Consider the following 81,290-nt stretch of genomic DNA (forward strand, 5'->3'; position numbering starts at 1 on the left):
GAGCTCGGCTCCGGACATGCCCCGGGCCGCCGCGTCGGCGAGGGCCGGGAGGTTCTCCACGATCCGGTTGGCCGCGATGAGCTCCTGGTTGCCGCCGCGCAGCGAGTCGGCCCGGGCGGTGTTGGCGTCCGCCTGCGCCTGGGCGAGCGCCCGCTCGCTGTAGGCGTTGCCGTCCGCCTCGAACTTCACCCGGTCGCGGGCGGCCTCAGCCAGCGTCCGCTGCCGGTAGGCCTCGGCGTCCGCCGGGCGCCGCACCTCGGCCTCCAGTTGCTGGGCGGCCAGCGCGGCCCGGCGCTGGGCGAGCGAGGTCTGCTCCTCGATGACGTCCTGGGAGGCCCGGGCCTCGGCGAGCGGCCCGGCCTGGGCGGCCCGGGCCCTGGACTGCTCGGTCTCGGCGAGGAACCCGGCCCGTTTGATCGCGGTGTCCCGCTCGTACTCGGCCTTCAGCGCGGCCGCCTGCTGCTCCCGTTCGGTGGCCTCCTGGTCCGCCTTGGCCTGCGCGATCCGGGCCTGGCTGGCGACCGCCGCCACGTGCGGCGCGGCCAGGTTGTCGATGTACCCGGTCGAGTCCTCGATCTCCTGGATCTGCAGCGCGTCGACCACGATGCCGAGCTTCTCCATCTCGCCGTGGCTGCCCGCCATCACCTCCTGGGCGACCCGGCTGCGCTCCCGGATGATCTGCTCGACGGTCAGTCCGCCGACGATCGAGCGCAGGTGGCCGGCGAAGATCCGGCCGACGAGCTCCTCCATCTGTTCCTGTTCCGAGAGGAAGCGGCGGGCGGCGTTGGCGATCGACACGGCGTCGTCGCCGACCTTGAACACGCAGACCGCGCGCACGGTGAGCCGGATCCCCTGCTGGGTCACGCAGTCCTCGGCGATCTCCGCCTCCCGCAGGGCCAGGGAGAGCATGCGGACCTTCTGCTTGACCGGCAGGACGAGGCTGCCGTGCCCGGTGACGATGCGGAACTGGGTGTCCTGCACCTGGTGCTTGGACCCGGAGATGAGCATCGCCTCGTTGGGTGCGGGAACGTGCCAGAAGAACATGACCGACCACCTGACCTGCTGGGATCCGAAAGAGAGGCCCGAGGGCTAGAGCGCGGGCCAGGGCTAGCGCACGCCTCAGGGCGGCAGCAGCTCGACGATCACCGAGCGGGCCGAGATCGTGTCCACCACGACCACCCGGACGTCCCGGCCGACCGGCTCCGAGCACCAGGCCGCGAACACCTCCGAACCACCCCGGAGCGCGACCAGGACTTCTCCCGGGCCGCCCACCGGAATGGGCACCGTCACCTTGCCGACGGCTCCGACCGGGCTCTGCCGGGAGTCATCGACCGCGGGCATGCTCTCTCGCGCCACCGGCGCCTCCGGTCACCACGTCCGCCGTACCTGCACCGTGGACGGCCACCGGCCACCACCGCCTCGGAAGGCCCTGGCCGCCAGTCTCGCCACGGGTCGAGGACACCTGTGGCAACCGCCGACGGCGGCAGTACCTCGACCTCTTCCACGGTACTCCGGCAACGGCTCCGCCACCGGCCGTCCCGGCTCAGGGCACGGCCAGGGCGGCCGCGAAGCCGTGGTCCGGGATGTCGAGGAACCGCCGGTTGAACCGGACGAAGGGCTCGATCAGCAGGTCCACGAAGACCAGGAAGGCCACCGTGCCGATGCCCACCGGGCCGCCCAGCAGCCAGCCGCAGGCCAGCAGCACTCCCTCGATCAGCCCCTTCGCGCACCAGAACGGCCAGGTCCAGCGGTGCCGGATGGTGATCGCCAGCAGGTCGATGGCCCGGATGCCGAAGCCGCTCATGATGATCAGCGCCGAGGCGTAGGCGCACAGCAGCGCGCCGAGCAGCATCAGCGGATAGCTGCTCAGCCCCAGCCGGGCCGCCGGCCGCAGCCATTGGAAGAGGTCGATCAGGCTGCCGCACAGGAAGAAGGTCACGAAGGGCGAGATCACCGGGCGCTTGCGGTTCCACGCCGCCCACACCCCGATGCACACCACCGCGACGGCCGCCTGGCAGAGGCCGATGGTGAGCGGCAGGTGCTTGAGCACGCCCAGCGAGAAGACGTCGAGCGGGTCGGTGCCCAGATCGGACTGGATGAAGAAGTGGGCGCCCGTCGAGAAGACGACGCAGCCGGCCAGGTACACCAGCGCCCTGGGCAGTAACTCGCCCAGCCGCCAGGGGCGTTCGTTCGGATCGACGCTGCGGGGACGGTGGGACGCCATGAACTCCTCCGAGAGGGACGGGCGCCTGGCCCGCCATCGCCCCGGAAGCTTGGAGGCGCAGAGGACTGCGGTCGGTTCAGGCGAGCGACTGGTAGGCCAGGAAGCCGCCGAAGAGGATGACCCCGACCCCGGCGACCAGGTCGACGCCCTTCAGCAGCCGGGCGCTGAAGCGCCGGCGGAACACCAGCACGCCCGTGCTCAGCAGGGTGAACCACAGGAGCGTGCCGCAGCCGACGCCGACCAGCATGGACACCGAGGCGGGCAGCGTCCCGGTGACGTTCGCCGCCGTGGCCGCGGCGAAGGCGGCGGCCCAGTAGCCGATCGTCGCCGGGTTGGAGGCGGTGGCCGCCAGCGCCGTGCGGAACGCCGCCAGCGGGCGGACCACTTCGGGGTTCCGCTCGTCCTCGGTGGCCGCCCGGACCCGGAAGGCGGAGCGCAGCGAGCGCGCGCCGATGTACACCAGCACGGCGGCCCCGGCCAGCCCCAGGGCCGTGCGCAGCGCGGGGACGTCCAGCAGCCTGCCGACCCCGGCGAGGCCCAGGCCGGCGTAGGCGATGTCCACCAGGGCCGCGCCCAGGCCGATCGCCCAGCCGGTCGGGAAGCCGTCGCGCAGGACGCTGCGCACGCACAGCAGGCCGATGGGGCCGAGGGGCAGGGCGACCAGGAAGCCGAGGCTGAGCCCGGCGAACCACGCGGGGAGGATGTTCACCGCGGTCCCCCGCAGGTCACCGCGATCATTCCGGTCCGGTGGAAGGCCCAGCGGAAGGCCTGGCGGAAAGATCGACGGAAAGACCGGTGGAAGGACCAGCGGGAGGCCTGGTGCGAACACGTGCGCGACAATTCGCTCTGCCCCTCGTCACAACACCCGCCGATCAGGTCACTCGACGAGTTCCGATATGCCGAACCGTACCTCATCGCCTTCGGCGGGACTGAGGTCTTCCGGCGCGTAGAACAGCTCGTACACATTGGTCGACAACAACTGGCCGAGCCTGGTCAGCGCATACACGTCCGTGCCGCGCCGTTCCAGCCAGCCCTTGTCGACGAGCTGCTCGATCTCCGCCCCGAAGACGGCCTCCATGGTGACGCCGAACCGGTCGTGGAAGTCCGGCCGGTTGACCTCGCACATCTTGAGGCCGCGGATCATGACGCGGCGCATCTCCTGTTCCTTGGTGAGGTAGGTGGCGAAATCCAGCGGAATTTGACCACTTTCGACCATCTCGTAGTACTTCTTAAGCGGCTTGACGTTGACGAACAGCCGGTCGTGGATCACGCTCTTCGACGAGACGCCGAATCCGATCATCGGCCAGGTGCGCCAGTAGTACTCCAGGAACCGCGAGTAGTCGGCGCAGCGGTCGGGGTGGTAGTACCCCGTCGAACTGCGCCGGGCGAAGCCCGCCGCCTCCAGCGCGTCGATGGCGTACTCGTACATCCGGCGCTCGTCCTGCGCCGAGGGGAGCGCCATCCTCCCGGACGTGATGAGCGAGTGGAACGCCGTCTTGGGCCAGATCTCCAGGCCGTAAGCCGTGATGCAGGCCGGTTCGAGTTCGATGGCGCGGTCGACGCTGCGCTTCCAGTCGTCCACGGACTGGCCGGGCAGCGGGAAGATCAGGTCGATGTTGGTGTGCGTGAAACCGCCGTCGACGACGGTGCGGAAGGCGCGTTCGGCGGTGGCGAGGTCGTGCGAGCGGTTGCAGATCTCCAGCAGCCGGTCGTCGAACGCCTGGACGCCGACGCTGAGCCGGGTGAATCCGGCCTCCCGCATGCGCGCGATCTTGGCCTCGTCGACCGTCGAGGGGTCGAATTCCAGGCCGATCTCCGCACCCTCGTTGAATTCGAACGATTCCCGGCAGGCGTCCAGCAGCCGGGCCGTCTGGTCGCCGGTGAGGATGCCCGGCGTACCGCCGCCGAAATACACCGCGTCGACCCGGAACGCGGGGAAGGCCCGATTGGCGGCGAAGGCGCGGATCTCGCGTTCGAGCACGTCGACGTACTGGGCGAAGTGCTGCTCGTTCCGGTTGATGTAGACGGTGTAGTCGCAGAATCCGCACTTGGTGATGCAGAACGGGACGTGCAGGTAGAGCACCGCGTTCTCGGGGCGGAAGTACTCGTCGTACTCGTGGTGCCGGTATTTGAACGGGTACGTGTGGATGTTCCGTCGGATGATCTTCTCGGCCATCTGCTGTCGCTCCTTCGTCGGGGCCGGCCTGGCGTGGTGGTGGACGGGTCCGGGGGCGGAGGCCGTCAGCAGAGGACCTGGAACGGACGGACGTCGGCGTCCGCGTCGAGGTCCGGCCGGTCGTTGGGGACCACCGGGCGCCCGCACGAGACGAAGAGGTCGTCGTAGCGCGCCCGCGACCGCTCGCGGTAGTCGGCGGCGGAGCGGGCCAGCATCTTGACGACCTCCTCCGCGAGCATCAACTGGTACTGGCAGGACTCGGTGTTGAGGACGTTCACGTCGCCCGAGGCCACGTGGTTCTCCTGCCGGCAGCCCCCGCCGCACAGGTAGCGGGCCCAGCAGGACCCGCACACCCGGTGCTCGTCGACGGTGCGCCGCCACTCGGGGTGGTCCCGGGTGAGGCCCTCGGCCCCGGTGCCCACGTCGAAGCCCTGGTCGCCGACCAGGCGGTGGCAGGGGCTGACGCTGCCGTCCGGGGAGTGCGTGTAGTACGTCCGGCCGCCCGAGCAGAACGCCAGCGCCGCCGCGCCCTCGGTGACCATCTGCACGGCCCGCTCGTACTCCAGGACGCCCTTGAACCGGTTGTCGGGGGCGAACAGCCGCGGGTAGTGGACCAGGAAGTCCTTGAACTGCTCGACGATGCCGGGCTGGAGGAAGTGGTTGATGTACTGGATCCCCTTCGGCTCGGACAGCTTCCGGTCCCCCAGCGTGAGGGCGATCGGCACCGTCGTGCCCTGCTCCACCGGGTAGACGCCCGGATAGATCTGGAAGTAGTCGAAGAGGTCGAGCCCCCACAGGTCGAGCACGCTCTCGGTGAGGCTGGGCTGCGCCGTCGCGATGGTCATCCGGGCCACCAGGGTGACGTCGTCGCCGCACGCCTCGCGCAGCCGGAACAGGTTGCGGATGATCCGGTCGTAGGAGCCCTTCCCGTTCTTGGACGGGCGGTTGGCGTCCTGGACCTCGCGGCCGCCGTCGATCGAGACCGAGACGATGAACCGGTGGTCGCGGAACAGCTCCTCGACGCCCTGGGGCATCAGGGTGAGGTTGGTCGAGATCCGGTGGACGAACTCGGTGCCCGAGCGCCCGGCGAGGTCGCGGGCGCGTTCGCAGATCTTGCGGATCACCGTGAAGTTCGCCAGCGGCTCCCCGCCGAAGAACTCGAAGCGGACCCGCTGCCCGGGCGCGGCGTAACGGTGGATGAAGTCGAAGATCCAGGCGATCGAGTGCTCGCCCATCGCCTCGGTGATCCGGCCGTAGTCCCCGCCCTCGGCGAAGCAGTACGTGCAGGCGAGGTTGCACACGTTCGTCAGGTTGACGTTGACCGCGAAGTCGGCGCCGTCGGACAGCGCGCTCTCCCGGAGCCGGATGCGGTTGGCCTCCCGGCCGGTGGCGGCGCCGGCCTGCAACCGCTCCCACGCCCGCCGCTCGTCCAGCCGCAGGTGGTCGACGCCGGAGGCCAGCCGCTCGGCGGTGTCCGCCGGGGCGAGCAGCAGCCGGTGGCTCCCGGTGATGAGGACGGCCGACAGGTCGTCGCTGAACGGCAGGACGCGGTAGTCGGTCCCGTGCCGCATCGGACCCGCCTGCTCCGTCGCGCTCGCGGGCCCGGTCATGACCTGGCGCGGGGCTGGAAGAGCGGCAGCGGCGAGACGTCCTCGTTCAGCGTTCCGGCGGAGGCCTCCACGGTCGGGAAGTGCGCACGGTCGAAGACCTGGTGGAGGCTGGAGGTGCACTGCGGCGGTACGGCCACCTGGACGCCGACCTCGCCCGCCGTGCTCTTGGCCGCGATGTACCGGAAACTCTCCTGCGGGGCCAGCTCGATGACCTGCCAGCCCTGGTCCGCGGCCGGGTCGCCGTAGCGGCGGTGGTAGGCCCGCACCGGCGCGGCGGAGGTGTTGCGCACCTGGACGTGCAGGGCGCGGACGTCGCCGTGCCAGTCGAAGCGCGCCAGGTCCAGGTGCTCGGCGGCGGGGAGTTCCGGCACCCGGGTGCGCGGGCGGGCGTCGGGCAGCAGGACGATCGGCGAGCGGGCCCCGCAGCCGACGCAGGCGCCGGCCGCGTCCAGGCCGACCAGGTCGGCGTTCAGGCCGTAGCGGGTGATCTGGAGCTGCCCGCACCGGTGGCACCAGGTGTTGGTCGACTCCGTGTCGTACACGTTCCCCAGGTAGACGTGGTTGAGCCCCATGTCCATGGCGACCTTGCGGGCCCGTTCCAGCCGGTCGACGGGGGTGCGGATGGTGTTGGTCATCTTGTAGTCCGGGTGGAAGCGCACGAAGTGCGTGGGCACGTCCGGGCTGAGCCGCTCGCCGACGAACCTCGCCATGTCCCGGGCGGTCGCCTCGTCGTCGCTGAGGTCGGTGACCATCAGCGTGGAGACCTCGACGTGCTTCCCGGCCCGGAACACCTGCTCGGTGCCCTCCAGGACCGGCTCCAGCCAGCCCTTGGTGATCTTCCGGTAGTACTTCGGGTCCAGGGACTTGATCGACACCGAGAAGATGTCGATCACCGGGATCAGTTCCTCGATCGCCTCGCCGCTGATGAAGAACGCGGACTTGTAGAGGTTGACGATTCCCGCCGCCTTGGCGAGGGCGGCCGTCTCCACCACGAACTCGTGCCACACCACCGGGTCGTTGTAGGTCCAGGAGATCACCTTCACGCCGTGCCGGACGGCGATGTCCACGACCTCCTCGGGCGTGTAGTGGTAGACGTCCTTGTCCTCCACGTGGCGCGCCTGCGACGTCTTCCAGTTGTGGCAGTAGTCGCAGTTGAGCATGCAGCCGACGTTCCCCATCGAGAGGATCCGGGCGCCGGGCGCGTAGTGGAACACCGCCTCGGTCTCGATGGTCTCCTCGGTGGCGTGGACCGAGCGCCCGTAGTTCAGGGTCACCAGGCGGCCGTCCCGGTTGGCCCGGACCATGCAGAATCCGTGCTGGCCGGGGCGGATCCGGCAGTTCCGGGGGCTGAGATGACATCGGACCACGCCGTCGTCCAGGCGTTCCTCCAGCCTGGCGGGGCGCGGTTCCTTGTCCCAGGTGTTCTGCGACATGGCTGTTCCTTCCGTGCGGTGGTACGGACACGGTGGTACGGAGGCGGTGGTGCGGCGGTGGTGGTACGGCGGCGACGGGTCGGGGCCGGACGGGTAGGTCCCGGACGGGCAGGGGCGGGCGGCCCGGCGCGGTCGTCCGCACCGGGCGGGGCCCTCCGGATCAGGCCGTCGCCGGAGGAGGTGCGGTCACGTGCGCGGGGCACGCCAGGACGGGGCGCGCCGGGACGGCGCAGTCGGGAAACCCGAATTCCCGCACTGTGGTGTGGAATTCGACATCGGCCCGCCCGTACATCCGCCCGTGGTCCGGAACGCCACTGTCCCGGTGTCTCGCTTTCACCGGGCGGGCCGGTTCCGCGCGGGTTTCCGCGGTCACGAACGTCAAGCGGATCTCACTTTCCCTCATGACGAAGCCACTGCTGAGAAAAACGCCTCGTGAAGAGGCCGAAGCGGAGCGGGAGTTCGGTGAGAAATTCGCCAACTGCGATGAGCTTCGGCGTACGGGCTCCCGCCTGTCAAGAAGTCCGCGTGCCGCCCGATCCGGCCAACACCCCGAAGCGGACAGCGCCCTCCGGTCGCGGCGGGGAGCAGGTTAGGCAAGCCTCACAAGCGGTGATCTCGCGCCTGCCCAGCGGGTTCCCGGGCCGGGGAACGGCGGGGGCCCATCCGGCGGGGCGGCGCGGCCGGGATCGCCCGGTGCGGGAGGAGGGCCGAAAATCGCCGCCGGTCGGTGGAATACCTGCCGCCACAGGGCCGATCGGCCGCCCCACCCGCCGCTCGCCGAGCACCGGTAAAGGCGGTCCCGAGGGGGGGCGTGTGGAGCGGCCGGGGCAACGAGGGGCGGCTGCCGGGAATTCAGGGGGCGGTGGGGCCGGACGGGGAGAGGATCCGGGAGAGGCCGAACTCGAAGCGCTCGGTGAAGGCGGCGTCCTCCAGGTGCGGGGCGACCCGGGCGAGCGCCGGGTAGTCGCCACCGGCGAGGGCCGGGCCGAGGGTGTGCACGCCGTCCTGGGCGGCCAGGGCCTGCTCCTCCTGGGCCAGGCCGAGGGTCAGGTACTGGATGGTCCAGAACACCCAGGACGCGTGGCGCTCGTCCAGTCCGCCGTCGAGGAGCGCGGCGATCATGGCGTCGGTGAAGCGCAGGGTGCCGGGCTCGGCGGCGTAGGTGCCGGCGACGATGACCGCGCCGTCACGGTGGGCCAGCAGGCACCGGCGGTAGCGGTGGGCGAGCTCTCGGGCCCGTTCGCACCAGGGCGCGGGCAGGTCGTCGAGCGGGATCTCACCGACGATCGCGTCCGCCATGAGTTCCAGCAGGCGGCCCTTGGTCTTGGCGTGCCAGAGCACGGTGTTCATCCGGACGCCGAGCCGTTCGGCGACGCCGCGCACGGAGACGGCGGCGGCGCCCTTGTCGTCCAGCAGGTCGAGGGCGGCGCGGACCACCGTGTCGGAGTCGAGTCGGGTCCGGGGGGCGTCCGGGGCTTGCTTCTTGGTCACTGACCTAGTCTACTGGAGCCAAGTCATTGGTCACTGACCAAGAGAGGGATGAGTCATGGAACAGGTCGTCATCGCCGGCGGGGGCCCGGTCGGGCTCTGGCTCGCCGCCGAACTCCGGCTGCAGGGCATCGAGGTCACCGTGCTGGAGAGCCGTACCGAACCCGACCCGCACTCGCGGGCCACCACCGTGCACCCGCGCACCCTGGAACTGCTGGCCTGCCGCGGCCTGGTGGAGCCCTTCCTCGCCGAGGGCGTCCGGATCCCCGGCGGGCACTTCGCCGCACTGCCGCCCCGGTTGGACTTCAGCCGGCTGGACACGCCGTACCCGTTCACGCTCGCACTCCCCCAGGTGCGCACCGAGGCACTGCTGGCCGAACACCTCCGCTCGACCGGCGCCCGGCTGCTGCGCGGACACCGCGTCACCGGACTGGACCAAGGCGACGACGCGGTCACCGTCCACGTCCACGGCCCGGACGGCCCCCACCGGCTGCGCACCGCCTACCTGGTCGGCTGCGACGGCACCCGCAGCACCGTGCGCGAGGCGGCGGGCATCGGCTTCCCCGGCACCCCGGCCACCGCCTGGGCCTGGATGGCGGACGCCGTGCTCGACGCGCCACCGCGCTGGCGCTCCGTCTCCAACGAGCAGGGCACCGTGATGGTCTTCCCGCTGCCCGGCGGGGTGCACCGGGTGGTCGGCAACGACACGGCGACCGTCCACACCAAGCCCGGCCCGCTGACCTTCGAGCAGCTGCGCGCCAAGGTCCGCGGGATCACCGGGACGGACTTCGGGATGCGCGAGGCCGGCTGGATCTCCACCTTCGGCAACGCCTCCCGCCAGGCCGACCGGTACCGGCACGGGCGGGTCCTGGTGGCGGGCGACGCCGCGCACTCGCACTTCCCGGCCGGCGGGCCCGGACTCAACGTCGGCATGCAGGACGCCGCCAACCTCGGCTGGAAACTCGCCCGCACCATCACCGGCGCCGCCCCCGACGGCCTGCTCGACAGCTACCACGCCGAGCGCCACCCGGTCGGCGTGGAGCTGCTGCGCTCCACCCACGCCCAGTCCGGGCTGATGACCGACCACTCGCGGACGACACTGGCCCTGCGCGGCCTGCTCGCCGAACTCATCACCGGCGTCGACGAGTTCTCGGACGAACTGGCCGGCCGCGCGGCCGGCCTCGCGACCGCCTACCCGGCCGACCCCGCCGACGGGGCGCACCCGCTGACCGGCTCCCGGGCGCCCGACCTGAGGCTCGCCGGGCCCGCGGACGGCACCGGCCTGTTCACGCTGCTGCGCCCGGGCCGCCACGTCCTGCTCGACCTCACCGGCCGGGCCGGCGCCGAGTTCGCCGCCCTCGCCCACGCCACCAGCCCGGGCGTGACGGTGCACAGCGCGCCGCTCGCCGCGTCGCGGCCCGCCTGGCGCGGCGTCACCGCCGCCCTGGTCCGGCCCGACGGGCACCTGGCCTGGCTCACCGAGGAGCAGCACCTCCCCGCACTGGTCACGGCCGCGCACGCGGCCGTCACGGCGACGACCGCCCACCCTTCCGCCGCGATCCCTCTACGCTGAGGACCGGTCGGCCCACGGGCGCCCCCTCCGGAGCCCCGAGGGCCGGCGGCAGCCGCTCGGGCAGGTCCGCGGCGCCCCGCCGGCTGCCGACCTGATGCCGCTCACCACCGCCCCGGCCACCCGCCGAGCCCGCACCGGAGCCGCCCGATGACCACCCTCCACCTCGGCGTCGACGCCGGCGGCAGCCGCACCCGCGCCGTCCTCCTGGACGCCGCGGGCGCCGTCCGGGGCCGCGGTGAGAGCCCCGGTGCCAACCCCGCCGGAGCGGGCCCAGAGCCGGCGCTCGGCCGGCTGGCGGCGGCGGTCGCGGCCGCCCTCGACGGGCGGGACCGGGGCCGAATCGCGTCCTGCCTGATCGGCCTCGCCGGGTACCGCTCCCTACCGGACCCGGACGCGTTCGCCGAGCGCTGCCGGGCCGCCCTCGGCCTGCGCCACCCGGTGCGGCTCGTCCCCGACACCGTCCCGGCCCTGGCCTCCGGCGGCGTCACCGACGGCCACGGCACCGTCCTGATCGCGGGCACGGGCGCGATCTGCGTCCGGCTCGCCGGTGTCCGCACGCTCGCGCGCGGCGGCGGACTCGGCTGGCTGCTCGGCGACGAGGGCGGCGGCTTCTGGCTCGGCCGCGAGGCCCTCCGCCACGCCCACGCCGACCCGGCCGGCCCCCTCGGCACCGCCGTCCGCGCCCGGTGCGCCGCCGACTCCCCCGACGACCTGCTCCGCTGGGCCTACGCCGGCCCGCCCCGCCGGCTCGCCACCCTCGCCCCGCTGGTCTCCCGGCTCGCCGAGCGGGGCGACCCCGCCGCCCGCACCATCACCGACACCGCCGCCGACCACCTGGCCGCCCTCGCCCGCGCCACCGCCGCCCCCACCGAACCCCTGGTCCTCACCGGCGCGGTGGCCACCACCCCCGGTCCGATCCACCACCGCCTCCGCCACCTCCTCGCCGACCTCCACCCCCGCCTCCCCCGCACCGACCCCGCCACCGCCGCCGCCCACCTCGCCGCCCGCCTCGCCGCCGGGCGGTAGGCCGTCCCGACGGATCACCAACTCGGCCGCGCCCCACCGGAAATGGCATGCACGCCACTAGCCAACTGGCCAGTAGCACCCCTACCGTCGAGCTCCCGTGGCTTCGACGGAGGAGCTCCCCTTGCGCCTACGCCCCCACTCCCTGCGCTTCCCGGCCGCCGCCGTCGCGTCGGCCCTGCTCGTCACCGCCGCCCTGACCACCACCCCCACCGCCGCCGCCCCCGCCGCCCCGACCGCCACCGCGGCCGACTACTGCGGCGGCCACTGCCGGGACATCCTGCCGCCCGGCGAGAACGGCAACGCCACGCTCGCCGAGATCCTGCTCAACCGGATGTTCGGCAGCCGCCCCGCCCACACCGACGACCAGCTCGGCCCGTACGCGGCCCTCGCCTCCGGCTACCCGGGCCTGACCGAGGCCAAGCTGCGCGACTTCTTCAACGACGCCTCCTTCGGCGTCCCCGCCGACCAGGTGGCCAGCACCATCAGCCCGCGCGCCGACGTCACCATCGTCCGCGACAAGGCCACCGGCGTCCCGCACATCACCGGCACCACCCGCTACGGCACCGAGTACGGCGCGGGCTACGCCGCCGCCCAGGACCGGCTGTGGGTGATGGACCTGTTCCGGCACGTGGGCCGCGGCCAGTTGTCCGGCTTCGCCGGCGGCGCCGCCGCCAACCGCCAGCTGGAGCAGAGCTTCTGGCAGGCCGCGCCGTACACCGAGGCGGAACTGCAGCAGCAGATCGACGCCCTGGCGGCCCGCGGCGGCCGGGCCGCCCAGGCCCTCGCCGACGCGAACGCCTACCTCGACGGCATCAACCAGTACGCCCAGGAGTCCTACAACGCCCGCACCTTCCCCGGCGAGTACGACCTGACCGGGCACATCGACCCGATCACCAACGCCGGGTCGATCGAGCCGTTCAAACTGACCGACCTGGTCGCCCTGGCCTCCGTGGTCGGCGCCCTGTTCGGCTCCGGCGGCGGCGGTGAACTCGCCTCCGCCCAGGTCAAGTCGGCCGCCGAGGCCCGCTACGGCAAGGACGCCGGGGACGCGGTCTGGAAGTCGCTGCGCGAGGCCGACGACCCGGAGGCCGTCCAGACCCTGCACGACGGCCAGCGCTTCCCCTACGCCCCGGTCCCCGACGCCCCGCAGGGCGAGGCGCTGCCCGACCCCGGCTCGGTGGTGCCCGAGCGGATGATCTACGACGCCACCGGCACGGGCTCCGGCCTCGCGAAGACCGCCGCCCCGGGCGTGCTGCCCGGCAACCTGCTCACCGCCAAGCACGGCATGTCCAACGCCCTGCTGGTCTCCGGCGCCCACACCGACGACGGCCACCCGGCCGCCGTGTTCGGCCCGCAGACCGGCTACTTCGCCCCCCAGCTGCTGATGCTGGAGGAGATCCAGGGCCCCGGCATCAGCGCACGCGGCGCGGCCTTCGCCGGCCTGAGCTTCTACGTGCAGCTCGGCCGCGGCCAGGACTACGCCTGGAGCGCCACCTCCGCCGGGCAGGACATCACCGACACCTACGCCGTCCCGCTCTGCACCACCGACGGCTCCCCTGCCACCACCGCCGCCAACTCCTACCTCTGGCACGGCCAGTGCGTCCCCTTCGACCGGCTGGAACGCAAGAACACCTGGAACCCGACCACCGCCGACTCCACCGCCGCCGGCTCCTACACCCTGGTGATGTACCGCTCCAGGTACGGCCTGGTCACCGCCCGCGGCACGGTCGGCGGCGCACCCGTGGCCTTCACCTCGCTGCGCTCCACCTACCGGCACGAGGCGGACTCCATCATCGGCTTCCAGGAGCTCAACGACCCCGGTGCGGTGCACGACGCGGCGGGCTTCCAGCAGGCCGCGCAGGACATCAACTACACCTTCAACTGGTTCTACGCCGACTCCCGCGACATCGCGTACTACAACTCCGGCAGCAACCCCGTCCGCGCCCCCGGGGTCGACGCCGGCCTGCCGCTGCGCGCCGAACCGGCCTACGAATGGGCCGACTTCGACCCCGCCACCAACACCGCCCGGTACACCCCGGCGGCCGAGCACCCGCAGTCCGTCAACCAGGACTACTACATCTCCTGGAACAACAAACAGGCCGACGGCTTCACCTCGGCCGGGTTCGGCAACGGCTCGGTGCACCGCGGCAATCTGCTCGACGACCGGGTCAAGGCGCTGCTGCGGGGCGGCGGCAGGGCGAGCCGGGTCTCGCTCACCCAGGCCATGGAGGGCGCCGCCCTGGCCGACCTGCGCGCCGAGGACGTCCTGCCGGACCTGATCCGGGTGCTGCGCAGCGCCCCCGTCACCGATCCGGCCGCCACCGCCGCCCTGCAGCAGTTGGAGGCCTGGCTGGCCGACGGCGCCCAGCGGAAGGAGACGTCGCCCGGCAGCCACGGCTACGCGGACGCCGCCGCGATCCGCGTCATGGACGCCTGGTGGCCGCTGGTCGCGGAGGGCGTCATGCGGCCCGGCCTCGGGGACCAGCTGTTCACGGCCCTGACCGGCGCCCTGCAGATCAACGAGTCGCCCTCCGGCGGGCAGACCGGGCCCGGCAGCGGCGGCCCGGTGAGCGCCAACGAGGCGATCCCGCACAAGGGTTCGGCCTTCCAGTACGGCTGGTGGAGCTACCTGGACAAGGACCTGCGGTCCGTCCTGGGCGACCAGGTGGCCGGCCCGCTGGCCCGCCCGTACTGCGGCGGGGGCGACCTGGCGGCCTGCCGGGGCGTCCTGCTGGACACCCTGAAGCGGGCGGCCGCCCAGACCCCGGCCCAGGTCTACCCGGGCGACACGGACTGCTCCGCCGGCGACCAGTGGTGCGCCGACACGATCATCCAGCGCCCGCTCGGCGGTGTCACGGACGACAAGACCACCTGGCAGAACCGCCCGACCTACCAGCAGGTGGTGCAGTTCCCGAGCCACCGCTGAACCGCGCGCACGCCCGCCGGTGCCTCCCGTCCGCCCTGGACGGGAGGCACCGGCGGCGCCGGCGCCGGCCGGACCCGCCGGCCAGATCCGCCGGCACGACACGGCGGCACGGCACGGCGGCACCCGCGTGGAAGACAAGCGCCCAGGCCCGACGGGCGGGGACGGCACGCAGCCCCTAGCGTGGTCCGAGGGCGACCCGGGCGCACCCCCGCCGAGGTCAGCGAACCCCGAGATTCCCCAGCGAGGCCCCATAGAGGCCCCAGGAGGTATGCCGACCATGACCGCCACCCTGCCCGAGCTCACCGGGGACTACGTCCTCGATCCCGCCCACACCCGGATCGGCTTCGTGGCGCGCCACGCCATGGTGACCAAGGTCCGCGGCTCGTTCACCGCCTTCGAGGGCAGCGCCCACCTGGACGGCGCCGACCCGGGCCGCTCCACCGCCCGGGTGACGATCCGGACCGAGAGCATCGACACCGGCGTCGAGCAGCGCGACCAGCACCTGCGCACCAACGACTTCCTGGACGTGCCGAACTTCCCGACCATCACCTTCGCCACGACGGCGATCGAGCCGAACGGGGACGGCGAGTTCCGCGTCACCGGCGACCTCACCGTCAAGGACGTCACCCGCCCGGTCACCATCGACGTCGAGTACACGGGCAACGCCGTCGACCCCTACGGCAACCTGCGGGTGGGCCTGGAGGGCTCGGTGACGATCAGCCGCAAGGACTTCGGCGTGACCTGGAACGCGGCCCTGGAGGGCGGCGGCGTCCTGGTCGGCGACAAGGTCGTCCTGGAGTTCGACGTCTCGGCCGTCCGCCAGGCCCAGTAGCGCCCCGGCAGGGCCGGAACCGGCCGCCCCGCAGGAGCCCGGAAATCCGCCGGACCGGGCGGCGGAGGTCCGGTTAGGCTCCTGACATGGCGACAGACGACACCCTCGCAACCGGTCAGCGCTCCCTGGGCGATCCCACCCTCGACTACCCGCTGTGGCCCCCGCTCACCGCGGGCTGCCCCCGCACCGGCACCGAGGACGTCGCCTACCCCGTCGAGGTCGACTACGCCTACGAGAAGGCCGACGCGGCCGCCCTGTTCGCCCCGGGAGCGGACACCGGGGCGCCGCGCGGCGGGCTGGAGCGGTGGGCGCCCCTGCTGCCGCCGCTGCTCGCGCCGGGCCTGGGCGAGGGCGGCACGCCGCTGGTCGAGCTGGAGCCCGGGGTGTACGTCAAGGACGAGGCCCGTAACCCGACCTGGAGCCACAAGGACCGGCTGAACCGCTGCACCACCAGCGCCGCCGTGGGCGTCGGCGCGCCCGGGATCGCGGTGGCCTCCTCCGGCAACCACGGCGCGTCCGCCGCCGCCTACGCCGCCCGGGCCGGGCTGCGCTGCGTGGTGTTCACCGGGCCCGACCTGCCGCCGGCCGTCGACGCGTTCCTCAACGCCTACGGCGCCGTGGTGCTGCCGGTGCCGTGGGAGGCCCGCTGGCCGCTGCTGCGGCAGGTCGTGGACCGACTGGGCCTGCACCCGGTCAGCAACCTGACCGCCACCCACACCGGCCACGCGTACGGCCCCGAGGGCTACAAGACCGTCGCGTACGAGATCTTCCGGGACATCGGCGTGCCGGCCGAGGTGTTCGTGCCCACCGGCTACGGGGAGCTCCTCTTCGGCGTCTGGAAGGGCTTCAGCGAACTGCACCGGCTCGGCCTGGCCGAGCGCGTGCCGCGGATCATCGCCTGCGAGTCCGCGGCCGGCGCGCCGCTCGCCCGGGCCGTCCGCGAGGGCCTTCCGGCGGCCCGGGTGACCGTGGGGGCGAGCGAGGCCTACTCGATCGGCTCGCCGGTCAGCGGCTACCGGGGCGTGGTCGCTGTGCGCGAGAGCGGCGGCCGGGTGCTGACCCTGGACGACGGCCAACTCGCCGCGGCCCAGGGCGAGCTGGCCCGGTCCGGGCTCTGGACGGAGCTGTCCGCGGCGGCCGGGCTCGCCGGCCTGCGCAGCCTCGGCGGCGCGGACCGGGCGGACGGGCCGGTGGTCTGCGTGTCGACGTCCAGCGGCTTCAAGGACCGGGGCGTCGGCGCGCGCTCGACCGCGCCGGTCACCCCGGAGTGGGACGAGGTCCGCCGCCGGCTGCACGCGGCCGGAATCCGCGGCTAACGGGGCTCCCCCGACTCACGCCCGGCGTTGGAGGCCTGCTGTTCGCCGCCCGGTCCGCCGACGTAGGGTTGGTGTTCGCCGCGGCCGCCCAGGCTGGTCCGGATCCGCACCGCCCCCGCTCCTCCCCCGTTGCGTCGAAGGGCTGCCACCGTGTCCCGTTCCCCCCGCCGTCTGCTGCCGCTGGCCGTCGCCGTCGCGGCGCTGCCCGTGCTCGCCCTGCCGGTCGTGCCGGCCGCCGCGGCCTCGTACGGCACTCCGACGATCACCTTCTCGGCCGGCTACCTGTCCGGCGCGGTCGGCGCCACCGGCGACCCGACGGTGTCCGTGACGGTGGCGCAGAGCGGGGCCGCGGCCTCGGCACTGACCGTCGCCGCCTCGGCCAGCACCCGCAGCGCCGTCGCGCGGACCGGCGACGTGGCGGTGACCGGCAGCGGCGGCACCCGCTCCCTGGCGGTCGCCGCGCAGGGCGTCGGCTACACCGACCTCACCATCAAGGTGACCGGCCTGGGCGGCAAGACCGCCACCCGCACCCTGCACTACGCGGCCTCCCCCGCCGTCCAGTTCTCGGCCGCCAGCCGCTACCTGACCGGATCCAGCGACGCCTCGGCCGCGGTGGACGCGGGCGGCGGCTACATCCTGGTCGGCGACGACGAGTCCAACGTGCTGCGGCTGTACGACCGCAACGCCTCCGGCGCGCCGGTCCGCACCTGGGACTTCAGCTCCGCGCTCGGCGTCTCCAAGGAGATCGACATCGAGGCCGCGACCCGGGTCGGCGACACGATCTACTGGACGGGCTCGCTCGGCAACAACAAGGACGGCAAGGTCAAGCCGGACCGGCACACCGTGTTCACCACCAAGGTCACCGGCTCGGGCGCCAACACCCAGCTGTCCCTGGCCGGTTCGTACCACGGCCTGCGCGACGACCTGATCGCGTGGGACGGCGCCCACGGCGACCGCTACGGCTTCGCGGCGGGCGCGGCGGACGGGCAGGCGCCCAAGCAGATCGACGGATTCAACGTCGAGGGGCTGGAGTTCGCCCCGGGCAGCACCAGCACCGCGTACATCGGCTTCCGCGCGCCGCTGACCCCGGCGGTCACCGGTGGCCGCGCGCTGCTCGTCCCGGTCACCAACCTCCCGTCGCTGCTGGACGGTTCCGCCTCGCACGCGACCTTCGGCGAGCCGGTCGAGCTGGACCTCGGCGGGCTCTCCATCCGCGACCTGCGCCGCAACGACCTGGGCCAGTACCTGATCGTGGCCGGCTCCTGGTCCGCCGAGGACAACTCCGCCCCGTACGCCCTCTACCGCTGGAACGGCCAGCCGGGCTCCCAGCCGGTCAAGCTGGTCGACCTGCCGACCAGCGACGCCGGCGCCTGGGAGGCCGTCCCGGACGTGCCGAACCTGGACGCCCCCGGCGCCCGGGCCCAGCTGATCACCGACGACGGCTCCGCCGACCTGTACGGCGACGGCACCGCCGCCAAGGACCTCGCCCAGCCGGAGTGGAAGAAGTCCCGCTCCACCTGGTTCACCCTGAACTGACCTGCGCGCGCAACCGGGGCGGGCGCACGAGCCGCCCGCCCCGGCTCCGGCCCTGCCGGACCGCCCGGCTCAGAGCTCGACGAGCACCTTGCCCCGGCTCGCGGAGCGGTCCACGTACAGGCTGCGGTAGGCGGCCGGGATGCTGTCGAAGCCCCGGTGGACGGTCTGCTGGTAGCCGAGGTCGCCGCTGCGGACCAGGGCGCCCAGCTCCCGCCGCAGCGCCGTCCAGTTCTCCTCGGTGAACCACTCCAGCGAGAAGATGCCGCGGATGGTGGTGCGCGGGAACATGATCATCGGCAGCAGTCGCGGACCCGCCCAGTCGCCGCCGACCTGGCTCCCCCACTGCCAGCAGACCGCCACCCGGCTGTCCACGGCGAGCTGGGAGAAGACCGCGTCGGTGAGCGCCCCGCCGAGGCTGTCGAAGTAGCGGTCGATGCCGGCCGGGGCGAGCTCGGCGAGTTCCTCCCGCAGCCGCTCGGGGTCGTCGCCGTCGCGGTAGAGCAGGACCTCGTCGAAGCCCAGGGCGCGCAGCCGGTCGACCTTGGCCGGGGTGGCCGTGGTGCCGATGACCCGGGCTCCCCGGTGCCGGGCCAGCTGTCCGACCACCGAGCCGACCGCCCCGGACGCCCCGCTGACCAGCACGGTGTCCCCCGGCCGGACCTCGAGGAACTTCTCGACCGTGCCCCAGGCCGTCATCCCCGGGCCGCCCAGGACGCCGAGGGCGGTGGAGAGCGGCAGGGCGTCGTCGTAGTCGCCCCGGTCCAGCCGCCGGTAGGCGGGGAAGACCATCGGGAAGGTACCGGTCTGCCAGGGCTCCGGGGCGCCGTTGCTGATCACGTGGCTGCGCCAGCCGCCGAAGCCCTGCACGAGGTCGCCGACGGCGAAGGCCGCGTCCGGCCCGGCGTCCACCACCTCCATGATGGAGTCCGCGCCCATGTGGTCGCCCACCGGGGTGTCCAGGGCGATCCCCTGGAGGTACGGGTCGACCGAGACGTACCTGGTCCGCAGCAGCATCTCGTCTGCGGCGAGGTGGACGTCCACCTCCTCGACCACCTTCCGGTACATCCGCTCGATGTCCGGCACGCCGTCCACGTGCTCGCGGACGACCCACTTCTCGACCCTCATGAGGTGACTCCAAACCGCCGGTCGGCGGGCCCGACCGGTTCGATGACAAGAGTGGGCGGCGGCGCGCTGTCGTCCACGGCGGCGGTGAACGGCCGGCCGTCGTCACGGCAGATGAACTGGACGACGTGCCGGCCGGCGGCGGCCGCCCGGATCAGACCCCCGGTGGTCGCCCACACGCCGGAGAGGTAGAAGTTCGCCAGGCCTGGCAGCCCGGGCCCGTTGCGCTTGATCTCCTCCTCCAGCGTCTCGCCGCTCTCCACGAAGGGCTGCCAACCGAGCACCGTGCCGTCGTAGTTGCCGGTGTAGCGGACCTGGGTGAGCGGGGTGGACACGTCCTTGACCGCGACGGCGTCCTTCAGGCCTGGGTGGTGCCCGTCCAGGAACTCCACGATGGCGTCCCGCACCCGGCGCTTCTCGCGCTGGTACTCGCGGCCGCGCCCGACCGGCAGGGTGTGCAGTTCCTCGCCCCGCCGCAGCCGGGGCGCCTGCTCCGGGCCGGTGCTCAACTCCCGCCAGGGGGCGATGTCGCAGAAGTAGCTGGCGTAGACGACGGTCGTCGCGTCGGGCGACAGCTCGGGGTAGTGGCGGCTGCGGAACTGGACGTTGATGCTGGGGTGGCGGATGCCGGTGAGCCGGTCGGCGACCTCGCCCTCCAGCAGGTAGGTGGTGCACGGGTCCCCGGCCGGGAAGGGGCGGCGCAGGCCCAGGAAGACGGTGAGGTAGCCGGGGAAGACCATGCCGGGCTCGGCGATGGTCCGGGTGTACAGCCGGCGGTAGGTGTCGTTCAGGTAGCGGCCCTTGAGCAGGTCCAGCATGGTGGTGCGCCCGTCGCAGGCGGCGACCACGATGTCCGCCCGGACTTCCCGGCCGTCGCTCAGCCGCACCCCGACGGCCCGGTCCTGCTCGACCAGGATCTCGGTCACCTTGGTGTTGTAGCTGATCTCGCCGCCGAGCCGTCGGTAGCGCTGCTCGATCGAGCGGGCCAGGCCGAGCGAGCCACCCTCCGGCACCCCGGCCGACTGCCCGGCGTGCGAGGCGAGTTGGAAGTAGGTGGGCAGCACCGGGAAGTTGGGGTGCTGCTCGTAGAGGACGAAGTTGAACGCCTCGCGCAGCAGCGGGCTCCGGAAACGCGCCGAGTAGTCGCTCATCAGCACCGTGATCGAGCGCCGGATCACGTTGAAGTACGGCAGGAAGGAGGCGAGCATCCGCCAGCGCTCGGCGCGGCCCATCAGCCCGACCGGCTTGAGGAAGGGGTAACGGGCCAGGGCGCGGCGGAACTTGCGCAGCCCCTCGCAGAACTGCCGGATCCGCCGGGCGTCCTCCGGGGCGAGATCGAGCAGGTGCGCTTCGAGGCGGTCGGGGTCGGAGTAGAAGTAGACGGCACGGCCGTCCCGGGTGCGCACCACGTTGAAGACGTCGAAGTTGCGCATCACCTTGCCTTGCAGTGCGCCGAGTTCTAGCCAGATCTGGTGCATCTCGTTGCCGGGGCCGCTGCCGAGCAGCCAGCTCACGCAGCAGTCGAAGGTGAACTCGCCGCGGTCCCAGGCGGTGCAGCAGCCGCCGGGGAGTTCGTGCATCTCCAGGATGGTGGTGCGGTAGCCGTTCATCTGCGCGTAGCACCCGGTGGACAGGCCGCCCAGCCCGCCCCCGACGATCAGCATGCTCTGTCTGCCGGTGCTCATTCCGGTCATTCCGGCACTCCCACGGTGGCCCGGTCGAGTTGCGGCAGACGGCCCAACTTGCCCGCGTGCCAGGGTTCTTGGTTGTCGCTGGGCCAGGCCCGGAACGGCCGGCCGAGCTCCCGGCAGAGGTACTGCGCGGCGTACCGGCCGCTGGTGGCGGCGCGGATCAGGCCGCCGAGGCCGGCCCACTGCCCGGCCATCGAGAAGCCGCGCAGGCCCGGCAGTCGCATCCGGTCCCGGTTGACGAGCCGGTTGGCGGCGTCCTCGGCCTCGGAGAAGGCCTGCCAGGCGAGGATGCTGCCGTAGGTGTTGCCGGTGAACCGCTCGGTGGTCACCGGGGAGGCGACGTCGACGAGTTCGATCCGGCGGCCGAGCCCCGGGTACGTCCGCTCCAGGAACTCCCGGACGAACGCGGCGACTTCCTGCTTGCGGGCCCGGTAGGCGCGCCGGTCGCGGACCCTCAGGTCCTTCCAGGAGCGGTAGTCGCTGAAGTAGGTGCAGTGCAGCACCGACTTGCCGGGCGGCGCGAAGCCGTCCGCGTAGTCCGAACGCAGTTGGACGACCAGGCTGTGCTGGAGCGAGCCGGGCAGCCGGGCGCCCTGGTCCGGGGTCAGCAGGTAGGTGGTGCTGTGCGGCTCGCCCTCCGGCAGCGGGCCGTCCACGCCGACGAAGGCCGAGACCACGGCCGGGTACAGGTTGCCGGGCTTGTCCAGCAGCTCGCCGTACAGCCGGTCGGTGGCTGGGCTGGACCAGCGGCCTTCGAGCAGCCGGTCGAGCACTGTCGGACCGTCGCAGGCGGCCACCACGTGGTCAGCGAAGTGCCGTGAGCCGTCCCGCAGTTGGACGCCGACGGCGCGGTCACCCTCGACCAGGATCCGCTCCACCCGGCAGCGGTAGCCGATCACCCCGCCGAGCGAGGTGTAGCGCTCCTCCACCGAGCGGGCCAGCCCGAGCGAACCGCCCTGCGGGAAGCCCGCGTTGCCGTTGTGCGCGGCGGCCAGGGTGTACAGGTACGGCAGCAGCGGGAAGCCGGCCGGCTCCTGGAGGAACATGTTGGGCAGCGCCCGCCGCAGCAGCGGGTCCTGGAAGCGCTCGGCGAAGCCGCTCATCGGGGTCGTCGCGGTGCGCCAGAACAGCCGGAACGCGGGCAGCACGGTGCGCAGGGTGCGCAGCCGTTCGGCCGGGCTGCGCAGCGGCGGCGGGGTGAGGTCCCAGGGCAGGTCGATGGCGGCGAAGCGGCGCAGGTCCCGGCAGAAGGCGCGGATCGGCTTGGCGTCGCCGGGGGCGGTGGCCAGCAGGTGCCGTTCCAGCCGGTCCGGGTCCCCGAAGAAGGTGACGGCGCGGCCGTGTTCGTCGACGACGCGGTTGAAGACGTCGAAGCGGGTGATCGACTTGCCGTCGAGGGCGCCGAGTTCGCGCCACACCTGGTTCGCCCCGGTGCCCTCGGCGGTGCCGATCAGCCAGTCGATGCAGTAGTCGAACAGGTAGCCGTGCCGGGACCACGCGGTGCAGCAGCCGCCGGGCAGCACGTGCTTCTCGAAGATCCTGGTCTCCAGCCCGCTCATCTGCGCGTAGCAGCCGGTGGAGAGCCCCCCGATGCCCGCGCCGATCACGATGACCCGGGGCGGGCCGCCGGGGGCCCGCTCCCGGCTCGACCAGTCCGACCCGCGCTCAGGCCCGGCCATCGGCGGTGCCTCCGGCCAGGATGGCGCCCGCCAGTTCGGCGTTGCGGGCGGCGAACTCGGCGTCCAGCATCTCGGCGTGGCTGCCGTGTCCGGCGTGGACGGCGGTGCCGGCGCTGGAGGCGCCGTGCCAGGAACCGTGTTCCCCACCCGCGTGCAACGCCAGCCGGTCGCGTTCGCAGACCACGTTGAGCGGGGCCTTCAGGACGCCCAGGTTGGGGGTCCTGCTGCAGAACGCCAGGTAGTCCCGGGCCTGTTCGAGGGTCTCCTGGGCGACGATCCGGGAGCCGGTGTGCCGGTGCAGGTGCTCGTGGAGTTCGCGCTCGAAGACGGCCAGGTGCTCCTCGCCGAGCTCGAAGGGCTCGGGGATCCGGTAGGAGTCCACCACCAGGACGGAGCTGACGGTACGGCCGCGGCGTTCGAGCTCCCGGGCCACCTCGAAGGCGAGGTTTCCGCCGAGCGAGTAGCCGAGCAGGACGTACGGCCCCGCCTCGTCCAGGGTCTCGACCAGATCGGCGTAGCGGGCGGTCTTGTCGTCGCCGGTGAGGTAGTTGAAGGCGGCGAGCCGGTGGCCGGGCAGGTGGGCGGCGAGCTGGCGGTAGACCAGTCCGTGGCCGCCGGCCGGCGGGAAGCAGAACACCGTCCGCTCCCCGGGCGCCCCGGGGTTGAACCAGAGGTACGGCTGGCCGCCGGCGACCTCGCCGGTGATGATCTGCTCCAGCGTGCGGGCCATCCCGTGCAGGGTGGTGACCTTGAAGAGCAGGCCGACCGGGATGCTGATGTTGAACTCGGCCTGCAGGTGGTGGATCAGCTCGATCAACCGGATGGAGCTGCCGCCGAGTTCGAAGAAGTCGTGCTGGAGGCCGACCTCCGCCACGCCGAGCAGGTTGCTCCAGTGCTCGGCGGTGCGGATCTCGTAGAGGGTGACGGGCGGTTCGTGCTGCGCGCCACCGGTGTCGATCCGGGGCTCGGGCAGGGCGGCCAGGTCGACCTTGCCGTTGGGGGTGAGCGGCAGGGCCGGAAGTTCGGTGAGGTGGGAGGGGATCATCACGGTGGGCAGGTGCTCGGCGAGGTGGCGGCGCAGTTCCCGGCGGTCCAGGGTGGTCCCCTCGGCGGGGACCAGGTAGGCGGCCAGTACGGATTCGCCGGTCGCGTCCTGACGGACCGTCACACAGGCCTGGGCGAGTTCGGGGCGGGCGGTGAGGTGGGCCTCGATCTCGCCGATCTCGATCCGGTGGCCGCGCACCTTGACCTGGTTGTCGATCCGCCCGAGCAGGTGGGCGGTGCCGTGGGCGTCCCAGTGGCCGAGGTCGCCGGTGCGGTAGAGCCGGACGGGCGGGCCGTCGAGCTCCAGGGTGGTGAAGCGCCGGGTGGTCTGCTCCGGGTCGTTCGGGTAGCCGACGGCGACGCCGGCGCCGCCGATCCACAGCTCGCCGGGCACGCCGGGCGGTACCGGCTCGCCGTAGTGGTCGAGGATGTACAGCGCGCTGTTGGGGAAGGGCCGGCCGATCGGCACCATCCGGCCGGGTTCCAGCGCCTCCGCCCCGCCCTCGTAGTAGCTGGTGTCGATGGTGGCCTCGGTCAGGCCGTAGGAGTTGACCAGCCGGGTGTCCGGTCCGCACAGGGCGCGCAGCCGGCGGTGCTCGGCGGCCTTCCAGGAGTCGGAGCCGACGACCAGCAGCCGCAGGAAGTCCAGCCGCAGGCCCGCGCGTTCGCAGTGGGCCAGCAGGCCGCGGGCGACGGCGGGCACGAACTCGCCGCAGTCGACGGCCTCCTCGCGCATGGTGCGGTACAGCCGGGCGGTGTCGAACAGCAGGTCGCGGTCGACCAGGACGAGGGTGCCGCCGGTGCTCAGCGCCCGGGCGAGGTCGCCGGAGAACACGTCGAAGGCGGTCCCGGCCATCTGGAGGTGCACCCGGGCCTCGGTGTCGAGGCGGTACTCGGCGCGCCAGCCCGCGGTGACGGCGGCGAGGTTGCGGTGGTCGACCCGCACGGCCTTCGGGCGGCCGGTGGAGCCGGAGGTGTGGATGACGTAGGCGGGGCGGTCCGGGTCGGCGGCGGGTAGCGGGGCGCTCTCGGCGGCGGGCCGGTCGAGTTCGTCCAGGGTGACGGGGCGGGCGGGCGCTTCGGCGCCGAACGGGTTCCGCTCGGCGACCACGACGAGGGCGGCGCCGGCGTCGGTCACCTGGTAGGAGAGCCGGTCGGCCGGGTGGCCGGGGTCGAGCGGCAGGTAGGCGGCGCCGGCCCGCCAGATCGCCAGCAGGACGACGATCAGCTCGGGTGACTTGTCCAGGCAGACCGCGACCACCGAGCCTTCGCCGACGCCGAGTTCGCGCAGCCGCAGGGCCGTCCGCTGGGCCCGCCGGTCGAGTTCGCCGTAGGTGAGGCGGCGGACGCCGTCCGGGCCCGGGGCGGAGACGGCGACGGCCTCGGGGTGTTCGGCGGCGGCCTTGGCGACGAGTTCGGGCACCGGGGTGTCGTGGTCCACCCGCCGGTCGGCGCCGCTGAACCCGGTGAGGATGCGGCGGCGTTCGGCCTCGTCGAGCATCCGCAGCCGGCCGACCGGGCGGTCGGTGCCGGCGCTGGTCATGGCGTCCAGCAGGTTGCGGTAGTGCGTGGCCAGCCGTTGGACGGTGGCGGGCTCGAAGAGGTCGGAGTTGTACTTGAACACGCAGTGGAAGCAGCCGTCCGCGCGGTCCTCGTAGGCGGACAGTGTGAGGTCGAACTGCCCTTCCTCTTCGGGGAGTTCGATGTACTCCAGGCGGTAGCCGAAGCGTTCCACGGCGACCTTGTGGGTGAGCAGGATGAACATCGCCTGGAAGACCGCCGAGCGGCTGGGGTCGTGCTGGAGCCCCAACTGCTCGACCAGCAGCGGGAACGGGTACTCCTGGTTGTCCAGGCCGCCGAGCACGCTCTCCCGCACCCGGGCCAGCAGTTCGGCCACGGTCGGCTCCCCGGCCAGGCTGACGTGCAGCGGCAGCGGGTTGACGAAGTAGCCGTAGACGGAGGCGAACTCCTCCTGGGTGCGGCCGGTGACGGGGCTGCCGACCACGATGTCCTGCTGGCCCGACCAGCGGTGCAGCAACAGGTAGTAGGCACTGAGCAGCACCATGAACGGGGTGGCGTGGTGCGCGCGGGCGAGCTCGTGGACGCGGGCGGTCAGGTCGGCGTCGAGCCGGAAGAACGCCGAGGCGCCGTTGTGGGTCTGCACGGCCGGCCGGGGCCGGTCGGTGGGCAGGGCGAGGACGGGCATCTCGGCCGGCAGGTGGCCGCGCCAGTAGTCGAGCATCCGCCGGGCCTCGGGGCCGGCCAGGAAGCGGTTCTGGTGGTTGAGGAAGTCGAGGTAGCGGGCGGCCACGGCGGGGAGCTCGGGGGTGCGGCCGTGGCGCAGCGCCTCGTAGACCTCGAACAGCTCCTCGATGAAGGTGAAGGTGGAGATCGCGTCCGAGACGATGTGGTGGACGGCCTTCATCAGCACCCAGCGGTCCGGCCCGCGCCGGAACAGCCGCAGCCTGACCAGCGGGTCGTTCGCGAGGTCGTACGGCCGCCGGTACTCGGCGACGATCAGCGCGTGGATCTCCTCCCAGGGGCGGCCCTCGACGTCGAACAGTCCGGTGTCGGCCACGGCCTCCGGGCGGATCCGCTGGACCGGCCGGCCCTCCTCGGCGGTGAAGGCGGCCCGCAGCCCCGGGTGCCGGGCGACCAGCGCGCGGAAGGCGGCGAAGACCAGCTCGGGGTCGAGCACGGCGCGCACCTCCACCGCGCCGCCGATGTTGTAGGCGAAGCCGTCCGGGTGGAGCTGGCGCAGGAACCACAGCGCCTGCTGGTTGTGGGTGAGCGGGTAGCGGGCCTCGTCGGTGTGCAGCTCGACCTCGGCCTGCTCGGGTCCGCCCTCGGCGTCCAGCCGCTCGGCCAGGCCAGCGACCAGCAGGTCGACCAGGTCGCCGACGGTGCCGTTGCTGAGCAGCGCCACCACCGGCAGGGCGACGCCCAGTTCGCCGTGCACCCGGGCGCGCAGCTCCATCGCGAGCAGCGAGTCCAGGCCGTGCGCGCCGAGCCTGGTGTCGGGGGCGATCCGCTCGGCACCGATCCGCAGCACGGCCGCGGCGGCGGCGGTGAACCGCTCGGTGACCAGCTGGCGCCGGGTCGGCGGATCCGCCGTGCGGTAGGCGTCCAGGAAGCCGCCGGTCTCGGCCGGGGCCTGCTCGGCGGCGCTGGCTGCCAGCTCGGCGACCAGCGGCGGCGGCGCGGGGTACCAGGCGAGGAAGGTCGGCCAGTCGACCACGGTGGCGACCAGCAGTTGGGCGCGGTCCTGGCCGAGGACGCGCTCCAGCACGGCCGTGCCGGCGTCCGGCGGGAGCGAGCTCATGCCGCGGGCGTCGCGGTAGTGGGCGACCAGGCCCAGTTCCTCGATCATGCCGGTGGCCCACGGGCCCCAGTCGAGGCTGAGCGCGGGCAGGCCGGCGGCCCGGCGGTGGTGGGCGAGGGCGTCCAGGAAGGCGTTTCCGGCCGCGTAGTTGGTCTGCCCGGCGGTGGTGAGCAGCGAGGCGACGGAGGCGAACAGCACGAAGTGGTCGAGCGGTTCGTCGCGCAGCAGCCGGTGCAGCAGGTGGCCGCCGACCACCTTCGGGGCGTACCCGGCGTCGAAGGCGGCGCGGTCCATCTGCGGCACCAGCACGTCCTTGACCTGCCCGGCGAGGTGGAACACCCCGCGGATGGGCGGGCGTTGGCGTTGGCGGTAGTCGGCGAGCCAGGCGGCGAGGGCGGTCTCGTCGGTGACGTCCACCGGGGCGAGCAGCGGTTCGGCGCCGAGCGCCTGGAGCTCGCGCAGGAAGGCGATCCGCTCCCCGGCCGGGCTGGCGGGGTCGGTCCGGTACCACTGGTCGCGCTCGGGCAGCGCGGTGCGGCCGACCAGGATCAGCCGCCGGGCGCCGCGCCGGACGAGGGTGCGGCAGAGCAGCCGGCCGAGGGCGCCGAACGCGCCGGTGACGAGGTAGCTGCCGTCGGGGCGCAGGACCGGCGGCAGCGGGCGGGTGAGGCCCTCGGCCCGGCGGAGCCGGCTGGTGCGGCGGCGGCCGGCCCGCAGGGCGATCTCCTGCTCGTCCCGGGAGGCGAGTTCACCGAGCAGCGCCTCGGCCTGGTCGAGCGGGTCGGCGGCGGGGTCGAGGTCGATCAGGGTGCCGCGCTGGGCGACGAGTTCCTGCTGCCAGAGCACCCGCCCGATGCCCCAGGCGGGTGCGCCGAGCGGTTCGACCCGGTCGCCGGGGGCGGCGGCCTGGGTGCCCCGGGTGACGATGTGCAGCCGGGCGTCCGGGAGGGCGGTGGGCAGGGCCTGGGCGAGGGCGATCAGCGCGTAGCCGCCGAGGGTGGCGAGTCGGTCGAGCCGGTCGGCCGTGGTGGTGTCGAGGGCGGGCTGGTCGAGGTTCCACAGCTGGACGACGGTGCGGTACCCGGGGCCGAGGTCGGTGAGGAGCCGGGTGAGGTCCTCGGCGGAGTCCGGTCGGACGGTCGAGTGCCCGTCGCCGGGCCGGTAGTCGGTGCCGGGCCGGACCAGGTGGCAGCGGGCGCCGCGTTCGGCGGCCAGCGCGGCGAGGCGTTCGGCGAGGCCGCCGGCGTCGGCGAACAGCAGCAGGTCGCCGGGGTCCTGGTCGGCGGGCGCCGCCGGGACGTCCGTCCAGGCGAGTTCGGTGAGCCAGCCGTCGATGGTGGCGAGGCCGACCGAGGCCGGGGCCTGCGCGACGTCGGCGACCCGGAAGCCGGTGATCCGGCCGACCGGGGTGCCGTCCTCGGTGTACAGGGCGAGGTCGCCGACGAGTTCGCCGCCGCCCTCGCGGGTGACGGTGGCGTGCGCCCACAGCGGCCGGTCGCCGGCCTGGTCGAGCCGGACCTCCTCGATGGACACCGGCAGCCGGACGCCGCCGTCCTCGGGTGTGAGCAACCGGGTGGCCAGCAGGGTCTGGAAGCAGGCGTCGAGCAGCACCGGGTGCAGCTGGTGGTCGGCCGCCTCGGGGCCGAGCCGGTCGGTCGGGCTGATCCGGGCCAGTGCCTCGCCAGGGCTCGTCCACACCTCCTGGACGGCCTGGAAGGCGGGCCCGTAGTCGTAGCCGCGGGCGGCCAGGAGCCGGTAGCAGTCGGGGCCGTCGAAGCGCTGTCCGCGGGAGCGGATCGCCTCGGCGTCCAGCGCCGGCCCGTGGGCGCGGCGCTGGCCGGTGCGGACCCGGCCGCCGGCGTGCACCACCGGTTCGCCGCCGGCCGGGGTGGAGGCGATGGTGAAGCGGGCGTCCTCCGGGGCGTAGCCGAGTTGGACGGGGGTGGGCTCGGTGTCGGAGAGGAACAGCGCCCGGTTCAGCTCGATCTCGGCGAGCACCACCTCGGTGCCGCCGGTGAGGGCGCGGACGGCCTGGGCGGCCATCTCCAGGTACCCGGCCGCAGGGAAGACCATCTGGCCCTCGATCCGGTGGTCGGCCAGGTAGGGCAGCCGCTCGGGGTCGAGTGCGGTGGTCCAGGCGGGTTGGGCGCTCGCGGTGCGGCGGCCGAGCAGCGGGTGGTCGACCTCGCCGAGCCGAACCTGCCGGACGGCGCTCGGCTCGACCCAGTACCGGTCGCGCCGCCACGGGTAGCCGGGCAGCGGCACCGGGCGACCGGCCGGGTGCAGGGCGCGCCAGTCCAACTCGACGCCCAGGGTGTGCAGTTCGGCGAGCGACTGGGTGAGGCAGGCGGGCTCGTCGGTGCGCCGGCGGATGGACGGCAGGGCGTGCGCACCGTCGACGCACTCGCGGATCGCGTGGCCGAGCACCGGGTGCGGGCCGAGTTCCAGGAACAGGCCGTGCCCGTCCTGGGCCATCCGTTCGACGGCGGCGCGGAAGCGCACCGGGTTGCGGACGTTGTCCCACCAGTACCCGGCGTCGAGCTCGGGGCCGCGGGCGAGGCCCTCGCGGGCGGTGAGGTAGAGCGGCAGCCGGGCCTCGTTGGGCTTGAGCGCGGCGAGCGCGGCGGTCAGCTCGTCCCTGATCGGGTCCATCCGCACGCTGTGGTACGGGACTTCGACCTCCAGGAAGCGGGTGAACACCTCCTGCCCGCGCAGTTCCTCGGCGAGTTCGCGCAGCGCGTCGGTGTCGCCGGCCAGGGTCACGGTGGAGGGGCTGTTGACGGCCGCCAGCGAGACCCGGGCGCGGTACGGACGGATCCGGCGCTCCGCCTCGGCCTCCGGGAGGCCGACGGCGAGCATGGTGCCGGTGCCGGCCAGCCGCTGCTGGAGGCGGCTGCGGGCCAGCACCACCCGGACGGCGTCGGCCAGGTCGTACACCCCGGCCTCGTAGAACGCGGCGACTTCGCCGGTGCTGTGCCCGACCACCGCGTCGGGGCGCAGGCCGTGGCTGCGCCAGAGCGCGGACAGGCCCAGCTGGACGGCGAAGTTGGCGGGCTGGGCGAGCCAGGTCTCGGCCATCCGGGAGTCGGCCTCGTCGCGGTGCAGTTCGTCGAGCAGGGACCAGCCGGCCTGCTCGCGGATCTCCCGGTCGCAGGACTGGACGGCCGCCCGGTAGACCGGTTCGTTCTCGTACAGGCCCCGGCCCATGCCCCACCACTGCGGGCCCATGCCGGTGAACACCCAGGCGAGGCGGCGCTGTCGGCGCTCCCGGGCGCGGCCCTGGACCACCCGGGGGTGCTCCTCGCCGCGCTCGTGGGCGGCCAGCGCCTCGTCCAGGTCGTCCGGCGTGGAGTAGACCACCGCGAGCCGCTCGGGCAGGTGCTGGCGCCGGTGCGCCAGGGTGTGGCCGAGGTCGGCGAGCGGCACCCCGGCGGCGAGCTCCCGGCGGACTCCGGCGGCGAGTTCGGGCAGCCCGGCGGCGTCCTTGGCGCTCAGTGGCAGCACCGTGCAGGTCGGCTGCGGCGCCGGGGCGGCGGGCCCGGGGCGCGGCGGCTCCTCCAGCAGGACGTGCGCGTTGGTGCCGCCGAAGCCGAAGGAGTTGACGCCGGCCCGGGCCGGTCCGTCGTGCTCGGGCCAGTCGATCGGGGCGGTCGGGATGTCGAAGGGCAGTGCGGCCAGGTCGATGCCGGGGTTGGGCTTCTCCAGGTTGAGGTGCGGCGGGATCCGCCGGTGTTCGAGGGCGAGGGCGGTCTTGATCAGCCCGGCGACGCCGGCGGCGGCCTCGGTGTGTCCGATGTTCGTCTTCACCGAGCCGACGTAGCAGCGGTCGCCCGGGCGGCGGCCGATGCCCAGCACCCGGCCGAGCGCGGCCGCCTCGATCGGGTCGCCGACCGGGGTGGAGGTGCCGTGCGCCTCGACGTACTGGAGGCTGCCGGGCACCACCCCGGCCTCGGCGCAGACCCGCTCGATCAGGGTGACCTGGGCGTCCGCGCTGGGGACGGTGATGCCGTTGGTGCGCCCGTCCTGGTTGACGCCGCTGCCGAGGATGACGGCGTGCACCGGGTCGCCGTCGCGCAGCGCGTCCGACAGCCGCTTGAGGACGACCACGCCGACGCCCTCGGCCCGGACGTAGCCGTCGGCGGAGGCGTCGAAGGCGCGGGAGCGGCCGTCGGCGGACAGGAAGCCGCCCTTGGTCTCGGCGATCGTGTACTGCGGCGCCATGTGCAGCAACGCGCCGCCCGCCAGGGCGAGTTCGGTCTCGCCGCGGAGCAGGCTCTGGCAGGCGAGGTGCACCGCGACCAGGGAGGAACTGCAGGCGGTGTCGATCGAGACGCTGGGGCCGCGGAAGTCGAAGCAGTGCGAGATCCGGTTGGACACCATCGTCATCATGGTGCCGGTGGCGGTGTGCGCGGCGAGCGTGCGGAAGTCGAGGTCGGCGAACTGGAGGATCTTGTAGTCGAGGGTGAAGGCCCCCATGTAGACGCCGACGTCACGGCCGGCCAGCTCGCCGGGGCGCAGGCCGCCGTCCTCCAGGGCCTCCCAGCTGACCTCCAGGAGCTTGCGCTGCTGCGGGTCCATGTGCTCGGCCTCGCGCGGGCTGATGCCGAAGAAGTCCGGGTCGAAGGTGTCGAAGCCGTCGATGTAGCCGCCCCGGCCGCCGATCAGGCGGCCCGGTTTGGACCGGTCCCGGCTGCCGAGCGTGCCGGTGTCGTAGCGGTCGGCGGGTGTCGCGGTGAGGCAGTCCCGACCCTCGACGAGGTTGCGCCAGTAGGTCCGGTGGTCGTTGGCGTGTCCCGGCAGGCGGCAGCCGATGCCGGTGATCGCGATCCGGTCGCAGGGCACGGCGAAGGGCGAGGTGGTCATGATCCAATCCGAGGGTGATGGCGTGGCGGCGCGGACACGGGCGGAGGAGGAGCGGCCTCGCGGGCGGGGTCAGACGGACGGCTCGGTGGTCTTCACCTGGCGCCAGGGGTGCAGCAGGGTGGCGCCCAGTTCGCCGGTGGCCGGGAAGGCGGCCGGGTCGGCGAGGCCGACGGCGGTGGGCACCCGGCCGGGGCGCCAGGTGAAGCTGCCGAACACGTGGTCCCACAGCGAGAGGTCGGAGGCGTAGTGCCCGGCCTCGGCGAGGTCGGTGCTGTGGTGCAGTCGGTGGAGCTCGGGGCCGGCCAGCAGGTGGCCGAGGAGCCCGAGGCGGACGTCGATGTTCGCGTGGACGAAATACCCCTGCGCAAGAATGAATATTCCGACCACGAACACGGATTCCACCGAGAAGCCGATCAGCGACAGCAGGAGTTGCACCACGGACTGCGCGACGAACACGTCGAGAATATGGTTCACACCGTTGTTCGCGACATTCACCTTGTCCGGCACGTGGTGGACGCCGTGCAGGCGCCAGAGCCACCGGTTGTGGTGGGACCAGCGGTGGACGAGGTAGTCGCCGAGCGATCCGATCAGCAGCGCGAGCGGGATCTCCACGGCGAACGGGAGCACCGGATGGGCCGCCCCGAGCACCTGCACCAGCGCCGTCACCAGCCCCTGGGCGAGTGCGCCGCCGACCATGCTCAGCACGAAGTACACGGTGTACCAGCGCAGTTCACGCCCACTCGGATGCCAGTCGGTCCGGTACGGGATCACCCGCTCCAGTACGGCCAGGTACCCGAGGACGCCGACCAGCACGAGCGGGGAGACCCGGTCGGGCTCCCAGTGGAAGTGCAGTGTGGCGACGGCCGTGCACAGCACCCCCAGGAGCAGAAGCGGATGAGCGAGCCGGCGTGCAATGGCGGACAGCACGCGCCCCCTTGGTTATTCGCGAACTAATGACTGGAAACGTCAGAGACTCTAGCGGGAGAGGTCAGCTACGGCAGTCATTCGACGTGTTAACGCCATAAATAACCCGATCGGAGGAAGATCCGCGCACGAAGTTGACACCAGACCGGCGTGAAAGGGGCGCGTTTGTTCGCAGGCGCTGGAGAAACCGGAGCGCAGCGGGGTCGGGCCCACGCCGGGCGAGGTCGCACGCCCCCTGACACAGGGGGCGGTCCGGACCCGGATCCGGCCCCCCCGGTCCAGCGAGGGCGGCGCGGGTGGCACCGGGCGAGCGCGAGCCGGGCGCGAGGGCGCGGGCCGTGCGGGTGGCGCCGCCCGTCAGGATCCCGCCAGCTCCGCCAGCCGCCACGCCGCCTCCGGCCGGTACGCCGCGAGGCGGTCGCGCAGGCCGCGCAGCTCGTACCCGACCAGGGCCGGCAGGGCCGCCGCCGGGGCGGTCTCCAGGGCGGGCCCGAGCAGCTGGACGGCCGTCTGTGGGTCGTGCGCGCAGGCGTGGCAGTCCGCCACCCGGACGGTGAAGAGGAGACGGCTGGAGGGGAGCTGGGCCGGGCCGAGCAGGCCGAGCGCGGTCTCGGCGGCGGTCAGCGCGCGCCGGGCCAGCCGGGGATCGTCGACGACCGCGGCGAGGTCGCGCAGCGCGGCGGCCGCGCCGGACTCCACCCGCAGCCGCATCGAGGCGATGGTGAGCCAGGGCGCGTCGTCCTCGTCCCGGGCGTCGATGTGGTCCAGGTGCAGCCGGGCGCGGCCGAGGTGCCGGATGGTGGCCCGGACGTCGCCGGTGAGGGCGTGCGCGCGGGCCTGGCCGATCTGGCCCATCGCGCCGGACCAGTGCCGGCCGGGGGCGGCGCGGCCGATCTCCCGGGCGTAGCCGAGGGCGGCGGCCGGGTCGCCGTCCATCCGGGCGAGGGTGCTCATGTCGCTGAGCGCGGCGACCTGGGTGGCCTGGTCCCCGGCGAGCTCCGCCCAGGCGAGCGCGCGGTCGAAGCAGGCCATCGCGGTGGCGTTGCGGCCGTCCTGCATGCGCAGCGCACCCGCGGCGTGCGCGTGCTCGGCGGCCAGCCGGGCGAGCGGGCGGCGCTGCGCGGCGGAGGCGGCGGCGAGCCGGGCGAGCACGGCCTGCAGGGTGCGTTCGACGGCGGCGGCCAGGCCCGGCAGGCCGCCGGCCTCACCGGTGCGCAGGTGGGCGGCCAGCAGTCCGGTGAGGGCGTGCACCGTGGCGGCGCCCAGGGGCGGCCCGGCGGCCGGGTCGGCGGCGCAGAACTCGGCGTGCAGGGCGGCGAGTTCGACCGGGCCGGGGACATCGCAGCCGTCAGCGCCGTGCAGCGGGCAGAGCAGGCCGTAGTCGGGCAGCCGGGGCGGCGGCTGGGCGGGGGCGCTCCAGCGGGCGGGGCCGACGGGCCCGTTCGCGGCCGCGGTGGGCAGCGGGGGCCGTAGCAGGACGGGGGCGAGGGGCGCCAGGGAGGGCAGTTCGGCGGTCTCGGCCCGCTGGCAGGCGGCCCGCAACTCACCGCCCGCGCCGAGGAGTTCGTCGATCCGGTCGGCGATCCGAGGGGTGACCCGGCGGGCGCCGTGCTCGATCTTGCTCACCGCGGTGTGGTCGTAGCCGATTCCGGCGCCGAGTTGGGCCTGGGTGAGGCCGGCCCGGCGCCGCCAGTGGCGCAGCCGGGCGCCGAAGTCCCGCCAGGCGCCGAGGTCCTGGGCGGGCGGGGCGACGGGTGGGGACGGAGGTGCGGACGCCGGTTCCACGGCCACGCGGTTCCGGTGCACGGCTGCCTCCTCCGGTCGCTTCCCCCGGGCCCCTCGCCAACCTTCCGACCATCAGGACGGTACTCGATGACACCCGGTCCGTACATGAGGTGGTCTCAACCACTCGGGCAAAAGCCCAGCTTGACGGAATTTGCCAACCCTATGCATCGCGTGCACCAGCCATTGACCAGAGCATGACGCCGTGTGAGGGTTCCGGCACCCGAGCGCGGACGGCCCGCACGGCCGTCCCCCAGACACGGCCCTGCGGTGGGCCACCAGCCCTGCCGTCCGCGGTCGAGGACCCCCACATGCGAGGAGCCTCGATGCAACGCAGAGTTTCCACAGGACGGTTGCTGACCACGGCGACCACCCTGACCGTGCTGGCCGGCATGATCGCCGCCACGGCCGGGCCGGCCACCGCCGCGCCCACCCCCTCTCCCGCACCACCCAGCGCCCTTGCGGCAGCCGTCAACGCCGCCGACGCGGCCGCGGCCGCCGGCCTGGACGCACTGGCCAAGGGCCCCGGCGAGACCTACGAGCGCCGGGCCGTCACCCCCTGGCTCGGCGGCCTCTACTCCGTCGCGTACGACCGCAGCTACCGCGGCCTGCCGGTGGTCGGTGGCGACGCCGTGGTGCTCGCCGACGGCCAGGGCAAGGTCCGCGGCCTCCAGTCGGCCGCCACCGGGCCGGTCGGCGGCTCGATAACCCCGCAGGTCAGCGCGGCGAACGCGGAGAAGACCGCGCGCACCAAGCTGGCCACGGTGGACTCGGTGGCCGAGCGCCGCCTGGTCGTCCGGGTCAAGGACGGTGCGAGCCGGCTCGCCTGGGAGACCGTCCTCAAGGGCCGTACCGAGAGCGCGCCGAGCACGTTGCACGTCTTCGTGGACGCCGCCAGCGGCGAGGTGATCGACAGCTACGACGATGTCCGCGCCGGCACCATCAACAGCAAGTGGAACGGCCCCGGCCCGCTGACCATCAGCACCACCAACTCCGGCGGCTCGTACTCACTGCGCGACCCGAACCGGCCCGGCCTGACCTGCTCCGACTACAGCACCGGCCAGGTGTTCAGCAAGTCCTCCGACTCCTGGGGCACCGGCAACCCCTCCAGCAAGGAGACCGGCTGCGGCGACGCCATGTGGGCGGCCCAGAAGGAATGGGACATGCTCCGCGACTGGCTCGGTCGCAACGGCCACAACGGCAACGGCGGCAGCTGGCCGGTCAAGGTCGGCCTCAACGACGTCAACGCCTACTGGGACGGCAGCTCCGTCTCCATCGGCCACAACCAGAACAACGAGTGGATCGCCGCCCAGGACGTCGTCGGCCACGAGTTCGGCCACGGCATCGACCAGTACACCCCCGGCGGCGCCAACAACGAGAACGGCCTGGGCGAGGGCACCGGCGACATCTTCGGCGCGCTCACCAAGGAGTACGTCAACCAGCCCGCGCCCTACGACTACCCCGACTACCAGGTCGGCCGGCAGGTCAACCTGGTCGGCCAGGGGCCGATCCGCAACCTGTACCAGCCCTCACTGGTCAACAACGACCCGAACTGCTACTCCTCCTCCATCCCCAGCACCGAGGTGCACGCGGCGGCCGGCCCGCTGAACCACTGGTTCTACCTCCTGTCGATGGGCTCCAACCCGGGCGGCGGCAAGCCGTCCAGCCCCACCTGCAACAGCTCCTCGGTCACCGGCATCGGCGTCAAGCAGGCCGGCCAGGTCTTCTACGGCGGCATGCTGCTCAAGACCAGCGGCATGACCTACAAGCGGTACCGCACCACCACCCTGACCGCCGCCAAGAACCTCGACCCGACCTGCAACTACTTCAACCGGACCAAGGCCGCCTGGGACGCGATCAGCGTGCCCGCGCAGAGCGGCGACCCGACCTGCACCCCGTCCGGCAACAACGACTTCTCGCTCGCGCTCGGCCCGGCCTCCGGCTCGGTCCAGCCCGGCGCCTCGACCACGGCTACGGTCTCCACCGCCGTCACCTCGGGCACCGCGCAGACCGTCAACCTGACCGCCTCGGGCGCCCCGACCGGGGTCACCGCGACGCTCAGCCCCTCCTCCGTGCAGACGGGTTCGTCCGCGACGCTGACCCTGTCGGCCTCCTCGGGCGCCCCGGCCGGGACGTACGTGATCACCGTCACCGGCACCGCCGGCGCGGCCAGCCACACCGCCCAGTACACCCTGACCGTCGGCGGCGGGGGCACCCCCGGCGGGCCCGCGCCCGACATCGACGTCGCCAAGGTCCAGGCCCACCTGACCCAGCTGAACACCATCGCCAGCCAGAACGGCGGCAACCGCCGGGCCGGCAGCGCCGGGCACAGCCAGTCCGTGGCGTACATCAAGGGCAAGCTGCAGGCCGCCGGCTACACCGTGACCGAGCAGACCTGCACCTCCTGCACCTACCAGTCCAACAACCTGATCGCCGACTGGCCCGGCGGCCCCGCCGACCAGGTCACCATGTTCGGCGCCCACCTGGACAGCGTCTCGGCCGGCCCCGGCATCAACGACAACGGCTCCGGCTCGGCCACCCTGCTGGAGAACGCCCTCGTCCTCGCCCAGCAGAACCCCACCCTGACCCGGCACGTCCGGTTCGCCTGGTGGACCGGTGAGGAGCAGGGCCTCCAGGGCTCGCAGTCCTACGTCGGCCAGCTCAGCTCCACCCAGCGCTCCGCGATCAAGTCCTACTACAACTTCGACATGGTCGGCTCGCCCAACGCCGGCTACTTCATCAACAACATCACCTCCTCCGCCGCCGCGCCGATGAAGGCCTACTGGGACTCCCTCAACCTCCAGCCGGAGGAGAACGTCGAGGGCCAGGGCCGCTCGGACGACTACTCCTTCCAGCAGGCCGGCATCCCCACCTCCGGCTACGCGGCCGGCGCCGACGCCGTCAAGACCTCCGGCCAGGCGACCAAGTGGGGCGGCAGCGCGGGCCGTTCGTACGACTCCTGCTACCACCAGTCCTGCGACACCACCAGCAACATCGACCCGACCGCGCTGAACCGCAGCGCCGACGGCGTGGCCTACACCATCTGGAAGACCTCCGTCGGCGGCACCACCCCCGCCAACGACTTCTCCCTCGCGGTGAACCCGGCCACCGCCACCGTCAACCCCGGCGACTCGGCCACCGCGACGGTCTCCACCGCCACCACCTCCGGCTCCGCCCAGACGGTCAACCTGACCGCCTCCGGCGCCCCGGCGGGCGTGACGGTCTCCTTCAGCCCGTCCTCGGTGCAGTCCGGCGCCTCGGCCTCGCTGACCATCGCGACCGCCGCGAACACGGCGGCCGGCACCTACAGCATCACGCTCACCGGCACCGGCACCGCCACCCACAGCACCAGCTTCTCGCTGGTCGTGGGCAACGGCCCGACCAACCCCGGCGGCACCTGGACGCCCGGCACCACCTACCAGGCGGGCGACGTCGTGACCTACAACGGGGTCAGCTACCGCTGCCTCCAGGGCCACACCGCCCAGGTCGGCTGGGAGCCGCCGATCGTCCCCGCCCTGTGGCAGGCCGTGTGACCCGTAGGGCACCCGCCTGACACCCCGCAAGCCGCTGCGCCGCGGTCCGTCGAGGGGGACGGATCGCGGCGCAGCCACGTGCTCGGCCACTGGACGCGACCGCGCCGCCACCCGACTGACGTACAGTCAACGCCGGGCGGACCGTTCGCCCACGACGGCCGACCCGAGGAGACTCCTGGTGACCACGGACACCCGCCCCGTACCGGAGCTGGCCGCCGAGGCCGTCGAGCAGTGGCGCAGCGAGGAGGCCGACCTCGTCGACCTGCTCGCCCGGGCGCAGCGCGGCGTCGGCGGCATCGCCGCCTTCCGACTCGGCCCCACACCCACCGTGCTGGTCACCGACCCGGCCGCCGTGCAGCACGTGCTCGGCCGCCACCCCGACCGCTACGTCAAGCGCTCGCACCGCGCGCGGATGCTGGTCGGTGACGGCGTGCTCTCCGCCACCGGAGACGCCTGGAAGCGCCAACGGCGGCTGCTGCAGTCCCAGTTCACCGGCACCGGGATGCGCCGCTACGAGCAGCGGATCGCCGCTGCCGCCCGCCGGACGGCCGACCGCTGGGAGGGGTACGCGCGCACCGGCGAGACCTTCGACCTCGGCGAGGAGATGCGCGGATTCGCCCTCGACACCGCCTGGCGGGCCCTCACCGGGCTACCGATGGACGACCGCACGGACCATGAACTCCGCTCCGTGGAACGGGTGGTGGCGGCCATGCCGACCCTGCCCACGGACGCCGGGGACGCCCGGGACGCCGTCGCCGCCGACCTCGCCCGGATCGACGCCGTCGCGCTGGCCGCCATCGACGCGGCGCGCTCGGCGACCGACGCCGAGGAGCCCGGCGTGCTGCGGGTCCTGCTCGACGCCGCCACCCAATACCCCGAGTACACCGACCGGTTGATCCGCGACGAACTCGTCACCCTGCTCGTCGCCGGGCACGAGACCACCGCCACCACCCTCACCTGGCTCTTCCTCCTCCTCGACCGCCACCCCGAGGCGCGCGGCGCGGACCCGCAGGCCCTGGTCAGCGAGACCCTGCGGCTGTACCCCGCCGCCTGGCTGCTCCCCCGGCACGCCGTCGAGGACGACGTGATCGACGGCCACCGCATCGCCGCCGGCACCGACGTCCTGGTCTGCCCCTACCTCACCCACCGCGACCCGGCCCTGTGGCCCGACCCCGAGCGCTTCGACCCCACCCGCTTCACCGCCGCCGGCACCCGCCCCGGCCAGCTCGGCGCCTACCTCCCGTTCGGCCTCGGCGCCCGCGCCTGCCTCGGCACCCAGTTCGCCCTCCGCGAGACCACCGCGCTGCTCGAACTCCTGCTGCCCGCCCACACCGTGCGGTTCCGCTCCGTCCCGACCGGATCCGCCTACAGCATCACCGTGCGACCCGACGGGCCGACGCCGGCGGTGCTGCGCTGACCGATCCCGGTCGCGGTCCCGGTCGCCGGCGGGAGGAAGTCGTCGGCCAGTTCCTCGCCAGCGAGGGCGGCGTCGACGCGGGCGTCGATGTGCGCGTGGGTGACCGGGCAGTCCAGCGGGCGGTCGCGGTGGCAGTCGAGCATGTGGGTCAGGACGGCCGCGGCGCGCTCCAGACGGCGGGCGCGGGCCGTCATCTCGTCCCGCTGCGCCGCCAGCAGCGCCTTGCGTTCCGCCGCCTGCTCGCTCGCCATCACGGCGGCCGTCCCGGCGAGCGGGATCATGCCGTCCACGTGCCAGAGCTGGACCAGGGCGAGGCGTTCCAGGGCCGCCCGGTCGCGGTAGCGCACCCGGCCCCGCCCTCACCGCCGCCCTCCACACCGCCACCGGCTCCTGGACGCCCCCGCTGCTCGCCCTGATCGGCCTGCTCCTGACCGGCTCCGTCCTCAGCCTGCGCGCGGGCCACGACGCCCGCCCGTGACCGGCGTGGCTCCGCACCGGTGACCGCGCCACCCCTCGATACTCCGGTAAGCCCCGTACGAGAGGACACCGATGGAATTCCTGGTCGACATGGTTACCACCGTCCCGGACGGAACCACCGAGGACGCGGTCGCCGACATCCGGGCCCGCGAGGCCCAGCGGTCGCGCGAACTCGCCGCCCAGGGCACCCTGTTGCGGCTCTGGCGCCCGCCGCTCGCCCCCGGCGAATGGCGCACCTGGGGCCTGTTCAGCGCCCCCGACGAGACGCGGCTCGAACAGGCGCTCGCCTCCATGCCCCTGCGGGTGTGGCGGCGGGACACCGTCACCCCGCTCTCCCCGCACCCCAACGACCCCGGCACGGGAGGCGCCCGATGAGCGACGAAGCCGTGCTGCGCGGCGTCCTCAACCGCTGGAAGGCCGCCGTCGACGCCCACGAACCAGAGCAGGCAGCCGACTGCTTCACCGAGGACGCGATCTTCCAGGGCCTCCACCCGTACACCGTCGGGCGGGCCGGCATCAGTGCCTACTACGCCTCCCAGCCCCCCGGCATGACGGCCGACTACCGCATCCTGGAGTCCCGGCGGCTCACCCCGACCCTCCTCCTCGGCTACCACAGCGTCGACTTCGCCTTCCCCGACCGCCCCACCCTCACCGTCAACCTCGGCGTCCTGCTGCGCCGGGCGGCCGACGGCTGGTCCATCGCCCACTACCAGGTCTCGCTGCTGCCCTGAACTGCGCCGACACATCCCATCGCCGCGATCCGTCGCACACCACGTCGTGAACCCGGCCCGCCGAGCACCCAGCTCGGCGGGTTGACGGGGGAGGTGGCCCCGGGGGACATCGGACGTTGCCCTGGCGTACCTTCCGCCGGAGGTACGGGGTCGAACAGACTGGGAGGGAATGTCGCCGATCCCTCGAAGGGGCCTTTCCTGTGCGTGCCCATGACCCCGGCAGAGCGCCTGCCGCCGACCGACGACCGGGCCGTAGCAGTCGGCCGATGACTCCCGCCCGGCGCCCGTCCGGCGCCGGGGTCGTGACTCCTGCGGCGCTCACCGCCATGCAACGGGCCGTGGGCAACGCCGCGGTGGGCCGGATGCTGGAGCAGGAACAGGAACAGGAGCAGCACGAGCACGCCGCGGCCGACGTACAGCGCTCCGCCGTCCACGAGGTACTGCGGAGCCCCGGCACGCCCTTGGCCGACGGGCTCCGGAGCGAGATGGAGTCCCGGCTCGGCGCGGACTTCTCCGACGTCCGTCTCCACACCGGCGCGACCGCCCGGGAGTCGGCGGCCGGGATCGGCGCCCGAGCGTACACCTCGGGCAGCCACATCGTGCTCGGCTCCGGAGGGGGCGACAAGCACACGCTCGCGCACGAGTTGACCCACGTCATCCAGCAGCGCAGCGGCCCCGTCGCGGGCACCGACAACGGGAGCGGGCTACGGGTCAGCGACCCCTCGGACCGCTTCGAGCGCGAGGCCGAGGCGAACGCCTCCCGGGTGCTGTCCCGGCCGCTCGCCCGGGAGTCCGCAGCGGAGCACGCGGCCCACGCGCACGGCACGCAGGCCGGCGAGCCCTCGGTGCAGCGGCGCCCCACGGCGAAGCCCGCCGAGGAGGAGGGCGACCACACCCACGTCGACGCCGACTATCCGGGCTTGCGGCTCATCCTGGACCAGAAGCTGACCGACGAGCACTACGAGAAGATCTACCAGCTCGCGGGCACCGAGGAACGCGTGATCTTCGACGAGGACGGCAGCTACGGGTACATCAAGGTCGACGACGACCTGGAGACCTACTACAAGCTCGTCAACATGGAGATCGGCCCCGAGCAGGCCCAGGCGGACCTGAGCGGCCACGTCAACCGGCAGCGGGACTCCAGCTTCCACGTCCGGGCCGGCGCCGGGACCTTCCAGGGCGCGCAGATCGACCAGTTGCAGGACTTCGCCGCGCAGGGCGTGCGTACCGGCCAACTGGTCGAAGTGAGCGTCGCGTTGCTGCAGCAGGCCAGCGGTCGTGCGCAGACGGTGGCGGGCGGGCTCGACGAGAAGCGGCTCAGTGCCGCCGTCACCGGCATGAAGAACAGCGCCGCACTCGAACCGATCAAGATCCGGGTCGACGGGGGCGGCATCAGCATCCAGGACGGGAACCACCGCCTGGGCGCGGCCGTTCAGCTGGGCGCCGCGTACGCGCCCTGCAAGATCGTCTGACCGCCCGTTCCGCTGCCGACCTCGCTGGTGATCCCGGCGAGGTCGGCAGCGGTGGCGTCTCAGTGGCGGTGGTGGTTGTCGGGTTGGGCCGGATCGCCCGGGTGTTCCAATCCCTCGACGAGGGTGAGGCGTCGGGCGCGTTCACGGTCGAGCCAGCGGACGAAGGTGGCGCGGCGGGCGGCCTCGGCGAGGTCCGCGGTGGGGTCGTGCGCCGGGGTGACGGTGTGGGTGGAGCGGAGCGCGGCCCTCCACGGGCCGGCGGTGACCCAGGTGCCGGGCGGAGCCTCGCGGAGGGCTTCGGCGAGGGCGGTCGGGAGGGTGTCGGGGTCGGCGTCGAGTTCGCCGTCGGGAAGGGCGAGGTGCCAGACGGCCGACGGCGGGCGGGCGGTCAGGGTGCGGTAGTGGGCGATGTCGGCGGCCGAGGGTTCGACGTCGGCGGTGACGGAGGCGTAGACGGCGCGCACGGCGGGGCTGCCTTCGTAGGCGGCGGCGGTGATGGAACCGAGTTCGACGGCGGCCTGCTGGTCCAGGCGGGCCGGGCCGGTGGACCGCACGGGCAGGTCGCGCTCGGCGGCGACCGCCTCGCACAGGGCCTCGGTCAGCAGCACCTGGGCGACCCAGCGGGTGAGCTGGCGGTCCTCCGAACTGCCGGGCTGGGGCAGGGCGGTGGAGCGCGGGCCGGTGCGGAGGGCGGCGAGGCGGCGGTCGAGGGCGGTGCGCGGGAGGGGCTTTCCGTCGAGCAGACCGAGGGTCACGCCTCCACCTCCAGGGCGACGGTCGGGGCGTACTGGCAGCGGCCGAACCACATGACCTTGGCCAGCGCCCAGTACGCGCCGGGGTCGGTGGATTCGGGGGCGGCGATCTCGAAGGCCACGGTCGAGGACGATCCGGCCGGGACGGTGAAGCCGCGGACCGGGTCGGCGATGGCCTCCCAGGTGCCCCAGGGGGAGACGAGTTGCAGTTCGCCGCGGATCTCGCCGCGGGTGCGGTTGGTGAGCGTCAGGCCGAGGGTGGTGCGGCCGCCGGGGGTGACGCGCAGGGTCTCGGCGGAGACGGCGACGTCCAGGCCGGTGTCGCGGCCGGTGGTGGCCTTGGTGCCCTGGGCGATCGTCCAGTCCTCGGGGGCGTCGCCGGGGACGGGCAGCAGGTTGGGGAGGTCGCCGACGGCGATGGTCACGACGTCCTCGATCTCCTGGCCGTCGTGCACGATCCGGACGGCGGCGAAGTGCAGGCCGGGCAGCACCCCGGCGGGCGGGGTGAGGGTGACCGGGAAGCGCAGGTGGCCGCCGGGCTCCAGCCGGTAGGGGCGGCTGCCGAGGCTGGTCTGCCAGCCCTCGGGCGGCAGGACGACGGCCGTGCCCTCGACCGCCGCGTCCCGCAGCTGCGAGGACAGGGCGACGGAGAGTTCGACCGCCTCCCCGCCCGTCCGCAGCAGGCCGGGCGAGGCCCCGACGGAGACCGGCAGGTAGCCGAGCGGCGCCGGGCCCCGGTTGTGCAGCCAGTAGCGGGCGTGGACGGGCTGCGCGGGTTCGGCGACCGGGCCGAGGACCGGGCCACCGGGTTCGGCGGCGACGCCGGGGGCGGCGAGCAGGGTGGCGATCTGCGAGCCGGCGAGGTCGAGGCGTTCGACGGCCTCGCCGAGGGGGCGTTCCAGCAGGTCTGCGGGCCGCAGCCGGCTCAGCCCGAGTGCGCCGCCGAGTTCCGCCGTACGCCCGAGGCCGGTCGACTCGACCAGCCGGACGGCGAGTTCGCGCCCGACTGCCACTGCCGAGCCGTGCGCGATGGGGTTGCCGGCGGGCTTGAGCGCGCCGAGCAGGACCTCGCGCTGCGGTTCGACCCGCAGCCAGGAGAGGGTGGCCGGCAGCGGGCCGTCCTGCGCCGGCGCGATCCGCGCGTAGAGCGGGTGGTTGAACTCCTGGCCCTGGGCGGGCAGGGTCTGACTCCGCCAGTCGCCCGGGCCGCCGACCAGTGCGTAGCTGAACTCGTGTGTCCAGTGCTGGAGTTGGAAGGAGGCGCCGTCGGGCAGGGTGCGCCGGGGCGGGTCGATCCAGACGCCGGAGGGCCAGCCGGTGCAGGAGCGCATCAGGGACAGGTGCAGGGCTCCGGTGGTGTCGACCGCGAAGCCGGGCAGGCCGAAGCTGAGCAAGGCGATGGTGTGGTCGGCGAGTTGGTCCACGACGTCGGACGGGCAGACGGCGGTGATCCGGGCGTCGGCGAGGTCGGCGACCAGCGCGGCGGCGTCCGCGACGACCAGGGCGGGCAGCGCCCGCAGGTCCCGCAGGTCGGCGCCGGGCTGCCAGACCTCGGCGAGCGGGGTGAGTGCGGGCACCCACACCGCGCCGTGCGTCTTGAGGACGCTCGCGTACTCCTCGCCGGCCCGCTCGATCAACTCCCGGGCGGCGTCGTTCTCTTCCGGCCCGCCGAGGACGATCCGGAAGTCGGGCAGGTTGGAGTCGACGTCCAGCCAGCCGTACCGGGCCCAGTCGGCGCCGGAGGTGGTGGCGGTGACGCCGACCCGGGCGAGGGCGACCACCAGCGGGCGGGCGTCGGCGGCGTCGTCCAGGCTCGGCACGACCACCTCGGCGACGCCCAACGCTCGCTCCCCCAGCGGCGATCCGACCGGATCGGACAGCACCGCGCGCGCGGTGGCGCCGAGGCCGAACCAGGTGTTGGCCGGGTTGTCCAAGGTCCACGGCGCCTCGGCGGAGTCGACGTCGGGCAGGGCGAAGCCGCGCCCGACGACGGCGCCGGCGACCTCGCTGACCGGCAGCGCACCGGGCAGGTCGACGGGGAAGCGCAGCCGCAGCAGCCGGTCGGCGCCGGAGTAGTCGACGACCCGAGTGCGGCAGTCGACCCGGTCGAGGCCGCGCCACAGGGTGACGGTCTGCTCGTAGCGGATCCCGTCGACGGTGCCGCCGATCACCAGCCGCTCGCCGAGCGGGCCGGTCTCGCGGCGCACGTCGGCCGGGGCCGTGCCGGAGCCGCGCACCGGTCCGCTGGGCACCAGGTGCCAGGGGCCCTCGCCGAAGTCGGGGTGCTGCGGGTACTCCTCGTAGACCCGCAGTTCGTTGCCGATCCGGCCGCCCTGGATCAACTCCCGGTCATGCAGCAGGTCGTGGACGGAGGACAGGCCGCCGCCGCGGATCGGGTCGGCGGTCACCCGGTAGCGGTCGTTGGTGATCGCCACCCCCTCGGCCGCCGTCCAGGGCTCCTCCGCGGAGCCCTCCACCAGCCGCCAGGTGCGCCAGCCGAGCGCGGGGACGTCGGCGGCGAGGAAGCGCAGCGTCCCCCGGTCGACGGTGCTCGGCACGGGCTCGCCCCGGTCGTCGAGCACCCGTACCGCCCCGGTCTGCGGGGGAAGTTGGACGACGACCAGATCGGTGCGGTCGAAGGAGAGCGTGTTGGTGACGACCACGGCCGAGCCCGCGGCCACGGCCGAATCGACGCCGGCGGTGGAACCGACGCCGGCGGTGGAGATCCGCGCGGTCAGCGCGTCCAGCGCCTCGTCCCGGACGGCGGCCGCGAGGTCGTGCGCCTCGCGCCAGCCGCCGAGCAGGTCGAGGTAGACCTGGTCGGACTCGGAGCCGGTGATGGCGTCGTGGTGGGCGCCGTAGGCGAGTTGGCGCCAGACCTTGTCGAGGGCGGCGGTGGGGTACTGCCCGAGGCCGTGGACGGCGGCGAGGGTGGCGAGCTTCTCGGCGTCGGCGGCGGCGACCTCACCGGCCCGTTGGGCCTGCTTGGTGTCGATGTACGAGACGTCCTTGCCGGTGTAGACCGGGTTCATGTCGCGGGTCTGCGGGCTGGGCCGGCGGCCGGTGGCGGCGAGCTCGGCCCGGACGGCGTCGAGGAAGTCGCGCGGGGTGGCGCAGACGAAGCGCGGCCAGAGGTACTTGGCGGCCCAGGAGCGGTGGATCTCGGTGACCCACTTGTTGGGCGGGGTGTAGTCGGTGCCGACCGGCAGCAGCAGGTTCCTGGTCGCGCCGACGGGCTTGAGCTTGCGGTACAGCTCGTAGACGGCCTGTTCGGCGGTGGCGAGGTCCGGGGAGGAGTCCATCCACCAGCCGGCCGAGTAGTGGTGCGGCATGTAGTGGGTGAGCACGCCCTCGCCCGAGGGGGCGATCCACTCGAACTCGCTCGGGAACTGCATCACCCGGGCGTCGTCCTTGCCCTCGCGGAAGTTCTTCTGGATCGGGCCCCACTGGTGGAACGGGCCGCGGGCCCAGGCGCTGCCGGTGAGGCCGGCCGCGGCGAGGTGGCCGGGGAACTGCGGGTCGTGCCCGAACACGTCGAGCTGCCAGGCTGTTTGTGGGTCGCCGCCGAGGATGTCGCGCTGGTAGCCGATGCCGTAGACGAGGTTGCGGATGGTGGTCTCGGCGCCGGTCAGGTTGGTGTTGGGCTCGTTGTAGGTGCCGCCGACGAGTTCGACCTGGCCGCGCTCCAGCAGCGTGCGCAGGGTCTCGCGGCGCTCGGGGTGCTGGTCGAAGTACGGCTTGAGGTAGTCGACTTCGGCGAGGACGAACTTGTACACCTGGTCCCGCAGCGCGAGGTCCATGTGCGCGTCGACGAGCGCGAAGCCGTTGCGCTCCCAGAGCGGCCGGGTGGTGGCGTCGGCGGAGAGCAGTTCCCAGGGGGAGGTGTAGGCGGCCTGGGTGTTCCACCAGACCGGGTCGTAGTGGAAGTGCGAGACCAGGAACATCGTCCAGCCGGGTTCGGCGACCTCCACCAGGGCGTCCACGGAGGCGCCCTCCGCCTCGACGGTGACGGGGAGTTCGGTGCCCGGCTCGGGGGCGCCGGTGAGCTCCAACGGGACTTCGACCAGCCCTGTGCCGGTCGCCTCGCCGCGCACGCCCGGACCGCTGACGGTGATCCGGGCGGCCGGGCCGTCGAGGGTGACCCGCAGTAGTTGGCGCGGGGCTTCCTCGGGACCGGTGAAGAGGTCGGTGTTCTCGACGGCGGTGATGGTGACCGGCACGGGGAGGGTCCTTTCGGTGTCGGTGCGGGGGCCCAGGGCTTGTCGGAGTCGCCCGGCTACTGGCCCCAGGCCTCGAATTCGTAGATGCGGGCGGCCGGGTCGGTGTTCTGGGTGGGCTTGGTGACGACCAGCCGAACGTAGCGGGCGGTGGTGGTCACCGGGTGGGTGGTGGTGCCCGCGGTGTTGCCGGTGACGTTGGCGACCGTCGTCCAGGGGTCGGCGGTGTTCGAGCGAGTCTGGATCGAGAAGTCGCGGGTGTTGTAGGACGCGCTCTCGCCGCCCGCGCCCGCGTGCTTGACCACGAACTTGGACAGCTTCTTGGCCGAACCGAGGTCCACCTCAAGCCACTTGGAGCTGTTCAGGCTGCACCACTTGTCGCCGGTGCCGCCGTTGACGCTGCCGTTGACGGCCTTCGCCGGGCCCTCGTTGGCGTTGCACTGGCCGGAGGCGGTGGCCGGGCGGTTCAGCGCCAGGTCGGTGCCGGTCGCGGGCGGCGTACCCGTCCAGCCGACGGTGGTGGAGGCGGCGGTGGAGCGGCCGTAGGTGGTGGAGACGGCCTCGACGTCGAGGGTGGTGGCGTCCTCGGTGCCGACCCGGTCGAGCCGCCCGACGTAGTACGCGTCGTTGGGGGTCGCGCCGAGGAAGGTCCGGCTGCCGTCGGCGTTGCGCCGGTACACCTCGTAGTGGTGGACGCCGCCGCCGGGCGCGGCCGTCCAGGAGAGCCGCAGCGACTGGCTGGACCCCGCCGTCACGTCGCTCGCGCCGAGGACGGTGAGGCCGCCGGGCGCCGCCGGGGTGCCCACCTCGCCGTCGTGGACGGAGATCTGGCCGATCCGCACGTCGTAGGCGGGGTCGGAGCCATCTGCCTGGAGGGCGAGCTGGGCGATGGTGCGGCCCGCGTACGGGGCGAGGTCGAGGGTGTGCCGCTCCCAGCCGGTGCCGGAGTTGGCGCCGACGTCGATCGTGGTGAAGCTGTTCGGCGCGTCGGTGAAGGAGACTGCGGCCTTGAGCTTGGTGGGCCCGGCGGCCGGGGTCTTGACCACCAGGTCCAGCTTGGTGTCGGCGGCGACCGGCAGTTTGGTCTCGTACAGCCGCACGGTGTTGGTGGCGTCCAGGGTGCCGGTGAGGCGCAGCGAGGAGCCGCCCTGGTAGGCGTCGGCGAAGTCGACGGACGGGGTGAGCCTGCTGCCGCTGGAGTCGACCATCCACCGGTAGGTCGGCGGGACGTCCTGGAGGGACAGGTTGTTCCAGCCGCCGGTGGCGACCCGGGTGCCGGCGGAGTTGTAGAAGTCCCCTTGCCCGGTGTTGAAGTTGGTGACGAAGGGCTTGGCGGTGATCGGCGAGGACTCGGCGACGTAGCCGGCCAGGCCGGGCCAGGTGTCGGAGGGGTTGACCTTGGACGGGTCGTTGTTGGCGCCGACCCAGTAGCGGGCGTCCTTGGCGTAGAAGTCGGCCCGGTCGGTGGCGGACTTCCAGGTCCACTCGGGCCGGTAGAGGCCGATCGAGGTGGTGTGCGGTTGGCCGGCCGGGAAGAGGGAGTTCCAGTCGACACTGGTGTTGTAGCCGTTGGCCTCGGTGTCGATGCCGGAGTAGAGGTCGTACTCGCTGCGGCCGAGTTGCCGGGCCAGCGCGCGGGAGGAGTTCAGGCCGGACTGGCTCCAGTTGAAGTTCAGGAACATCGAATCCGAGGTGCGCTTCGAACCATCTTGCAGGAACGGCGAGTTGGCGGAGGTGAGGGCGTTCTGCCAGTTGACCGAGCCGGAGGTGGTCATGGCGTCGTACCACATGAACTCGGTGCCGCTCTTCGCCTTGCTGTACTGCATGAGGTTGCGCAGTTCGCCGGCGAGGGCCGAATCCCCGCCGCCGGTCTCCTGGTTGATGAACCAGCCGTCGAAGCCGTAGTACTGGGCGGCCTGGGCGAGCTTGTCGGCGACGGGGTAGCTGTTGCCGGACTTCTGGACGAAGTCGCGGACCCACTGGAGCTGGCCGCCGTAGGCGGCGGGCGGGAAGAAGACGGTGCCGTACACCTTGACGCCGTTGCGGTGGGCGGCGTCGATGACGGTCGGGTTGGGGGCGAGGATCAGGCCCTCGCCGGCCGAGCCGCCCCAGAAGACCAGCTTGTCGACGTACTGCCAGTAGCCGAAGGCGTAGTAGTTGGGGTCGGCGGACCCTTGGGAGGGGTTGTTGGAGGTGGGCCCGAAGGAGACCAGGGAGGCGATCTTCCCTTCGCCGGTGCGGGCGTTGGGGTTGGCCTTGAGGGCGGGGTCGCTGGTGCGCGGCTGGAGCGGGACGCGGGAGCGGTTGAAGCGGGCGTCCGGGTCGGTGGCCGGGTCCCAGTTGAGGATGGTGGAGGGGTACCAGTACGAGGCGTAGGGCTGGGCGCCGGAGGCGCCGGGGGTGCCGGCGGCCGGGGCGGTGGGCGTCCGCGGCTCGGCGTGGGCGGCGGGGGCGGCGCCCAGCGCGGCGGCCGCGAGGGCGGCGCTGAGCAGCAGGGGTATCCGTCGTGACATGCGGTGGCTCCGATCGAGCGGAGGTGGGTGGGGGCGGCCCGTCGGCGCGGACGGGCCGGGTGCATGTGGGCGTGGCGGTGCGCAAAGTGGGGGCGACGTCGTCGCCGCTGCGGCCGGCCGCAACGGCGGGCCTGCGGAAGGGGGGTGGGCCTGGGGGCGCGCCGGGCGGGGGCCGCTCGGCGCAGCGAACCTAAACCGGTTCAGGACCGCTGTCAACGACTCGCGCAGCAACCACCCCGTCGAGCGATCCGGCCCCCGGCGGCGAGGTGGACTCGCGCACGGTCAGCCGGGGTGTGGGCATCTGCAGGTCGCGCCCGGACCCGGCCTCGTCGAGGGCCGCCAGCAGGCTGCGGGCGACCTGCTCACCGAGCGCGAAGGTGTCCCGGCTGAGCGCGGTCAGCGGCGGGTGGACGATCCGGGCCAGCACCGAGTCGTCGAAGGAGACGATGGACAGTTCGCCGGGCACCGCGACGCCCATCTCCCCGGCCACGCCGAGCCCGGCGACGGCCATCACGTCGCTGTCGTAGACGATCGCGGTGGGCCGCCGGGGCCGGGAGAGCAGGGTGCGGGTGGCGGCGGCGCCCTCGGCGTCGCTGAAGTCGGTGGGCACCGACACGGCCTCCTCCAGCCCGAGCCGGCGGGAGGCGTCGCGCAGCGCGCGGATCCGCCGCTGGGTGTGCTGGAAGTGCGGCAGCCCGGCCAGGTGGGCGATCCGGCGGTGCCCGATGGCGGCCAGGTAGTCGACGATGGAGAGCATCGCCTCCCGGTCGTCGGCCCAGATCCGCAGCGGCCCGCCGCCCTTGCCGGGCCCGCCCAGGACCACGGCGGGCAGGCCGAGTTCGTCCAGCACCGGCAGCCGCGGGTCGCGGACCTGGAGGTCGACGACGATGAAGCCGTCGACCCGGTGCTCGGAGGCCCAACGGCGGTAGACCCCGATCTCGGCGGCGGTGTCCTCGACCACCATCAGGTGCAGCGCGACGGAGCTCGCCGAGAGCACCGCCTGGAGGCCGGACAGCAGTTGGCTGAAGAACGGCTCGACGCCGATGGTGCGGGCCGGGCGGGCGATCACCAGCCCGACGGCGTCGGCCCTGGCTCCGCCGAGGGCCCGCGCGGCGCTGTGCGGGCGCCAGTTCATCTCCTCGGCGACCCGCAGGATCCGGGCCCTGGTCGCCTCGCTCACCCCGGGGCGGCCGTTGAGCGCGAAGGACACCGCGCCCTTGGAGACACCGGCCTGGCGCGCGATGTCGGCGATCGTCGGTCTGGCCACAGAACCCGACTCCTCTCTTGACATCCAAGTTTAGGCGGGAGCATAGTCCCTGACATAGCTAGACCGGTTTAGTAAGTCAGGTTCTGGAACTCGGCACCACCCCCGTGACCCAAAACCACCCCCCGAGCTCGACACGATCCCCCACCCACCCCCAGGACCGGGAGACCCTCATGCGAAGAATCTGGGCGGCACTGACCACGACGGCGTTCACCGCGGCCGCGCTCACCGGCTGCGGACTCGGCTCCAGCGACAGCAAGAACAGCGACAGCGTGGCGAGTGCGGCCGCCACCGGCGAGGTCAAGGGCAAGGTCTCGATCCAGACCTGGGCGCTCAAGCCGAAGTTCACCGACTACATGCAGGGCGTGCTGGACGGCTTCAAGAAGAAGTACCCCGGCGTCGAGGTCGAGTGGCTCGACCAGCCCGGCGAGGGCTACTCCGACAAGGTGCTGAGCCAGGCCGCGGCCGGCGGCCTGCCCGACGTGGTCAACCTCCCGCCGGACTTCGCCTTCCCGCTGGCCAAGAAGGACCTCCTGCTGGACGTCGCCAAGGCCGACCCCAAGCTCGCCGACGAGTACGTCGCGGGCGGCGTCGAGGCCTACAGCTACACCGGCATGAACGGCACCTTCGGCTACCCGTGGTACCTCAACACCGATGTGAACTACTGGAATGCGGAACTCCTCAGCAAGAACGGCCTGGACCCGAAGAAGCTCCCCACCAGCCTGGACGAGCTGATCGCCCAGTCCCGGGTGATGAAGGAGAAGTCCGGCGGCCAGACCTACCTGATGAGCCGCAAGCCGGGCCTCGGCGACCTCTACAACGCCGGCGTGAAGCTCATGTCCGACGACGGCAAGTCCTTCACCTTCAACACCCCCGAGGCCGCCGCGCTGCTCGACAAGTACCGCGACGCGTTCAAGGAGGGCCTGCTGCCCAAGGACGTGCTGACCAACACCTACGTCGGCAACTCCAAGCTCTTCAACGCGGGCACCGCGGCCTGGACCACCGGCGGCGGCAACTTCATCACCAGCCTCGCCACCGACAACCCGACGATCGCCCCGAAGATGGTCTCCTCGGCCACGATGGGCGTCCCGCCGCTGTACGTGCAGGGCCTGGCCATCCCGAAGAACACCAAGAACCCGGCCGCCGCCGTCGCCCTCGCCCGCTGGGTCACCAGCCCGGAGAACCAGGCCGCGTTCTCCCGCCTGACCAGCGTCTTCCCGTCCACCAAGGCCTCCGCGAACGACCCGTTCTTCAGCAAGAGCGACGGCACCAACGCCGGCGACGCCAAGGTGATCGCCTTCGACTCGCTCGCCAAGGCCAAGCTGACCCAGCCCGTCCAGTACGACGACGCGATGAGCACCATCGTCAACCAGCAGATCGCGCTGGCCATCAGCGGCGACGCCGGCTCCAAGCAGGCGCTGGACTCCGCCGTCGCGCAGTGCAACAAGCTGCTCCAGGGCTGACGGCCACCGCCACCCCGACCGTACCGGCCATGCGGCGGGCCCCCGCCCGCCGCACCCGGGAATGACCCGCACCACCCCCAGGAAGGCAACGGCATGACCCACCGGCGTTGGTTCACCCCCTGGCTGCTCGCCGGGCCCGCGATACTCTGGCTGGCCGTCTTCAACCTCTGGCCGGCCGTCAACACGGTGATCCTGTCCTTCACCAACGCCAAACCCCTGGGCGGCGGGCAGTTCACCGGCCTGGAGAACTACGGGCGCCTGCTCGACGACGAACAGCTCGCCGACGCCCTGCTCAACAGCATCGTCTTCATGCTGGTCTGCCTCCCCCTGCTGACCGTCCTGCCGCTGCTGCTCGCCCTGCTCGTCCAGCGCAAGATCCCCGGCATCACCTTCTTCCGCACCGCCTTCTACACCCCGGTCATCGCCTCCGCCGTCGTGGTGGCGCTGATCTGGGGCTGGGTGCTGGACGACCGCGGCCTGGTCAACGGCCTGCTCCAGCAGAGCGGGCTGACCGACTCCCCGGTCTCCTTCCTCACCGACCGCTGGCTGCTGCTGTTCAGCGCGATCGCCCTGACCGTCTGGAAGGGCTTCGGCTACTACATGGTCATCTACCTGTCCGCCCTCGCCAACGTCCCGCGCGAACTGCACGAGGCCGCGGCCGTCGACGGCGCCAGCCCGATCCGCCGGTTCTGGCACGTCACCCTGCCCGGGGTACGGCCGACCATGATGCTGATCTCCGTCCTCATCTCGGTCAGCGCGCTGCGCGTCTTCTCCGAGCTGTACGTGCTCTCCCACGGCCAGGGCGGCCCGGGCGGGCGGGACATGTCGGTGGTGATGCTGATCCAGATGTACAGCCGCGGCTTCAACGGCCACCTCGGCTACGCCTCCGCGCTCAGCCTGATGCTGTTCGTCATCACCCTCGGCCCGATGCTGCTGCTGATGCGCCTGAACCGGAAGGCGGCCTGAAGCCCATGACCTCCCCCCGTTCGAAGGCCGCCCGCCGTGCTCAAGATTCCCGGGGCTCCCGGGGTTTCAACACCCCCTCCCCCGCCCAGACCGCCGCCCGCTACCTGCTCCTGCTGCTCGTCCTGCTGCTGGTGCTCGGGCCGTTCCTGTGGCAGCTCTCCACCTCCCTCAAGGGCCCCAACGAGGACGTCTACACCAGCACCCCGAGCTTCATCCCCGAACAGCTGACCTTCGGCAACTACGGCAAGGTCGCCGACACCATCCCGGTCTGGACCTACGCCCTCAACTCGCTGATCGTCGCCGCCGTCTGCATCACCGGCAACGTGGTCGGCTGCACCCTGGCCGGCTACGCGCTCGCCCGGCTGCGCTTCCGCGGCGCCAAGCTCGTCCTCGGCCTCTTCCTCGCCACCCTGGTGCTCCCCGGCGAGGTCACCATCGTCTCCCAGTACGTGCTGGTGCGCGGCCTCGGCCTGGCCGACAGCCTGGCCGGCGTCGCCCTGCCCGGCGCGATCGCCATGCTCAACGTGCTGCTGATGCGCACCGCCTTCGCCGCCGTCCCGATCGAACTCGACCAGGCCGCCCTGGTCGACGGCGCCACCGTGTGGCAGCGGCTCTGGCACATCGGCCTGCCCAACGTGCGCGGCATGCTCAGCGTGATCGTCATCTTCACCTTCATCGGCGCCTGGGACGACTTCCTCTGGCCGCTGATCGTGCTCAACGACCCGCAGAAGTACACCCTCACCGTCGGACTCCAGTACCTCAACGGCACCTTCTCCGCCAACCCGCGACTGATCGCGGCCGGCACCATGATCGCCTTCCTGCCGATCGTCGTGGTGTTCGGCGTCTGCCAGCGCTTCTTCTTCAAGGGCGTCGAGGAGGGAGCCGTCAAGGGTTAGGCCCTGTCCGACCGAAGACGTGTCCGACGATCCCTGACCCCACCGCCCGTTCGCCCCGCACCCGTTGAGGAATCACCCGCCCATGAGCACCCCCGCACCGCAGCGCCCCCGCTTCGGCGTCAACTACACGCCCACCGCCGGCTGGTTCCACCACTGGCTCGACTTCGACCTCGACGCCGTCCGCGCCGACCTCGACTCCATCGCCTCGCTCGGCCTGGACCACGTCCGGGTCTTCCCGCTCTGGCCGCTGTTCCAGCCCAACCGCACCCTGATCCGCCCGCGCGCCGTCGAGCAGCTGGCGGCCCTGGTGGACGCGGCCGGCGAACGCGGCCTGGACGTCGCGGTGGACGGCCTCCAGGGCCACCTGTCGAGCTTCGACTTCCTGCCCTCCTGGACCCAGACCTGGCACCGGCGGAACATCTTCACCGACCCCGAGGTCCTCGACGGCCAGGCCGCCTACCTTCGCACCCTCGCCGAGGCGCTGCACGAGCGGCCCAACTTCCTCGGCATGACGCTCGGCAACGAGATCAACCAGTTCTCCGGCGAACCGCACCCCGACCCCGACCGGATCACCCCCGCGCAGGCCGACGCCTGGCTGCGCCGGATGCTCGACGCCTGCGAGCAGGGCGCGCCCGGCCGGCTGCACCTGCACGCCTCCTACGACGCCGCCTGGTACCAGGACGAGCACCCGTTCACCCCCTGGCACTCGGCCCGGATCGGCGCCGCCACCGCCGTGCACTCCTGGGTGTTCAACGGCACCGCCCAGCGCTACGGCGCCCACTCCACCGCCACCGCGCAGCACGCCGCCTACCTGGTCGAGCTCTCCAAGGCCTGGGCCGACGACCCGGCCCGCCCGGTCTGGCTCCAGGAGGTCGGCGCCCCCGCCCCGCACATCACCGCCGAGGACGCCGCCCGGTTCACCGGCGCCACCGTCGAGGCCGTGCTGGACTGCCCGGACGTGTGGGGCGTCACCTGGTGGTGCTCGCACGACGTGGACCGCTCGCTGGCCGACTTCCCCGAGCTGGAGTACAGCCTCGGCCTGCTCACCACCGACCGCACGGTCAAACCGGCCGGCGCCCGGCTGGCCGAGGCCGCCGCCGAGGCCCGCCGCTCCTGGCAGCCGCCCAAGCCGCGCACCACCGCCGTGGTGGTGGCCACCGGGGACGAGGTGACCGCGCCCAAGCGCTCGGTCTGCGGGCCCGGCGGCGCCGTCTACGAGGCGTTCATGCGCCTCGCCGAGGCGGGCGCCCGCCCGACCACCGTCCTCGCCGAGCACGCCGAGGACCGGGCCCACCTGGCCGCGCGCGGGATCACCGAGGTGGTCCACCCGGACGACGTACGTTCTCTCTGACCCCTGTTGTTCCGCCCTCAGTCACGCAACGGAGCCCGCTGACATGCACGATGACCGCACGCTGGTCGAGTCCCGCCTCAAGCGCGTCCTGGACGAGCGCATCCGCCCGGCCGTCTACCCCGAGTCCGTCCCGCTGGAGATCGGTGTCTGGACGGCGCCCGGCGAGCCCGTCCCGGTCGCCGAGGGCCTGGCCGCGCCGCGCACCCCGATCGCGGTCGGCGACGCCTGGGGCGCACCGTGGGGCACCAGCTGGATCACCGTCACCGGCACCGTGCCGCAGGCCTGGGCCGGGCGGACGGTCGAGGCCCTGATCGACCTCGGCTTCGACGCCAACATGCCCGGCTTCCAGTGCGAGGGCCTGGTCTACCGCCCGGACGGCACCCCGGTGAAGGGCCTCAACCCGCAGAACCAGTGGGTGCGCATCGCCGCCCCCGCGGTCGGCGGCGAGCAGGTGCTGCTGCACGTCGAGGCGGCCTCCAACCCGGTCATCCTGGACTACCACCCCTTCCTGCCCACCGAGTTGGGCGACAAGGAGACCGCCGGCGACCAGCCGCAGTACAAGCTGACCCGGATGGACCTCGCCGTCTTCGACGAGACGGTGTGGCAGCTGGTGATCGACCTGGAGGTGCTCGGCGAACTGATGGCCGAGCTGCCGGTGGACGGCGCCCGCCGCTGGGACGTCCTGCGCGCGGTCGAGCGGGCGCTCGACGCGGTCGACCTCCAGGACGTCAACGGTACGGCGGCCGCCGCCCGTTCGGAGCTCGCCGGGGTGCTGGCCGCGCCCGCCGTGCCGTCCGCGCACCGGATCAGCGCGATCGGCCACGCGCACATCGACTCGGCCTGGCTCTGGCCGCTGCGCGAGACCGTCCGCAAGGTGGCGCGCACCACCGCCAACATGACCGCGCTGCTGGAGGACGAGCCCGACTTCCTCTACACCATGTCCCAGGCGCAGCAGTTCGCCTGGATCAAGGAGCACCGCCCCGAGGTGTACGCCCGGGTGCAGAAGGCCGTGGCGGAGGGCCGCTTCGTCCCGGCCGGCGGCATGTGGGTCGAGTCCGACACCAACATGCCCAGCTCGGAGGCGATGGCCCGGCAGTTCGTCCACGGCAAGCGGTTCTTCCTCGACGAGTTCGGGGTGGAGAACCACGAGGCGTGGCTGCCCGACACCTTCGGCTTCACCGGCGGACTGCCGCAGATCATCCGCAACGCGGGCTCCAAGTGGCTGCTGACGCAGAAGATCTCGTGGAGCCAGATCAACAAGTTCCCGCACCACACCTTCCTCTGGGAGGGCATCGACGGGACCAGGATCTTCACCCACTTCCCGCCCGTGGACACCTACAACTGCTCCATGAAGGGCAGCGAGATCGCCCACGCGGCACGGAACTTCAAGGACAAGGGAGTGGCCCGGCACTCGCTCGCCCCGACCGGCTGGGGTGACGGCGGCGGCGGCACCACGCGCGAGATGGTCGCCAAGGCGGGCCGGATGAAGGACCTGGAGGGCTCGGCCACCGTCCGTTGGGAGAAGCCCGCCGAGTTCTTCGCCAAGGCCGAGGCCGAGTACCCGAACCCGCCGGTCTGGGTCGGCGAGCTCTACCTGGAGCTGCACCGGGCCACCCTGACCAGCCAGGCGAAGACCAAGCAGGGCAACCGGCGCAGTGAGAACCTGCTGCGCGAGGCCGAACTCTGGTGCGCCACCGCGTCGTTGCGCACCGGCGCGGCCTACCCGTACGAGCAGCTGGACCGGATCTGGAAGACCGTCCTGCTGCACCAGTTCCACGACATCCTGCCCGGCTCCTCCATCGCCTGGGTGCACCGCGAGGCCGAGGCGACGTACGCGGCGCTGGCCGCGGAGCTGGATTCGCTGATCGACGGCGCCCAGCAGGCCCTCGCCGGGGACGCCTCCGGCGGGCGCGAGCTGGTGTTCAACTCGGCGCCGCACCCGCGCTCGGCCGTCCCGGCCGGCGGGGCCGCCCCGGCCGTGCTCGGCTCGGGCGCCTGCGAGGTCATCGAGCGGCCCGAGGGCGGCTTCCTGCTGCGCAACGGGCTGCTGGACGTGGTCGTGGACGCCGACGGCCTGGTGGCGTCGGTGGTCGAGGTGGCGAACGGCCGGGAGACCGTCGCCCCCGGCGCCCGGGCCAACCTGCTCCAGCTGCACCCGGACTTCCCCAACATGTGGGACGCCTGGGACGTCGACCAGTTCTACCGCAACACCGTCACCGACCTGACCGCCGTGGACGCGCTGACGGCACTCTCCGCTCCCGACCAGGCCGCCGTCCGGGTGGCGCGCTCCTTCGGCTCGTCCACCGTCGTCCAGACGCTCACCCTGCGGGCGGGCGAGCAGCGGCTCGACATCGACACCGAGGTCGACTGGCACGAGACCGAGAAGTTCCTCAAGGCCGCGTTCCCGCTGGACGTGCACACCGAGCGGTACGCCGCCGAGACCCAGTTCGGCCACCTCTACCGGCCCACCCACACCAACACCAGCTGGGACGCCGCCAAGTTCGAGGCCTGCAACCACCGCTTCGTCCACCTCGACGAGCCCGGCTGGGGCGTCGCCCTCGTCACCGCCTCCACCTACGGCCACGACGTCACCCGTGCCGTGCGCGACACCGACGGCGGCACCACCACCACGGTCCGCTTCTCGCTGCTGCGCGCGCCCCGCTTCCCCGACCCGAAGACCGACCAGGGCCTGCACCGCTTCCGGCACGCCCTCGTCCCGGGCGCGGCGATCGGCGACGCCGTCCGCGAGGGCTACCGGATCGGCCTGCCCGAGCGGCACGTCACCGGCAGCGCCGAGCAGGTCGCGCCGCTGGTGCAGCTGGACAACGACGCGCTGGTGGTCAGTGCGGTCAAGCTCGCCGACGACCGCAGTGGCGACCTGATCGTCCGCGTCTACGAGGCCGGCGGCGGCCGCGCCCGAGGGCGGCTCACCACCTCCTACCCGCTGGCCGGCGCCGTCCCCTGCGACCTGCTGGAGCGGCCCTGGGACGGCACCCGCGGCGAGGTGGCCGTGGAGGACGGCGGGGTGCGGCTGGCGCTGCGGCCGTTCGAGCTGGTCACGCTGCGCCTGAGCGCGGCCGGCTGAACACGGCCGACTCAGCACGGCCGACTCAGCACGGCCGTCTGAGCATGGCCGGCTGAGCACGGTCTGCTGAGCACAGCCGACTGAGCACAGCCGCCTGCCCCGGCGGGGCCGCGGGTACCCACCCGCGGCCCCGCACACCACCTGCCGCCGAGCCGCAGGCCGCACTACGCTGTTCGGCGCCCCCGGCCCGCCCGCCGGGGCGCCACCCCTGCCCGAACCCGCCTGGAGCCGCCGCGATGACCCTCACCCCGCCGTCCGCCGCCACCCCGCTGTTCGCCGCCCTGGACATCGGCGGCACGAAGATCGCCGGGGCACTGGTCGACGGCCACGGGCGACTGCGGCACCGGCTCCAGCTGCCCACCCCGGCCCGGGAGCCGGGCGCGGCCGTGCTCGCCGTCGTGCACCAGGTGCTGGACCGGCTCGCCGACACCGCCGACTGGGCCGCCGTGACGGCCGTCGGGATCGGCAGCGCCGGCCCGGTCGACCTCGCCGCCGGCACCGTCAGCCCGGTCAACATCCCCGGCTGGCGCAGCTTCCCGCTGGTCGCCGGGGTGGCCGCGCACCCGGCGGTGGCCGCCCGGCGACTGCCCGTCCGGCTGGCCGGGGACGGCGTCGCGATGGCCGCCGCCGAACACTGGCAGGGTGCGGCCCGGGGCGCGGCCAACGCGCTGTGCCTGGTGGTGTCGACCGGGGTCGGCGCCGGGCTGGTGCTCGACGGCGCCGTCCGCCCCGGCCCCAGCGGCAACGCCGGCCACCTCGGCCACATCACCGTCGACCTGGACGGCGAGCCCTGCCCGTGCGGCTCGCGCGGCTGCCTGGAGGGCCTCGCCAGCGGCACCGCGATCGCCCGCCGGGCCCTCGCCGAGGGCTGGCGCCCGGCCGGCGAGGACCGCTCGGCCCGGGCCGTCGCCGCCGCCGCCGAGGCGGGCGACCCGCTCGCGCTCGCCTCCTTCGACCGCGCCGCCCAGGCCCTGGCCGCCGGGATCGCCGCCACCGCGACCCTGGCCGACCTCGACCGGGTGGTGGTCGGCGGCGGCGTCGCCACCGCCGGCGACGTGCTGTTCGCGCCGCTCGTCCGCCACCTCGACCACTACGCCACGCTGTCCTACATCCGCGGCCTCGACGTCCGCCGCGCCGAACTCGGCACCGACGCCGGGCTGATCGGCGCGGCCGCGCTCTGCCGCTGACCCGAACCCCCGGAGGCCGCGCCATGCCGCTCCCGCCCTTCGCCCTGCTCCACAACCCGGTCCGCCCGTACGCGTGGGGCTCACCCACCGCCATCCCCGCACTGACCGGCACCACGCCGACCGGCGCCCCCCAGGCCGAACTGTGGATGGGCGCACACCCGTCGGCGCCCTCCGACCTGTCGGCCCCGGACGGCACCGGCGGGCGGCAGCCACTGGACGAACTCATCCACCGGTACCCGAACGCCATGCTCGGGCCGGACACCGTGGGGCGGTTCGGCCCGACGCTGCCGTTCCTGTTCAAGGTGCTGGCCGCCGACCGGGCGCTCTCCCTCCAGGTCCACCCGACCCGGGCCCAGGCGGCGGCCGGGTACGCGGCCGAGGAGGCCCGCGGCGTCCCGCTCGACGCGCCCGAGCGGGTCTTCAAGGACCCTGGGCACAAGCCGGAACTCATCTGCGCCCTGGGGGACTTCGAGGCACTGTGCGGCTTCCGCCCGGCCGCCGACACGGTCCGGCTGCTGGACGCGCTCGCCGTCCCGCTGCTCTCCCCCTGGGCGGACGCCCTGCGGGCCCGCCCCGCCGTCGAGGTGCTGCCCGCGCTGCTGCGCCGGGTGCTGGCCGAGGACCGGCCCACCCGTTCCCAACTCGGGGACATCACCCGGGCGTTGCACCGGCTCGCGACCGCCGGCGGGCCGTTCGCCGCGGCCTGCGCCGGCTACGCCCGCGCCGCCGCGGAGTACCCCGGCGACCCGGGCCTGATCGCCGCGCTGCTGCTCAACCACGTCCGGCTCACGGCGGGCCAGGCCCTGTACCTGGACGCCGGGGTGCCGCACGCCTACCTCCGGGGCGTCGGCGTGGAGTTGATGGCCAACTCGGACAACGTGCTGCGCTGCGGGCTCACCCCCAAGCACGTCGACGTCGACGGCCTGCTGGCGGTCACGTCCTTCCGCACCGGCGAACCGCACGCCCTCGCGGCGCTCCCCTGCGACCGCTTCGAGGACGAATTCCCCTCCCCTGCCGAGGAGTTCCGGCTCTCCCGACTACGCCCCGGCCGGGCCGCCGTCCGCGCCCAGCTGCCCACCCCGCAGATCCTGCTGTGCGTCGAGGGCCGCGCCCGACTGCACGCCCCCGGCTTCGCGGACCTCGACCTCCCCCGGGGCGCGTCCGCCTACCTGCGGCCGGGCGCCGGACCGGTCGAGCTGACCGGCCGGGGTACGGAGCTGTTCCGGGCCACCACCGGCGCGCCGGCCCAGGCCGGCACCGGGTGGCCGAACAACAGGTCGTAGCCGTCCGGGAGCTGCTCGACCACGCGGTCGACCAGTTCCCCCGGGGCCAGGTCCGCGAGGGTGCCGAGCACCGCCCCGATGTCCCACGGCGCGGTCGCCTCGGTCGCGCCGTCGATCCAGCCGACCACGCCGCGCACGAAGCGTTCGGCGGTCAGCGGTCCGGCGGCGGGCCCGGCGTCGCGCAGCAGTGCGGCGTACGCCTCGGGCAGCGCATCGGCGAGCTCGGCCCGTTCGGTCCCGACCAGGTGCTCACCGAGCAGCGCGAGCACGACCCGGATGGCGTGCTCCGCCTCCGCCTCGCTCGGGTACTCCCCGCAGTCGACGACGCGGGCGCGGAAGTCCTCCGGGGAGATGGTCATCGCGTCCTCCTTGCGGTCGGCGGGGACCGGCTGCGCTTCGCCCGGCGGCCGGAGGCCGGGAGCCGCCGGCCCTCTCGCGGACGATCCCTGGCCCGGTGGCCCGGAGGCCCGGTGGCGGCGGACGGCTGGTGGCGGACGACTGGTGGCGGCGAGGTCCGGTCGGCTGTGCCGTCACGGCCCGTGACCGCCTGGGGTTCGCCGGTACCCGTGCTGCTCAGCGTACTGCGGCACGGCGGCAGGGAGACCGGCCGGACGGATCGACGCCGTTGTCGATCACGCCGCCGGCCCGCGCCCTGCCCGGCGCGGGGCCACCAGGGGACCGGGTGTCAGGCCACCGACGCCCGACACCGTCTGCGGGTGCGGTGCGGCAGAGCGGCGCCCGAGCGGGCCGCCACGCGCTGCGGCGGAGGCGCCGTGACCGGCGCGGCGGGCACAGCGGGCACGGTGGACACAGCCGGCGCGGCCGGCGGGACCGCGACGGCCTGCACGGCATCCGGCATAAACGCCTCGAGAAAACGCCGCTCGTTCGAACTGAGTTTGCGCGAGCGGCCGGATTCACGATCCCGCGCGACCACCACGGTCCTGGCCCGCATAAAGGTGAGCGGGTCACGGCAGACATTCACCACGACATGCGCAGAACTCCGCCCGATCCGTTCAACCGTCAACTGCACCGACAAAGGCTCGGGCCGGTGGTACAACTGCTCCAGGAAATCAATCTCGTGCCGCGCGATAATGAATCCGGACGGGAACAGGGCGTCCCGGACGGCGGTCTCGTGGTGGCAGAACATGTCGTAAATCCCCTCCTGGACGTAGCCGACCAGCCGGGCGTTGTTGATGTGCCCGTTCTCGTCGACGTCGCTCCACCGGGTGGGGCAGGACAGCACGTGCACGCCCGGGTGCAGCGCGCTCACTGCTGCGTCAGCCCGGCGCCGGTCGCGGCGGGGAGCAGTGCCCGGCGCAACCTCGCGTAGTAACCGGCCTGTTCCGCCGCCATCCGGGCCGCCGTCCAACCCTCCTCGGCCGCTTCCGCGGCGACCTGGACGACCAGGCTGTCGAGCACCGCGTCGACCGACCGGCAGAGTTCGGCGACCGCCGCGAGGCGCTCGGTGACATCGGCGCCGCCGGCCGCGCCCCGGGCCGGGAAAGCGGCCAGCGATTCCGCCGCGAGCTGCAGGTCGTCGACGGTGTCCGGCATTTTCTCCGGCATGTTGTCCGGCATGTTTTCCGGCATGAAATTCGACACGTTTTTCTCCAGGACTCATTCCGGCCATTACGGCCCGGTAGCTAGTGTTCGAATACACCGAATCGGTGTCGGCCCCCCGACGCCTTCGACGCTATCCCAGCCGACACGGTCGACGGATGGTTTACGGACGGCGACGGGAAACTCACTCCTATTGGAGTAGTTTGCCGGGGTACACAATATGCCCCATCATCCGAATGCCGTCGGCAGAACGGGTGGCATCGCCGACCCGAACCCCGAAACCGGCACCTGCACGTCGCGGATCTGCTACCAGCCTCCCCACCACCTCGCCTTGTAGAGATGCGTCCCGCGCAGCGTCCGCGTCCCGTCCGGCCGGTGCAGGGTGATCACCGAGGTGCACCAGTCGCAGGGGCCGGTGTGGTCCGGAGCCACCGTGAGCAGCCGGCCGGTGCCGGGCTCGTCGCCGACGCTCTTGACGTCCCGGGCGGCTGCGGGGTCGCCCAGCCGCACGGCGGTGAAGCGGTCGTCCGCCGGGTCGTACCGCCACAGGCCGGTCAGCGTGCTCACCCAGAACCTCCCGGGCGCGGCCAGCACCGGCGCGAGGTCGTGCCCGCCGTGGTCGGGCAGCGGCGTCGAGCGGACGGCCGTCAGGGTGGGCGCCGCCGGGGTGCCGCCCACCCGCAGCGCGGTCAGCACGTCGTCGCCGAGCACCCAGAGCAGGCCCGTCCGGCCGTCCCAGTGCACGCCGTGCGCGCCCGGGAGCGGGTAGCCGGCGTGGGCGGTGGCGCGCGGCCCCTGCGAGGCCGCGTACAGCCGCACCCACCCGCCGCCGCTCGCCGTGACCGCCACGTTGCCGTCCGGCAGCAGCTCGATGCTGTGCGGATTGGCCGCCCCGCCCAGGTCCGCCGCCCAGCGGGTCGCGCCGGTGGCGGTGTCCACGACGGCGGCCAGCCCGCCGGAGGCGGTGGTCAGCAGGTAGCGCCGGCCCTGCCGGACCCGGCTCTTCGCCTCGTCCGGGTTCGTCCAGCTCCGCGCGGGCATCAGGTCCGCGAGCCCGGCCGCCCGGTCGGCGCTCCAGCCCCAGACGACCGGCAGCCGCCCCGGGCCCCGGTAGGCCATCAGCTCCTCGGCGCTCTGCAGCACCAGGACGTTACGGGACTCCTGGTCCACCACCACGACCGCCCACCCAGGCGACCTGGCCTGCGCGCCGGTCGCCGGCACGCAGAACAGCAGGACGCACAGAGCGCACAGGGCCACCAGCGTTCTCCTCAGCACGCCCCCACCGTGCTTGTTCCCGGGCCGCTTTGCACGGCGGAGCGTCCGAACGGCCGTGGCGAGCACGGTGGCGGATCCGGGGTGGCGAATCCGCCACCGTGCTCGCCACCGTCCGGATCCGCGCGGGCGCCCTCCCTCACGCCCGGACCCGCGCGGCCGCGTTCACTACCTCCCGGAGACGACGTCCGCGACACGGGCGATCGGCGAGGTGGTGGCCCGTCCGCCCGCTTCCTGGCGGTCCGCCGCGTGGTAGGCCGCGTACATCGCGTGCACCCCGAGCCAGCGCAGCGGCTCGGGCTCCCAGCGGCGCACGGTGTGGCCCACCCAGGGCAGCCCGGTCAGCCCGGTGTCCCGCCCGAGGACCAGGTCGCGCAAGGTCCGGCCCGCCAGGTTCGTCGTGGTCACCCCGCTGCCGACGTACCCGCCCGCCCAGCCGAGGCCACTCGCACGGTCCAGCTCCACCGTGGCGCACCAGTCCCGGGGGACGCCGAGCACGCCGGCCCAGGCGTGGTCGATCCGGGCGCTCGCGGCCGCCGGGAAGAAGCGGTTCAGGATCTGCCGGAGCTGGCGCACGGTCTCCACCTGGGTGCCGCCGTCCGCATCCGTCCGCGAGCCGAACCGGTACGGCACGCCCCGGCCGCCCAGCGCGATCCGGTCGTCCGCGGTGCGCTGCGCGTACATGTAGGCGTGCGCGAAGTCGCCCAGCACCTCGCGGCCCTGCCAGCCCGCGTCCGCCCAGAAGGCGGGCGGCAGCGGCTCGGTGGCGATCATCGCCGAGTTCATCGGCAGCCAGGTCCGCCGCTCGCCGCGCAGGCCGGCCGTGAACCCCTCGGTGGCACGCAGCACGTACTCGGCGGTCACCGTCCCCTGCGGCGTCACCGCGCGCGGCCGGGCGTACGCGCTGCCCGGCAGGATCGCCGTCACCGCCGTCCCCTCGTGCACCGCCACCCCGAGGCCCCGCACCACCCGCGCCAACCCGCTTACCAGCTCGGCCGGTTGGATCCGCGCACCGTACGGCGTCCAGGTGCCGCCGAGGGTGCCCGCGACGGCGACCCGGTCGGCGGCCTCCTTGGCGCCCAACAGCTCGACGCGGCCCTCGCCGTACGCCCGCTCGGCGGCGGCGAAAGCCTTGAGCCTCTCCAACTGGGCTCTGTTCCTGGCGACTTCGAGCACCCCGCCACGCACGATGTGCGCGTCGATCCGCTCGGCGGCGGCGACGTCCACGACCTCCCCGACCGCCTCGTCCATCGCCCGCTGCATCGCCGCCGCCGCACCCGGGCCGTAGCGCTTCGCGAACGCGCCCCGGCCCGCGAAACCGTTGTACAGCCACCCGCCGTTGCGGCCCGAGGCGCCGTAGCCGCAGAACCGGCGCTCCAGCACCGCGATCCGCAGCGACGGCTCCGCCTTCTTCAGGTAGTACGCCGTCCAGAGCCCGGTGTACCCGCCGCCGACGATGCACACGTCCACATCCGTACTCCCGGGCAACGCCGGCCCCGGCTCCGGCAGCCCGCTCGCCGCGTACCAGAACGACACCTCGCCGTTGACCGCCACCAGAACCTCCCACACCCGTCGCCGACCTGCCCGGACGCTACGCCGCACCGGTCACGCCGGAACACCCCCACACTGCCAAGATCCCCCCGCCCGACCAGCCACCCTGTCAGACCGCCAGCAGCTCCAGCACCCGCGTCCAGCTGTACGCCCCCGGTGTGAACTCCGCGATCCGCACGCCCATGCTCCGCAGCCTGGTCAAGCTCTCCCGGTACGCCGGATGCGCCGCCTGCGCCGCGCTCAGGCAGGGCTGCACCGCCACCGGGATGCCCCACCCGTACGACTCGCAGAGGATGCCGAGCGCCAGGGTGTCCGAGATCCCCGCCGCCCACTTGTTGATCGTGTTGAACGTCGCCGGGGCGACCACCACCGCATCCGGATCCGGCAACGGCCGCGGATCCCCCGGCTTCCGCCAGGCCGAACGGATCGGATACCCCGTCTGCGCCAGCAGCCCCTCCTCGTCGATGAACCCCATCGCCTGCGGAGTCGCCACCACCCCCACCTCCCACCCCCGCTCCTGCGCAGCGGCAACCAACTCCCCCACCCCACCCGCGACTCCGGCCGCACACACCACGACGTAGAGCACCGGCTTCTTCTCCCCGCTCACTGGCGAACTCCCCTCTCTCCCATCGGCACACCACACCCTCCCACCACCAGGTCCGCATGCACGACCTTCCCGAACGGCTCCACCACGACGCCCCACCGCCCCTTCGTCAGCTTGTGCACCAACGCCAGCCCCCGGTGGCACTCCTCGCCCTCCCCCGCAACCATGAGCACCGGCAACGCCCCGGAACCGTCCCGCACCGCCACCCTCACCGTCCGATCGCCGACCCGCCGGATCGTCACCGCCATCCGCGTCAGACACCCGGTCTTGGCCGCATTCGCCACCAACTCACTGACGATCAGCTCGCCATCATCGACCAGCTCCGGCAGCCCCCACTCCCCCAACTTCTCCCGAACCATCCGCCGCGCCTTCCCGGCCGACTCCGGCAGGTAGGGAAGCCGCACCGTCGCCGGCTTCGACATCCGGCCAGAGATCAAAATCCCACTCGTCATCAACAGCACCTCGGCCATCAGAGTCTCGAACAAAGACGCAGCCGGATGCAGGCCCACAGATCGCCGGCCCGAAGCAGCGCGTGACCATTGAACGACAATGCGTTACCGTCAACCAGAGCGGAACCCAGGCACTTTCCAGGCGTTTCCCAGGCGCCCACGGCACACGCCTGGAACGATGACGTGCGTGGAACGGGGACAGATGAGCAGTAAGCGCGACCTGTTCGCCCGAAGGCGCAGGGAGCTGGGCTACGGTCAGGAACGGCTCGCTGCTGATCTTGGGGTTGCCACTTCCACTGTCACCCGCTGGGAGTGCGGCCGCGTCGACCCCCAACCTCAACAGAGGCCACGGCTCGCAGCACTCCTCAAAGTCACCACCTCGGAGCTGGACGAACTTCTAAATCCTCAGCTCAAGGCACCGGTTCATTACTCGAAACCTGCGCCCATCCACGAAAGTGATGACATGAAGCGACGTGACGCCTTGGGGCTGATGGCGGCAACAGGGGCACTGATCACGCTCCCCTGCGACGAGGGCGCCGCCGTGCCGCCGGCCTCCGACCTCCTCCACGGGTACACAGGCCTCGTGAACGCTGATCTGTGGCGGATCTTCTCGGCGTCGCGCAACAAGCAGGAGGTCTACCCTCTGGTTCGCCATCAGCTGGGATTTTCTCGCCGCCGAACTCCGGTCCGTCAGCTCGGAGCCCGCGCGTAAACAGCTCTGCGTGCTGGTTGGCGACCTCTACCAACTCGCCGGAGAGATCCTCTTCGATGCCAATCGATACACCGACGCCTCGCATTGCTACACCCTCGCGGCGGCAGCCGGTAGGGAGGCGTCGCACTTTGACCTCTGGGCGTGCGCTCTGACCCGACACGCCTTCATCGAACTCTCCGAGCGGCAGTTCATGTCCGCCGAGCCCATTCTCGCGGCAGCTTCGCGAATCGCCCGCCGAGGAAACGACCAGCTCTCCACCCGTCACTGGGTCGCGGCAGTCCAGGCCCAGGCATACGCCGGCCTCGGACAGCGCCACGCCTGCGACCGATCACTCGCCGAGGCCGAGCAGGTACACGGCCTTACAGGCACGATCCAGAACGGCGGTTGGCTGCGCTTCGACGGCACCCGTCTCGCCGAGGAGCGCGGAACCTGCTACCTCGCCCTCGGCCGACCGGACCTTGCCGAACAGTCACTTCGGAGCGCACTGGAAGTCAGCCTCTCTCCTCGCCGTCGCGGCGCCGTTCTCGCCGAACTCGCCGCCCTCAGCGCCGACAGCGGTGACGTCGAGCAGGTAGTCCAGCTCGGCACCGCCTCCATGGCTCTTGCGGGCGAGACAGGATCCGGCTACATCGCGAAAAAGCTCGACGGGCTGAAGCCGCATTTTGCACCTCTGATGAAGGACAACCGGATCGCGGAGTTGCACGACCACATTTCGGCACTCCAGCGCACCGCCTGATGAAAGGAACATCTCATGACCGAGGACGGCCGGATCTTCCGTGAGGCGTGGATCGCCGGAGTGAAGAAGCACTTCCCGGGGGAGCCCAAACCCGGCTACATCGCCCCCTGGGAGGAGACCCCCGACTGGGAACGAGCGTCCGCAGCAGCCGTGTTCGGACAGGTCCGGGACTTCGTGGCCGTGAGCGGCGGCACGACCGCGAAGCTCTCCCGCGAGCAGAAGGGGCGTTTCGTCTCCCTCTGCTGGATCGCCCAGATCCACAAGCACATCGAGAACCCCAAGCCCGGCTACGTCGCCGACTGGGACGACCTGCCCAAGTGGCAGCAGGAGACCGACGCCGACATCTTCGAGGCGATCGAGCGGCTGGTCTAACGGAACCCGGGTGCCCGCCCCTGCGGCGTCGCAGGGGCGGGCACGGTCGCGCCTTGCGTGTCAGCCGATGGTGGAGCCGGTGACGGGCGCGGACAGCTCGACGGTCTTGCCGTTCAGGCCGGCCTTGACGAACTGCCAGGTGAGGCCGTTGATGACGCCCTGGCCGAGCGGGGCCAGCTGGGCGAAGGCGGGCTGGCCGAGGTCGATGTGGGTGGGGTCGCAGGAGGGGCACTTGTCCTTGACCGGGACGGTGAGGGTCTTGCCCTGGTAGCTGACCTTGACCGAGATGCCCTGACACAGCGGGTCGTTGTTGGGGTTGGCGCTGGTCCACCAGCTGTAGGAGACGGCGACGAGCATCTCGGCGGAGGCGTTGATCTGGGTGCCGCAGGCGCCGTAGCCGGCGTCGGTGTAGTAGGTGGCCTTGCCGGTCATGGGCGTGTTGATCGGTATCGCGGCGCTGGCGGTGCCGGCGGTGAGGGCGATGAGGGCGGCTGCCGCGAGCGGGGCGCCCGCGAGGATCCTGAGGTTCTTGCTGATGGCGCGCATGGTTCCCTCCGGTTCTCTAGCCATGGGCATGACAGGTGAAAGTCACCGAAGCCGCACGGGAGTTCGTCAACCGCATGCCCATTCAGGTAAAGGGAACGTATGCGCTCGACCGAGGCTCGGTCCAGACCCCTGCCATGCCGGCATGAACACAAGGCTGGAATCGTTCCCCGTGCGGCCGAAGGAGCGAAGATACGTGACCGCGCCGCGACGCACGGTGTTGACAGGCCATCACGCCCACCCCCGGAGGCCTCGTCACATGCGCACCGCACTCGCCGCCCTGCTCCTCGGCGCCGCCCTGATCCCGGCGGCGGCCGCGCCCTCGGCCGCCGCGACCGACGCGACACCCCGCGAGGTGAACCAGGGCTACAGCATCCCGGTCGGCGGCGTCACCGACCTCGGCGCACTGCCGGTGCTCGGCAGCCTCGGGCTGGACTTCGCCCGGCTGCTGGGGCAGTAGGCCTCGGACCCGTCAGACCCGGACGCTGAACAGGGCGCCGGAGAGCGGGTGCTGGTCGGACCGGGCGGACGTGATGTAGAGCGTCCGCCCGTCCGGCCCGCCGAAGGCGCAGCTGGTCGCACACGGTACCGGCAGCTCGACCGACGCCAGCACCCGGCCTTCCGGCGAGAGGCAGTGCACCGCCCAGCCGTCCCAGAAGGCCACCCACAGGTTGCCGTCGGCGTCGAGCGTCATGCCGTCCGGGTGGCCCGGCAGGTGGGAGACGTCGAGCGCGCGGATCCGCTCGCCGACGGGGCCGTGCTCGGGGTAGGGGTAGAGGGCGATGCGGCGCGTGGTGGTGTCGATGTGCCAGAGCCGGTCGGGCTCCGGCCAGGCGAGGCCGTTGGGGATGTCGAGCCCGCCGAGGATCGCCCGGACCCCGCCGTCGTGCTCCAGCCGGTACAGCGAGCCGGGTTCGCGCGGCTCCCCTCGCCCCATCGTGCCGGCGACCGGCCGGCCGTACGGGTCGGTCTTGCCGTCGTTCATCCGGCGGTCCGGGCGATCGGCCTCGACGGCGGCGACCAGCGTGGTGCGGCCGGTGGCCGGGTCGAGCCGTTCGAAGCCGCGCTCGGTGGCGAGCATCAGACCGCCGTCGCCGTACGGCATCAAGGTGCCGGGGGTGACGTCGAGTTCGAGCGAACCGATCGCGCCCGAGGACGGGTCCAGGGTGAGCACCCGCCGGTCGCGGATGCCGATCCAGCGCAGCAGCTGCGCCCTCCGGTCCCACAGCGGGCCCTCGCCCAGCTCCAGGTACGGTGAGTCGGCGACCGGTTCGGCACGCACAGCAGGGCCCTCCTCGAACAGGCGTCAGCGCAGCGGGGCTTCGGGCGGCATCGCGGTCATTCCACCGTCCACGGCGAGGCCGGCGCCGTGGACGAACGAGGATTCCCCACCCGTCAGGAAGCCGACCACCCGCGCGGCCTCGGCCCGCACTGCCGAACCGCCCCAGTGGGGTTGACCGTAGCATCGCGGCGCTCAGCCGCGGATCCGTCCGCACGTGCCGGTCGCGCTCCACCGGGACGACCCCGGACGCGACCGCGTTGCACCGCACGCCGCGTTGCACCGCACGCCGCGCGGCCCCCGCTCGACGGCCGCCGCCGTCGAGCGACAACCCGGGGTGCTGGTGGCCCTGGTGGCGCTGGTGGTCCCGGCGGATCTTCCCCGGAAGGCCCGCCGGGACCACCCCCACCCGGGTTAGGCTCGATCCGCGCGGCGGCCGTCCGCGCACCGACCGAGGGGGAGCGTGTGATCGGGGACCTGCTGCCGGACGCCGTCATGACCGAGGTGGCCTACGACGACCCGCCGGATGCCCGGCTGGAGCCGGCCGAGGAGGAGGCCGTCGTCCAGGCCGTCGCCAAGCGCCGCCGGGAGTTCACCACCGTCCGCCACTGCGCCCGCACCGCCCTCACCCGCCTCGGCGTCCCCTACCGCCCGCTGGTCCCCGGCCTGCGCGGCGCCCCGAGCTGGCCCGACGGCATCGTCGGCAGCCTCACCCACTGCGAGGGCTTCCGCGCGGCGGCCGTCGCCCGCTCCGGCGACCTCGCCTCGGTCGGCATCGACGCCGAGCCCGCCCTGCCGCTGCCGGACGACGTCCTGGACGTCATCGCGTTGCCCGAGGAGGGGAAGCGGATCGCCGGACTGCTCGCCGAGCACCCCGGCACCCCGTGGGACCGCATCCTGTTCAGCGCCAAGGAGTCCGTGTACAAGGCGTGGTTCCCGCTCACCGGGCTGTTCCTGGACTTCAGCGAGGCCGACCTGGTCCTCTCCCCCGACGGCTCCTTCACCGCCCGCCTGCTGGTCCCCGGCCCGACCGTCGACGGCCGCCGCGTCGACGGCTTCGAGGGCCGCTGGGCCGTCGGCGACGGCCTGCTCGCCACCGCCATCGCGGTCGCCCGGTAGTCCGGCGCACCGGCGGCCGCACTCGGCATATCCTCGACCCCGTGACCGTGACCTATGTGATAGCTGGCACCCGGATCCACACGCTGGAGGACTTCTGGGACGTCGTCGGGGAGACCATCGGCAGCGACGGCTACTTCGGCCGGAACCTCGACGCCTTCGCCGACTGCCTGCGCGGCGGTTACGGCACCCCCGAGGACGGCGACTACCTGATCGAGTGGCGCGACCACGCGGTCTCCCGACGCAACCTCGGCTACCCGGAGACGGTCCGCCAGCTGGAGCTGCGGCTGGCCCACTGCCACCCCGCCAACCGCGAGCACGTCCGCGCCGACCTCGCCGCCGCCCGGGCCGGCAAGGGGCCGACGGTGTTCGACTGGCTGGTCCGGATCATCGAGGAGGAGCACCCGGGAGGCCTCCGACTGGCCTAACACCGCAGCACGGGCCCCCCACGTCACTGCGGCACGAGCTCTCCACGTCACGGCGGCACGAGCCCCCTACGTCACCGCGGCGCGAGCCCAGCACGTCAACCGCGGCGCGCCACGCCCGCACCTCACCGCAGCACGTCCGACAGCCGGACGAAACGCCGCCCCGCCGCCAGCAGCACCGGCACCGCCGCCGCCACCCCGGGGGCGGTGCCGCCGCCCGGGTGGTTCATGTGGCAGATCACGATCGACCCAGGCCGGGCCGCCGTGATCTCCTCCCGCACCTCGGAGGCGCTGAGCGTCGCCCCGCCGTCGCCGTTCACGGTGAAGCCCGCGACGCGTTCCCCCAGGTCGGTGACCACCCGGACGGCGACGTCGTCGTAGTGCGCGGTGCCGGAGCGGAAGAACCGCACCGGGTGGCCGAGCAGCCTGGCGAGCTGCTGCGCGTTGCCCGCCACCTCGTCGTACACCGCGCCGACGCCGCCGGTGCCGGCGATGCCGTAGGCGGAGCGGCCGCTGACCGAGAGCGGGCGGTGGACGGTGCCGTGGTTGCCGATCTCGAAGAGCGGGTCGGCGGCGAGCTGCTTGAACACGTCCGGGTTGGCGTCGATCCAGCGGGAGTTCAGGAAGAGCGTGGCCGGGACGGAACGTTTCCGCAGGAAGTCGATCAGGTCGGCGTCGTACCCGCTCCCGCCGGGGCCGCCGCAGGCGTCGAAGGTGAGCGCCGTCGCGCTCTCGCCGCCTGGCAGCTCGGTGATCACCCCGGCGATGTCCATCCCCCACGTCGTCGGCTCGGTGCCGCCGTACCGGTCGACCAGCTCGGCCCGGGTCGGTTCCCGGCCCGCGGGCGCCGGGGCCGGGGTGGTCGGGGCCGGGGTGGTCGCGGGAGGTTCCGACGGCGTCGCTGCCGGTATCCCCGGGGCCTCGGACGCCGGGTCGGAGCGCGCGGGGTCGGAGGCCGCAGGGTCGGAGGCCGCAGGGGCCGCCGCCCCGCCGCCCGCCGATGGCCGGCACCCCGCCAGCGCGCTCCCTGCCATCGCCGCCAGCAGCGCCCGCCGCCTCAGTGCCACACCCGTCTCCTCCGCGACGACCGGATCCTCTCGTTATGAATATGAACGGACTAATCGTCACCGCCCGCAACTCGCCGACCCGACCCCCACCGGCCCCCTTCACCGACCCGCCCCCCGCCCGTGGGCCCCGGCTCACCCCTGATTCACCGCCACGGGTAGGGAACGGACGGACCCGCCCGCCCCGACCCGGAGGACCCGATGCCGCCCGCCCACGACGCCCCGCGCCCAGCCCGCCGCGACCTCCTCCGCACCGGTCTCACCACCGGAGCCGCCGCCGCCCTCGGCCTCGCGGCGACCACCCCCGCCGCCGCCTCACCCGGTGCCCCCGGTGCCCCGGGCACCCCCGGCTCCGAACGCACCCTCACCCTCACCGGCCACCTCCCCACCGGCGCCCCCGACTTCGTCTACCTCCCCGTCGAAGTCCCCGACGGCGTCCGCGAGATCGCCGTCGGCTACGGCTACGACAGGCCCCCCGTCCCGGCCGGCACCCCCGGCAACTCCTGCGACATCGGCATCTTCGACGAACGCGGCACCGACCTCGGCGGCCCCGGCTTCCGCGGCTGGTCCGGCGGCTTCCGCACCGAGTTCAGCCTCGCCCGCGACGCCGCGACCCCCGGCTACCTCCCCGGCCCAATCAACCCGGGCACCTGGCACGTCGTCCTCGGCCCCTACCAGATCGCGCCGCAGGGGCTGGACTACCACGTCCAGGTCACCCTCCGGTTCGGCGCCCCCGGGCCGGTGTTCACCCCGCACTACCCGTCCGAGCGGGCCCGGGGCCGCGGCCGCGCCTGGTACCGGGGCGACTGCCACCTGCACACCGTGCACTCCGACGGGCGGCGCCTCCCCGAGGAGGTGGCGGCCGGCGCCCGCGCCGCCGGCCTGGACTTCATCGTCTCCACCGACCACAACACCAGCTCCTCGCACGCGGTCTGGGGCCCGCTGGCCGGCCCCGACCTGCTGATCCTCCCGGGCGAGGAGATCACCACCCGCAACGGCCACTGGCTGGCCCTCGGCCTCGAAGCGGGCCAGTTCGTCGACTGGCGCTACCGCTCCCGCGACGAGGAGCACCCGCGCTTCGTCCGCCAGGTCCACCGCTCCGGCGGCCTGGTGGTGCCCGCGCACCCGTACTGCCCGTACGTCGCCTGCCAGTGGAAGTTCGGCTACGAGCAGGCGGACGCCGTCGAGGTGTGGAACGGGCCCTGGACGTACGACGACGAGTCGGCGGTGGACACCTGGGACGGCCGGCTCGCCGTCGCCCTGCGTGAGGGCCGCTCCTGGCTGCCCGCCCTGGGCAACAGCGACGCGCACAGCGCCCCGCAGGTCATCGGCTCCCCGCACAACGTGGTCCTGGCCGAGGACCTCACCCGGGACGCGATCCTCGACGGGCTGCGCGACGGGCGCAGCTGGCTCGCCGAATCCGCCGCCGTCCAGCTGGAGTTCACCGTCACCGGGCACGGCCGCCGGGCCGGCATCGGCGAGGAACTGGCCGTCCCCGCGGACGCCCCGCTGGACGTCCGGCTCACCGTCTCCGGCGTCCCCGGCGGGACGGTCCGCCTCCTCACCGACGAGGGCCAACTGCACCAGGAGTCACTGCCCGCCGACGGCTCCGGCACGGTGGTGTGGCGCACGACGGCCTCGCTCGCCGCCTACGTCCGGGCCGAGGTCCGCCACCCGAAGCCGGACGGGACGCCCGGCCAGGGCAACGCGATGGGCCCGGACCTCCCGTGGGGCCCGATGGCGGCCCTCACCAACCCGATCGTGCTGCGCGCGGAAGACCGCTGACACCGGTCCGGAGCAGGAGGGGGACGACTCGGGGCACCGGCGTGGACTAGGTTGATCCCCGGAAGCACCAGTCGTAGGGACGAGGCGGTCGGCTGTCCGTATCCGGGCCGACCGGCCCTTCCGCACTCCGACCGCCTCGCCCCGGCTACCCGTCCGTCCCCGGCCCGCGAAGGGATCAGCAGCTGTGAACCGTACGACCGTAGGTGGGCCGGAGCTCGGGGGCGGCCGGGGCGCCGGCGGCGTCCTCGTCCTCGTCGACCCGGCCGGGGCCGGCCAGAGCCCGGTCGCGAGCCGGCTCGCGGAGGAGCTGCACCCGAGCGTCCACCTGCGTGCGCACGACTTCCTGCGGGTCATCCGGCGCGGCCAGCTCCCGCCGCACCTGCCCGAGGCCGAACGGCAGAACACCACCGCCCTCGCCGCCGCCGCCCAGGCCGCCTTCGCCTACGCCACCGGCGGCTACCAGGTCATCGTCGAGTGCCCGGCCGCACCGCCGACCCTCGACACCTTCCGCCGCGAGAGCCGCACCACCGGCGCCGCCCTCCACCTCGTCGTCCTCCAGCCCACCCCGGACGCCGCCCCCGGCCCCCACACCCTGGACACCAGCGCCCTCACCCCCGCCACCGCCGCCGAGTCCGTCCTCACCGCCCTCACTCGTCGCACCCACCTGCTCGGCTGGTGACACCGCGGGGCGCCAGAGCCCCCACCCGACCCGGCGCACCGGGCTAAGCCCCCACCACCCCGTCGATCGCCTCCCGCAGGAAGTCGGCGTGCCCGTTGTGCCGGGCGTACTCGTGGATCAGGTGCAGCATCACCAGCCGCAGCGACACCTCGGCGTCCCACCGGGCCTGGTACCCGGTGACGTCGAGGGTCTCGGCGGCGCGCTCGATGCGGCGGGAGTGTTCGACCTCGGCCCGCCAGGCGGCGAAGGCCTCGGCCCGGGTGCCGCTGGTGGCGTCGTACGCGGCCTGGTAGTCGCCGTCCTCCGACCAGACCAGCGGGACGTCCTCGCCGTCGATCACCCTGCGGAACCAGGTGCGCTCCACCTCCGCCATGTGCCGGACCAGCCCTAGCAGGGTCAGCGTGGACGGCGGGCTGGCGCGCCGGCGCAACTGCTCGTCGGTCAGGCCCTCGCACTTCAGGGCGAGGGTCGCCCGGTGGAAGTCCAGGAAGCCGCGCAGCATCTCGCGCTCGCCGCCGATGAGCGGCGGTGCGGGGCGTTCGTCGGGGATGTTCACGGTGTCGTTCTCCTCAAGGCCCTCGGGAATCCTCGCGGACTGTAGCGAACCGGCCGTCCACGCCCGGGAGCCGCCCCCGGTAGTGCGGCGGCGTTCTGAGCCCCCCTGAGAACCTCCGCGCCCCTTTCCCGCCCCGGACCCGGGTCCATCACGTACCGTGTTCGGATCACCACAGGTTTGGGTACGTACCTCGGCGCACCCGACGGGCGCCGGGCACCGAAGTGCCAGCCACAGCACCGCCGAATCGTCACGCAGCACGTTCAGCGCCCCCAGTCCGGGGTCGTCACGCCACCGCCAAGACCGGGTACACCACACACCGGGAGACCGACCATCATGAGCCACGACCACATCCCCGCCCGCGTACGCCAGACCTACGGTGCTGGCGATCTGTCCCAGGCCGCGAGCTTCGCCGGTGGATTCATCAACTTCGGCTACTGGCAGGGCATGGACCTCACCGCCCCGACGACCGAGGACCGGGTGTACAGCCAGGAACAGCTCTACCGCCGGGTCCTGCGGGAGTTCCCGGAACCACGTGAGCGGCTGCGGCTGGCCGAGGTCGGCTGCGGGCGCGGGCTCGGCGCGGCGCTCGCCCTGCGCGAGTTCCGGTTCGCGGGCGTCACCGGCGTCGACATCCACCCCGACCAGATCGAGCGCGCCCGCGCCGTCAACGCCAAGGCCCTCGCCACCTACCCCGATCGGCTGGCCTACACCTTCGGCTCGGCCGACCAACTCCCCTTCGCCGACGGCTCCCTGGACGGCGTCTACTCCGTCGAGGCCGCCCAGCACTTCCGCGAACTCAGCGGCTTCGCCCACGAGGCCGCCCGCGTCCTACGCCCGGGCGGCCGACTCGTCGTGACCACCTTCTTCGCCACCGCCGGACCAGACATCACCGAACGCCTGAACATCCTCCTCGCCAGCTTCGCCGACGGCCTCGACGTCCCCCACCCCCTCGCCGCCTTCACCGGCGACCTCACCGCGGCCGGCTTCACCACCATCACCACCGAGTCCATCGGCGCCGCCGTCTGGCCCGGCCTCGACCGCTACCTCACCGACGCCGTCCCACCCGGGCACTGGACCCGCAACTTCCTCCCCGCCTGGCGCGACGGCCTCCTCGACTACCACCTCGTCACCGCCACCCGGCCCGGACAGGCGCGATCGGCCCACCAGCAGGGCTGACGAGCCGCCATGCGCGGTCGAGGTCGACCGTCCCTCGGTACGGGCCCATCCCGTCGCGCCCCTCCCGGGATCCCGACGGTCATGGTGGGCCGGATCGTGCAGTGCCTCGGCCCGTCCGCGGCCCGCCCTCGGCCCCGACCGGCCCAGACCGGCCCCGACCGCGGCGCACCGGATCAGCCGGCCGCCGCGCCCACCCGCTGCGACGGCTCGGCCGCCGGGCCGGCCAGGGCCGACAACCGGCGCAGGCTGGCCCGGCGCTGGAGCGCTCCGAGGCCGACGGTCGCCGCGCCGAGGGCCAGCCAGCCGACCGGGCCGGCCGTCATCACCACGCCGGTGAGCAGCAGCGGGCCCACCGACTTCTGCACGGACTGGGACATCCCGGCCACCCCCAGGTACGAGGCCCGGGCGCCCGGGGGCGCCAGGACGACCGCCAGCTCCCAGGAGCTCACCGAGCGCATCAGCTCCGCCAGCGTGACCAGCATCGCCGCGGCCAGCAGCGCGAGCGAGGCCGTCCACGGTCCGCCGCCGGTGGCGAGCGCGGTCAGCAGGCAGCAGCCGAGCAGCGTCACGCCGTACCAGCCCACCGCCGCGGCCGCCCCGCGCGGGCCTTCCGCCCGTGCCGAGACGCGCAGTTGCAGGAGCACCACGAGCACCGTGTTGAGGACCAGGAAGACCGGGACGACGGCGTGCGGCGCGCCGGTGTGGTGGACGAGCCAGAGCGGCAGGCCGACGTTGAGGATCGAGTCGTCCAGGTTCAGCGGCATGTCCAGCGCCACGAACAGCAGGTAGCCCCGGTCGCGCCAGGGGCTCGGCGCGGCCGACGGGGCGGCAGCGGGCTCCGCCCCGGAGGCCGCCCCGGAGGCCGCCGCGACCAGGCCGCGCCCGGCCGGCTCCCGGGTGCGCCAGACCAGGACGGCGGCGAGGACGAAGGAGAGCCCGTTGGCCACGATCAGCGCGCGGTAGGCGGACGTGGTGCCCACCGCCAGGCCGATCGCCGCGACGCCCGCGCCGAGCGCGTACCCGGCGTTGGCCACGCTGCGGAACAGTGCCTGGTACGTGCCGCGCCGCTCGCCCGCGACCCGGGTGGCGAACAGCATCTCCAGGGTCTTGGCCGCCCGTTCGGCCAGGCAGGTCAGGGCGACGACGGGGAGCAGCGTGGCGAAGTCGTCGACGACCAGCAGCAGGCCCATCGTCCCGAGCCGCAGCAGGTGGCATCCGATCAGCAGCCACCGCACCGGCAGCCGTTCGGCCGCCCGCCCGGCCAGCGGGGACCCGGCGATCCCCGCCGCCGCGCCCACGCCCAGCAGCACGCCGAGCTGCCGGGCGTCCATCCCGCACACGTAGGTGAAGTACAGCACCGAGGCCGCCGCCCACACCCCGCTCCCGGTCCGGTCGACGCACTGCGCCAGCAGCATGATCCGCGCGTCCCGTCCGCCCGGCGGCTTCCGCAGCTGCGCCATCAGTCCGTTCCCCCGCATGGCAGGCCCCCGTTGCATGATCGACATCAATCTCGACATCAAGATACTTCACGTCGAGATAGATGCGGAAGCCCCGACACCGAGCGGCAGGGTCGCAGCCACGCCGACCACCAGCCCGCCCCGCCCGCCACCCCGCCGGACCTCGCACCTCGGACCTCGACGGCGGGCGGGTGGTGCGCCACACTCTCCCCAGCAGCATCCGCGCTCCCAACGCACCGGCACGACGTCACGATCCACCGCCACATCGGAGAGCCACACGGTGACCACTCGTCAACTGCTGGAGATCGCCTTCTCGTCCGGCCGGGCCGGGTCCGGTCCTGCCACCTGGGGCCAACAGGCCATCTGGGACGCCGTGAGCCGGCTGGCCCCGGCCGACGCGCCGCGGTACAACATCGCCGCGGCGGCGCCGCTCGACCCCGGGCTGCCGCTGCCCGTACTGCTCGACGGCCTGGAGCAACTGCTGCACCTGCACGACTCGCTGCACACCCGACTGGTGCCGGGCGATGGCGGTCGACTCCGCCAAGTAGTCGACGCCGAGGGTCGGTTGGAGGTACAGGTGCGGCGCTGTACGGAAGGGTCCGATCCGGTCGAGACGGGCGCGCGGCTGCACCAGGAGCTGACGGCCCTGCCGTTCGACACCGCCGCGCAGTGGCCGATCCGGGTCGGCGTGGTGGAGGCGGGCGGGTCGGCCCGGTACGTGAGCCTGGTGCTCTCCCACACCGCGGTCGACGGCACGGGGATGAACCGCCTGGTGGCGGACCTGACCGCACTCTGCCAGGGCACCTCGCCGGACGAGCTGGCGATGATCCGCGAGCCCGCCCAACAGCCCTTGGAGGAGGCGGAGTTCCAGGCGTCGGAGCGCGGGCGGCGGCGGGACGAGGGCGCCCGCAAGCAGTTCCTGCGCAAGCTCCGGCTGGCCCCGGCCCGGCTGTTCCCCCGGCCCGGCGAACCGGCCACGCCGTCCGCCGGGTTCCCGAACGCCGTCCTGCGCTCGCCCGCCCTGCCCCGCGCGGTGGAGCGCGTGGCGGCCGCCCACCGGGTGACCTCCTCCTCGGTGCTGCTGGCGGCGACGGCGGCGATGACGGCCCGGCTGTCGGGTTCGGCCGAGGCGGTGCTGAACGTCGTGGTCAGCAATCGCTTCCTGCCCGAGCTGACCAACGCGGTGAGCGTGGTCGTGGGCGACGGACTGTTCCACCTCCCGGACGCCACCGCCGAGTTCAGCGACATCGTCCGGCGCACGAACGCCGCCGCGATCGGCGCCTACCGCCACGCCTACTACGACAAGCTCCGGTTGGAAGCCGAGATCGGGCAACTCACCGCCGAGGGCGTCCCGCTCGCCGACCGGTCCTGCGTCTTCAACGACACCCGCGAACTGGTCCCCGCCTCCCCCGGCACCGGGACGGGCGACGACCGGACCACCCTGACCTGGCCGGTGGAGTTCGAGCCCCGCCCCGGCCTCACCTACGCCCTGGACGCACTGCAGTCCCCGGACGCGCTGAGCCTGACCATGACGGCCGACCCGGCCGTACTCCCGCGCCCGGCGATGGAGCGCTTCCTGTACGGGATCGAGGAGTTGATCCTCACCGAGGCCCGCACCGCCGGAGCAGGCTAGGCCCTGTCCCGAGCGACCGCCTGACACCGGAAGGCACCGCGTGCCGCGCGGTGCCTTCCCCGGGCCCGTTGGCTCGCCGCTACGCTGGGCCCATGCGGATCCTCCTCCTCGGCGGCACCTCCTTCGTCGGCCGCGCGATCGCCGACGGCGCCCTGCGCGGCGGCGCCGAGGTCGCCCTGTTCACCCGCGGCCGGACCAACCCCGGCCTCTTCCCCGCCGCCGCCCACCTGATCGGCGACCGCGACACCGGCGACTACACCGCCCTGCGCGGCGGCCGCTGGGACGCGGTGGTGGATGTCAGCGGCTACCGCCCCCGCCAGGTCGGCCAGGCCATGGACGCGCTCGGCGACCGGGTCGGCCGCTACCTGTTCATCTCCAGTCACGCGGTGTACGAGCACGCCGGTCTCGCCCCCGGCTCGGACGAGTCCGCCCCGCGCCGCGCACCGCTGCGCGACGCCGAGGAGCTCACCGAGGAGACGTACGGCCGACTCAAGGTCGCCTGCGAGGACGACGTCACCGCCCGCTACGGAGACCGGGCGACGATCGTGCGCCCCGGAAAGGTGGCCGGCCCCCACGACGAGCAGCGCGGGCTCACCTACTGGGCCCGCCGGGCCGCCCGGGGCGGGCGGATCGCACTGCCGGGGCGGCCGGAGCAGCCCGTCCAGGTGGTCGACGTGCGCGACCTGGCCAGGCTGGTGGTCCGGCTGCTCCAGGACGGCCGGGCGGGCGCCTTCCACGCCGTCGGCCCGGCCGAACCGACCACGCTGGGCGGGCTGATCGCCGCCTGCGCCGAGGTCGCGGGCACCGAGGTGGAGGTCGTCCCGGTGCCGCCGGAGAGCGCGCCGCCGCCGTTCTTCCCGCTGGTCCGGGCCGCGGCGCGCGGGGCCCGGCCCCCCCCCCCCCCCCCCCCGGCCCGAGCGGGCGGGGTGGCGGGGGCCCCCCGCGCGGTCCCCCCCGCCGACCGGGGCGCCCGGGGGCCCCCGCGCGGGGCCCCCCCCCCCGCCCCCCCCCCCCCCCCCCCCCCCCCCCCCCCCCCCCCCCCCCCCCCCCCCGGGGGGGGGGGCCCCCCGCCCGGGTGGTTCATGTGGCAGATCACGATCGACCCAGGCCGGGCCGCCGTGATCTCCTCCCGCACCTCGGAGGCGCT

General features: G+C 73.3%; 62 protein-coding genes (1 of these 62 cut by a window edge). 30 read left to right on the forward strand and 32 right to left on the reverse strand.

Annotated elements, in window-relative coordinates:
* From ACIPLC_RS17190 to ACIPLC_RS17225, 8 genes are all read right to left on the reverse strand, one after another.
* Positions 1-1,044, reverse strand: partial view of an SPFH domain-containing protein gene (locus tag ACIPLC_RS17190; RefSeq protein WP_400473802.1) — the 5' portion only. Its footprint begins 144 nt before the window's first position; only the first 1,044 of its 1,188 coding nucleotides appear in the window; it begins with the start codon at positions 1,042-1,044; its stop codon lies off the left edge, out of view.
* 75 nt (positions 1,045-1,119) lie between these two features.
* Positions 1,120-1,341, reverse strand: coding sequence for a hypothetical protein (locus ACIPLC_RS17195; RefSeq protein ID WP_400473803.1), 222 nt, complete (start codon positions 1,339-1,341; stop codon positions 1,120-1,122).
* A 202-nt stretch (positions 1,342-1,543) separates the two neighbouring features.
* Complete coding sequence (locus ACIPLC_RS17200) at positions 1,544-2,224, reverse strand: YitT family protein (RefSeq protein ID WP_400473804.1); 681 nt, start codon at positions 2,222-2,224, stop codon at positions 1,544-1,546.
* A gap of 76 nt (positions 2,225-2,300) precedes the next feature.
* Positions 2,301-2,933: a LysE/ArgO family amino acid transporter gene (locus tag ACIPLC_RS17205; protein WP_400473805.1), complete on the reverse strand. Its 633-nt coding sequence runs from the start codon at positions 2,931-2,933 to the stop codon at positions 2,301-2,303.
* A 168-nt stretch (positions 2,934-3,101) separates the two neighbouring features.
* A complete protein-coding gene (locus tag ACIPLC_RS17210; protein WP_400473806.1) occupies positions 3,102-4,400 on the reverse strand; it encodes a coproporphyrinogen-III oxidase family protein in 1,299 nt (432 codons plus the stop codon).
* A 65-nt stretch (positions 4,401-4,465) separates the two neighbouring features.
* Positions 4,466-5,971, reverse strand: a complete 1,506-nt coding sequence (locus ACIPLC_RS17215; RefSeq protein ID WP_363624701.1) for a radical SAM/SPASM domain-containing protein — start codon at positions 5,969-5,971, stop codon at positions 4,466-4,468.
* Between the two features lie 35 nt (positions 5,972-6,006).
* Positions 6,007-7,443 carry an AmmeMemoRadiSam system radical SAM enzyme gene (amrS, locus tag ACIPLC_RS17220; protein ID WP_400473807.1) on the reverse strand — a complete coding sequence of 479 codons (1,437 nt, stop codon included), beginning with the start codon at positions 7,441-7,443 and terminating at the stop codon, positions 6,007-6,009.
* Between the two features lie 852 nt (positions 7,444-8,295).
* Positions 8,296-8,934, reverse strand: a complete 639-nt coding sequence (locus tag ACIPLC_RS17225) for a TetR/AcrR family transcriptional regulator C-terminal domain-containing protein (RefSeq protein WP_363624698.1) — start codon at positions 8,932-8,934, stop codon at positions 8,296-8,298.
* A 55-nt stretch (positions 8,935-8,989) separates the two neighbouring features.
* On the opposite strand from ACIPLC_RS17225, the gene ACIPLC_RS17230 reads away from it, so the two are divergent.
* The 6 genes from ACIPLC_RS17230 (at position 8,990) to ACIPLC_RS17255 (ending at position 18,140) form a co-directional block, all read left to right on the forward strand.
* The gene (locus ACIPLC_RS17230) at positions 8,990-10,504 is read left to right on the forward strand and encodes an FAD-dependent monooxygenase (RefSeq protein WP_363624696.1); all 1,515 of its coding nucleotides are present in this window, start codon (positions 8,990-8,992) and stop codon (positions 10,502-10,504) included.
* 147 nt (positions 10,505-10,651) lie between these two features.
* Positions 10,652-11,530, forward strand: coding sequence for an N-acetylglucosamine kinase (locus tag ACIPLC_RS17235; protein WP_400473808.1), 879 nt, complete (start codon positions 10,652-10,654; stop codon positions 11,528-11,530).
* A 121-nt stretch (positions 11,531-11,651) separates the two neighbouring features.
* Positions 11,652-14,456, forward strand: a complete 2,805-nt coding sequence (locus ACIPLC_RS17240; RefSeq protein ID WP_400473809.1) for a penicillin acylase family protein — start codon at positions 11,652-11,654, stop codon at positions 14,454-14,456.
* A 277-nt stretch (positions 14,457-14,733) separates the two neighbouring features.
* Entirely contained in the window at positions 14,734-15,288 is a 555-nt protein-coding gene (locus ACIPLC_RS17245) for a YceI family protein (RefSeq protein ID WP_400473810.1), read from the forward strand.
* Between the two features lie 86 nt (positions 15,289-15,374).
* The gene (locus tag ACIPLC_RS17250) at positions 15,375-16,604 is read left to right on the forward strand and encodes a pyridoxal-phosphate dependent enzyme (RefSeq protein WP_400473811.1); all 1,230 of its coding nucleotides are present in this window, start codon (positions 15,375-15,377) and stop codon (positions 16,602-16,604) included.
* A gap of 150 nt (positions 16,605-16,754) precedes the next feature.
* Positions 16,755-18,140 carry a hypothetical protein gene (locus tag ACIPLC_RS17255; RefSeq protein WP_400473812.1) on the forward strand — a complete coding sequence of 462 codons (1,386 nt, stop codon included), beginning with the start codon at positions 16,755-16,757 and terminating at the stop codon, positions 18,138-18,140.
* Between the two features lie 69 nt (positions 18,141-18,209).
* On the opposite strand, the gene ACIPLC_RS17260 is transcribed toward ACIPLC_RS17255, so the two are convergent.
* The 6 genes from ACIPLC_RS17260 to ACIPLC_RS17285 form a co-directional block, all read right to left on the reverse strand.
* Entirely contained in the window at positions 18,210-19,265 is a 1,056-nt protein-coding gene (locus tag ACIPLC_RS17260) for a zinc-binding dehydrogenase (RefSeq protein ID WP_400473813.1), read from the reverse strand.
* Complete coding sequence (locus ACIPLC_RS17265) at positions 19,262-20,956, reverse strand: phytoene desaturase family protein (RefSeq protein WP_400473814.1); 1,695 nt, start codon at positions 20,954-20,956, stop codon at positions 19,262-19,264. Before ACIPLC_RS17265 ends, ACIPLC_RS17260 begins: the two co-directional genes overlap by 4 nt.
* Positions 20,953-22,632, reverse strand: coding sequence for a phytoene desaturase family protein (locus tag ACIPLC_RS17270; RefSeq protein ID WP_400473815.1), 1,680 nt, complete (start codon positions 22,630-22,632; stop codon positions 20,953-20,955). Before ACIPLC_RS17270 ends, ACIPLC_RS17265 begins: the two co-directional genes overlap by 4 nt.
* On the reverse strand, positions 22,619-31,861 hold the full coding sequence (locus tag ACIPLC_RS17275) for an amino acid adenylation domain-containing protein (protein WP_400473816.1): 9,243 nt from the start codon (positions 31,859-31,861) through the stop codon (positions 22,619-22,621). The genes ACIPLC_RS17270 and ACIPLC_RS17275 overlap by 14 nt, the downstream gene beginning before the upstream one ends.
* Before the next feature lie 69 nt (positions 31,862-31,930).
* The gene (locus ACIPLC_RS17280; protein ID WP_400473817.1) at positions 31,931-32,788 is read right to left on the reverse strand and encodes a sterol desaturase family protein; all 858 of its coding nucleotides are present in this window, start codon (positions 32,786-32,788) and stop codon (positions 31,931-31,933) included.
* A 354-nt stretch (positions 32,789-33,142) separates the two neighbouring features.
* The gene (locus ACIPLC_RS17285) at positions 33,143-34,591 is read right to left on the reverse strand and encodes a helix-turn-helix domain-containing protein (RefSeq protein ID WP_400473818.1); all 1,449 of its coding nucleotides are present in this window, start codon (positions 34,589-34,591) and stop codon (positions 33,143-33,145) included.
* A gap of 302 nt (positions 34,592-34,893) precedes the next feature.
* On the opposite strand from ACIPLC_RS17285, the gene ACIPLC_RS17290 reads away from it, so the two are divergent.
* Together ACIPLC_RS17290 and ACIPLC_RS17295 are read left to right on the forward strand one after the other, a co-directional pair.
* The gene (locus tag ACIPLC_RS17290) at positions 34,894-38,100 is read left to right on the forward strand and encodes a M28 family peptidase (protein ID WP_400473819.1); all 3,207 of its coding nucleotides are present in this window, start codon (positions 34,894-34,896) and stop codon (positions 38,098-38,100) included.
* A gap of 178 nt (positions 38,101-38,278) precedes the next feature.
* On the forward strand, positions 38,279-39,517 hold the full coding sequence (locus tag ACIPLC_RS17295) for a cytochrome P450 (RefSeq protein ID WP_400473820.1): 1,239 nt from the start codon (positions 38,279-38,281) through the stop codon (positions 39,515-39,517).
* Here ACIPLC_RS17295 and ACIPLC_RS17300 read toward each other — a convergent pair.
* Positions 39,466-39,864: a hypothetical protein gene (locus ACIPLC_RS17300; RefSeq protein ID WP_400473821.1), complete on the reverse strand. Its 399-nt coding sequence runs from the start codon at positions 39,862-39,864 to the stop codon at positions 39,466-39,468. The two genes, ACIPLC_RS17295 and ACIPLC_RS17300, sit on opposite strands and share 52 nt — an antisense overlap.
* A 202-nt stretch (positions 39,865-40,066) precedes the next feature.
* On the opposite strand from ACIPLC_RS17300, the gene ACIPLC_RS17305 reads away from it, so the two are divergent.
* The 3 genes from ACIPLC_RS17305 to ACIPLC_RS17315 all read left to right on the forward strand — a co-directional run bounded on the left by ACIPLC_RS17305 (position 40,067) and on the right by ACIPLC_RS17315 (position 42,197).
* Positions 40,067-40,369: a muconolactone Delta-isomerase family protein gene (locus tag ACIPLC_RS17305; protein WP_400473822.1), complete on the forward strand. Its 303-nt coding sequence runs from the start codon at positions 40,067-40,069 to the stop codon at positions 40,367-40,369.
* On the forward strand, positions 40,366-40,725 hold the full coding sequence (locus ACIPLC_RS17310; RefSeq protein ID WP_400473823.1) for a YybH family protein: 360 nt from the start codon (positions 40,366-40,368) through the stop codon (positions 40,723-40,725). Before ACIPLC_RS17305 ends, ACIPLC_RS17310 begins: the two co-directional genes overlap by 4 nt.
* A gap of 266 nt (positions 40,726-40,991) precedes the next feature.
* Complete coding sequence (locus ACIPLC_RS17315; RefSeq protein WP_400473824.1) at positions 40,992-42,197, forward strand: DUF4157 domain-containing protein; 1,206 nt, start codon at positions 40,992-40,994, stop codon at positions 42,195-42,197.
* 59 nt (positions 42,198-42,256) lie between these two features.
* On the opposite strand, the gene ACIPLC_RS17320 is transcribed toward ACIPLC_RS17315, so the two are convergent.
* The 4 genes from ACIPLC_RS17320 to ACIPLC_RS17335 form a co-directional block, all read right to left on the reverse strand.
* Positions 42,257-42,952 carry a hypothetical protein gene (locus tag ACIPLC_RS17320; RefSeq protein WP_400473825.1) on the reverse strand — a complete coding sequence of 232 codons (696 nt, stop codon included), beginning with the start codon at positions 42,950-42,952 and terminating at the stop codon, positions 42,257-42,259.
* On the reverse strand, positions 42,949-47,169 hold the full coding sequence (locus ACIPLC_RS17325; protein WP_400473826.1) for an NEW3 domain-containing protein: 4,221 nt from the start codon (positions 47,167-47,169) through the stop codon (positions 42,949-42,951). The genes ACIPLC_RS17320 and ACIPLC_RS17325 overlap by 4 nt, the downstream gene beginning before the upstream one ends.
* A gap of 56 nt (positions 47,170-47,225) precedes the next feature.
* Positions 47,226-49,679 (reverse strand): discoidin domain-containing protein, encoded by a 2,454-nt coding sequence (locus ACIPLC_RS17330; RefSeq protein ID WP_400473827.1) that lies wholly within the window; start codon positions 49,677-49,679, stop codon positions 47,226-47,228.
* Positions 49,680-49,869: 190 nt separating this feature from the next.
* Positions 49,870-50,946 (reverse strand): LacI family DNA-binding transcriptional regulator, encoded by a 1,077-nt coding sequence (locus ACIPLC_RS17335; RefSeq protein ID WP_400473828.1) that lies wholly within the window; start codon positions 50,944-50,946, stop codon positions 49,870-49,872.
* A 170-nt stretch (positions 50,947-51,116) separates the two neighbouring features.
* Here ACIPLC_RS17335 and ACIPLC_RS17340 point away from each other — a divergent pair, with 170 nt between their 5' ends.
* From ACIPLC_RS17340 to manA, 7 genes are all read left to right on the forward strand, one after another.
* Entirely contained in the window at positions 51,117-52,406 is a 1,290-nt protein-coding gene (locus ACIPLC_RS17340) for an ABC transporter substrate-binding protein (RefSeq protein WP_400473829.1), read from the forward strand.
* Positions 52,407-52,499: 93 nt separating this feature from the next.
* Positions 52,500-53,372, forward strand: coding sequence for a carbohydrate ABC transporter permease (locus ACIPLC_RS17345; protein WP_400473830.1), 873 nt, complete (start codon positions 52,500-52,502; stop codon positions 53,370-53,372).
* 5 nt (positions 53,373-53,377) lie between these two features.
* Positions 53,378-54,268: a carbohydrate ABC transporter permease gene (locus tag ACIPLC_RS17350; RefSeq protein WP_400473831.1), complete on the forward strand. Its 891-nt coding sequence runs from the start codon at positions 53,378-53,380 to the stop codon at positions 54,266-54,268.
* 82 nt (positions 54,269-54,350) lie between these two features.
* A complete protein-coding gene (locus ACIPLC_RS17355; protein WP_400473832.1) occupies positions 54,351-55,619 on the forward strand; it encodes a glycosyl hydrolase in 1,269 nt (422 codons plus the stop codon).
* A gap of 43 nt (positions 55,620-55,662) precedes the next feature.
* Positions 55,663-58,704, forward strand: a complete 3,042-nt coding sequence (locus tag ACIPLC_RS17360) for an alpha-mannosidase (protein ID WP_400473833.1) — start codon at positions 55,663-55,665, stop codon at positions 58,702-58,704.
* Between the two features lie 236 nt (positions 58,705-58,940).
* Positions 58,941-59,891 (forward strand): ROK family protein, encoded by a 951-nt coding sequence (locus ACIPLC_RS17365; RefSeq protein ID WP_400473834.1) that lies wholly within the window; start codon positions 58,941-58,943, stop codon positions 59,889-59,891.
* A gap of 23 nt (positions 59,892-59,914) precedes the next feature.
* Positions 59,915-61,174 (forward strand): mannose-6-phosphate isomerase, class I, encoded by a 1,260-nt coding sequence (gene manA, locus ACIPLC_RS17370; protein WP_400473835.1) that lies wholly within the window; start codon positions 59,915-59,917, stop codon positions 61,172-61,174.
* Here manA and ACIPLC_RS17375 read toward each other — a convergent pair.
* The 7 genes from ACIPLC_RS17375 to ACIPLC_RS17405 form a co-directional block, all read right to left on the reverse strand.
* Positions 61,057-61,533, reverse strand: a complete 477-nt coding sequence (locus ACIPLC_RS17375) for a DUF2267 domain-containing protein (protein ID WP_400473836.1) — start codon at positions 61,531-61,533, stop codon at positions 61,057-61,059. The genes manA and ACIPLC_RS17375 overlap by 118 nt on opposite strands.
* 326 nt (positions 61,534-61,859) lie before the next feature.
* On the reverse strand, positions 61,860-62,444 hold the full coding sequence (locus ACIPLC_RS17380; protein ID WP_400473837.1) for an acyl-CoA thioesterase: 585 nt from the start codon (positions 62,442-62,444) through the stop codon (positions 61,860-61,862).
* A complete protein-coding gene (locus tag ACIPLC_RS17385) occupies positions 62,441-62,740 on the reverse strand; it encodes a hypothetical protein (protein WP_400473838.1) in 300 nt (99 codons plus the stop codon). Before ACIPLC_RS17385 ends, ACIPLC_RS17380 begins: the two co-directional genes overlap by 4 nt.
* 300 nt (positions 62,741-63,040) lie before the next feature.
* The gene (locus ACIPLC_RS17390; protein WP_400473839.1) at positions 63,041-64,009 is read right to left on the reverse strand and encodes a DUF6528 family protein; all 969 of its coding nucleotides are present in this window, start codon (positions 64,007-64,009) and stop codon (positions 63,041-63,043) included.
* Between the two features lie 165 nt (positions 64,010-64,174).
* Positions 64,175-65,563 carry an NAD(P)/FAD-dependent oxidoreductase gene (locus ACIPLC_RS17395; RefSeq protein WP_400473859.1) on the reverse strand — a complete coding sequence of 463 codons (1,389 nt, stop codon included), beginning with the start codon at positions 65,561-65,563 and terminating at the stop codon, positions 64,175-64,177.
* Between the two features lie 103 nt (positions 65,564-65,666).
* Positions 65,667-66,164 carry a flavoprotein gene (locus ACIPLC_RS17400; protein WP_400473840.1) on the reverse strand — a complete coding sequence of 166 codons (498 nt, stop codon included), beginning with the start codon at positions 66,162-66,164 and terminating at the stop codon, positions 65,667-65,669.
* On the reverse strand, positions 66,161-66,646 hold the full coding sequence (locus ACIPLC_RS17405) for an ATP-binding protein (RefSeq protein ID WP_400473841.1): 486 nt from the start codon (positions 66,644-66,646) through the stop codon (positions 66,161-66,163). Before ACIPLC_RS17405 ends, ACIPLC_RS17400 begins: the two co-directional genes overlap by 4 nt.
* 166 nt (positions 66,647-66,812) lie before the next feature.
* Between ACIPLC_RS17405 and ACIPLC_RS17410 the strand changes: the two genes are divergently transcribed.
* Genes ACIPLC_RS17410 through ACIPLC_RS17420 form a run of 3 tightly spaced genes read left to right on the forward strand, consistent with a single transcriptional unit; the run spans position 66,813 to position 68,430 of the window.
* Positions 66,813-67,322: a helix-turn-helix domain-containing protein gene (locus tag ACIPLC_RS17410; RefSeq protein ID WP_400473842.1), complete on the forward strand. Its 510-nt coding sequence runs from the start codon at positions 66,813-66,815 to the stop codon at positions 67,320-67,322.
* 10 nt (positions 67,323-67,332) lie between these two features.
* Complete coding sequence (locus ACIPLC_RS17415) at positions 67,333-68,058, forward strand: transcriptional regulator (protein WP_400473843.1); 726 nt, start codon at positions 67,333-67,335, stop codon at positions 68,056-68,058.
* Between the two features lie 15 nt (positions 68,059-68,073).
* Positions 68,074-68,430, forward strand: coding sequence for a hypothetical protein (locus ACIPLC_RS17420; RefSeq protein WP_400473844.1), 357 nt, complete (start codon positions 68,074-68,076; stop codon positions 68,428-68,430).
* Positions 68,431-68,490: 60 nt separating this feature from the next.
* Here the strand turns inward: ACIPLC_RS17420 and ACIPLC_RS17425 are convergent, their stop codons facing one another.
* Positions 68,491-68,976, reverse strand: coding sequence for a cysteine/serine endopeptidase inhibitor (locus tag ACIPLC_RS17425; protein WP_400473845.1), 486 nt, complete (start codon positions 68,974-68,976; stop codon positions 68,491-68,493).
* A gap of 256 nt (positions 68,977-69,232) precedes the next feature.
* Between ACIPLC_RS17425 and ACIPLC_RS17430 the strand changes: the two genes are divergently transcribed.
* Positions 69,233-69,433 (forward strand): hypothetical protein, encoded by a 201-nt coding sequence (locus ACIPLC_RS17430; protein WP_400473846.1) that lies wholly within the window; start codon positions 69,233-69,235, stop codon positions 69,431-69,433.
* Positions 69,434-69,445: 12 nt separating this feature from the next.
* On the opposite strand, the gene ACIPLC_RS17435 is transcribed toward ACIPLC_RS17430, so the two are convergent.
* Both ACIPLC_RS17435 and ACIPLC_RS17440 read right to left on the reverse strand, forming a co-directional pair.
* On the reverse strand, positions 69,446-70,255 hold the full coding sequence (locus ACIPLC_RS17435; RefSeq protein WP_400473847.1) for an SMP-30/gluconolactonase/LRE family protein: 810 nt from the start codon (positions 70,253-70,255) through the stop codon (positions 69,446-69,448).
* Positions 70,256-70,279: 24 nt separating this feature from the next.
* Positions 70,280-70,405, reverse strand: a complete 126-nt coding sequence (locus tag ACIPLC_RS17440; protein ID WP_400473848.1) for a hypothetical protein — start codon at positions 70,403-70,405, stop codon at positions 70,280-70,282.
* A gap of 64 nt (positions 70,406-70,469) precedes the next feature.
* Here ACIPLC_RS17440 and ACIPLC_RS17445 point away from each other — a divergent pair, with 64 nt between their 5' ends.
* Genes ACIPLC_RS17445 through ACIPLC_RS17455 form a run of 3 tightly spaced genes read left to right on the forward strand, consistent with a single transcriptional unit; the run spans position 70,470 to position 71,796 of the window.
* Positions 70,470-70,670 (forward strand): hypothetical protein, encoded by a 201-nt coding sequence (locus ACIPLC_RS17445; RefSeq protein ID WP_400473849.1) that lies wholly within the window; start codon positions 70,470-70,472, stop codon positions 70,668-70,670.
* A 47-nt stretch (positions 70,671-70,717) separates the two neighbouring features.
* Positions 70,718-71,371, forward strand: a complete 654-nt coding sequence (locus ACIPLC_RS17450) for a 4'-phosphopantetheinyl transferase (RefSeq protein WP_400473850.1) — start codon at positions 70,718-70,720, stop codon at positions 71,369-71,371.
* Positions 71,372-71,412: 41 nt separating this feature from the next.
* On the forward strand, positions 71,413-71,796 hold the full coding sequence (locus tag ACIPLC_RS17455) for a barstar family protein (protein WP_400473851.1): 384 nt from the start codon (positions 71,413-71,415) through the stop codon (positions 71,794-71,796).
* Positions 71,797-71,918: 122 nt separating this feature from the next.
* On the opposite strand, the gene ACIPLC_RS17460 is transcribed toward ACIPLC_RS17455, so the two are convergent.
* Complete coding sequence (locus ACIPLC_RS17460; RefSeq protein ID WP_400473852.1) at positions 71,919-72,860, reverse strand: polysaccharide deacetylase family protein; 942 nt, start codon at positions 72,858-72,860, stop codon at positions 71,919-71,921.
* A 198-nt stretch (positions 72,861-73,058) separates the two neighbouring features.
* Here ACIPLC_RS17460 and ACIPLC_RS17465 point away from each other — a divergent pair, with 198 nt between their 5' ends.
* Together ACIPLC_RS17465 and ACIPLC_RS17470 are read left to right on the forward strand one after the other, a co-directional pair.
* A complete protein-coding gene (locus ACIPLC_RS17465) occupies positions 73,059-74,642 on the forward strand; it encodes a CehA/McbA family metallohydrolase (RefSeq protein ID WP_400473853.1) in 1,584 nt (527 codons plus the stop codon).
* A 184-nt stretch (positions 74,643-74,826) separates the two neighbouring features.
* A complete protein-coding gene (locus ACIPLC_RS17470) occupies positions 74,827-75,321 on the forward strand; it encodes a hypothetical protein (RefSeq protein WP_400473854.1) in 495 nt (164 codons plus the stop codon).
* A gap of 43 nt (positions 75,322-75,364) precedes the next feature.
* Here the strand turns inward: ACIPLC_RS17470 and ACIPLC_RS17475 are convergent, their stop codons facing one another.
* Entirely contained in the window at positions 75,365-75,871 is a 507-nt protein-coding gene (locus ACIPLC_RS17475) for a DinB family protein (protein WP_400473860.1), read from the reverse strand.
* 339 nt (positions 75,872-76,210) lie between these two features.
* On the opposite strand from ACIPLC_RS17475, the gene ACIPLC_RS17480 reads away from it, so the two are divergent.
* Positions 76,211-77,053: a class I SAM-dependent methyltransferase gene (locus ACIPLC_RS17480; protein WP_400473855.1), complete on the forward strand. Its 843-nt coding sequence runs from the start codon at positions 76,211-76,213 to the stop codon at positions 77,051-77,053.
* Between the two features lie 173 nt (positions 77,054-77,226).
* Here the strand turns inward: ACIPLC_RS17480 and ACIPLC_RS17485 are convergent, their stop codons facing one another.
* On the reverse strand, positions 77,227-78,513 hold the full coding sequence (locus ACIPLC_RS17485) for an MFS transporter (RefSeq protein ID WP_400473856.1): 1,287 nt from the start codon (positions 78,511-78,513) through the stop codon (positions 77,227-77,229).
* A gap of 277 nt (positions 78,514-78,790) precedes the next feature.
* On the opposite strand from ACIPLC_RS17485, the gene ACIPLC_RS17490 reads away from it, so the two are divergent.
* Together ACIPLC_RS17490 and ACIPLC_RS17495 are read left to right on the forward strand one after the other, a co-directional pair.
* A complete protein-coding gene (locus ACIPLC_RS17490) occupies positions 78,791-80,143 on the forward strand; it encodes a condensation domain-containing protein (protein WP_400473857.1) in 1,353 nt (450 codons plus the stop codon).
* A gap of 92 nt (positions 80,144-80,235) precedes the next feature.
* On the forward strand, positions 80,236-81,290 hold a 1,055-nt coding region (locus ACIPLC_RS17495), incomplete at its 3' end, for an NAD-dependent epimerase/dehydratase family protein (protein ID WP_400473858.1).

This window comes from Kitasatospora sp. NPDC086801 (assembly GCF_044745805.1).
In the GTDB taxonomy this organism is placed as follows: domain Bacteria; phylum Actinomycetota; class Actinomycetes; order Streptomycetales; family Streptomycetaceae; genus Kitasatospora.

What these genes read in the sequence shown, in the direction of transcription:
- ACIPLC_RS17195 (WP_400473803.1), bottom strand. Translation starts at nt 1,341, where the DNA reads ATGCCCGCGGTCGATGACTCCCGGCAGAGCCCGGTCGGAGCCGTCGGC.
- ACIPLC_RS17200 (WP_400473804.1), bottom strand. Translation starts at nt 2,224, where the DNA reads ATGGCGTCCCACCGTCCCCGCAGCGTCGATCCGAACGAACGCCCCTGG.
- ACIPLC_RS17210 (WP_400473806.1), bottom strand. Translation starts at nt 4,400, where the DNA reads ATGGCCGAGAAGATCATCCGACGGAACATCCACACGTACCCGTTCAAA.
- ACIPLC_RS17215 (WP_363624701.1), bottom strand. Translation starts at nt 5,971, where the DNA reads ATGCGGCACGGGACCGACTACCGCGTCCTGCCGTTCAGCGACGACCTG.
- amrS (WP_400473807.1), bottom strand. Translation starts at nt 7,443, where the DNA reads ATGTCGCAGAACACCTGGGACAAGGAACCGCGCCCCGCCAGGCTGGAG.
- ACIPLC_RS17230 (WP_363624696.1), top strand. Translation starts at nt 8,990, where the DNA reads ATGGAACAGGTCGTCATCGCCGGCGGGGGCCCGGTCGGGCTCTGGCTC.
- ACIPLC_RS17235 (WP_400473808.1), top strand. Translation starts at nt 10,652, where the DNA reads ATGACCACCCTCCACCTCGGCGTCGACGCCGGCGGCAGCCGCACCCGC.
- ACIPLC_RS17245 (WP_400473810.1), top strand. Translation starts at nt 14,734, where the DNA reads ATGACCGCCACCCTGCCCGAGCTCACCGGGGACTACGTCCTCGATCCC.
- ACIPLC_RS17250 (WP_400473811.1), top strand. Translation starts at nt 15,375, where the DNA reads ATGGCGACAGACGACACCCTCGCAACCGGTCAGCGCTCCCTGGGCGAT.
- ACIPLC_RS17260 (WP_400473813.1), bottom strand. Translation starts at nt 19,265, where the DNA reads ATGAGGGTCGAGAAGTGGGTCGTCCGCGAGCACGTGGACGGCGTGCCG.
- ACIPLC_RS17265 (WP_400473814.1), bottom strand. Translation starts at nt 20,956, where the DNA reads ATGACCGGAATGAGCACCGGCAGACAGAGCATGCTGATCGTCGGGGGC.
- ACIPLC_RS17270 (WP_400473815.1), bottom strand. Translation starts at nt 22,632, where the DNA reads ATGGCCGGGCCTGAGCGCGGGTCGGACTGGTCGAGCCGGGAGCGGGCC.
- ACIPLC_RS17275 (WP_400473816.1), bottom strand. Translation starts at nt 31,861, where the DNA reads ATGACCACCTCGCCCTTCGCCGTGCCCTGCGACCGGATCGCGATCACC.
- ACIPLC_RS17290 (WP_400473819.1), top strand. Translation starts at nt 34,894, where the DNA reads ATGCAACGCAGAGTTTCCACAGGACGGTTGCTGACCACGGCGACCACC.
- ACIPLC_RS17305 (WP_400473822.1), top strand. Translation starts at nt 40,067, where the DNA reads ATGGAATTCCTGGTCGACATGGTTACCACCGTCCCGGACGGAACCACC.
- ACIPLC_RS17310 (WP_400473823.1), top strand. Translation starts at nt 40,366, where the DNA reads ATGAGCGACGAAGCCGTGCTGCGCGGCGTCCTCAACCGCTGGAAGGCC.
- ACIPLC_RS17315 (WP_400473824.1), top strand. Translation starts at nt 40,992, where the DNA reads ATGACTCCCGCCCGGCGCCCGTCCGGCGCCGGGGTCGTGACTCCTGCG.
- ACIPLC_RS17330 (WP_400473827.1), bottom strand. Translation starts at nt 49,679, where the DNA reads ATGTCACGACGGATACCCCTGCTGCTCAGCGCCGCCCTCGCGGCCGCC.
- ACIPLC_RS17340 (WP_400473829.1), top strand. Translation starts at nt 51,117, where the DNA reads ATGCGAAGAATCTGGGCGGCACTGACCACGACGGCGTTCACCGCGGCC.
- ACIPLC_RS17345 (WP_400473830.1), top strand. Translation starts at nt 52,500, where the DNA reads ATGACCCACCGGCGTTGGTTCACCCCCTGGCTGCTCGCCGGGCCCGCG.
- ACIPLC_RS17350 (WP_400473831.1), top strand. Translation starts at nt 53,378, where the DNA reads ATGACCTCCCCCCGTTCGAAGGCCGCCCGCCGTGCTCAAGATTCCCGG.
- ACIPLC_RS17355 (WP_400473832.1), top strand. Translation starts at nt 54,351, where the DNA reads ATGAGCACCCCCGCACCGCAGCGCCCCCGCTTCGGCGTCAACTACACG.
- ACIPLC_RS17360 (WP_400473833.1), top strand. Translation starts at nt 55,663, where the DNA reads ATGCACGATGACCGCACGCTGGTCGAGTCCCGCCTCAAGCGCGTCCTG.
- ACIPLC_RS17365 (WP_400473834.1), top strand. Translation starts at nt 58,941, where the DNA reads ATGACCCTCACCCCGCCGTCCGCCGCCACCCCGCTGTTCGCCGCCCTG.
- manA (WP_400473835.1), top strand. Translation starts at nt 59,915, where the DNA reads ATGCCGCTCCCGCCCTTCGCCCTGCTCCACAACCCGGTCCGCCCGTAC.
- ACIPLC_RS17375 (WP_400473836.1), bottom strand. Translation starts at nt 61,533, where the DNA reads ATGACCATCTCCCCGGAGGACTTCCGCGCCCGCGTCGTCGACTGCGGG.
- ACIPLC_RS17385 (WP_400473838.1), bottom strand. Translation starts at nt 62,740, where the DNA reads ATGCCGGAGAAAATGCCGGACACCGTCGACGACCTGCAGCTCGCGGCG.
- ACIPLC_RS17410 (WP_400473842.1), top strand. Translation starts at nt 66,813, where the DNA reads ATGAGCAGTAAGCGCGACCTGTTCGCCCGAAGGCGCAGGGAGCTGGGC.
- ACIPLC_RS17420 (WP_400473844.1), top strand. Translation starts at nt 68,074, where the DNA reads ATGACCGAGGACGGCCGGATCTTCCGTGAGGCGTGGATCGCCGGAGTG.
- ACIPLC_RS17425 (WP_400473845.1), bottom strand. Translation starts at nt 68,976, where the DNA reads ATGCGCGCCATCAGCAAGAACCTCAGGATCCTCGCGGGCGCCCCGCTC.
- ACIPLC_RS17430 (WP_400473846.1), top strand. Translation starts at nt 69,233, where the DNA reads ATGCGCACCGCACTCGCCGCCCTGCTCCTCGGCGCCGCCCTGATCCCG.
- ACIPLC_RS17465 (WP_400473853.1), top strand. Translation starts at nt 73,059, where the DNA reads ATGCCGCCCGCCCACGACGCCCCGCGCCCAGCCCGCCGCGACCTCCTC.
- ACIPLC_RS17480 (WP_400473855.1), top strand. Translation starts at nt 76,211, where the DNA reads ATGAGCCACGACCACATCCCCGCCCGCGTACGCCAGACCTACGGTGCT.
- ACIPLC_RS17485 (WP_400473856.1), bottom strand. Translation starts at nt 78,513, where the DNA reads ATGGCGCAGCTGCGGAAGCCGCCGGGCGGACGGGACGCGCGGATCATG.